Source organism: Mycobacterium sp. VKM Ac-1816D, from assembly GCF_000416385.1.
GTDB lineage: Bacteria > Actinomycetota > Actinomycetes > Mycobacteriales > Mycobacteriaceae > Mycobacterium > Mycobacterium neoaurum_A.
Genome location: NZ_AOHQ01000133.1, coordinates 1 through 114,981, shown reverse-complemented (window position 1 = coordinate 114,981; position 114,981 = coordinate 1). Strand labels below are relative to the sequence as shown.

General features: G+C 67.2%; 111 protein-coding genes, 2 tRNA genes and 1 pseudogene. 61 read left to right on the top strand and 53 right to left on the bottom strand.

Annotated features, from left to right (window positions below; genetic code table 11):
• Window positions 1–148: 148 nt before the first annotated feature.
• The 3 genes from G154_RS13040 to G154_RS13030 are packed head-to-tail and all read left to right on the top strand — an operon-like array spanning window position 149 to window position 3,475.
• Window positions 149–1,303 carry an NAD(P)/FAD-dependent oxidoreductase gene (locus G154_RS13040; protein WP_019511927.1) on the top strand — a complete coding sequence of 385 codons (1,155 nt, stop codon included), beginning with the start codon at window positions 149–151 and terminating at the stop codon, window positions 1,301–1,303.
• Window positions 1,300–2,190, top strand: coding sequence for an RNA polymerase sigma-70 factor (locus tag G154_RS13035; protein ID WP_019511928.1), 891 nt, complete (start codon window positions 1,300–1,302; stop codon window positions 2,188–2,190). Before G154_RS13040 ends, G154_RS13035 begins: the two co-directional genes overlap by 4 nt.
• Window positions 2,191–2,209: 19 nt before the next feature.
• The gene (locus G154_RS13030) at window positions 2,210–3,475 is read left to right on the top strand and encodes an aminodeoxychorismate synthase component I (protein WP_019511929.1); all 1,266 of its coding nucleotides are present in this window, start codon (window positions 2,210–2,212) and stop codon (window positions 3,473–3,475) included.
• Here G154_RS13030 and G154_RS13025 read toward each other — a convergent pair.
• Both G154_RS13025 and rsmI read right to left on the bottom strand, forming a co-directional pair.
• A complete protein-coding gene (locus tag G154_RS13025; protein ID WP_023986201.1) occupies window positions 3,412–3,867 on the bottom strand; it encodes a hypothetical protein in 456 nt (151 codons plus the stop codon). The genes G154_RS13030 and G154_RS13025 overlap by 64 nt on opposite strands.
• 21 nt (window positions 3,868–3,888) lie before the next feature.
• Window positions 3,889–4,761 carry a 16S rRNA (cytidine(1402)-2'-O)-methyltransferase gene (rsmI, locus tag G154_RS13020; protein WP_023986202.1) on the bottom strand — a complete coding sequence of 291 codons (873 nt, stop codon included), beginning with the start codon at window positions 4,759–4,761 and terminating at the stop codon, window positions 3,889–3,891.
• Between the two features lie 26 nt (window positions 4,762–4,787).
• On the opposite strand from rsmI, the gene G154_RS13015 reads away from it, so the two are divergent.
• Window positions 4,788–6,326, top strand: a complete 1,539-nt coding sequence (locus G154_RS13015) for a dolichyl-phosphate-mannose--protein mannosyltransferase (RefSeq protein ID WP_019511932.1) — start codon at window positions 4,788–4,790, stop codon at window positions 6,324–6,326.
• A 124-nt stretch (window positions 6,327–6,450) separates the two neighbouring features.
• On the opposite strand, the gene G154_RS26005 is transcribed toward G154_RS13015, so the two are convergent.
• Window positions 6,451–7,353, bottom strand: a complete 903-nt coding sequence (locus G154_RS26005; protein WP_234713026.1) for a hypothetical protein — start codon at window positions 7,351–7,353, stop codon at window positions 6,451–6,453.
• A 241-nt stretch (window positions 7,354–7,594) separates the two neighbouring features.
• Here G154_RS26005 and G154_RS13010 point away from each other — a divergent pair, with 241 nt between their 5' ends.
• Window positions 7,595–8,437 (top strand): hypothetical protein, encoded by an 843-nt coding sequence (locus tag G154_RS13010; protein WP_036479677.1) that lies wholly within the window; start codon window positions 7,595–7,597, stop codon window positions 8,435–8,437.
• On the opposite strand, the gene G154_RS13005 is transcribed toward G154_RS13010, so the two are convergent.
• Window positions 8,434–8,673, bottom strand: coding sequence for a hypothetical protein (locus G154_RS13005; protein WP_019511934.1), 240 nt, complete (start codon window positions 8,671–8,673; stop codon window positions 8,434–8,436). The two genes, G154_RS13010 and G154_RS13005, sit on opposite strands and share 4 nt — an antisense overlap.
• A gap of 1,227 nt (window positions 8,674–9,900) precedes the next feature.
• Here G154_RS13005 and G154_RS13000 point away from each other — a divergent pair.
• The gene (locus tag G154_RS13000; protein WP_019511936.1) at window positions 9,901–10,953 is read left to right on the top strand and encodes a pentapeptide repeat-containing protein; all 1,053 of its coding nucleotides are present in this window, start codon (window positions 9,901–9,903) and stop codon (window positions 10,951–10,953) included.
• Between the two features lie 109 nt (window positions 10,954–11,062).
• On the opposite strand, the gene G154_RS12995 is transcribed toward G154_RS13000, so the two are convergent.
• Both G154_RS12995 and arcA read right to left on the bottom strand, forming a co-directional pair.
• Window positions 11,063–12,364, bottom strand: a complete 1,302-nt coding sequence (locus tag G154_RS12995) for a deoxyribodipyrimidine photo-lyase (protein ID WP_023986203.1) — start codon at window positions 12,362–12,364, stop codon at window positions 11,063–11,065.
• Window positions 12,365–12,406: 42 nt separating this feature from the next.
• Entirely contained in the window at window positions 12,407–13,606 is a 1,200-nt protein-coding gene (gene arcA, locus G154_RS12990) for an arginine deiminase (protein ID WP_023986204.1), read from the bottom strand.
• 43 nt (window positions 13,607–13,649) lie between these two features.
• Between arcA and soxR the strand changes: the two genes are divergently transcribed.
• Window positions 13,650–14,081 (top strand): redox-sensitive transcriptional activator SoxR, encoded by a 432-nt coding sequence (soxR, locus tag G154_RS12985; RefSeq protein WP_019511939.1) that lies wholly within the window; start codon window positions 13,650–13,652, stop codon window positions 14,079–14,081.
• Between the two features lie 30 nt (window positions 14,082–14,111).
• Window positions 14,112–14,720 carry an alpha-ketoglutarate-dependent dioxygenase AlkB gene (locus G154_RS12980; RefSeq protein WP_019511940.1) on the top strand — a complete coding sequence of 203 codons (609 nt, stop codon included), beginning with the start codon at window positions 14,112–14,114 and terminating at the stop codon, window positions 14,718–14,720.
• Here G154_RS12980 and G154_RS12975 read toward each other — a convergent pair.
• Together G154_RS12975 and G154_RS12970 are read right to left on the bottom strand one after the other, a co-directional pair.
• A complete protein-coding gene (locus G154_RS12975; RefSeq protein WP_031601669.1) occupies window positions 14,717–15,379 on the bottom strand; it encodes a DUF5642 family protein in 663 nt (220 codons plus the stop codon). The genes G154_RS12980 and G154_RS12975 overlap by 4 nt on opposite strands.
• A 10-nt stretch (window positions 15,380–15,389) precedes the next feature.
• Window positions 15,390–16,067 (bottom strand): DUF5642 family protein, encoded by a 678-nt coding sequence (locus tag G154_RS12970; protein WP_023986206.1) that lies wholly within the window; start codon window positions 16,065–16,067, stop codon window positions 15,390–15,392.
• Between the two features lie 120 nt (window positions 16,068–16,187).
• Here G154_RS12970 and G154_RS12965 point away from each other — a divergent pair, with 120 nt between their 5' ends.
• A complete protein-coding gene (locus tag G154_RS12965) occupies window positions 16,188–16,892 on the top strand; it encodes an LpqN/LpqT family lipoprotein (RefSeq protein WP_019511943.1) in 705 nt (234 codons plus the stop codon).
• Here G154_RS12965 and G154_RS12960 read toward each other — a convergent pair whose 3' ends face one another.
• Both G154_RS12960 and G154_RS12955 read right to left on the bottom strand, forming a co-directional pair.
• Window positions 16,893–17,735 carry a shikimate 5-dehydrogenase gene (locus tag G154_RS12960; RefSeq protein WP_019511944.1) on the bottom strand — a complete coding sequence of 281 codons (843 nt, stop codon included), beginning with the start codon at window positions 17,733–17,735 and terminating at the stop codon, window positions 16,893–16,895.
• Complete coding sequence (locus G154_RS12955) at window positions 17,735–18,733, bottom strand: GNAT family N-acetyltransferase (RefSeq protein WP_023986207.1); 999 nt, start codon at window positions 18,731–18,733, stop codon at window positions 17,735–17,737. Before G154_RS12955 ends, G154_RS12960 begins: the two co-directional genes overlap by 1 nt.
• A 130-nt stretch (window positions 18,734–18,863) precedes the next feature.
• Between G154_RS12955 and G154_RS12950 the strand changes: the two genes are divergently transcribed.
• Window positions 18,864–19,511, top strand: a complete 648-nt coding sequence (locus G154_RS12950; RefSeq protein WP_023986208.1) for a TetR/AcrR family transcriptional regulator — start codon at window positions 18,864–18,866, stop codon at window positions 19,509–19,511.
• A 35-nt stretch (window positions 19,512–19,546) separates the two neighbouring features.
• On the opposite strand, the gene G154_RS12945 is transcribed toward G154_RS12950, so the two are convergent.
• Window positions 19,547–20,338, bottom strand: a complete 792-nt coding sequence (locus tag G154_RS12945) for a DUF4239 domain-containing protein (protein WP_019511947.1) — start codon at window positions 20,336–20,338, stop codon at window positions 19,547–19,549.
• A gap of 58 nt (window positions 20,339–20,396) precedes the next feature.
• On the opposite strand from G154_RS12945, the gene G154_RS12940 reads away from it, so the two are divergent.
• Complete coding sequence (locus tag G154_RS12940) at window positions 20,397–22,133, top strand: molybdopterin-dependent oxidoreductase (RefSeq protein WP_019511948.1); 1,737 nt, start codon at window positions 20,397–20,399, stop codon at window positions 22,131–22,133.
• Between the two features lie 34 nt (window positions 22,134–22,167).
• On the opposite strand, the gene G154_RS12935 is transcribed toward G154_RS12940, so the two are convergent.
• Window positions 22,168–22,998 carry a helix-turn-helix transcriptional regulator gene (locus G154_RS12935; protein WP_023986209.1) on the bottom strand — a complete coding sequence of 277 codons (831 nt, stop codon included), beginning with the start codon at window positions 22,996–22,998 and terminating at the stop codon, window positions 22,168–22,170.
• A gap of 87 nt (window positions 22,999–23,085) precedes the next feature.
• Between G154_RS12935 and G154_RS12930 the strand changes: the two genes are divergently transcribed.
• The 3 genes from G154_RS12930 (at window position 23,086) to G154_RS12920 (ending at window position 25,886) form a co-directional block, all read left to right on the top strand.
• Window positions 23,086–24,018 (top strand): SDR family oxidoreductase, encoded by a 933-nt coding sequence (locus G154_RS12930; RefSeq protein ID WP_023986210.1) that lies wholly within the window; start codon window positions 23,086–23,088, stop codon window positions 24,016–24,018.
• 49 nt (window positions 24,019–24,067) lie between these two features.
• Window positions 24,068–25,024 (top strand): GGDEF domain-containing protein, encoded by a 957-nt coding sequence (locus G154_RS12925; protein ID WP_019510437.1) that lies wholly within the window; start codon window positions 24,068–24,070, stop codon window positions 25,022–25,024.
• Window positions 25,025–25,097: 73 nt separating this feature from the next.
• Window positions 25,098–25,886 (top strand): hypothetical protein, encoded by a 789-nt coding sequence (locus G154_RS12920; RefSeq protein WP_131701286.1) that lies wholly within the window; start codon window positions 25,098–25,100, stop codon window positions 25,884–25,886.
• 6 nt (window positions 25,887–25,892) lie between these two features.
• Here the strand turns inward: G154_RS12920 and G154_RS12915 are convergent, their stop codons facing one another.
• Entirely contained in the window at window positions 25,893–26,525 is a 633-nt protein-coding gene (locus G154_RS12915; RefSeq protein ID WP_019510435.1) for a TetR/AcrR family transcriptional regulator, read from the bottom strand.
• Window positions 26,526–26,602: 77 nt separating this feature from the next.
• On the opposite strand from G154_RS12915, the gene G154_RS12910 reads away from it, so the two are divergent.
• From G154_RS12910 to G154_RS25550, 4 genes are read left to right on the top strand one after another with little or no spacing between them, the layout of a single operon-like run.
• Window positions 26,603–27,631: a Rieske 2Fe-2S domain-containing protein gene (locus G154_RS12910; RefSeq protein ID WP_019510434.1), complete on the top strand. Its 1,029-nt coding sequence runs from the start codon at window positions 26,603–26,605 to the stop codon at window positions 27,629–27,631.
• A gap of 29 nt (window positions 27,632–27,660) precedes the next feature.
• Complete coding sequence (locus G154_RS12905) at window positions 27,661–28,734, top strand: dihydrodipicolinate reductase (RefSeq protein ID WP_019510433.1); 1,074 nt, start codon at window positions 27,661–27,663, stop codon at window positions 28,732–28,734.
• 31 nt (window positions 28,735–28,765) lie between these two features.
• Complete coding sequence (locus tag G154_RS25555; protein ID WP_019510432.1) at window positions 28,766–29,269, top strand: hypothetical protein; 504 nt, start codon at window positions 28,766–28,768, stop codon at window positions 29,267–29,269.
• Window positions 29,270–29,296: 27 nt separating this feature from the next.
• Window positions 29,297–29,854, top strand: a complete 558-nt coding sequence (locus G154_RS25550; protein ID WP_019510431.1) for a hypothetical protein — start codon at window positions 29,297–29,299, stop codon at window positions 29,852–29,854.
• Between the two features lie 64 nt (window positions 29,855–29,918).
• Here the strand turns inward: G154_RS25550 and G154_RS12895 are convergent.
• From G154_RS12895 to G154_RS12875, 5 genes are all read right to left on the bottom strand, one after another.
• A tRNA-Ala gene (locus G154_RS12895) sits at window positions 29,919–29,991 on the bottom strand.
• 51 nt (window positions 29,992–30,042) lie between these two features.
• Window positions 30,043–31,083 carry a gephyrin-like molybdotransferase receptor GlpR gene (glpR, locus tag G154_RS12890; protein ID WP_019510430.1) on the bottom strand — a complete coding sequence of 347 codons (1,041 nt, stop codon included), beginning with the start codon at window positions 31,081–31,083 and terminating at the stop codon, window positions 30,043–30,045.
• 206 nt (window positions 31,084–31,289) lie between these two features.
• The gene (locus tag G154_RS12885; protein ID WP_023986212.1) at window positions 31,290–31,943 is read right to left on the bottom strand and encodes a GNAT family N-acetyltransferase; all 654 of its coding nucleotides are present in this window, start codon (window positions 31,941–31,943) and stop codon (window positions 31,290–31,292) included.
• Between the two features lie 2 nt (window positions 31,944–31,945).
• Window positions 31,946–33,199: a gephyrin-like molybdotransferase Glp gene (glp, locus tag G154_RS12880; RefSeq protein ID WP_023986213.1), complete on the bottom strand. Its 1,254-nt coding sequence runs from the start codon at window positions 33,197–33,199 to the stop codon at window positions 31,946–31,948.
• 39 nt (window positions 33,200–33,238) lie between these two features.
• A complete protein-coding gene (locus tag G154_RS12875) occupies window positions 33,239–34,150 on the bottom strand; it encodes a UTP--glucose-1-phosphate uridylyltransferase (protein ID WP_019510427.1) in 912 nt (303 codons plus the stop codon).
• 53 nt (window positions 34,151–34,203) lie between these two features.
• Here G154_RS12875 and G154_RS12870 point away from each other — a divergent pair, with 53 nt between their 5' ends.
• From G154_RS12870 to mscL, 4 genes are all read left to right on the top strand, one after another.
• Window positions 34,204–34,788: a 5-formyltetrahydrofolate cyclo-ligase gene (locus G154_RS12870; protein ID WP_019510426.1), complete on the top strand. Its 585-nt coding sequence runs from the start codon at window positions 34,204–34,206 to the stop codon at window positions 34,786–34,788.
• Between the two features lie 73 nt (window positions 34,789–34,861).
• Window positions 34,862–35,209, top strand: a complete 348-nt coding sequence (locus tag G154_RS26000) for an FmdB family zinc ribbon protein (protein WP_081650003.1) — start codon at window positions 34,862–34,864, stop codon at window positions 35,207–35,209.
• Window positions 35,210–35,281: 72 nt separating this feature from the next.
• Complete coding sequence (locus tag G154_RS12865) at window positions 35,282–35,929, top strand: SAF domain-containing protein (RefSeq protein WP_019510424.1); 648 nt, start codon at window positions 35,282–35,284, stop codon at window positions 35,927–35,929.
• A gap of 72 nt (window positions 35,930–36,001) precedes the next feature.
• Window positions 36,002–36,424, top strand: a complete 423-nt coding sequence (gene mscL, locus G154_RS12860) for a large-conductance mechanosensitive channel protein MscL (RefSeq protein ID WP_019510423.1) — start codon at window positions 36,002–36,004, stop codon at window positions 36,422–36,424.
• A 138-nt stretch (window positions 36,425–36,562) separates the two neighbouring features.
• Here mscL and G154_RS12855 read toward each other — a convergent pair whose 3' ends face one another.
• Window positions 36,563–36,991, bottom strand: a complete 429-nt coding sequence (locus G154_RS12855; RefSeq protein ID WP_131701287.1) for a hypothetical protein — start codon at window positions 36,989–36,991, stop codon at window positions 36,563–36,565.
• 289 nt (window positions 36,992–37,280) lie between these two features.
• On the bottom strand, window positions 37,281–37,934 hold the full coding sequence (locus G154_RS12850) for an MspA family porin (RefSeq protein WP_019510421.1): 654 nt from the start codon (window positions 37,932–37,934) through the stop codon (window positions 37,281–37,283).
• Between the two features lie 287 nt (window positions 37,935–38,221).
• On the opposite strand from G154_RS12850, the gene G154_RS26435 reads away from it, so the two are divergent.
• Entirely contained in the window at window positions 38,222–38,524 is a 303-nt protein-coding gene (locus G154_RS26435) for a hypothetical protein (protein WP_155944847.1), read from the top strand.
• A 71-nt stretch (window positions 38,525–38,595) separates the two neighbouring features.
• Here the strand turns inward: G154_RS26435 and G154_RS12840 are convergent, their stop codons facing one another.
• The 5 genes from G154_RS12840 to rpmF all read right to left on the bottom strand — a co-directional run bounded on the left by G154_RS12840 (window position 38,596) and on the right by rpmF (window position 43,115).
• Window positions 38,596–39,093 (bottom strand): molybdenum cofactor biosynthesis protein B, encoded by a 498-nt coding sequence (locus G154_RS12840; RefSeq protein WP_023986214.1) that lies wholly within the window; start codon window positions 39,091–39,093, stop codon window positions 38,596–38,598.
• Between the two features lie 92 nt (window positions 39,094–39,185).
• A complete protein-coding gene (locus tag G154_RS12835) occupies window positions 39,186–40,523 on the bottom strand; it encodes a S1C family serine protease (RefSeq protein ID WP_019510418.1) in 1,338 nt (445 codons plus the stop codon).
• Window positions 40,524–40,714: 191 nt separating this feature from the next.
• A complete protein-coding gene (locus G154_RS12830; RefSeq protein ID WP_234713046.1) occupies window positions 40,715–42,118 on the bottom strand; it encodes a HAMP domain-containing sensor histidine kinase in 1,404 nt (467 codons plus the stop codon).
• Between the two features lie 83 nt (window positions 42,119–42,201).
• Window positions 42,202–42,891 (bottom strand): response regulator transcription factor, encoded by a 690-nt coding sequence (locus G154_RS12825; RefSeq protein ID WP_031601671.1) that lies wholly within the window; start codon window positions 42,889–42,891, stop codon window positions 42,202–42,204.
• Between the two features lie 50 nt (window positions 42,892–42,941).
• A complete protein-coding gene (gene rpmF / locus G154_RS12820; RefSeq protein ID WP_023986216.1) occupies window positions 42,942–43,115 on the bottom strand; it encodes a 50S ribosomal protein L32 in 174 nt (57 codons plus the stop codon).
• 211 nt (window positions 43,116–43,326) lie between these two features.
• On the opposite strand from rpmF, the gene G154_RS12815 reads away from it, so the two are divergent.
• The 7 genes from G154_RS12815 to G154_RS12785 all read left to right on the top strand — a co-directional run bounded on the left by G154_RS12815 (window position 43,327) and on the right by G154_RS12785 (window position 52,437).
• Window positions 43,327–45,030, top strand: coding sequence for an acyclic terpene utilization AtuA family protein (locus tag G154_RS12815; RefSeq protein ID WP_031601672.1), 1,704 nt, complete (start codon window positions 43,327–43,329; stop codon window positions 45,028–45,030).
• Window positions 45,031–45,064: 34 nt separating this feature from the next.
• A complete protein-coding gene (locus G154_RS12810; RefSeq protein WP_036479670.1) occupies window positions 45,065–46,216 on the top strand; it encodes an acyl-CoA dehydrogenase family protein in 1,152 nt (383 codons plus the stop codon).
• Entirely contained in the window at window positions 46,213–47,808 is a 1,596-nt protein-coding gene (locus G154_RS12805) for an acyl-CoA carboxylase subunit beta (RefSeq protein ID WP_019510412.1), read from the top strand. The genes G154_RS12810 and G154_RS12805 overlap by 4 nt, the downstream gene beginning before the upstream one ends.
• A gap of 67 nt (window positions 47,809–47,875) precedes the next feature.
• Complete coding sequence (locus G154_RS12800; protein WP_019510411.1) at window positions 47,876–49,840, top strand: biotin carboxylase N-terminal domain-containing protein; 1,965 nt, start codon at window positions 47,876–47,878, stop codon at window positions 49,838–49,840.
• Window positions 49,837–50,997, top strand: coding sequence for an acyl-CoA dehydrogenase family protein (locus G154_RS12795; RefSeq protein ID WP_019510410.1), 1,161 nt, complete (start codon window positions 49,837–49,839; stop codon window positions 50,995–50,997). The genes G154_RS12800 and G154_RS12795 overlap by 4 nt, the downstream gene beginning before the upstream one ends.
• Entirely contained in the window at window positions 50,994–51,755 is a 762-nt protein-coding gene (locus G154_RS12790; RefSeq protein ID WP_023986218.1) for an enoyl-CoA hydratase family protein, read from the top strand. Before G154_RS12795 ends, G154_RS12790 begins: the two co-directional genes overlap by 4 nt.
• A 106-nt stretch (window positions 51,756–51,861) precedes the next feature.
• Window positions 51,862–52,437 carry a DUF1707 domain-containing protein gene (locus G154_RS12785; protein WP_019510408.1) on the top strand — a complete coding sequence of 192 codons (576 nt, stop codon included), beginning with the start codon at window positions 51,862–51,864 and terminating at the stop codon, window positions 52,435–52,437.
• Window positions 52,438–52,490: 53 nt separating this feature from the next.
• Here the strand turns inward: G154_RS12785 and G154_RS12780 are convergent, their stop codons facing one another.
• Both G154_RS12780 and G154_RS12775 read right to left on the bottom strand, forming a co-directional pair.
• Entirely contained in the window at window positions 52,491–54,482 is a 1,992-nt protein-coding gene (locus tag G154_RS12780) for a VWA domain-containing protein (RefSeq protein ID WP_019510407.1), read from the bottom strand.
• Window positions 54,475–55,902 (bottom strand): sigma 54-interacting transcriptional regulator, encoded by a 1,428-nt coding sequence (locus G154_RS12775; protein WP_192817333.1) that lies wholly within the window; start codon window positions 55,900–55,902, stop codon window positions 54,475–54,477. The genes G154_RS12780 and G154_RS12775 overlap by 8 nt, the downstream gene beginning before the upstream one ends.
• Before the next feature lie 58 nt (window positions 55,903–55,960).
• On the opposite strand from G154_RS12775, the gene G154_RS12770 reads away from it, so the two are divergent.
• Window positions 55,961–56,968 carry an alpha/beta hydrolase gene (locus tag G154_RS12770; RefSeq protein WP_023986220.1) on the top strand — a complete coding sequence of 336 codons (1,008 nt, stop codon included), beginning with the start codon at window positions 55,961–55,963 and terminating at the stop codon, window positions 56,966–56,968.
• Between the two features lie 75 nt (window positions 56,969–57,043).
• Here the strand turns inward: G154_RS12770 and purH are convergent, their stop codons facing one another.
• From purH to sfnG, 5 genes are all read right to left on the bottom strand, one after another.
• The gene (purH, locus tag G154_RS12765) at window positions 57,044–58,615 is read right to left on the bottom strand and encodes a bifunctional phosphoribosylaminoimidazolecarboxamide formyltransferase/IMP cyclohydrolase (protein ID WP_019510404.1); all 1,572 of its coding nucleotides are present in this window, start codon (window positions 58,613–58,615) and stop codon (window positions 57,044–57,046) included.
• Window positions 58,612–59,244 (bottom strand): phosphoribosylglycinamide formyltransferase, encoded by a 633-nt coding sequence (gene purN, locus G154_RS12760; RefSeq protein WP_031601673.1) that lies wholly within the window; start codon window positions 59,242–59,244, stop codon window positions 58,612–58,614. Before purN ends, purH begins: the two co-directional genes overlap by 4 nt.
• A gap of 10 nt (window positions 59,245–59,254) precedes the next feature.
• Entirely contained in the window at window positions 59,255–60,682 is a 1,428-nt protein-coding gene (locus G154_RS12755; protein ID WP_019510402.1) for a DUF6350 family protein, read from the bottom strand.
• Between the two features lie 72 nt (window positions 60,683–60,754).
• Window positions 60,755–61,657, bottom strand: a complete 903-nt coding sequence (locus G154_RS12750) for a DUF5336 domain-containing protein (RefSeq protein WP_019510401.1) — start codon at window positions 61,655–61,657, stop codon at window positions 60,755–60,757.
• A 56-nt stretch (window positions 61,658–61,713) separates the two neighbouring features.
• A complete protein-coding gene (sfnG, locus tag G154_RS12745; RefSeq protein ID WP_023986221.1) occupies window positions 61,714–62,844 on the bottom strand; it encodes a dimethylsulfone monooxygenase SfnG in 1,131 nt (376 codons plus the stop codon).
• A gap of 114 nt (window positions 62,845–62,958) precedes the next feature.
• On the opposite strand from sfnG, the gene G154_RS12740 reads away from it, so the two are divergent.
• Window positions 62,959–63,807, top strand: coding sequence for an LLM class F420-dependent oxidoreductase (locus tag G154_RS12740; protein WP_019510399.1), 849 nt, complete (start codon window positions 62,959–62,961; stop codon window positions 63,805–63,807).
• Window positions 63,808–63,817: 10 nt separating this feature from the next.
• Here the strand turns inward: G154_RS12740 and G154_RS12735 are convergent, their stop codons facing one another.
• Complete coding sequence (locus G154_RS12735; protein ID WP_019510398.1) at window positions 63,818–65,350, bottom strand: acetyl-CoA acetyltransferase; 1,533 nt, start codon at window positions 65,348–65,350, stop codon at window positions 63,818–63,820.
• Window positions 65,351–65,482: 132 nt separating this feature from the next.
• Between G154_RS12735 and G154_RS12730 the strand changes: the two genes are divergently transcribed.
• Window positions 65,483–66,103, top strand: a complete 621-nt coding sequence (locus G154_RS12730; RefSeq protein ID WP_031601674.1) for a TetR/AcrR family transcriptional regulator — start codon at window positions 65,483–65,485, stop codon at window positions 66,101–66,103.
• Window positions 66,104–66,113: 10 nt separating this feature from the next.
• Complete coding sequence (locus G154_RS12725) at window positions 66,114–67,991, top strand: S9 family peptidase (RefSeq protein ID WP_019510396.1); 1,878 nt, start codon at window positions 66,114–66,116, stop codon at window positions 67,989–67,991.
• A gap of 128 nt (window positions 67,992–68,119) precedes the next feature.
• Here the strand turns inward: G154_RS12725 and sucD are convergent, their stop codons facing one another.
• Both sucD and sucC read right to left on the bottom strand, forming a co-directional pair.
• Window positions 68,120–69,022 (bottom strand): succinate--CoA ligase subunit alpha, encoded by a 903-nt coding sequence (gene sucD / locus G154_RS12720; RefSeq protein ID WP_019510395.1) that lies wholly within the window; start codon window positions 69,020–69,022, stop codon window positions 68,120–68,122.
• A gap of 14 nt (window positions 69,023–69,036) precedes the next feature.
• Complete coding sequence (gene sucC, locus G154_RS12715) at window positions 69,037–70,200, bottom strand: ADP-forming succinate--CoA ligase subunit beta (protein ID WP_019510394.1); 1,164 nt, start codon at window positions 70,198–70,200, stop codon at window positions 69,037–69,039.
• A 287-nt stretch (window positions 70,201–70,487) separates the two neighbouring features.
• Between sucC and G154_RS12710 the strand changes: the two genes are divergently transcribed.
• Both G154_RS12710 and G154_RS12705 read left to right on the top strand, forming a co-directional pair.
• Entirely contained in the window at window positions 70,488–71,558 is a 1,071-nt protein-coding gene (locus G154_RS12710; protein WP_019510393.1) for a M23 family metallopeptidase, read from the top strand.
• A 13-nt stretch (window positions 71,559–71,571) separates the two neighbouring features.
• Window positions 71,572–72,138: a hypothetical protein gene (locus tag G154_RS12705; RefSeq protein ID WP_023986223.1), complete on the top strand. Its 567-nt coding sequence runs from the start codon at window positions 71,572–71,574 to the stop codon at window positions 72,136–72,138.
• On the opposite strand, the gene pcrA is transcribed toward G154_RS12705, so the two are convergent.
• The gene (gene pcrA / locus G154_RS12700; RefSeq protein WP_019510391.1) at window positions 72,135–74,459 is read right to left on the bottom strand and encodes a DNA helicase PcrA; all 2,325 of its coding nucleotides are present in this window, start codon (window positions 74,457–74,459) and stop codon (window positions 72,135–72,137) included. The genes G154_RS12705 and pcrA overlap by 4 nt on opposite strands.
• An 84-nt stretch (window positions 74,460–74,543) precedes the next feature.
• Here pcrA and G154_RS12695 point away from each other — a divergent pair, with 84 nt between their 5' ends.
• The gene (locus tag G154_RS12695) at window positions 74,544–74,801 is read left to right on the top strand and encodes a chorismate mutase (RefSeq protein WP_019510390.1); all 258 of its coding nucleotides are present in this window, start codon (window positions 74,544–74,546) and stop codon (window positions 74,799–74,801) included.
• Between the two features lie 59 nt (window positions 74,802–74,860).
• Here G154_RS12695 and G154_RS12690 read toward each other — a convergent pair whose 3' ends face one another.
• Window positions 74,861–76,315, bottom strand: a complete 1,455-nt coding sequence (locus G154_RS12690) for an NAD-dependent succinate-semialdehyde dehydrogenase (protein ID WP_023986225.1) — start codon at window positions 76,313–76,315, stop codon at window positions 74,861–74,863.
• Window positions 76,316–76,365: 50 nt separating this feature from the next.
• On the opposite strand from G154_RS12690, the gene pgi reads away from it, so the two are divergent.
• A complete protein-coding gene (gene pgi, locus G154_RS12685) occupies window positions 76,366–78,015 on the top strand; it encodes a glucose-6-phosphate isomerase (RefSeq protein ID WP_019510388.1) in 1,650 nt (549 codons plus the stop codon).
• A 172-nt stretch (window positions 78,016–78,187) separates the two neighbouring features.
• Here pgi and G154_RS12680 read toward each other — a convergent pair whose 3' ends face one another.
• From G154_RS12680 to G154_RS27100, 6 genes and pseudogenes are all read right to left on the bottom strand, one after another.
• Window positions 78,188–78,607, bottom strand: a complete 420-nt coding sequence (locus G154_RS12680; RefSeq protein WP_019510387.1) for a hypothetical protein — start codon at window positions 78,605–78,607, stop codon at window positions 78,188–78,190.
• A gap of 63 nt (window positions 78,608–78,670) precedes the next feature.
• Window positions 78,671–79,420, bottom strand: a complete 750-nt coding sequence (locus G154_RS12675; protein WP_019510386.1) for an SDR family oxidoreductase — start codon at window positions 79,418–79,420, stop codon at window positions 78,671–78,673.
• 40 nt (window positions 79,421–79,460) lie between these two features.
• Window positions 79,461–80,678: a threonine/serine exporter ThrE family protein gene (locus G154_RS12670; RefSeq protein ID WP_019510385.1), complete on the bottom strand. Its 1,218-nt coding sequence runs from the start codon at window positions 80,676–80,678 to the stop codon at window positions 79,461–79,463.
• Window positions 80,671–80,814, bottom strand: coding sequence for a hypothetical protein (locus tag G154_RS26430; RefSeq protein WP_019510384.1), 144 nt, complete (start codon window positions 80,812–80,814; stop codon window positions 80,671–80,673). The genes G154_RS12670 and G154_RS26430 overlap by 8 nt, the downstream gene beginning before the upstream one ends.
• A gap of 35 nt (window positions 80,815–80,849) precedes the next feature.
• Complete coding sequence (locus G154_RS27105; protein WP_237742511.1) at window positions 80,850–81,323, bottom strand: zinc finger domain-containing protein; 474 nt, start codon at window positions 81,321–81,323, stop codon at window positions 80,850–80,852.
• A 198-nt stretch (window positions 81,324–81,521) separates the two neighbouring features.
• Window positions 81,522–81,719, bottom strand: a pseudogene (locus G154_RS27100) (DNA-formamidopyrimidine glycosylase family protein); the annotation flags it as partial.
• On the opposite strand from G154_RS27100, the gene G154_RS12660 reads away from it, so the two are divergent.
• Window positions 81,718–83,346 carry an FUSC family protein gene (locus tag G154_RS12660; RefSeq protein ID WP_234713027.1) on the top strand — a complete coding sequence of 543 codons (1,629 nt, stop codon included), beginning with the start codon at window positions 81,718–81,720 and terminating at the stop codon, window positions 83,344–83,346. The pseudogene G154_RS27100 and the gene G154_RS12660 overlap by 2 nt on opposite strands.
• On the opposite strand, the gene G154_RS12655 is transcribed toward G154_RS12660, so the two are convergent.
• Both G154_RS12655 and cobF read right to left on the bottom strand, forming a co-directional pair.
• Entirely contained in the window at window positions 83,343–83,738 is a 396-nt protein-coding gene (locus tag G154_RS12655; protein WP_019510381.1) for a phage holin family protein, read from the bottom strand. The genes G154_RS12660 and G154_RS12655 overlap by 4 nt on opposite strands.
• A 5-nt stretch (window positions 83,739–83,743) precedes the next feature.
• Entirely contained in the window at window positions 83,744–84,484 is a 741-nt protein-coding gene (gene cobF / locus G154_RS12650; RefSeq protein ID WP_019510380.1) for a precorrin-6A synthase (deacetylating), read from the bottom strand.
• Between the two features lie 104 nt (window positions 84,485–84,588).
• Here cobF and G154_RS12645 point away from each other — a divergent pair, with 104 nt between their 5' ends.
• Window positions 84,589–85,797, top strand: a complete 1,209-nt coding sequence (locus tag G154_RS12645) for a diiron oxygenase (protein ID WP_019510379.1) — start codon at window positions 84,589–84,591, stop codon at window positions 85,795–85,797.
• Between the two features lie 71 nt (window positions 85,798–85,868).
• Complete coding sequence (locus tag G154_RS12640) at window positions 85,869–86,744, top strand: LLM class flavin-dependent oxidoreductase (RefSeq protein WP_019510378.1); 876 nt, start codon at window positions 85,869–85,871, stop codon at window positions 86,742–86,744.
• Window positions 86,745–86,757: 13 nt separating this feature from the next.
• Here G154_RS12640 and G154_RS12635 read toward each other — a convergent pair whose 3' ends face one another.
• Together G154_RS12635 and G154_RS12630 are read right to left on the bottom strand one after the other, a co-directional pair.
• On the bottom strand, window positions 86,758–87,585 hold the full coding sequence (locus G154_RS12635; RefSeq protein ID WP_019510377.1) for a bifunctional 2-polyprenyl-6-hydroxyphenol methylase/3-demethylubiquinol 3-O-methyltransferase UbiG: 828 nt from the start codon (window positions 87,583–87,585) through the stop codon (window positions 86,758–86,760).
• Window positions 87,586–87,628: 43 nt separating this feature from the next.
• The gene (locus tag G154_RS12630) at window positions 87,629–88,768 is read right to left on the bottom strand and encodes an ROK family transcriptional regulator (RefSeq protein ID WP_019510376.1); all 1,140 of its coding nucleotides are present in this window, start codon (window positions 88,766–88,768) and stop codon (window positions 87,629–87,631) included.
• A 98-nt stretch (window positions 88,769–88,866) separates the two neighbouring features.
• Here G154_RS12630 and G154_RS12625 point away from each other — a divergent pair, with 98 nt between their 5' ends.
• A complete protein-coding gene (locus G154_RS12625) occupies window positions 88,867–90,084 on the top strand; it encodes an MFS transporter (RefSeq protein WP_019510375.1) in 1,218 nt (405 codons plus the stop codon).
• On the opposite strand, the gene G154_RS12620 is transcribed toward G154_RS12625, so the two are convergent.
• A complete protein-coding gene (locus tag G154_RS12620) occupies window positions 90,071–90,460 on the bottom strand; it encodes a DUF5709 domain-containing protein (RefSeq protein ID WP_031601676.1) in 390 nt (129 codons plus the stop codon). The genes G154_RS12625 and G154_RS12620 overlap by 14 nt on opposite strands.
• A 270-nt stretch (window positions 90,461–90,730) precedes the next feature.
• Here G154_RS12620 and G154_RS12615 point away from each other — a divergent pair, with 270 nt between their 5' ends.
• The 6 genes from G154_RS12615 to G154_RS12590 are packed head-to-tail and all read left to right on the top strand — an operon-like array spanning window position 90,731 to window position 97,594.
• Window positions 90,731–91,825 carry a polyprenyl synthetase family protein gene (locus G154_RS12615; protein ID WP_019510373.1) on the top strand — a complete coding sequence of 365 codons (1,095 nt, stop codon included), beginning with the start codon at window positions 90,731–90,733 and terminating at the stop codon, window positions 91,823–91,825.
• Window positions 91,825–93,336 (top strand): phytoene desaturase family protein, encoded by a 1,512-nt coding sequence (gene crtI, locus G154_RS12610; RefSeq protein ID WP_019510372.1) that lies wholly within the window; start codon window positions 91,825–91,827, stop codon window positions 93,334–93,336. Before G154_RS12615 ends, crtI begins: the two co-directional genes overlap by 1 nt.
• A gap of 13 nt (window positions 93,337–93,349) precedes the next feature.
• Entirely contained in the window at window positions 93,350–94,291 is a 942-nt protein-coding gene (locus G154_RS12605; protein ID WP_023986229.1) for a phytoene/squalene synthase family protein, read from the top strand.
• On the top strand, window positions 94,288–94,992 hold the full coding sequence (locus G154_RS12600; RefSeq protein ID WP_023986230.1) for a class I SAM-dependent methyltransferase: 705 nt from the start codon (window positions 94,288–94,290) through the stop codon (window positions 94,990–94,992). Before G154_RS12605 ends, G154_RS12600 begins: the two co-directional genes overlap by 4 nt.
• Window positions 94,989–96,524, top strand: a complete 1,536-nt coding sequence (locus G154_RS12595; protein ID WP_019510369.1) for an FAD-dependent oxidoreductase — start codon at window positions 94,989–94,991, stop codon at window positions 96,522–96,524. Before G154_RS12600 ends, G154_RS12595 begins: the two co-directional genes overlap by 4 nt.
• Window positions 96,521–97,594 (top strand): DUF5914 domain-containing protein, encoded by a 1,074-nt coding sequence (locus G154_RS12590; protein WP_019510368.1) that lies wholly within the window; start codon window positions 96,521–96,523, stop codon window positions 97,592–97,594. Before G154_RS12595 ends, G154_RS12590 begins: the two co-directional genes overlap by 4 nt.
• Here the strand turns inward: G154_RS12590 and idi are convergent.
• Window positions 97,515–98,063 carry an isopentenyl-diphosphate Delta-isomerase gene (idi, locus tag G154_RS12585; RefSeq protein WP_019510367.1) on the bottom strand — a complete coding sequence of 183 codons (549 nt, stop codon included), beginning with the start codon at window positions 98,061–98,063 and terminating at the stop codon, window positions 97,515–97,517. The two genes, G154_RS12590 and idi, sit on opposite strands and share 80 nt — an antisense overlap.
• A gap of 72 nt (window positions 98,064–98,135) precedes the next feature.
• Window positions 98,136–99,257 carry a GGDEF domain-containing protein gene (locus G154_RS12580; RefSeq protein WP_234713028.1) on the bottom strand — a complete coding sequence of 374 codons (1,122 nt, stop codon included), beginning with the start codon at window positions 99,255–99,257 and terminating at the stop codon, window positions 98,136–98,138.
• A gap of 142 nt (window positions 99,258–99,399) precedes the next feature.
• On the opposite strand from G154_RS12580, the gene G154_RS12575 reads away from it, so the two are divergent.
• Genes G154_RS12575 through G154_RS12565 form a run of 3 tightly spaced genes read left to right on the top strand, consistent with a single transcriptional unit; the run spans window position 99,400 to window position 101,140 of the window.
• Window positions 99,400–100,029: a VOC family protein gene (locus G154_RS12575; RefSeq protein WP_019510365.1), complete on the top strand. Its 630-nt coding sequence runs from the start codon at window positions 99,400–99,402 to the stop codon at window positions 100,027–100,029.
• Window positions 100,026–100,481, top strand: coding sequence for a ribonuclease HI (rnhA, locus tag G154_RS12570; RefSeq protein ID WP_019510364.1), 456 nt, complete (start codon window positions 100,026–100,028; stop codon window positions 100,479–100,481). The genes G154_RS12575 and rnhA overlap by 4 nt, the downstream gene beginning before the upstream one ends.
• Window positions 100,482–100,519: 38 nt before the next feature.
• Window positions 100,520–101,140 (top strand): hypothetical protein, encoded by a 621-nt coding sequence (locus G154_RS12565; protein ID WP_023986233.1) that lies wholly within the window; start codon window positions 100,520–100,522, stop codon window positions 101,138–101,140.
• A 2-nt stretch (window positions 101,141–101,142) separates the two neighbouring features.
• Here G154_RS12565 and G154_RS12560 read toward each other — a convergent pair whose 3' ends face one another.
• Window positions 101,143–103,437: an ATP-dependent DNA ligase gene (locus G154_RS12560; protein ID WP_023986234.1), complete on the bottom strand. Its 2,295-nt coding sequence runs from the start codon at window positions 103,435–103,437 to the stop codon at window positions 101,143–101,145.
• Between the two features lie 55 nt (window positions 103,438–103,492).
• Here G154_RS12560 and G154_RS12555 point away from each other — a divergent pair, with 55 nt between their 5' ends.
• The 4 genes from G154_RS12555 (at window position 103,493) to G154_RS12540 (ending at window position 107,636) form a co-directional block, all read left to right on the top strand.
• The gene (locus G154_RS12555) at window positions 103,493–104,422 is read left to right on the top strand and encodes a Ku protein (protein WP_019510361.1); all 930 of its coding nucleotides are present in this window, start codon (window positions 103,493–103,495) and stop codon (window positions 104,420–104,422) included.
• 241 nt (window positions 104,423–104,663) lie between these two features.
• Window positions 104,664–105,455 carry an SDR family oxidoreductase gene (locus G154_RS12550; RefSeq protein WP_019510360.1) on the top strand — a complete coding sequence of 264 codons (792 nt, stop codon included), beginning with the start codon at window positions 104,664–104,666 and terminating at the stop codon, window positions 105,453–105,455.
• Window positions 105,456–105,461: 6 nt separating this feature from the next.
• Window positions 105,462–106,565: a diacylglycerol kinase gene (locus G154_RS12545; protein WP_019510359.1), complete on the top strand. Its 1,104-nt coding sequence runs from the start codon at window positions 105,462–105,464 to the stop codon at window positions 106,563–106,565.
• 9 nt (window positions 106,566–106,574) lie between these two features.
• Window positions 106,575–107,636, top strand: coding sequence for a poly-gamma-glutamate hydrolase family protein (locus tag G154_RS12540; RefSeq protein ID WP_019510358.1), 1,062 nt, complete (start codon window positions 106,575–106,577; stop codon window positions 107,634–107,636).
• A 57-nt stretch (window positions 107,637–107,693) separates the two neighbouring features.
• Here the strand turns inward: G154_RS12540 and G154_RS12535 are convergent, their stop codons facing one another.
• Together G154_RS12535 and G154_RS12530 are read right to left on the bottom strand one after the other, a co-directional pair.
• Complete coding sequence (locus G154_RS12535; protein WP_019510357.1) at window positions 107,694–109,049, bottom strand: APC family permease; 1,356 nt, start codon at window positions 109,047–109,049, stop codon at window positions 107,694–107,696.
• A 13-nt stretch (window positions 109,050–109,062) separates the two neighbouring features.
• Window positions 109,063–110,700 (bottom strand): amidohydrolase, encoded by a 1,638-nt coding sequence (locus G154_RS12530; protein ID WP_019510356.1) that lies wholly within the window; start codon window positions 110,698–110,700, stop codon window positions 109,063–109,065.
• Window positions 110,701–110,770: 70 nt separating this feature from the next.
• Here G154_RS12530 and G154_RS12525 point away from each other — a divergent pair, with 70 nt between their 5' ends.
• The 6 genes from G154_RS12525 to G154_RS12500 all read left to right on the top strand — a co-directional run bounded on the left by G154_RS12525 (window position 110,771) and on the right by G154_RS12500 (window position 114,906).
• Window positions 110,771–112,063 carry an NAD(P)/FAD-dependent oxidoreductase gene (locus tag G154_RS12525; protein WP_019510355.1) on the top strand — a complete coding sequence of 431 codons (1,293 nt, stop codon included), beginning with the start codon at window positions 110,771–110,773 and terminating at the stop codon, window positions 112,061–112,063.
• 108 nt (window positions 112,064–112,171) lie between these two features.
• The gene (locus G154_RS12520) at window positions 112,172–112,753 is read left to right on the top strand and encodes a sigma-70 family RNA polymerase sigma factor (protein ID WP_019510354.1); all 582 of its coding nucleotides are present in this window, start codon (window positions 112,172–112,174) and stop codon (window positions 112,751–112,753) included.
• On the top strand, window positions 112,750–113,463 hold the full coding sequence (locus tag G154_RS12515) for an anti-sigma factor (protein ID WP_019510353.1): 714 nt from the start codon (window positions 112,750–112,752) through the stop codon (window positions 113,461–113,463). Before G154_RS12520 ends, G154_RS12515 begins: the two co-directional genes overlap by 4 nt.
• Window positions 113,464–113,472: 9 nt before the next feature.
• The gene (locus G154_RS12510; protein ID WP_023986238.1) at window positions 113,473–114,282 is read left to right on the top strand and encodes a TIGR03621 family F420-dependent LLM class oxidoreductase; all 810 of its coding nucleotides are present in this window, start codon (window positions 113,473–113,475) and stop codon (window positions 114,280–114,282) included.
• A gap of 176 nt (window positions 114,283–114,458) precedes the next feature.
• Window positions 114,459–114,701, top strand: coding sequence for a CsbD family protein (locus G154_RS12505; RefSeq protein WP_019510351.1), 243 nt, complete (start codon window positions 114,459–114,461; stop codon window positions 114,699–114,701).
• Window positions 114,702–114,833: 132 nt separating this feature from the next.
• A tRNA-Arg gene (locus G154_RS12500) sits at window positions 114,834–114,906 on the top strand.
• The last annotated feature ends 75 nt before the right edge of the window (window positions 114,907–114,981 follow it).

Sequence of the window (114,981 nt, the reverse complement as noted above, 5' to 3'; positions counted from 1 at the left end):
TGCCCAACCAGATCGAGGGTGGGTCATGCGAGCGCCTTCCCCGCAGCCGATCCGGCGAACGCCGAGAGCATGACCTACGTCACGTAATGTCACATTGCCGGGCGCACCGGTGTCTTGAGGGCATCACTGGCCCACACAAGGAGACATCATGACCGAGACCGTGGCTCGCATCGTCATCATCGGCGGCGGTTACGCCGGCGCACTGGCCGCCAACCATCTGCTCCAGCGCGATGACGTGGACATCACTCTGGTCAACTCTCACCCGCAGTTCGTGGAGCGGATCCGGCTGCACCAGCTTGCCATCGGCAATGACGACGCCGTCGCCGATTACGCCGAACTGCTCGGGGCACGGGTGCGACTGGTGGTCGACACGGCCCACCGGATCGACACCGCGGCCCGCCGCGTCCAGCTCGCCTCCGGTGCCACGCTGGACTATGACCAGCTGATCTATGCCGTGGGAAGCAACGGGGGCGCCGCACCCGAATTCGCCTACCGGCTCGGCGATTTGGAGGATGCGCAACGCCTGGCGGTGCGCCTGCGGGATCTGCCGGCCGACGCCCCGATCGTCGTCGTCGGCGGCGGGTTGACCGGTATCGAGGCCGCGGCGGAGTTCGCCGAAGCCCGCCGCGCCGTCACACTGGTCGCCGGGGCGGTCCTCGGGCCCTCACTGAGCCATCCGGGTCGCCGGTCGGTGGCCAGACAACTGCACAAGCTCGGTGTGACGGTCATCGAAGGGGCGACCGTCGATGCCGTCGGCGCAGCGGACGTGATGCTGTCCGACGGACGCACACTGCCCGCTGCCGCCACCGTGTGGACCGCCGGATTCGGGGTGCCCGCACTGGCCGCCGCGAGTGGACTGCGCACCGATGCGTTGGGCAGGTTGCTCACCGACGAGACGCTGACCAGCATCGACGATGACCGCATCGTCGCGGCCGGGGATGCGGCCGCCCCGTCCGGTGTGCCGCTGCGGATGAGCTGCCAGGCAGCACTGCCGTTGGGCGCCCAGGCCGCCAACACCGTGTTGGCCCGGATCGCCGGAACCGATCCCGCCCCGATCAGTCAGGCCTTCACCGGCCAGTGCATCAGCCTGGGTCGCACCGGGGGCACCATCCAGTTGGCGCGTACCGACGACACCCCGATCCGGCTGTACCTCGGTGGCCGAGCCGCGGCGTTGGTCAAGGAACAGGTGTGCAAGGGCACGCTGGCGTTCCTGCGCAAGGAGGCCCGCAAGCCCGGTGCCTACTTCTGGCTCAAGAGCAGCAAGCGCGCCAAGGCGCTCGCACCGGAATCGGCACCGGCGTGAGCACCGGTGAGCACGCCGAGCGCTTCACAGCGCTACGTCCGCTGCTGTTCACCATTGCCTACGAAATACTGGGATCGGCAACCGAATCCGATGATGTCCTGCAGGAGAGTTATCTGCGCTGGGCCGAGGTGGAGCTGGACACCGTCCGCGACACCAAGTCCTATCTCGCCCAGCTGGTGACCCGGCAGTCACTCAACGCGCTGCGTGCGCAGGCCCGCAGGCGCGAGGAGTACGTGGGACCGTGGCTGCCCGAGCCCCTGCGGGTGCAGGACACCGATGCCAGCGCGGATGTCGTGCTGGCCGAATCGGTGTCGATGGCGATGATGGTGGTCCTGGAGACGCTGTCACCGGACGAGCGTGCCGTGTTCGTGCTGCGTGAGGTGTTCGGATTCGGCCACGACGAGATCGCCGCTGCGGTCGGCAAATCCACGGCCGCGGTCCGCCAGTTGGCACACCGGGCCCGGGAACACGTGCACGCCCGGCGCAAACGCTACGAGCCGGTCGACAGTTCGGTCAGCGAGGCGCTGACCGCTCAGTTCCTGCTCACCGCGGCCACCGGCGATATCGCCGGGTTGGTCGAGATGCTGGCCCCCGATGTGGTGTGGACCGCCGACAGTGCGGGCAAGGTCAGCGCGGCCCGCCGCCCGGTGCACGGTGCGGACAGGGTGGCGCGGCTGATCATCGGCCTGTTCCGGATGTCCGGCGAGCAGGGCCGGGTCGAATACACCACGTACAACAATGCTCCCGCACTCAACCTCTACCTGGGTGAGAGTTTCGAGGGCGTCATCACCGTGGAGTTCACCGCGGGCAAGATCTCGCACTTCTACGCCATGCGCAACCCGGAGAAGCTCACCACCGCGGCCATCCCGAGAGCCATCGGCCGCTAGCTTCTGGAAAGCTGAACCGGTGCGCATCGACCGGCTCGGCGACCTCGGCAACGCCCCCGAGGTGTTGCGGTGGATCGCCGATGCGGCGGCGCGCCACGGAAAGGCGGCGCCGGCCGCGCTGATCGGTGACTGGTTCGGCTCCCGTGCGGTGATCGCCCCCTCGCTGGCGGCCGAACCGCTCCCGGAGTTGTTCGAGGCCTACCCGGGCACTTCGACGTCGGTCGGCGGCGGCTGGTTCGGTTACCTGTCCTACCCGGACGGACCGGGGCAACCGCGCATCCCGCAGGCCGCGGGCGGCTGGTCGGACTCGGTGTTGCGGCAGGACGCGGACGGGCAATGGTGGCATGAGAGCCTCACCGACACAGCACTTCCCGATTGGCTGTCCGGGATATCGAGCGTGCCTGCCCGACCGTACCGGCTGACCTGGACCGCACCCGACCGTGACCGGCACCTCGCCGGTGTGACCGCCTGCCTGGACGCGATCGGTGCCGGCGAGGTCTACCAGGCCTGCGTGTGCACCCAGTTCCGCGGCAAGCTCACCGGGGATCCACTGGACTTCTTCGTCGACGCCGTCACGCGCACCGCACCGGCGCGCGCCGCCTATATCGCGGGCAGCTGGGGTGCGGTGGCCTCGTTGTCACCGGAGCTGTTCCTGCGCCGCAGCGGCGAGGCGACCTCGTCGAGCCCCATCAAAGGCACACTGCCGCTGCATGAGTCGCCGGCGCTGCTGCGCGCCTCGGCCAAGGACGTCGCCGAGAACATCATGATCGTCGACCTGGTGCGCAACGACCTCGGCAGGCTCGCCGTCACCGGGTCGGTGTCCGTGCCGGAGCTGCTGCGGATCCGGCCCGCACCCGGGGTATGGCACCTGGTGTCGACCGTCGCCGCGCGCATCCCGGTTGCGACGCCGATGTCGATGGTGCTGGACGCGACGTTCCCGCCCGCGTCGGTGACCGGCACACCGAAGGGCCGGGCCCGCGAGCTTCTCGGCGGCTGGGAACAGCATCGCCGCGGAATCTATTGCGGCACAGTCGGTCTTGCCTCACCGTCGGCGGGCACCGAGCTGAACGTGGCCATCCGCACCGTCGAATTCGACGCCGTGGGCAACGCGGTACTCGGCGTCGGCGGCGGTATCACCGCCGATTCAGACCCGGCCGCCGAATGGCAGGAGTGTCTGCACAAAGCGGCCTCCATCATCGCGCTGGGTCAAGATCGCGAAGTTCACGACGACGCCCGCAGCCCGGTCAGCGCCGTCACCCAGGCCGCGTTGCCGGAGAAGACGTAGAACGCGATCTCCCCGGCGGCGGTGTCGACGATCAAATGCGTCTGCCCGCCCGCCACCGAACCCTTGAACGCCGTCGCCTCCCGGACTCCGGTGATCTCGGCGACCGGGACCTCGATGGTCTTCTGAGTCAGCGTGCGAAACACCAACCGGCGCGCCGTCAGCGCGACGAACCCGGCGTTCTTCACGGTCGGATAACCCGGCGCGGTGGCCCCGCGGTAGGACCCCTTCTCCGGTCCGCGGACCATGGTCTCGCCGGCCAGTTCGGCGCCGAACTGCGCGGCGGCGGCCTCGCTGCGCCGCGGTAGCCACCACAGCAGCGGGATGGCGATCAGCGCGCCCACCGCGACCAGGATCCCGAGGACAAGCAACACCACGAACATCGTCGTACTCATACCGAACACACCCCCGCAGGCTCAGTCGCGCGACTTCAACACCGCATCGTAGAGCTCACGCTTGGACGGTGCGCCCGGATTGGCGGCAATGACCTGCGCACATGCGTCCTTGACGCGCATACCGTCGTCGACCAGTTCGGCCACCTGGGCCACCAGGGTGTCCAGATCGGCCGTCGGTGTCGCCCCGGCCAGCACCACCGTGATCTCGCCGAGCACCCCGTCGGCGGCCCAGTCGGCCAACTCGGCCAGCGTTCCGCGCCGGATCTCCTCATGGGTCTTGGTCAACTCCCGGCACACCACGGCGCGCCGGTCACCGCCCAGGGTGTCGACGGCGTCGGTCAACGTGTCGGCCAGCCGTCGCGGCGACTCGAAGAAGACACAGGTGCGCGCCTCGGCGGCCAGACCGGTCAGCCAGTTACGCCGGGCGACCTGCTTGCGTGGCGAGAACCCCTCGAAACAGAACCGGTCGGCGGGCAGCCCGGACACCGCCAGCGCCGTCGTCACCGCCGAGGGACCCGGCAGACAGCTCACCGTCAGCCCGGCCTGCACGCACGCGGTCACCAGCCGGTAGCCGGGATCGTTGATCAGCGGCATCCCCGCATCGCTGATCAACAGCACGGTGGCCCCGGCGGCGATCTCGTCGACCAGCATCGGCACCCGCGACGCCTCGTTCTGGTCGAACAGACTGAGCAGCCGTCCGGCCGGTGTCACCTCCAGCGCCGACGCCAGCGTGCGCGCCCGGCGGGTGTCCTCGGCGGCGATGACATCCGCGGTGGCCATGGCGCGGACCAACCGCGCCGACGCATCGCCGGGCTGACCCAGCGGAGTGGCACCCAGCAGCAATCGGCCTTCGGACTTTTCGGCGGGTGGGGGCGTAGCGAGCGGGGGTTCCACAACTGCAAAGCCTACGATCGTCGGTGATGACCGCTCCTGACACCGTGCAACCGGAGCGCGCCGCACCCATGATCAGTCCGGGACCACTCGTCCCGGTTCCCGACTTCGGGCCCGTCGACCGGCTGCAGGGCTGGGTGATGACCGCGATCATCGGGGCGCTGGCCGCGCTGACCCGCTTCCTGAACCTGGGCTCGCCGACCGACGCCGGCACCCCGATCTTCGACGAGAAGCATTACGCGCCGCAGGCCTGGCAGATGCTGCACAACAACGGCATCGAGGACAATCCCGGTTACGGCCTGGTGGTCCACCCGCCGATGTCGAAGATGCTGATGGGCATCGGTGAGTGGCTTTTCGGTTACACCGGGCTGGGCTGGCGGTTCAGCGGCGCGGTGTGCGGCGTCATCATCGTCATCCTGGTCGCTCGGATCGTCCGACGGATCAGCCGGTCCACGCTGGTCGGCGGGATCGCCGGGCTGCTGATCATCGCCGACGGGGTCAGCTTCGTCTCCTCCCGCACCGCGCTGCTGGACGTGTATCTGGTGGTGTTCGTGGTCGCGGCGTTCGGGGCGGTGATCGTCGACCGGGACCAGGTCCGGGAGCGGATGCACATCGCCCTGTTGGAGGGTCGCATCACCGACACCCCGTGGGGGCCGCGCCTGGGCGTGCGGTGGTGGCGGTTCGGCGCCGGTGTGCTGCTGGGTCTGGCATGCGCGACGAAATGGTCGGGCCTGTATTTCGTCGCCTTCTTCGGGGTGCTGACGCTGGCCTTCGACATCGCCGCGCGCCGGGCCTACCGGGTGCAGCGGCCGTGGCTCGGTGCGGTGCGCCGCGACGTCGGGCCGTCGTTGTACGCGTTGGTGCTCATCCCGTTCGCGGTGTATCTGGCCTCGTACGCGCGCTGGTTCGCCTCGGAGACCGGGGTGTACCGCCACGAGGTGGGCCGCACCATCGGCGAGGGCGGCTTCCTGCCCGATGCCATTCGCTCGCTCTGGTACTACACGGCCTCGGTGTACCGCTTCCATTCCGGGCTGACCAACGCCGCGGGTAATCACCACCCGTGGGAGTCCAAGCCGTGGACGTGGCCGATGTCGCTGCGCCCGGTGCTCTACGCCATCGATCAGCAGAACGTGCCCGGCTGTGGCGCCGAGTCCTGTGTGAAGGCCGTGATGCTGGTCGGCACCCCGACGATGTGGTTCATCGCGGTGCCGGTGCTGCTGTGGGCCTGTTGGCGGACGTTCGTGCGGATGGACTGGCGGTACGCGGCGGTGCTGGTCGGCTACTGCGCGGGATTCCTGCCGTGGTTCCTGGCCATCGACCGGCAGATGTACTTCTTCTACGCCACCGCGATGGCGCCGTTCTTCGTGATGCTGATAGCGCTGATCCTGGGCGACATCTTGTATCAGCCGCGGCAGAACCCCGAACGACGAACGCTGGGCGTGATCGCGGTGAGTTTCTACGTGGCGCTGGTGATCACGAACTTCGCCTGGCTGTACCCGATCCTGACCGGGCTGCCGATTTCGCAGACGACCTGGCATATGCAGATCTGGTTGCCCAGCTGGCGGTGAGCGGCTCGCGTCGCAAGGTGGTCTGAAGGATTGCGTCAGCCTCGACGGGACCGCCCCAGCGATGGTGCCGATTGCATACGCGAATACGGCGCTTTACGCCCCTTCGGTCCGTCTCAAGCTAGGACTATCGCCTCGGTTGCGGCACCGGTGTTGAATCGACAAAGTGTCGCTCATCTAAGGACGCCACAACCTCGGTCAGTTCGCGAACGGCACCTTCTACCCTGCTCCAAGTAAGTGGTGGATCAACAACTAGGTCGCCGCCGGCAGCCTGTGCGACCGAATCCAAATCCAGCCCCCAAAGATTGGCAAGGCTATTTATTGCGGATACAACGCAACGGGTCGAGAACATTGCGTTTCTCATTAAGAATATCCGGGCGCCTGCAGTTCCCTTCTGCTCAGAGACCACTGTAATTGCCAACCAGGTTGCGTTGCCGTGGGTCGGCCTACTCAGTTCTTCGTAGCCAATAGCGCCGTCACTGAAATATCGTTCGAGGAGGCGCGTTGCAGTTCCAAGCGTTTGTTTCGGCACATTCTTGAACTCCTTCGAGGTCCGCGCCTTCCAGCTTTCCCATCTCTTAATTAAAATAGTCGCACCAGCGTCGTTGGATGACTTGTATTCACGAAGTGACGCCGCAACCAGAGCGGCAACTCGGAGCATCCTGACGGAGTGATCGACATTTGCGTCAGACATATAAATAGAGCGGGAAGCATGTTCTGCGGCGGCTCGTGCTATCGCAGATGAGCCCACCAAGCTCGGGTAACCCCCGTCCAACAACTTCGACAGCGAGTTAAGACAGTCGCCGGCGGAAATGAGATAGAACTTGGCAAATCGGTGTGCCGTCAGTAACGGGTCCTCCACGTCTGACGTCGATCCAAATTGCTCATCAACGTCCGAGATCGATTGGCCGGGCTCACGGTACTGTGGCGTCCAGGTAGCAGTGGCGAGCGCATATTGAGCGGCCAAGCCTGATACAAACTTAACTGGTTCGACCCATTCTGCGACCGTGGCGTTCGCTTCGTCTTTCATGCGGTGGACACTATCTTTTCACCGTAAGGTTCAGGCGTGGACATCGTCGGACCACTCATCGGGGTTGTCGGTAAGGGCCGCTGCACGAGTAGGTGAAACTGTCACCTGATTGTGCAGCAGACCCAAGGGCCATTCGTTCCATGCTGCACATATTCGCACTAGCGCTCCGCTCTACGTTGCATGCTGTAGAGCTGCGTCGGAGCGGTTCGGTACGCTACGAAATTGGACACAGGGGGTGAAAGTGCCGTCAGACAATCCGGCCATTGTTCTGCGGGACATCCTGCGAAAGGTCATGGGCACAGGGTCCGATGTCCACGCGTCCTGGGTGCACGTTCTCGGTGCAGATGTAGGAACCGATGACTTTTCGCTTCGCCACTGCGAGATCATCGCAGTATGGCGCCAGGTATACGACCTGATCTTTGCGCTCCCTGAAGGCGACGACGACCGCAGCCAGTATCTAGGGTTGATGTCGCACTACTACACCGCGATCGTGTACCCCGACGCCTGGACGAACCCCTCAAACAAGATGGCCACTCGGCTGATCGTGGATCAGTTGACCGGTATCGCTTCAACCATAAAGTACCGTGCCTTGGCAGCGCCATCCCTAACGGATGATTCAATTGCTCGGCTGTACGAATCAATCACCGAATGGCGCGACATTTTGGATCAAGCGGATTTCGAGGAGAAACTGAAGGCGGAGCTACACGCGCAAGTCGATCATCTCGAGTGGCTGCTCGATAACGTTAATCTTCTTGGTTCCAGCCCAGTTGTCGAGGCGAGTAAGAAGCTGGCCGGTACAAGCCTCGTCGCGATGCAGGCGAAGCCGTCTTTCGCGAAGAGAATTGGCAAGGCGACGGCAGCCGCTCTGGCTGCAATTGCTTTGTTCCACGCGGGTGTGGACGACGTGGTTGGTGTCATTGAAGGCGTCAGCGAAATGCGTCACGCAGTGGTGGAAATTTTCAAGCCTCAGGACCAGCTCGAGCCTCCCCCGGCCATGAAAGAGCTCACGGCGGGCGGCATAGCTAATGATCCAGAAAGCCCCACGACCGACGACGGGTCGGAGGGCTGGCTGGGAGCACATTAGACGATTTGTGCCTCACTCACTGTCGCCGTCTTCGCGGCCTCGCGCTCAGCGAGCCACTTGGCAAACCGCTTCTTCATCGGGGTGATGTCCTTGGCGGTGAACGCGTAGCGCGATCCTGAGCCGACAACCTCGTAGTCCTTGGACGCACGCAGGAACACGCTAAGCGTCTTCGGGCCAGTGCCGACCGTCTCAGCGACCTCGCGGGTCGTGAGCGTGGAGGGAGCGGGTGTGGTCATGTTCAGGTCCTTTCGTTCGAGTATGTTTCGAACGTAATACAATCGTCGCCCGAACCTAACCCATACCGGCGGTAAGACTTTCGCTACGAATCCTCATCACGAGCAAAAGCTCCTAATTCTTCCTCCTGGCATGGTCGGACAGCGCCCCCACAATGTCGGCGATGGGCCCGAACGGGTGGTCGGCGTCGAGGTCCATCGTCAGTTCGCCATCAAGCTCGAACGTGTCAACTACCGTGCGACTCCCCTCAGTGTGCGATGTCCATACGACGCGAAAGCCCATCGGGCGCAGCCAGACGTTACGCGCCTCGGTGTCTTGTTCGTCCCACCACTCGGAGCAGAGTTCGCCCGTTGGTTCGGATCGCCATCCCGCGGGTTTCGCAGGTACAGAATTCAATTCGGGTTGACGTTCCGTCAACGCGGCGATGCGCTTGTCGAGTCTTTCACGCTAAGGTGTGCCGCGTTTGAAGGCACCTGTTCCAAGTTGGTCGGTGAGGTCAGCAAGTAGCTCGTTAGTCTCACCCAACTCTGTGGTGTGGTCATTACCGGCGAACCACACCCTTTGGCGGCGTTCGAGTGGACCAAGGTTCTGGAGAATCCTGCGTTCGAGTTCTTTGTCGGCCAACTACAACGAAATCGTGCGTTTGTCAGCACTGCTCCTTGTATTGCGCAGATGCACAACGGTATCGCGGCTTGCGTCCTGCCCTGCCCTGCCCTTGAGTCGACACACTGAGCGGCCACACACGCGCAATACAGGATCCGAAGGAGCAGGCCAGAAGAGCGAGCGGTCGGCTCCTTGCGATTTTTCCGTCCCGATAGCTCCACACCGACACGATCGAACATGTCACGGGACAGAACCGGTTCGGCTCGAATGATGGAAGATCCATCGTCACCCACGATGAGCACTTCCTGTCCGAGCACTTTCTTGCCCTTGGCGTCGCGCTGAAGTCGCCCCTGCGAATCCAACAATTGTTCGCGCGTGACAACGCGACCGGGCAACGTCGGGCACGTCAGAGCTCGTCTGAGCCGCCTGCTCGCGCCACCCCCAGCACTGTGCATCACAAGTGACAGGCTCCTGCCGTCAACCCCAACATCGAAGGTGGCCGTGATCGGCTCGCCCATTGCATCGTGAACACGAAACACTCGTCCCTCTTTCCTCGACGTCCAGTAATCGACACGGTCTCCGCGTCGTCTGACGATGGTTTAGGAGTGGGTTAGTACATTTGCAGAATGGGCGAGATCGAGCCGGGAAAAACGAACAAACCTGAGCGGTTCGACCCGCTCCTCAAGGCCGCGATGTGGTCAGTTGGCGCCGGAGTAACAGTGCTTGCGGTCCTAGCAGTGTTGGCTTCCACGATTCCGTGGGACGGGTTCTGGCGCGGAGCAGGCCAACCCTACGCGACGACTTTGGCAGCGCTGGCCGCCATTTCGGCGGCAGCGATCGCCCTCCACAACAGCCGGACGCAGTTGGAGGAGTTGCGCGAACAACGCAAACAAGATCAAACACGCTATGAGGAACAGCGGGATCGAGACCAGAAGCGGTACGAGGAGCAGCGCGACCAGGATCAGGATCGATGGTTCGACCAAAGGCGTAGGGACGACATCAGGGAGCTACGACGGAGATTCGCGGAAGCCACGCAACAACTAGCCGACGATCGGCCGACAGTACGACGCTCCGGCGTTTACTCAATGATGGCGCTCGTTCAGGATTGGCGCGATCTGGGACAAGCGGCCGAAGCGAGAGTGTGCCTCGGCGTGCTCGGGGCTTATGTGGCAACTCCGAACCCTACCTACTCGGAGGAGCAGGGGGTACACAGACCCGAGGCCGGCTCGGATGGACCGATTCGCGCTCTGATCGTGTCAGTCTTCTGCGAGGATGGAGCGCCAGAGTGCGTTGGCGAGTTCGACTCCTGCAACCTGCTCGAGTACGCAGACCTCCGCGCGGTTGAATTCTTGGGAATCACATTTAATAACGTGATGTCTCTTAGCGGCGCGAAACTTAATGGTGCCGACTTCATCGGCGCAACGCTGCCCGATCGAATGGATTTTTCCTACGCGAAGTTGGACTACGCATGGTTGCCAAGTGTGAATCTTCGGCACGCGGATTTTGGGGGGGCATCCCTGAGAAGCGCTCATTTCGATCGAGCCCAGTTGCATGACGCAGATTTTCGGTTCTCGATGCTTGATGAAACAAGCTTTGAGGAAGTGACCTACAACAAGGGAACCAGCTGGCCGGACGGCTTTTCACCGCCTGAGACTGCGGTCCTTTCCACCAAGGTTTAATTGGAAACAGTCGAGCACGCGACCGTCCACATTCCCGCGAGCGTGCGCCTTCTCTCCTGCGAACCCGGCGTGTTGGGGTGCAGACACGCACGTTCGCCGGAAACGGGAGCTAGCGGATTGCTTCGTAGCGGCGCAGCGCCTCCTTGCGCTCGGCGCTGTGGTCGACCATCGGCTCGGGGTAGTCGGCGCTGCCGTACTCGGGCACCCAGCGCCGCACATACGCCCCGTCGGGGTCGAACTTCTTGCCCTGGGTGTCGGGGTTGAACACCCGGAAGTACGGGGCGGCGTCGGTGCCGCAGCCGGCGGCCCACTGCCAGCCGTGCTGATTGCTGGCCATGTCCCCGTCGACCAGCTGCTCCAGGAACCAGCGCGCGCCCCACTGCCACGGCAGGTGCAGATCCTTCACCAGGAATGACGCGGTGATCATCCGGACCCGGTTGTGCATGAACCCACTCTCGGCGAGCTGGCGCATCCCGGCATCGACGATTCCGAAACCGGTCTTACCGGCCTTCCAGGTCTCGAACCGCCGCTTGGCGTCCGCGTCCTCGTCCACCGCGATCGCGTCGAAGGCCTTGTTCCAGTTCCACCAGACGCTACGCGGCCACGAATCCAGCACCGTGGCATAGAAGTCGCGGAACGCCAGTTCCCGCAGATAGGCCTGCGGGCCCTCCCCCGACGTCAGGTCGGCGGCCATGGTGCGCGGATGGATGGCGCCGAACTTCAGATGCGCCGACATGCGGCTGATGCCCTCGATATCGGGGCGGTTGCGGTCATCGCCGTAGTCGGCAATCTTGTTCTTGACGAACGATTTCCACGCCTTGCGCGCGGCGGTCTCCCCCGCCGGCAGATCCAGCTGCGCCACCCCGTCGGGGATATCGGCGGCCTTGGCGGCACGGCCGACGTCGCTCGGGTCGATCCACGTCGCACTCTTGGGCCCGGTCTTGGCCGGTGCCCGCCAGCCATGCTCGCGCCAGGCCCGAAAGTACGGGGTGAAGACCTTGTAGGGAGTCCCGTCATCCTTGGTGACCCGCCCCGGGGAGACCAGATACGGCGAGCCGCTCTCCTCCAGCGGGATATCGCCGAGGGCCTCGCGCACCGCGGCATCGCGGCGCTTCCCGTACGGCGAGAAATCACCGGAGACGTGCACCGCCGAGGCCTCGATCGCCTTGGCCAGCGCGGGGATTCGCTCCTGGGCCCGGCCCTCGGTGACCAGCAGCCTGCCGTCGAGCTGATCGTGGACATCGCGCAACGCGTCGTAGAGGTACTGCAGCCGTCGCGGGCCCGAACTGGCGTGCAGCCGCGGATCGAGCACGTAACAGGCCAGCACCTCGCCGTCCTTGTCGGCAGCGTCCAGCAGGGCGGGCAGATCGTGCAACCGCAGGTCGCGCCGGAACCACAGCAACGTAGGCATGCCCTTCATGCTGCCCCGTGCGCTGGCCCGGCAAACCTCGCCCTACAGCGGGTCACGCGCCGCCGGGCACGACATGCAGCGCGGACCGCCGCGACCGGTGCCCAGCTCCGATGCCGCGATCGGCAGCACCTCGATACCGGAGTCGGCGAGCCGGGTGTTGGTCTCGGTGTTGCGTTCGTAGGCGACCACGACACCGGGCGCCACGGCCAGGGTGTTGTTGCCGTCGTCCCACTGCTCACGTTCGGCGGTCACCGGGTCCAGCCCGGTGTCGATGACGCGCAGCTTGCCGATGCCCATGGCGTCGGCGGCGGCCTCGACGAACGGCGCCGCCCGGTCGATCTTCACTCCCCCACCGTCGACCTTGTGAATGGTGAACGCCGACAACGAGTCCACGATGTTCGGGTACATGACCACGGCATCGGCGTCGACCATGGTGCAGACGGTGTCCAGATGCATCTGGGCCCGTTCCTGCGCGATCGGCACGGCCAGCACCGTATGCGCTAGATCATCGTCGAACAGGCTGCGGGCCAGGGCCTCGGCACCGGCCGGGGTGGTGCGCTCCCCGACGCCGACGGCGACCACCCCGGGGGCCAGCAGCAGCACGTCACCGCCCTCGACCGGGGCCGACCGCGATTCGTAGGCCCGCCGCACGCCGAGGAACCGCGGATGGTGGGCATAGATCAAGTCGGTCAGCGAGGTCTCGCGGACCCGCGCGGGCAGGGCCAGCGAGGTGATGGCCACCCGCGGTCCGATCCAGAACGACGAGTCGCGGGTGAACAGCAGGTTGGGCAGCGGGTCGATGACGAAGTCGCCACCGTGGTGCATGCGGCGCACCAGCGAGAACTCGGTGGAGGCGAACGGTAGTTCGTCGAAGGTCATGCCTGCCATCAGCACGTGCGCCAACGCGTCCGGTTCGAGCGTTCGCAGGTACGCCGAAAGCTCTTGGGCCAATGGGATTCCCAGTCGACGGGGGTCGACGGCGGCGGAGATGCCGTGCATCCGGGCGGCACCGGAGGCCAGCGCCTGGGCCAGGAGATCACCCAGTAGCAGCACCTCGACCCCGCGCGAGGCCAGCAACGCCGCGAACGCGTCGTGTTCCTCTTGGGCCTTGGCGACCCAGGGCAGCCCGTCGAACAACAGGGTGTCGTTGTTGCGCGGGGTGAGCCGCTGCAACTCCGCGCCGGGACGGTGCAGGATCACCGTCCGCAGCCTGCCGACCTCCGAATTGGATCCCAGCGGTATCGCTTCCACGTTCAGAACGTTAACTCAACTATGGTTGAGGTGTATGGAGACACTTGAGCTCACACCCGGTGAGATGGCCCGCCGCAGCGGGGTGGCCGTGTCTGCGCTGCACTTCTACGAGCGCGAGGGTCTCATCGTGTCGCGGCGCACATCGGGCAATCAGCGCCGCTATCGGCGCGAGACCCTGCGCCGGGTGGCCTTCATCCGGATGTCGCAGCGTCTGGGCATTCCGCTGGCCCGCATCCGCGACGCGCTGGCCACCCTGCCCGAGGACCGGGTGCCCACCAGTAAGGACTGGGCGCGGTTGTCGGCCGGGTGGCGCGAGGACATCGACGCACGGATCCTGCATCTGCAGCGTTTGCGCGACAATCTCGCCGGGTGCATCGGGTGCGGATGCCTGAGCCTGAAGGCGTGCCGGCTGGCCAACCCCGACGACGTGCTGGCCGATCAGGGGCCCGGCGCGGCCAACCTGTGATATCGAACGTCTGTGCGATAGCCTTGGTTCGTGTCACTGGCCGTTCAGGGGTCGCTCTTCGACCATTCGGAGCGTCGGAGCCTGGGTGCGGGCGCCTGGATCGACGTGCGTGCGGGCTGGCTCAACGGTTGGTTGGACGATGACAAGACGCTGTTCGACGAGCTGCTGACCGCCATCCCGTGGCGTGCCGAGCGTCGGCAGATGTACGAGCGGGTGCTCGACGTGCCGCGTCTGGTCAGCTTTCACGATCTGACCGCCGCCCCCGCCCCACATCCGGCCATCGCCCGGCTGCGGGTCCGGCTCAACGACATCTACGCGGGCGAACTCGGCGAACCGTTCACCAGCGCGGGCCTATGCCTGTATCGCGACGGCACCGACAGCGTGGCCTGGCACGGCGACACCGTCGGACGCAGTAGCACCGAGGACACCATGGTGGCCATCGTCAGCCTCGGTGCGCGCCGGGTGTTCGCGATGCGCCCGCGCGGCGGCGGACGGAGCCTGCGGTTGCCCCAGGCCCACGGCGACCTGCTGGTGATGGGCGGCTCGGCGCAGCGAACCTGGGAGCACGCGGTGCCCAAGACGGCCCGGCCGACCGGGCCGCGGATCAGCATCCAGTTCCGGGTGCGCGACGTTCGCTAAGTCCGCCCGGCCCGGACGTCCTCGACCGCGGCGGTGAGCATCTCGCGGGCCTTCTCGGTGTCCACCGGGGCCACCGGGGTGTTCGGCACCACCAGCGGATTGGCGGTCACGATGACCATGAAGCTGTCGAAGTTCGCGACGTAATTGAACAGTTCGCCGCTGCGCGGCTTGCCGTCGACGGTGGTCTGCACGACGCGATGAGTGCCGAGCACGCGGGCACCCTCGATCTGCGGGGACTCCACCACCTCCACCAGGCCGCGCACCCCCGGTCCGCCGAACGCGACCTTCTGGCAGTCGGGGCCCGGGTCGTTGGGGGGCACCGGCTCGGAGGTCTGCACCGCGATGGCGATGAACCGGTTGCCCTTGCCCTCTGCGGTGGTGGCGGCCATATTGCCCTGCGCGCCTTCGGGAATGGCCAGGCCCGAAGCGAATTTCGCGCAGGCCGCCGGTTCGATCGTGACCCCGGCGGGCACGTTCTGCGGTGCCAGCATCTTCGGGTCGATACCGGTCGGGCCCGTGGTGGTGACCTGAAAGCCCGAGTCGAAGACCGATTTCACGGCGAAGACGCCGGCGATATCGGCTTTCGGCGAGTCGGCGGAGGAGCACGCCGTCAAGGCGGCAGCACAGGTAACCAGGGCCAGCGCCCGTGACGTCAGCATCGCCGCCAATCTACCCGGCCGCCTGCGCACTCCCGGTGATCTCGTGGGTCGCCGAGATCAACAGCCGACCCGCGACGTCCGGCCCGAGCTCCGGCAGCGCCGAGCCGGGATCGGTGACGACGGTGATGGTGACGACGTAGCCGGGACTCGGGTAGGCGATCGCGGTATCGGCGTGGGAACGGGTTTCGGTGCCACCCTCCACCACGGTGGTGGCCACGGTGGCCATGGCCGCGGTGGGTGTGCCGGGGATGTCCGGGGCGGCGATCGCGGTGACCGTCGCGGTGGTGCGACCGCCCCGCAACGTCCAGATCTCGCAGCCGGACGGGATGGCGGCGACGGGTCCGGGGCCGGCCACCACGGCGTGGATGATGCCCCCGGGCCCGGAGGCCGACCAGCCGTGTATCGGCGCACCCGCGCCCGGGTCGGCCAACACCGCGCATCGTTCGGGTTCGGCGGCCCAACCCGCCGTGATGCCCCAGAAGCCGGCCGGCGCGGCATTGCCGTCGAGCGGGGTGACCTCGTACCCCGGTGGAAGATCGGCCTGAACACGCTGCACCGCAGCGGGATTCACCACCTCGGCGGTCGGCGCACCCGAACCGTCTGCCTGTTCGGTCGGCGGGGCGGGCGCGGGGGCGGCGCAGGCGCTGATCACCAGCACCGCGCCAAGGCCCATCGCGTAGCCACGCACACCGCCTGTGTTACCACACCGACGCCCGGGTGTGGATCGCGAAACGCGTTTCCCGACATGCCGTCGGTTTCCGTCCCGCCCTGTAACGTCCGATCCGAGATTCGACGGACAGGAGAACCGATGAACAAGCAGACCACAGCCCGGGGCGCGGCCGTCGCGGTTGCGGTGCTCAGCCTCGCCCTGGCCGGCTGCGGATCCGACACCAAGACCGATACGAGCTCCAGCGCCGAGGAGACCTCCACGTCCACCTCGGCCGCCGCCGCGCCGGAGAACGACAGCGATGCGCCTGCCGACGCCGGCGAGAATCTGACCATCGCGCAGTACATCCAGCAGAACGGCATCACCGAAGCGCAGGTCAAACGCGGCACCCCCGGGTCGCCGTCGGTGAACCTGCCGACGCCGCAAGGCTGGGTCGACGCCGGTCCGGCCACCCCGGAATGGGCGTGGGGACAGCTCGTCTACACCGATCCGAGCATGCCGCCGCCACCGCCGACGATCACGGCGATCCTGTCCAAGCTGACCGGTGATGTCGAGGGCGCCAAGATCCTGGAATACGCGCCCAACGAGCTGAAGAATCTCCCCGAGTACAACGGCGGCAATGACGGGCAACCCGGCAAGCTCGGTGGTTTCGACGCCGTGCAGGTCGGCGGAACCTACGTCAAGGACGGCAAGACCCTGCTGGTCGCGCAGAAGACGACGGTCATCCCGGCCGACGACGGGCTGTTCGTCCTGCAGATCAACGCCGAGGGCACCGAGGAGCAGATGGGCCCGCTGATGGACGCCACCGCCGCCATCGACGAGCAGACGACCATCACGCCCAGCTGATCACGCCCGCGACATCGCCGAGGCCGCCGCGATCTGCGCCGGGCTCGGCCGCACCCCGGTGTAGCGCTCGAACTGTTCGGCCGCCTGCAACGCGATGACCTCTGCACCGGTGATCACCGGGATGCCCGCGGCGCGGGCTGCGGTGATCAACGGTGTCTCCGAGGGCATCGCCACGACATCGAACACGGTCGTCGCGGCGCCGATCGCGTCTTCGTCGAATGCTCTGGCCGACTCCTCGGGACCGCCTGCCATCCCGATCGGGGTGACATTGACCAGGATCGGTGCCCGCAGACCGTCCGGGGAAGTGGCGTGCTCCCAACCGATCCGGTCGGCCAGTGCGCGACCGGTGCCGGGGTTCCTGGCGACGACCACCCCGCGGGTGAACCCGGCTCCGACGAAGGCGGCGGCCACCGCGTTGGCCATCCCACCGCTGCCGCGCAGCACCACCGCGTCGTCGGGATTGAGCTGATGCTGGGCGATGAGTTGTTGTACCGCAAGGTAATCGGTGTTGGATGCGGTGAGGTGACCGTCATCGTTGACGATGGTGTTGACCGACTCGATGACCCGCGCCGACGGCTCGATATCGTCGACCAGCGCCATCACATCGGTTTTGAACGGCATCGAGACCGAGCAGCCACGGATGCCCAGCGCCCGCACCCCGCCGATGGCGGCGGCGATATCGGTGGTGGTGAATGCCTTGTAGAGGAAATCCAGGCCCAGTTCCTCGTACAGATAGTTGTGGAACCGCGTGCCGATGTTGCTGGGCCGCGCGGCGAGCGAGATGCACAGCGTGGTGTCCTTGTTCAGCGACGGCCGGCCGGCACTTCGCGCTGGGTGCGACATCAGCCCACCGATCCCATCACCCGCCGGGCCAGGCCGGCGATCTCATCGTAGATTTCTGGACGCAACGACAGCGCCTCGGCCGGCGGGACGTCGATCTCGGTGACCACCACGTTCAGATCATCGCGCACCCAGTGGGCGCCGGCGCGATCCAGGATGGCGCGCATCGCGTAGTTGTCGGTCAGCACCCGCGCCGAGAAGCGGGTGACGCCCCCGACATGCGCGGCGACGGCCAACGCGTCCATGAGGAATGTGCCGATACCGTGGCCCTGGTAGATGTCGGCGACGATGAACGCCACCTCGGCGGTGCTCACGCCGTGGCCTTCGCGGACGAACCGGGCGTCGGCGACCACCGGACCGTCCGGGCCCGCCGTCATCACCCAGACGAAGTGATCGACGTAGTCGACCTCGAACAGATAGGCCATCAGCGAGGGCGTCGGTACCCGGGTGCTCTGGAACCGCCGATACAGCGTCTCGGCGGAGAATTCGATGGGTCCGTCGATCGTGCGCACGTTGTCACCGGGGAGCACCGGACGCAGATGCAGGACGAGGTGGTCACGCAACGCGATCTCGATCGGCGTCAGATAGGCCGCCAGCCGCTGGCGGGCGGTGCGCACCAAGCGGGGCATCACGCCCGGCAGTTCGACAAGGGCGGCAAAGGCTTCGGGGCCACCCACCCATCCCGTCAACGACGTGGCGGCCACCACGGTCGCGCTGCGCCGGGTGTGCCGCAGCAAGGCGATCTCACCGATGACGACGCCGGGATCGATGGTGACGGTGACCGTCTCACCGCCGTCACCGACATGGGTCACCTCGGCCTGTCCGGTGGCGATCAGCAGGAAGGTCAGCGCCGTCTCACCCTGCCGCATGAGGACCTGTCCCGGGTCGGCGACCAGCGGCTGCAGCTGAGCCGCCAAGGGACGCAGCGAGTCGGCCGCGCACCCGGCGAAGAACTCAAGCGCAGCCAGTTCGTCGGCACGGTCAGCGGTCACTCCGGACACCTCACGAGGCTACGGCGCGGTCATCGGGGTCGGCAACAACGGTCAAGATCAGGTTTGCTATGAACGTGGGGAGATACCGCTTGAAAACGTTTTCTACGCACCAGTCAGTAATTTGTGGCAAACTCCGCGTATGACACAAGCGCTGCGCCGCACTCGGGGGCGCCCAAGAGCAGCTAACGGAGCGGAAACCCGCGAGCGAATCATCTTCGCGGCTCGTCAAGTTTTCAGCGAGCTTGGCTACGATGCGTCGACTTTCCAGGAGATTGCCGAGCGCGCCGACCTGACCCGCCCAGCAATCAATCACTACTTCTCCAACAAGCGCGATCTGTACCAAAACGTGCTGGACACGACCCACACCGGACTTATCGAGGCCGGGATCGCCGCAGCGGCCGGCCAGAGCACCCTGCTGGACAAACTGACCGCGTTGATGAGCGGCATGCTGGCCGCGCACCGCGAGACCGACTCCGCCGCAGCTTTCCTTGTCACCTCGATGCTGGAGGCCCATCGCCACCCCGAGCTGAAGAACGACGAATACGCCCCCCGCGACGGAATTCGCACCTTTTTGGCCGATGCCGTCAGCGACGCGATCGCAAACGGTGAGTTGACCGATGAAACCGACGGCAATTCACTCATCGAGATGTTGCTGGTGCTGATGTTCGGCATGGGCTTCTACGCCGGGTTCGTCGGCACTGATGATGAGGTCGCCGCCGTCATCGACAGATTGCGCCGGCTGTTGTCCAACGACCTGTGGGCGCTGCGGGAGCCTGCCGCCAGCTGAGCCGGCATCCGGTCCTACCGCGACGGTCCGGCGGCCTAGCCACGCGGCTGTTGCAGCGCGCTGACGAACTCGCCCAGCGGGTCGGCCGAGGTCGCCGCGTCCCCGATGAACGGATGGGACAGCTGCACCACCAAGAACAGGTTGGTCGCCACCAGCACACCGACGATCGCCACCATCGGGTAGTGCATCGAGGACCGCTCGACGCCGTAGATGATCGCGGTGCCCAACACCAGCGTGCTGGTCAAGAAGATGACTCCCCACAGCGGCCACGGCGCCCCGTCGTCATCGCGCGCCTGCAGCAGCCGCACCGTGCGGGCCTGGCTCATCTTGTCCAGGTTGCTCAGCGATGTGGTCAGCCGGCTGCGCTGGGCATCGGTGGCCGGTTGGAGCTCACCGTACGCCCGGTACACCGCCTCCAGTGCCCGGTCGGCCGCCGGCGTGGTGGTCGCGTTCCCGCCGGGCCACTCCCGCAGCGCCGCCTGCCCGTAGTCGAGCAGGACACCGCGCAGCCGCTGGGCGTCCTCGTCATCGAAAGTCGTGGTGTCCCTGGCAAGTTGCACCGCCTCCGCACCCTCTGCCCTGACGTTGGCGTCCGCGGTGTTGATATGCCCCCACATGGACGAGACGACGAACCCGATGAAGAAGGCGTAGACGAAACCGATGACCCCGTAGGTGAATCGGACGACGTCATTGTGGTCGTCGCCCTGCAATCCCGGTAACCGACGGCGTACCAGCATCTGCAGCAGCACGGCCCCACCGGCGATCACCACCACCATGATGACCAGCAGTGCACCGGCGGGAACATGCTCGACCAGCCAAGCGCTCATCGACTGACTGTAGAGCGATCCGGTCCCGCCGTCGATGAGGTCGTCTAGGGTCTGCCCCGTGGTGACCGATCACAAGTCGAACAATGAACGTATCCGCCAGGGCGAGTGGGCCGGCGGGATTGCCGACGAGCCGGCGGCGGTCCCCGCCATCCGGATCGGGCGTCGCTGGGTCAGCACGGCGTGGCTCGTGCCGCTGACGATCGCCGCACTGATTGTCGGCGTCGCCATCGCCCAGCACCTACGGCAGCACGAATGGATGCAGGAGTTCATCCTGCGCTATCCGGGAACATCGGCGCCTCGCGGCGGTATCGAACCCGGACTACCGGCCTGGCTGCGCTGGAGTCACCTGTTCAACATCGTGTTCATGATGTTCATCATCCGGGCCGGCCTGCAGATCCTGGCCGATCATCCTCGGCTGTACCTGAACTCGGGCAGCACACCCGGAACCGCGTGGCTGCGGCTGCGCGGTCCGATACCGGCCGATCGACTCGATCCGGCCGAGCCGGCACGGGTGTGGACCGCCAAGGACGACTCGGTCTCTTTGCCGAAATGGCTTGGCATACCGGGAGTCCGGCACACCATCGGTCTTGCCCGCTGGTGGCACTTCACCTTCGACACCCTGTGGCTGCTCAACGGGGTCGTCTTCTATGTCCTGTTGTTCGCCACCGGCCAGTGGCGTCGCATAGTGCCGCAGTCCTGGGATGTCATCCCCAACGCGGCCTCGACGATGGTGCAGTATCTTTCCCTGGACTTTCCGGTCAATGACGGCTTCGTCGCCTACAACGCACTGCAGTTGACCGCCTACTTCCTGACGGTCTTCGTCTTCGCACCATTGGCATTCGTCACCGGCATACTGCAAGCTCCGGCGATCGCCGCACGATTCGGATTCGGCGCCGGGCCGGCCAACCGCCAGGTTGCCCGCTCGGTGCACTTCCTGATCCTGGCGTGGATGGTCTTCTTCATCGCCATCCATACGATCATGGTCTTCACGACAGGCCTGCTCGGCAATCTCAACCACATCGTCTTCGGAACCGATACCGAATCCTACTGGGCGTTGGTCATCTATCTCATCGCGATGGGGGTGATCATCGCACTGTGGCTGCTGGCGTCGCCGGTGACCCTGCGGTACCCGCGCCTCGTACAGCGAGTGGGCCGATTCGCGGTCGGATGGATCAAGGGCCTCATGGAGTGGGTGCACCCCAAGGCCGAGTACTCCGAAAGGGACATCTCCCCGTATTTCTGGCCCAACGGAACCCTGCCGGCGTCATCGACCTATCGGGAGTTGGCGGCCGGAAACTGGTCCGGTTACACCCTGCGGGTGGGCGGGCAGGTCGAGAACCCGACCGAACTCAGTTATGCAGATCTACTCGCGATGCCCAAACACGATCAGATCACCCAGCACTACTGCATCCAGGGCTGGTCTGGCGTGGCCAAGTGGGGCGGAGTGCGGATGGCGGACATCCTCGATATCGTCCGGCCGCTGCCGTCGGCGCGCTGGGTGGTGTTCTACTCGATGGCCGACGGTTCCGAGCCGGGCGGCGGACGCTATTACGACTGCCACCGGATCAGCCACATGCGCCATCCGATGGCCCTGCTGGCCTATGAGATGAACGACGCCCCGCTCACCGAGACCCATGGCGCACCGCTGCGTTTACGCAACGAGGTCGAGCTCGGGTTCAAGCAGGTGAAGTGGATCGAATCCATCGAGTTCGTCGACAGTTTCGACCATATCGGCAAGGGGCAGGGCGGCTACAACGAAGACCACGAGTACTTCGGCTTCCGGATGCCCATCTGATGTTCCGCGGCGGCGGCCTGTTCGCCGCGACGAATCAACCGGTCGCCAACAACCACAGCAGTTGCAGTTTCTCGTAACTCGGACTGCCGGGCGCAGCGGTGTAGACCAACAGGGTGTGCGACTCCTCCGGGTCCAGCAGGATCTGACAGTTCAGTTCGAGCTCGCCGACCTCGGGATGCACATAGCGCTTGAGCTCGCGGGGTTTGACGCCGATCTCGTGGCGATCCCAATGGGCCCGGAACTCGGCACTCTGGTTGGTGAGAAGTGCCGCCAGCTCGGCGGCCCGCGACTGTGGCCCGCGAATCCCGAGCAGTCCCCGCAGGCCGGAAACGTACATGCGCGAATAGAACTCGTGATCCTCGGGTGGATACAGATCGCGTGCGGCCGGATCGGTGAACCACCGGTACCCGCTGCTGCGCGCGGCACCGGTATGCCGGGTCAGATCACCCACCAGCGCAATGCCCATCGGCGTCTGGCGCAGCGTCTCCCCCAGCTCGGTGACGATCTCGGCGGGGGTGTCGGCCAGCCTGTCGAAGATCCGCAACATTCCCGGTCCGACATGGTCGGTTACCGACCCGCGCACCGGCGGCCGGTGGCCGGCCAACCGGTACAGGTGGTCGCGTTCATCGCGGGTCAGATGCAGGCCCTGCGCGATAGATGCGATCATCTGCTCCGACGGCTGGGGTCCACGTTCTTGTTCCAGCCTCGAGTAGTAATCGGTGGACATGTGGCACAGCGCGGCCACCTCTTCCCGACGCAGGCCGGTGGTGCGCCGGCGCGGGCCGCGGGGTAGCCCGACATCCTCGGGCTGCAGCGCATCGCGCCGCCTGGTGAGAAAGTCTGCCAGTCCCCGTCGATCGATCATGTCCGCCATTGTGGTGCGGCCCGGCCTGCTCATCCACGGATTGACCGTCCGTGGTTACCTCCCACCATCGCAGGCAGTGTCGTCTGCATGACCCGTCAACCATACGAACTGCCACTCCCCGACCTGACCGGACGCCGTGCCGTCGTGACCGGCGCCAGCGACGGTATCGGACAGGGCATCGCCACCCGACTGGCCGGCGCCGGAGCGGAGGTGGTCATGCCCGTCCGCAATCCCGTGAAGGGTGAGGCGGCCGCGGCCGCCATTCGATCCCGGCACCCGGCGGCGCGATTGCGGCTGGAATCCGTCGACCTCGCCTCGCTGGCCTCGGTGCGCGCACTCGGCGAAAGGCTGTGCGGCGAGGGTGCTCCGATCCATCTACTGATCAACAATGCCGGGGTGATGACGCCACCGCGGCGCGAGCGCACCCTCGACGGATTCGAATTGCAGTTCGGCACCAACCACCTCGGCCACTTCGCCCTCACCGGCGCACTGCTGCCATTGCTGAAGGCTGGCCGGGCGCGCGTCACCTCGCAAACCAGCGTCGCCGCACGCGGCGGCAAGATCAACTGGACCGACCCCAACTGGGAGCTGACCTACGATGCGATGTCCGCGTACCGGCAGTCCAAGATCGCCTGCGGGCTGTTCGGTGTGGAGCTGGCCACGCGCAGCACCGCGGCCGGCTGGGGGCTCAGCAGCACCATCTCTCATCCCGGCGTCGCCCCGACCAGCCTGCTGGCCGCCCGCCCGGAGATGGGCAGGACCGAGGACACCACCCAGGTTCGGCTCATCCGCTGGCTCTCGGCACACGGGCTACTCGTCGGCACTGTGCAGACCGCGCAGCTCCCGGCGCTGATGGCGGCGACTGCCTCCGATCCCGGCGAGTTCTACGGTCCCCGGTGGCCGGGGAACGCCGGCGGGCCGCCCGGTGCGCAGAAGCTGTGGGAACCCTTGCGCGACAGGGCCGCTGCGGACCGGTTATGGGATCTCTCTGAGCGGTTGACCGGAGTGCGGTTCGGCTGAGTCGCGGTAAGACCCGAGCCGGTCGACGGTATCGGCCTATCCTGTCGACATGCCGTCGCGGGTGGACCTGCTGCCGACCGCCGGACGCTGGCATCAGTGGGGAGCGGCGGCCTATCTGGCCATGCTCGCGCTCTATGCCGGGGCCGCGACGTCGCAGGGGACGGGCTCCTCGGGTTTGCACCGGCTCTACGTCATGCTGGGCGCGGCGGCTGTCATCGCCGTCGCGGCCCTCGTCATCGGCCACCTACTCGGCTGCGGACGTCGCCGTGCGCTGCTACTCGGCTGGCCGATCGCGGCGCTGGTCACGACGACGGTGGCCGGCCTGCTCGCCCCGGCCGCCACGCGTGATCTTCCCGGCACCATCACCATCACCTTCGCCTATGCGGGGCTGACAAATCCGCCTCGGCGGTCGTTGCTCCTGTTGCCCTTCGGTGTGCTCGCCTTCATCGTCGGTGGCGAACACACCCTCCCCGCCGCGATACCGAGGGTCGCCGCCGCGGCCGTGATGTGGGTGCTCATCGCCGAAGTGCCGGCGTGGCTGATCGCGCGCCTCGACCAGCAGAGCAGGCAGCTGCGCGTGATCGCCCAGACCGACGCCTTGACCGGCTTGCTCGACCGGACCACGCTGGCACCGCGATTGGACGCCCACAGCGCTGATTCAGCGGTATTGCTGATCGACCTCGACGGTTTCAAGCGCTACAACGATGCCCACGGGCACCACGCCGGTGACGAGGTGCTGGTGCGATTCGCCGATACCCTGCGCACATCGATCCGTTTCGGCGACATCGGTTTTCGGATTGGTGGCGATGAATTCCTGGCCATCCTCGTCGGCGCCGATGAGGATGAGGCCCAGCGGGTGATCGATCGCATCCGGAGTCGATGGTCGGTGACCGGAGAGCCGGTGTCTTTCAGCGCCGGTATCGCGACAGGGACGACCGATCTGCTCAAGCTCGCCGATGAGCGGATGTATCAACAGAAGCGGCTGCGCCGGGAGCAGCGCGACTGAGCGCTGGTTCCCGCAGCCTTTACGGGGGATTTCCCCCTGGTGGATCCGTCGGCCGCACAGCAGAGTTGCCCGCGTGCTCACACTCTCCGATCGATCGGCGTTGCGTTCCCGGTGGACCGTTGCGCTGAGCGCAGGGACTGGCGTGCTCCTGGTGGCCGCATTCGTCCGAGGACCCGCCGCGCTGTTGCACCGGTCGTTTCCCGAGTATGCGGACGCCGACGGGATGCCCGACGCGGTGACCTCGGCGCTGACACGGTTCCTCAGTTCATCCGCGCCCGCCCTCCCACCGGAACTGGCTCGGCTTTGCGACTATTGGCTCCAGTGGCACGCCATCAAGATCGGGATCAGCATCGCGCTGGTGATGTCCTTCGCGATCCTGGCCGGCGCATGTTGGACGCGGTACCTGGGCGGGTCGGGCCGAGGCACCGCGTCACACGGGTTCGCGGCCAACGTCGCAGGCACGCTGGCCATCCTGGCCGGCTGGCTACTGGCCATCAATATCCAGGCCACTGCCGTCCCGCTGGTCGCACTGTTGCCGTGGATACCGCCGGGCACGCTGCCCGCCGACACACTGGCCGACAGTCCCGCAATGACCGAATTGCTGGAGCAGGTGAGTCGGTATCACTGGGTGCTGGCGGTGGGTACCGCGGCGCTGGCGGCGCTGTCCTCGGCGGGTGCGGTGGCGTCGTGGCGCCGGCGTACCGCCGCACGCGGCCGCGACCGGCGCGCCGCGCGGATGTACACGGCGCTGCTGACCGTGACCTCGCTCAATGTGGTGGCCGGGCTGCTGGCCGCCGCATACAGCGTCATCTCGGCGATGGACCCGGACGCATCGCTGCACGCGATCCTGGGAATGGGTTAGGGCCCCTCAGCCTTCAGCTTCCAGGTACGCCACCAGGGCGTTGGTCAGCCCGCGCCGCGCAAGATCCAGGTCGGAGTAGGAACCGAGCTGGCGCTCCGAGACCAGACCGCGCATCGCTCCCGGGATCAGCGTGGCGACCTCGCGCACGCGTTCCGGGTCGGCACCGAGATCTTCAAATGCGTTGCGGCAGATCTCCAACCACGACTGACCCCAGGAGTACAGCTCGGCCGCGGTTCTCGGATACAGCCGCTCCAGCTCGGCATGGTCGCGCGGCAACGCCGCGCGCAGGTTCTCGATGGCCCGCGAATCCGGCGAGTCCAGACCGTCGAAAAGGGTGTCGATGATGTTGGCGACGCGGTTGCTCAACACGGGCTCCGCGCCGAACGATGCGAACACATCGGCTCGGCGTTGTGCCGTGCGATGCAGCACGGCCGCCCAGAAGCCGTCGGCGTCGCCGAATTGGTACTGCACGGCGCCCCACGTCGCGCCGATGTCCTTGGCTATCCGGTTGGCCGATACCGATGCGGGGTCACCCGAGGCCAGCGCATTCAACGCGGCCTCCAGCATGTTTTCCCGGGTCGCCTGGCCACGCCGATTCGGGCGTCGCGCCGGCATCGAGGTCTCGGCCGTATCGGTCATCACCCGAGGATATCGCCCATCGCCGGAAATCATAAAGGGCACTATGCAACTTTCATTGATTATTCTATGCTTCCCGCATGGCCAAGCCGCCCCTTTCCATGAAGCCCACCGGCTGGTTCCAGGTCGCCTGGTCCGATGAGGTCGGCGTCGGAGATGTCCACGCCATGAAGTACTTCGATCAAGAGTTGATCGCCTGGCGCTCCGAGTCGGGTCAGGTCACCGTGATGGACGCCTACTGCGAACATCTGGGCGCGCACCTCGGATACGGCGGCACCGTCCACGGCGAAGTGCTGCAATGTCCCTTCCACGGGTGGCAGTGGAATCAGCAGGGCCGCAACGTCTGCATCCCGTACGAGAACCGACCGAACCGCGGGCGTCGCATCAAGACCTACCCGGTGACCGAGCGCAACGCATCGATCTACATCTGGCACGACATCGACGACCGCGAACCGTTCTTCGACGCCCCCGACGTGTTCGCCAGTTTCGGCGACGGCAGCAGCGAAGCCGACTACTACCCGCAGCAGCGACTATTCGAGCCGGGGCGCGAGATGCATCCGCAGTACGTGTTGGAAAACGGCGTGGATTTCGCCCATTTCAAGTACGTGCACGGCACGCCCATCAATCCCATCTTCACCCGACACGACTTCGACGACCCGGTGTCCTACGTCGATTTCACCATCACGTTCGAGGGTGATGACGGGCAGCGGATCGAGGACATCAACAGCGGCGTCGAGGCGATCAACGGCGGTCTTGGCATCGCGGTGACCAAGAGTTGGGGAATGATCGACAACCGCACCATCTCGGCCATCACCCCGGTCGACGAGCGCACCTCCGACATCCGCTTCATGGTCTACATCGGACGACCGAAAGCGCAGGTGCGCAACCCGGAGCGCGCCCGCGTCAAGGCCGAGGAGTTCGGCGCCGAAGTCATCCGGCAGTTCCGCCAGGACATTCACATCTGGTCCCATCAGCGTTATTCCGATCCGCCCGCGCTGGCCAGTTCAGAACTCGAAGGATTCACCGCGATCCGCAACTGGGCGCTGAAGTTCTACCCGGATGGCAAGGGCGGCAGTGCCGCCGACCTGGCTGCCCGAGCCACCCACTGACCGAACGAACTGACCCAGAAAGGTTTTCGATGGCAATCAAGGTTTTCCAGGTCGCGACCGGCAACGTCGGCTCCGAGATGATCAAACGGATCGCGGATCAGCCGGATCTCGAACTCATCGGTGTGCATTGCTATTCGCCGGACAAGATCGGCAAAGATGCCGGCGAACTGGCCGGGATTGCCCCCAACGGCGTGATCGCCACCGGCACCGTCGAGGAGATCATCGCCGCCAAGCCCGACGTGCTGACCTTCCACGGCGTGTTCCCCGACGAGGATCTGTACGTCAAAGTCCTTGAGGCCGGGATCAACATCGTCACCACCGCCGACTGGATCACCGGGTTCCACCGCGACACCAATCACCCGCACCACTCCGGTAAGCCCGTCACCCAGCTGCTCCAGGAGGCCTGCGAGAGGGGTGGCGCGACGTTCTACGGCACCGGAATGAATCCTGGGGTGAACCAGATTCTCGGCGTGATGTGCTCGGCCGATGTCGCCGAGATCGAGAACGTCACCACCATCGAATCCGTCGACGTGTCATGCCATCACTCGAAGGACACCTGGATCGAGGTCGGCTATGGGCAACCCGTCGACGATCCCTCGATCCCGGACAAGCTGCGCAAGTACACCGAGGTGTTCGCCGACTCGGTGTACATGATGGCCGACTGTTTCGGACTCGAGCTCGACGAGGTGAAGTTCGAATACGAGCTGGGCGCGTGCACCAAGGATGTCGACCTGGGCTGGTACCAGCTACCCAAGGGCTCCCTCGGTGGCAACTACATCAAGTACGTCGGCACGGTCGACGGCGTGCCGCGGGTCGAGACCCACCTGGAATGGCAGATGACCCCGCACACCGACCCCAGCTGGGATATCAAGGGCTGCTACATCACTCAGATCAAGGGCGACCCGAACATCTACAACAAGCACATGATCTTCCCCAAGCCCGGCGTCGACCTGTCGAACCCGGACAACTTCGCCTCCATCGGCATGACGGTCACGGGCATGCCGGCCTTGCACTCCATCAGGTCGGTGGTCGCGGCCAAACCCGGCATCATCACCAGTGCCGACCTCCCGCTGCGTGGCTTCGCCGGCCGCTTCAAGCTCTAGCGGCACTCGACCTTCAGGAGGGCCTAGGACGATGCCACACGCCAAAACCGTTCTGCGCGTCGTGCAATGGACAACCGGCAACGTCGCAGCCGAAGCGGTGCGCGCGGTGCTCGCCCGACCCGATCTGCAGTTGGTGGGCGCCTACGCCCACTCCCCGGAGAAGGTCGGGGTGGATGTGGGGCAGTTGTGCGGCCTCGGCGACGACATCGGCGTCCGGGCCACCGATGACGTCGACGCGCTGCTCGCTACGCGGCCGGACTGCGTCGTCTACAACCCGCTGCACTTCAATCCCGCGGAGGTACAGCGGATCCTGCGCGCCGGTGTCAACATCGTCACCAGCGCGGAGTTCCTCACCGGCCGCAATCTCACCGACGACGAGCGCGCCGATATCGATGCCGCGGGCCGGGCCGGCGGAGCGACGCTGTTCGGCAGTGGCATGAATCCCGGTTTCGCGCAGCTGGTGGCCGCCATCTCCAGCGGGGTGTCGACCGACGTGCGGCGGGTGTCGATGACCGAGTCGGTCAACGTCGCCTAGTTCATCGGTGATGCCAACTTCCAAGCGGTGGGCTGGGGTCGACCCAAGGACGATCCGGGCCACGTCGAGGATGTGCGCCGCGGCACCGCCGTGTTCGCCGAGGCGGTCGACGTCCTCGCGCGCCTCACGAACGTCGAGCTCGACAGCATCGACTGCACAGTCGATTTCGCCCACACGACCGAGGATGTGATCGCCGACGGGGTGTCCCTGCCCAAGGGCCACGTCGGCGCGATGGACGTTCGGTGGTTCGGCGTGGTCGACGGTCGAGAGGTTCTCACGGTCACGCAGCGCTGGGTCGCCACCGAAGCACTCGACCCGCCGTGGACCGTCGAGCACGGATACCGCATCGAGGTGGTCGGCGACCCGAACGTGCACGTTCGGGTCGATCTGATGCCCACCGATGCCGATCTTGCCGATCTCACCCCGCAGCGGATGCGCAGCATCGGCCTGCGGATCACCGCGGGTCCGTTGATCAATGCGATTCCGGCGGTGTGTGCGGCGACGCCCGGTATCGCCACCTACGCCGATCTGCCCGCCATCGCGGCGCACATTCCGGCTGCGGCGGCGATGCAGAAGAGTCTCTGACCGGCCGGCGTCGATCGGGAAAGAACCGGCGAGCGATGCGCTCACCGAACAACGCCATCTGGAGTGGAGCTAAGGGGAATCGAACCCCTGACCTTCTCGATGCGAACGAGACGCGCTACCAACTGCGCTATAGCCCCTTGACCGGTTAGGAGGCTACCAGGAAGACCCTCGGCAACCGAAACCGGCTGCTACTGACCGGCCGCGCGCGGCAGATCGTAATGCCGCGCGAACGATGCGTAGTCCAGGTGCTCGAAGATCGGGTCCTCGTCATCGATGTCCAGCACGGCCGCCCCGGGGCGGCGCAGCCGTGCGGGCACGACGTCGAACTCGCCGTCCTCGGTGTTCTCGACACCCAGGCGCGACCGCATCATCCGCTGGGCGCGGCGGCGGCGCAGCTGCTCCTCGATACGCGTCTGACGCCGCAGGTATGCCAGGTACAGCACGGTGACCGCACCGGCCATGCCCGCCAGCCACCACAGGCTGGGTGAGGCCACCAGGGCCAGCACCGTGGACATCATCAGCGTCACCGACATGCCCAGCAGCATCCGCTTACGGAAGGTGTACTTGCGGGCGCTGACGGCCTGCGCCGTCTTGGATTCGTAGCGGTTGCGGCGGGCGCTGGCCATCGATTCGGCCAGCTCCGGATCGCCGGCGACATCGTCGTCCTCGACCTCAAGACCCGCGGTGTCCTCGACGTACTCGTAGTCGTCGGCCTCGGAATCCTCGGACGCCGACTCCTCGGCAACGTCCTCGGTGGCGCGCTCGACGGTCGGTTCGGCCTTCGCCTCGGCGCCGTCGAAGTCGAGGGTCAGTTCCTCGGTCACCGGCGCCTCGGGATCCTCGACACGCAGGGTGCCCATGGGCAGCGCACCGGAGTCCTCGTCGACGATGTCGACATCCAGATACGGCGATTCGGCGGGCTCCTCGGCCGCCGCGGCGAGCACGACGGCACGCTTGCGCTGTCCGGTCTGCTCGTCGAGCTCGGCCTCCAGATCGGCGTCGAACTCGTCGGTGGCGGCGGGTTTCCAGTCCGGGTCGCTGTGGTGCCCGGCGCTGGCCCGTGGCCGGCGCAGGCGCGCATTGCGCCCCGAATTGAGCACCCGCGTCGCCAGGGCGACGTCACTGGTGCGCCGGACATTGTCGCGCTTGCTCACCAACATCGGCACCAGCACGAAAAGCCAGAGAACGACGAGGGAGATCCACAACAGAGATTGGGGGATGCTTGGCATGTCGCCTGCTCCTTTCCCCATCAGGCTAGGTCGGTGACCTGCGCATCCATGTGCGGCGCGCCGAGGTCAATTACACACCTGTAATTCACCAGATACAAGCACCATTAGTCACTTAAGTCACATCAGTAACAATTTCTGTCTCCGAGTCGCGAATTTCCGGCATAACGGGACCTCCACGACCCGGATCCGCACACTTCACGGGTAAGTCAGGTCCAGCTGGCCCGGCCGGCGCGCACCAGGGTCGCGGCCACCGAACCCTGGACCTCTTCGATGGTCAGCGCCACCAGCAGGTGATCGCGCCACGCACCGTCCACATCGAGGTACCGCTTGAGCAGCCCCTCCTCGCGGAATCCCGCCTTCGCCAGCACCGCCCGGCTGGCCGCGTTCTCCGGCCGCACGGTGGCTTCCACCCGGTGCAACATGACCGGCCCGAACGCATGGTCCAGGCCGAGCGCCAGCGCCGCGGTGGCCACACCCGCGCCATTGGACTGTTTTGTCACCCAGTAACCGATCCATGCCGAGCGCAACGCGCCGTGCGTGACGTTTCCGATCGTGAGCTGACCGGCGAACTGACCGTCCAACTCGATGACGAATGGCAGCATCCGACCCCGCCGAGCCTCACCACGCAGACCCGAACACACCGCGGGCCACGACGAAATGGTATGGCGCGCTTCCCAACTCACCTCCGAGCTGGGCTCCCACGGCTCGAGATGGGCGCGCTCGGCCAACCGCAATCGGCTCCACTGGGCGCCGTCACGCAATCGCACGGGCCGCAATGTCACCACCCCGGCAGGCACACGCAGTGGACCCACCGGCACCGGCCAGCCAGGGTGAGCGGGGCTGGTACGCCAGCGGTTCACATTTACCCGCGTTGCGCCAGGAAGGCGACGTCGACGACCTCGCCGGTACGAATCTGCTCGGCCTCACTGGGCACGATCACCAGACAGTTCGCCTCGGCGAGGGTGGCCAGCAGATGCGACGACGCGCCGGGCGCGCCGCCGAGGGCCTGCACCAGATACTCGCCGGTGTCCTGATCGCGCATCAGCTGTCCGCGCAGATAACCCTTGCGACCCGCGACAGAAGAGATCGGCGCCAACGTCCGCGCCTGGATCACCCGCCGCAGCGGCTGCCGCTTACCCAGCGACATCCGGATCAGCGGGCGCACCATCACCTCGAAGACCACCAGCGCGCTCACCGGATTGGCCGGCAGCAGGAACACCGGCACCCCGTCGCGACCCAGCTGCCCGAAACCCTGGACCGAACCGGGATGCATCGCGATGCGCGCGACCTCCATCTCGCCCAGCTCAGCGAGCACCGCCCGCACCGACTCGGCCGCCGCTCCCCCGACCGCGCCGGCGATCACGACCACCTCGGATCGGCTGATCTGCCCCTCGACCACCTCACGCAGGGCCGCCGGATCGGTGTCGACGATACCGACCCGGTTCACCTCGGCGCCGGCATCGCGGCCGGCCGCGGCCAGCGCATAGGAGTTCACGTCGTAGACCTGGCCGTTGCCCGGCGTGCGCGATACGTCGACCAGCTCGCCGCCGACCGACAGCACCGTCATCCGGGGCCGCGGATGGACCATCACCTTGTCACGTCCGACGGCGGCCAGCAGACCCACCTGGGCCGGACCGATGATGGTGCCCGCCCGCACCGCGACATCGCCGGGCTGCACGTCGTCACCGGTGCGCCGCACATACGCCCCGGAGCGGACACCGCGCAGCACCCGCACCCGGGACTGCCCGCCGTCGGTCCAGCGCAACGGCAACACCGCATCGGCCAGCGTCGGCATCGGCGCACCGGTCTGCACCCGCGCAGCCTGGCGCGGCTGCAGCCGACTCGGGGTCCGCGCACCCGCCTCGATCTCACCGACCACCGGAAGACTGACCTCACGGTTCAGCCCGTCGTCATCGGTACCGCCGACCGACAGCACATCGACACTGCGCACGGCGTAGCCGTCGATGGCGGCCTGGTCGAACCCCGGAAGGGGTCGTTCGGTGACGACCTCCTCGGCACACATCAGCCCCTGGGATTCGGCGATGGCGACGCGCACCGGCCGCGGAGCCACCGCAGCGGCCGCTACTCGAGCCTGCTGCTCCTCAACCGAACGCACTGCATGCCTTTCTCCTCTTCGAAGACCCGCCGTGCGTCGTCAGTTCTCGGCCAGGCCCAATCGCTCGACCAACCAGCGCCGCAGCTCCGGTCCGTAGTCGTCGCGTTCTAGCGCAAAGTCAACCGCAGCCTTGAGGTACCCGCCGGGATTTCCCAAGTCGTGTCGGGAGCCGCGGTGCACCACCACGTGCACCGGATGCCCCTCGTCGATCAACAACTGGATGGCATCGGTGAGCTGTATCTCTCCGCCGACGCCGCGGTCGACGCGCCGCAGCGCGTCGAAGATGGCGCGGTCCAACACGTAGCGGCCCGCCGCGGCATAGGGCGAGGGTGCGTCCTCGGCCTTGGGCTTCTCGACCATCCCCTTGACCTTGAGCACGTTCGGATTGGCCGCATCGGGCACCACCTCGACGTCGAAGACGCCGTACGCGCTGATCTCGTCGCCGGGCACCTCGATGGCGCACAGCACCGAGCCGCCGCGCTTGGCGCGGACCTTCGACATGGTTTCCAGCACACCGGTCGGCAGCACCAGGTCATCGGGCAGCAGCACCGCGATGGCGTCCTCGTCGGGCAGCAACTTCTCCTCGACACAACCGACGGCGTGGCCGAGGCCCAACGGCTCGGCCTGCACGACGGCCTCGACCTTGATCAGTGCCGGTGCGCGGCGCACCTTCTCCAACATCACGTGCTTGCCGCGGGCCTCCAGCGTGCCCTCCAGGATGAGGTCCTCGACGAAGTGCGCGACGACACCGTCTTTGCCTTCGGAGGTCACGATGATCAGTCGCTCACCGCCGGCCTCGGCGGCCTCGGCGGCCACCAACTCGATACCCGGGGTGTCCACCACCGGCAACAGTTCCTTGGGGACGGTCTTCGTGGCGGGAAGAAAACGCGTCCCCAGACCAGCCGCCGGGACGACGGCCGTCCGCGGAATCGGTACCTCTGCCTGTGTCATCGTTGACACATTAATCCCCATCGGGGGTTCAGGCGAAGGGTGTCGGCGCAAAGGTGGCAATCCTGACGAAACCGGACTTGCGACGACAGATCTCGGCGGCACGCCGCGCACTGCCCGCCGCGGTCCGTGAGCGCGAAACACGGTCACTGCAAACGCACATGGCGCAGTTGACCGCGGATGTCGAGATCATCGCCGCCTATATCCCGGTGGGTTCGGAACCGGGTGCCGCAGTCGATGCGGTACCGCTGCTCGACGGTCTGTCCGGCCTGCGCATCCTGCTGCCGATCGCCCGTGCCGGGCAGCCGATGCAGTGGGCCGTGTACCACCGCGACGCGCTGGTGCCTGCGCCGTTCGGCCTCCGCGAACCGGCACCGCCCTGGCTCACCCCCGAGACGATCGCGCAGGCCGACCTGGTGGTGGTCCCCGCGCTCGCCGTTGCCCGCGACGGCACCCGACTGGGCCGTGGCGCGGGTTTCTATGACCGGGCGCTACACCTTGCCGACCCGACGGCCGCACTGGTCGCGGTCGTGCGTGACGACGAGCTGCTCGACACCATCCCCGCCGAATCGCACGATGTCCCCGTGACGCACGCCCTGACGCCCGGCGGTGGACTCATACCGTTGGGTCATCGGGAATGACCGGGGCCACATAGCGGTTTTGGCACTTGGGCCGGTAGAGTGCCAATCAGTTTTACTGTCTCGGAGGGTTGTCGTGCCTACCTATTCCTATGCGTGTACCGAGTGTGACAATCGGTTCGACGTGGTTCAGGCGTTCAGTGATGATGCGCTGACCGCGTGCCCGAAGTGCAACGGACGGCTGCGCAAGCTGTTCGGCAAGGTCGGCGTGGTCTTCAAGGGCAGCGGCTTCTATCGCACCGACAGCCGCGACTCGTCCAAGTCATCGAGCTCGAGCTCCAAGAGCAGCAGCAGCGAGAGCTCATCGAGCAGCTCGTCGGACTCCGGTTCGTCCTCGAGCTCGTCCTCGAGCTCCCCGTCGGGCACGTCGTCCACGAGCACGTCATCGTCGAGTTCGTCTACCCCGGCGGCCGCCTCCAGCTGATCCCGCAGGGGTTATCCACAGGCCCACCGGTGCGCTCTTCCGCCGTCTGCCCCACCGTCTTAGCGTGGCCGGATGGGGGAATCGCTCGATCCGACGGTCCTGACGCGGATGCGCGCCGCGCTACGGCCCGACTGGACGCGGACCGTCGCCGCACGGCGCACGGCGGCCGGGATGCTGGTGGTCTTGGCCGCGGTGCTCGCCCTGCGCCCAGATCCAGCCGGTGAGCGCATCGATGTGGTCATCGCCGCGGCCGATCTGGCACCCGGTTCCCCGCTGGCCGCCGGCGATCTGACGGTCGAGTCCCGGCTGACGGCCACCGTGCCCGACGGTGCGCAGACCGATATCGGTGATGTCGTCGGCGCGCACCTGACCGCACCGGCGCGCCGCGGTGAGGTGCTCACCGACGTCCGACTGCTGGGCACGCGCCTCACCGAGGCCACGGCCGGTCCCGACGCGCGGGTCGTGCCCATACCGCTGTCCGACGCGGCCGTGGTCGAGCTGATCCGCCCCGGTGACATCCTCGACGTGCTGGCCGCACCCGACTCCGGCTCCCCACCTGAGCTGATCGCCACCCGTGCCGTGGTCGCGATGGTGTCCGCCGAGGCCGACGGACCGTCCCCGGGAACACAGCGCGTCGTCATGGTGGTGTTGCCCCGCCAGGCCGCCACGGCGGTGGCCGGTGCCGCGCTCACCGGACACCTCACCGTGACGTTCCACTGATCCACCACCGCACCGTGCACTGCCATACTATTTGCGGAAACTGGCTCAACGAACTGCTGGAAGGGTCCCCGCATGCTCAAGGGTTTCAAGGAGTTCCTGCTCCGCGGCAATATCATCGACCTCTCGACCGCGGTCGTCATCGGTACCGCGTTCACCGGATTGGTCACCGCGTTCACCGACAGCATCATCCAACCGCTGATCGACCGGATCGGCGCCGGCGGCGACTCCGATTACGGCATCCTGCGCATCCCCATCGGCGGCAATCAGACCATCGATCTGAACGTGCTGTTGTCGGCGACCATCAACTTCGTCCTGATCGCCGCCGTGGTGTACTTCGTGATCGTGCTGCCGTTCAGCAGGTTCCGGAAGGAGAAGGAAGAGACCGTCGAGGCCGAGGTGGTACTGCTGACCGAGATCCGCGATCTGCTGGCCCAGCGCCCGGGACCGACGGCCGAACAACGCCTGGATCCCGACACACCCAGGCCCACCGTCTGACGAAGCCCCACTCGTGGAGAATGCCCGACCGGATACCGGTCGGGCATTCTTGCGTCTGGAGTCGTACTGCGAATGCAGAGAACCCCGCCTTGCCGGAAACCGGCGAGGCGGGGTTCTCTATGTCAGTGCGGTGACGACCTACTGCAGGCCGCGGCCGGTGGCGCCGGGGGCACGCACCAGCGAGCACTGCGGGCCGGTGTTGGCGCCGTTGAAGAACGAGGCGTTCCACGGGCTGGAGGGGTTCACGTTGATCGCGACCCAGGCGTCGGATCCGACCTCCGTCGGGCCCTTCTCATCGACGGTCTGCTTGGGGGTGTTGCCGTCGGGTACGTACACCGACGAGGTGCTCAGGGTGCCCGCGCTGGTCTCGCACCGCTTGGCGGTTGCGACGGCGGCCGACTGCGGCGAGGACACGACGCCCTGCGATCCAACCTCGGCCGGGGCGGGCCCGGTGTCCTCATCGGCAATAGCGGTGCCTGCCCCGAAGGTCAGCAACGCGCAGGACGCGGCAAATGCACCGATGCCGACGATTCCGGCTTTCTTGACGCGATCAATGGCTTCGGCCATCAGTGAAACACCTTCCATTTCCGAGACACGCACGGACTGTGGCCCGAGCCGTTAATTGCAATAAGAGAATAGCAGGCAAACCCCCGTCGCGCTTGCCAAACAAGCACCCAACACAGCGCGGGAATGCCTAGGACGAGCAGCGCCGAGGACGTCGAAACAGCAAGTCGCCAAGGCGTTTTCACAAGTCGCACGCCGAAGCAACACATACGGCCACAACGGCTGGTCGTCGAAATGAAGATCGGCCCCCGGCATACACCGGGGGCCGATCATCAGCGCGAGAGAAACAACGTCAGTTCATGTTCCACGGTTCACCGTAGGTGGTGACGCTGTCGCCCAGACTCGAGACCAGTCGAGCAAACGGACGGAGCAGCACACCACCGGCGGCACCGGTGACGGTTCCGTGAGCGTTGGACACCGCGACGGCACCCTCGGGGCCGGCGACCTCGGTGGAGAAGGTCGCGACTTCCTGGATACCCGGGCCGTTGCCGAGGTCGGCGCTGATCGAGGCGCCGGGGAACAGCGGCGGGGTCGCGATCTCACCGATCACGGGGAGTGCGCCACCGATACCGGTGATGCCGAAGCCGGGGTCACCGCTCAGGGCGACGTTGGGGGTGGTGTAGCTGAAGTTGATACCGACGCCCAGCGACCACGGGAAGCCAACCTGGTAGCCCAGCTCCAGGACACCTTCGAAGTCCTCGGCGCCCGGGCCGGACACGATGTACTTGGCCTTGCCGGAGTGGAACCACTCACGGGTCAGGCGGTTGCGGTCGAGGGGGAACACGCCGTTGAGGAAGGTGTCCCACTGCTGGATCGTGAGGGTGCGATCCTTGCCGTCGACGAGGCTGAGCTCGTTGTCCAGGCCTGCGTTCGAGGTGCCAGTGCTCACGAACATCGCCGCGATCGCCGCGATCATCGCGAGAAACACCCGACTGATTGTCTTCATGTTCTCCCTAAGCTGTGCCGACGGTTTGTCCACCGTGTTGTTGAAGTACCACCCCGGCCCTAAGCCGGAACTTCACACCCCGCAAGAGCTTCATGTGACTGGAATTAGAAACTTCACATTTAGTTCTTACGGATTGCTCATCGTTGACCAGAGCAACATAACGGTGCGGCATCCACCCGGCAACGCGTACGTACAAGCGATCGTACGACGAGAGAACGGGCCGAGAAGTTTGCTGGGGCAGCGCATCACCTACATCTTGGGCGGCGGGAAGAACGCGGCAACATAGCGTGGCCTATGTTGCCGCGCACCCGGGGGTGAATACCAAGAACGGCTGGAATCAGGACGATTCCAGCCGTTCGAGGCGAAAGCACTGCTCAGCCGTGGTGCGGCGGCACGTTGTCGCGGAGCCACCGATCACGGTCGGCGTGGTCCTCGCGCTGATCGCTGTCACGCTCATCGCGCGTCGTGTTCGGAAGTTCCTCTCCGAAGACAGCGTTAACTACATCCCTCCGGGCCCGTTGCGGCCCGCTCACAGTGGAGCACCCACTGTGAGCAAGATCACTTTCTGGCCGGGAATTCTGTTCACCTGACCGTAACCTTCCGGACTCGAAAAGAATGCGCCCACCTGCATGGTTACCCCCTGCGACCATCCACGCGAGCGTCAGATGTCCAACCGCGAGAGCTGGCCGATGACCTGAACCGCTAGTGGCGAGAGCGTCGCCATGCCATCGCGAACCGCGGCCCGCGAACCGGCGATGTTGACCACCAGCGTGCTGCCCGAGATACCGGCGAGCCCGCGCGAGACCCCCGCATCGACGATGCCCGCCGACAGGCCCGATGCCCGCAGCGCCTCCGAGATGCCCAGTAGCTCGCGGTCCAGCAGGTCCACCGTGGCCTCCGGGGTCACGTCGCGTGGACTGACCCCGGTGCCGCCGACCGAGATGACCAGGTCGACACCCCCGATCACCGCGGTGTTGAGCGCGTTGCGGATCTCCACCTCGTCGGCGGAGACGACCACGACACCGTCGACGAGGAATCCGCTCTCCGCCAACAGCTCGGTGACCAGCGGTCCGCTGTGGTCTTCTTCGTCCCCGTGTGCCGTGCGATCGTCGACGACGACGACGAGCGCGCGGCCGACCATGTCCCCTGGTTTCTCCATGCCTGTCACCGTATATCCGGCCGACGACAGCGACGCAGACAAGGTGGCAGCCAACTCGGTCACCACTGCCGGAGCAAGGTCGATCTCGTTGGTCACTTGTCGGCCTTACCCAGGGTCACGTCCATCGTCTGGGATCCGCCGGGACCATCGAAGGTCAAGGTCACCTTGGTGCCGGGGGCCTTGGACCGCACGGCGGCCACCAGCGCATCGGCACTGTTGATCACCCGGCCGTCGACCTTGGTCACCACCACACCGCTGGGCAACCCGGCCGCGGCCGCCGCGCCGCCCTGGGTCACCTCGACGATCTTGGCGCCGTCGACGGATGCGTCATTGCCCACCTGCACACCCAGCGAGGCGTGCGAGGCCGAACCGCTCTGCACCAGCTCATCGGCGATGCGCTTGGCCTGGTCCACCGGGATGGCGAAGCCCAGCCCGATCGAACCGCTCTGCGAGCCGCCCGAGGAACTACCGAGCGTGGCGATAGCCGAGTTCACGCCGACCAGCTCGCCATTCATGTTGACCAACGCACCGCCGGAGTTACCCGGGTTGATGGCGGCATCGGTCTGGATGGCGTCGAGCACGGTGTTCTGGTTCTTGCTGTCACCACCGGCGGCAACCGGGCGGTTGAGCGCGCTGACGATGCCGACGGTGACGGTGCCCTCCAGGCCGAGCGGCGAACCGATCGCGACCACGTCCTGTCCGACGCGCAGGTCCGAGGACGAGCCGAGCGTGATCGGCGTCAGGTCCGAGACACCCTCGGCCCGGACCACGGCGATATCGCTGCTCGGGTCGGTGCCGACCACCCGGAACGGCGCGCTGCGGCCGTCGGCGAAGGTCACCTTGGTCTCTGCCCGTCCGCCCGGTGCGTCACCGGTGGCCACCACATGGTTGTTGGTCAGGATCAGCCCGTCGCTAGACAGGATGATGCCCGATCCCTCCTCGGAGGCCCGGCCCAGATTCGTCTCCAGTTTGACCACGCTGGGGACCACCTTGGCCGCGACCTGCTCGACCGATCCGGCCGGGACGCTGGCCGCGGGCTGGCCCGGGGTGGCGCCGCTGCTGCTGGAAAAGCTGGTGGCCGGCCGGTCGGGAGTGGCCAGCACCGCGACGCCGCCGCCGATACCGGCCGACACCACCGCGATCGCCAGCGCGCCGGCGAGCAGACCGCCTGTGCGTGAGCGCTTCTGGCCACCGGCACCGGGGCCCTGGGCCGGCCGGTACGGGTCGTACTGCGGGCGCGGCTGCTGGCCGTGCGGCTGCTGGCCGTGTTGCTGTGACTGCGGATGGGGTTGACGTGCGTAACGCCAGTCATAGGGCTGTGTGTAGCCGCCGGGGTATCCGCTGGACCGCCCCTCGTAACCGGAGTCGTATCCACTCGGGCCGCTACCCGCTTGGGACGGAGGCGGGGTGTACCTCGGGTGGTTCGTCATAGGTCTGGTCGCTCTCTCTACTCAGCGGATCAGTTACTTCGTACAACGCGTTACGCACGCTCACAGTGCCGAACTGGGCTGAGAATCCACTTAGAGAAGTACCCGGTGGTCCCCTATGAATTCGCACAGAATTCCCCCCGCGGATCGCCCGCGCCGTCAATTGTGGGTCGCGGCGGCGGCGGGGTCCACGATCAGTCCCCGCGTGTCGCCGCCGGCGCCATCGCCCCGACGGCGTCGTCACCGTCGGGCAGCACCCGTCGGCCCGGCAGCACGATCCTGACCGTCGTCCCCGTCGGGTCGCCTCCGGGGACCGCCTCCTCGACACCGATCGTGCCGCCGTGCTTGAGAACCACCTGTTTGACGATGGCCAGCCCCAGCCCCGATCCCGGCATCGCGCGCGCCGAGGTGGACCGATAGAACCGCTCGAAGACGAGGTCCCGCTCATGCGGCGGGATGCCCGGGCCGAAGTCGGTGATGGCCAGTTCGGCATGCACCGCGTCGCGCTGCCACAGCCGCACCACCACCCGGCCGTCGGTCGGGCTCCATTTGGCGGCGTTGTCGAGAACGTTGAGTACGGCCCGCGAGAGTCCCGCGGGATCGCCGTCGACCTGCCAGTCGATCAATTGCACGTCGAACTCGATATCGTTGCGGCGCCGCCGGACTCGCTCAAGTGCGCGGTCCACCACGTCGGGCAGATCCACCTTCTCCCGAACCGTCACGCCGGCATCGTCGCGGGTCAGGTCGACGAGATCGCCCACCAGGGTGGACAGCTCCTCGATCTGGGCGATCACATCGGCTTGCAGTTCGGTCATCTCACCGTCGGGTAGCCGCGGCGCCCCGGGCGCCATCGCCGCCATGAGCAGCTCGACATTGGTGCGCAGCGAGGTCAACGGCGTGCGCAGCTCGTGGCCCGCGTCGGTGACCAATCGCGCCTGGCGCTCCCGGGATTCGGCCAGCGCCCGCAGCATCATGTTGAACGAATGGGTCAACCGGGCCAGTTCGTCGGTGCCGACCACCGGGATCGGACGAAGGTCGTCGGTGCGCGCCACCCGCTCGGCCGCCCTGGTCAGCCGGGCCACCGGGCGAAGCCCGGCGCGGGCCACCATGCCGCCGGCGATGGCGGCGACCGCCATGCCCGAGGCACCGATGATCGCCAACGCCGTGCCCAGCCGATTCAGCAGGGCGATCGTGGCCGCCAGGCTCTTGGAGATCAGCAACGAGTTCCCGTCGGCCAGGTGCACCGCAAGAACCCGCTGGTTGTTGGTGGTGCGCAGCGACATGAGCAGCTCACCTTGGACGACGGCCTTCTCGGGCGCACCCAGCGGCAGCGTCTGACCCTGCTGGTTGGCGGTGTAGATGTAGCGGCCGGGGCTCACCAGCATCGCGTTCACGTCGGAGTAGGCAGTGCCTTCGATCGCCTTGCCCGGATCGGCTGCCAGCGAGCCGCTTTCGATGAGCAGCTGGGCACGGCTGTGCAACTGGGTGTCGATATCGTCGTAGACCGATCGCGACACCACGGCGTACACGGCGACGGCCATCAGCACGACGACCATGGCCACCATCGACATCGCCAGCAGCATCACCCGCCAGCGCAACGAGACGGTGCTGACATTGCGGCTGTACCGCCGCTGCGGGGACTGCCCGGAATCCCGGCTCTTCGGCCGGCGCAGCCGCAGCCTCACGGCGGGGTTTCGCGCAGCACGTATCCGACACCACGCACGGTGTGGATCAGCCGCGGCTCGCCCTCGGCCTCGGTCTTGCGGCGCAGGTAGCCGACATAGACCTCGAGGGCATTACCCGAGGTCGGGAAGTCGAAGCCCCAGACCTCTTCCAGGATCCGGCTGCGGGTGAGCACCCGCCGAGGATTGGCGATGAGCATCTCCAGCAGCGAGAACTCGGTGCGGGTCAGGCTGATCGACCGGTCCCCGCGGGTGACCTCGCGGGTCACCGGGTCCAGGCTCAGATCGGAGAAGGTCAGCGCCCGGTTGTCGGCGGTCTCCTCGGGGGTGGCCCGGCGGCGCAGCAGCGCACGCATCCGGGCCAGCAGCTCCTCGAGCGCGAACGGTTTGGGCAGGTAGTCGTCGGCCCCGGCATCGAGTCCGGCCACCCGCTCGGATACCGAGTCGCGAGCGGTCAGCACGAGGATGGGCAGATCGTCACCGGTGCTGCGCAGATGCCTGCATACCTCGAGGCCGTCGAGCCTCGGCATCATGACATCGAGAACTACAGCGTCGGGTCGATCGCTGGAAATGGCCTCGAGGGCTTCGACACCGTCCTGGGCGAGATCGACGGCGTAACCATTGAACGACAGCGACCGACGCAGCGATTCACGCACAGCACGGTCATCGTCAACGACAAGAATGCGCACAGCCACAGTGTCATCCCTCCATCTGAGAGCGACCTGAGAGGCGCGCCGACCTACTTACGGTCGAGGTCGACCAGGCCCAGGCGTGCGGCCTTGAGCAGGCGACGCGGCACCTTGCGCTGCTGACCGGCGACGGACACGGTGACCAGGCCGGTAGCCTCGGCCTTCCACTGCGCGCGGCGGCTACGGGTGTTCGAGCGCGACATCCGGCGCTTGGGCACAGCCATGATCGAGATCTCCTCTTGCGGGGTTTCCGCCGCGCAGTAAACAGCGACGGCAATGTGCACCACAGGATAGCCCGCACCGCCGGATGCCTCCAAACCGCCGAACGCGCGGCCCCCGCTGGGCAAGACTGGACCGCGGCGACGGATCCGCCCCGGCCCCTTGACGCGATACCGTCGGTACCGGTTAACCTACTGACCGGTTGGTCGGAATTCGATGGGAGTGTGGGTGGCCTCGCAAGCGGTACGGATCGGCAACTGCTCGGGCTTCTACGGGGACCGGATGTCGGCCATGGGCGAGATGCTCGCGGGCGGCGATCTCGACTACCTGACCGGCGATTACCTCGCCGAACTCACCATGCTCATCCTGGCCCGCGACCGTGCCCGCAACGCCGACCTGGGTTACGCCAAGACCTTCCTCCGCCAGCTGGAGAACAACCTCGGGCTGGCGATGGACCGCGGGGTGAAGATCGTCGCCAACGCCGGCGGACTCAACCCGGCGGGCCTGGCCGCCGCCGTCCGTGAGCTCGCCGACCGGCTCGGACTCACCGTCGACGTCGCGCACGTCGAGGGTGACGATCTGGTGGCACGTGCCGACGAACTCGGGTTCGGGTCTCCACTCTCGGCCAACGCGTACCTCGGGGCCTGGGGCATCGTCGAGTGCCTGAACGCCGGCGCCGACATCGTCGTCACAGGCCGGGTCACCGATGCCTCCGTCATCGTCGGCCCGGCCGCCGCCCACTTCGGCTGGTCGCCCACCGACTACGACGCGCTGGCCGGCGCCGTCGCCGCGGGCCACATCATCGAATGCGGCACCCAGGCCACCGGCGGCAACTACGCCTTCTTCCCGCCCGATCTCGACCACCCGGGCTTCCCCATCGCCGAAATCGGTGCCGACGGCTCGTCGATCATCACCAAACATCCCGGCACGGGCGGACTGGTCGACACCGGCACCGTCACCGCCCAACTGCTCTACGAGATCACCGGCGCGCGGTACGCCAACCCCGACGTCACATTGCGCATGGATTCGGTGACGCTGCAGCAGGACGGGCCCGACCGGGTGCGGGTCTCCGGTGTGCGCGGCGAGGCCCCGCCGCCGACGCTGAAGGTGTCACTCAACAGCCTCGGCGGGTTCCGCAACGCGACGACGTTCGTGCTCACCGGCCTGGACATCGAGGCCAAGGCCGCGTTGGTGCGCCGCCAGCTCGAAGGCGCGCTGACAACCCGCCCAGCCGAACTGGAGTGGACGCTGGCGCGCACCGACCATGCCGATGCCGACACCGAGGAAACCGCCAGCGCCTTGCTGCACTGCGTGGTCCGCGATCCCGACCCGGCCGTGGTCGGCCGCAAGTTCTCCTCCGCCGGAGTCGAACTCGCGCTGGCCAGCTATCCGGGCTTCACCGCGACCGCTCCCCCGGGCGACGGTCAGGTGTACGGATTGTTCACCCCCGGATATGTCGAAGCAGGTGCGGTCCCCCACATCGCGGTGCACGCCGACGGCACCCGCGTCGACATCGCGCCGGCGGCCGAGACCCGCGAGCTGACACCGGTGCAGCAACCCGGCCTGCCGGACCCGCCGGCCGAGGGGCCGACGGTGCGAACACCGTTGGGCCGCATCGCCGGAGCGCGCAGCGGCGACAAGGGCGGATCGGCGAATGTCGGCGTCTGGGTGCGCACCGACGAGGCATGGGCCTGGCTGGCGCACTTTCTGACCGTCGATGCGTTACGCGAGCTGCTACCCGAGACTTACGCCCTGCCGGTCACCCGGCATCTGCTGCCCAATCTGCGCGCCGTCAACTTCGTCATCGAGGACATCCTCGGCAGAGGCGTCGCCTACCAGGCGCGGTTCGATCCCCAGGCCAAGGGTCTCGGCGAATGGCTGAGATCCCGATATGTCGATATCCCGGAGAGGCTGTTGTGATGCGCGCGAGGCACGAGCGAGGGAGCGCCCAGCGATGAGGACGAGCATCTGGAATGCGCCCGAACGCGAGGACCTGCGAAAGACGGTGCGGGCGTTCGCCGAGCGCGAGATCCTGCCGCATGTCGACGAATGGGAACGCGCCGGCGAACTGCCCCGCGAACTGCACCTGGCGGCAGGTGCCGCGGGACTGCTCGGCGCCCCTTACCCGGAATCGGTGGGCGGCGGGGGTGGTGACAGCGCCGACGCCGTGATCATCTGTGAGGAACTGCATCAAGCCGGCGTCCCCGGCGGCGTGTTCGCCTCTCTGTTCACCTGCGGTATCTCGGTGCCGCACATGATCGCCTCGGGCGACCAGCGCCTCATCGACACCTATGTGCGCCCCACCCTGCGCGGTGAGCTCATCGGGTCGCTGGCCATCACCGAACCCGGCGGCGGCTCCGATGTCGGGCATCTGACGACGAAGGCGGTCCGGGACGGCGCAGCGTTCATCGTCAACGGCGCCAAGACCTACATCACCTCCGGTGTCCGCGCCGACTATGTGGTGACGGCGGTGCGTACCGGCGGCCCGGGCGCGGCGGGGGTGTCGCTGCTGGTGGTCGACAAAGCGTCCGAGGGCTTCGTGGTCAGCCGCAAGCTGGAGAAGATGGGCTGGCGGTCCAGTGACACCGCCGAACTGTCCTACACCGATGTGCGGGTGCCCGCCGAGAATCTGGTCGGTGCCGAGAACAGCGGGTTCCTGCAGATCGCCGGCGCGTTCGTCAGTGAGCGCGTCGGCCTCGCCGCGCAGGCCTACGCCAGTGCGCAGCGCTGTCTGGACCTGACGGTGCAGTGGTGCCGGGACCGCGAGACGTTCGGGCGGCCGCTGATCTCCCGGCAGGCCGTGCAGAACACGCTGGCCGACATGGCCCGCCGGATCGACGTGGCACGGGTCTACACGCACCAGCTGGTCGAGCGCGAGATGGCCGGTGAGGCCAATCTGATCACCGAGGTGTGCTTCGCCAAGAACACCGCCGTGGAGGCCGGCGAGTGGGTGGCCAATCAGGCCGTCCAATTGTTCGGCGGGATGGGTTATATGGCCGAATCCGAGGTGGAACGCCAATACCGCGATATGCGCATCATCGGCATCGGCGGCGGCACCACCGAGATCCTGACCTCGCTGGCCGCCAAGACGCTGGGATTCCAATGACCCGCCTGAAGTCGACCCTGGACCCGCGCTCGTCGGCCTACACCGAGGCCGCCGACGCGATGGCGACCAAGCTGACCGAACTGGCCGCCGAACACGAGCGCAGCCTTGCCGGCGGCGGCCCCAAGTACGTCGACCGTCACCATGCCCGCGGCAAGCTCACCGCGCGGGAACGCGTCGAACTGCTGGTCGACCCCGATTCCCCGTTCCTTGAGCTGAGCCCGCTGGCCGCCTGGGGCAGCGATTTCACCGTCGGCGCCAGCGTCGTCACGGGTATCGGGGCCGTCGAAGGCGTCGAATGCCTGATCGTCGCCAACGATCCGACGGTCAAGGGCGGCACCAGCAATCCCTGGACGCTGAAGAAGATCCTGCGCGCCAATCAGATCGCGATCCAGAACCGGCTGCCGGTGATCTCGCTCGTCGAGTCCGGCGGCGCGGACCTGCCCACCCAGAAGGAGATCTTCATCCCGGGCGGGCAGATGTTCCGTGACCTGACCCGGCTTTCGGCGGCCGGCATCCCGACCGTCGCGTTGGTGTTCGGCAACTCCACCGCCGGCGGCGCCTACATCCCCGGCATGTCCGATCACGTGGTGATGATCCGGGATCGCTCCAAGGTGTTCCTGGCCGGCCCGCCGCTGGTCAAGATGGCCACCGGCGAGGAATCCGATGACGAATCCCTCGGCGGTGCCGAGATGCATGCGCGCACATCGGGTTTGGGCGATTATCTGGCCAACGACGAACTGGACGCCATCCGGATCGGCAGGCGCATCGTCGCGCGGCTGAACTGGCGCAAGCAGGGCCCGCCACCACTACCGGTGCGCGAACCCGAGTACGACGCCGAGGAACTGCTCGGCATCGTCGGCGCCGACCTGCGCATCCCCTTCGACCCGCGCGATGTGATCGCCCGCATCGTCGACGGTTCGGACTTCGACGAGTTCAAGCCGCTGTACGGTTCGTCACTGGTCACCGGGTGGGCCACGCTCTACGGCTACCCGGTCGGCATCCTGGCCAACGCCCGCGGGGTGCTGTTCTCCGAGGAATCCCAGAAGGCAACCCAGTTCATCCAGTTGGCCAACCGATCCGACACCCCGCTGCTGTTCCTGCACAACACCACCGGCTACATGGTGGGCAGGGCGTACGAGGAGGGCGGGATGATCAAACACGGATCGATGATGATCAACGCCGTCTCCAATTCGACGGTGCCGCACATCTCCCTGCTCATCGGGGCGTCCTACGGCGCAGGCCACTACGGCATGTGCGGGCGCGCCTACGACCCCCGCTTCCTGTTCGCCTGGCCCAGCTCCAAATCCGCGGTGATGGGCGGCACGCAGCTCGCCGGCGTGCTGTCGATCGTCAGCCGGGCCGCCGCCGAAGCCCGCGGCCAGCAGGTCGACGAGGCCGCCGACGCCGCACTGCGCGCGGCGGTCGAAGCACAGATCGAGGCCGAGTCGCTGCCGATGTTCCTGTCCGGCCGGCTCTACGACGACGGTGTCATCGACCCGCGCGACACCCGCACCGTGCTGGGAATGTGCCTGTCCGCCATCGCCAGCGGACCGATCGAGGGGACGTCGAACTTCGGCGTCTTCAGGATGTGACTGCGATTTCGGCGCGCTCGCGTTCGCTCAGCGAGCGTCAGCGCGCCCAAATCGCGGAGGGAGTTCGATGATCAGCAGAGTTCTCGTCGCCAACCGTGGTGAGATCGCCCGCCGGGTGTTCAGCACCTGCCGTCGTCTCGGTATCGGCACCGTCGCGGTCTACACCGACCCCGACGCCGACGCCCCGCACGTCGCCGAGGCCGACTTCCGGGTCCGGCTCGAGGGCCGCAACGGCTATCTGGACAGCGCCCAGCTCATCGCGGCGGCGCGTGCCGCCGGCGCCGACGCGGTACATCCCGGTTACGGGTTCCTCTCGGAGAACCCCGATTTCGCGGCCGCGGTGGCCGACGCCGGTCTGACCTGGATCGGACCGCCGGTGGCCGCCGTGCAGGCCATGGGCTCCAAGATCGAGGCCAAGAAGCTGATGGCCGCGGCCGGCGTGCCGGTGCTGGCCGAACTGGACCCGGCCACCGTCACCGCCGACCAGTTGCCCGTCCTGATCAAGGCGTCCGCCGGTGGTGGCGGTCGCGGTATGCGGGTGGTCCGGGAGCTGTCCGACCTGCCCGCCGAGGTCGCCGCGGCGCAGCGCGAGGCGCAGTCGGCGTTCGGGGATCCCACCGTCTTCTGCGAGCGCTACCTGGCCGCCGGGCACCACATCGAGGTACAGGTGATGGCCGACCGGCACGGCACCGTGTGGGCGGTCGGGGAACGCGAGTGCTCGATCCAGCGCAGGCATCAGAAGGTCATCGAAGAGGCACCGTCGCCCCTGGTGGAACGGACTCCGGGCATGCGCGACAGGCTCTTCGAAGCCGCCCGCCTGGCCGCCGAGGCGATCGGCTACACCGGCGCGGGAACCGTCGAGTTCATGGCCAGCTCCGATCCTGGGGCCAACGGCGACTTCTACTTCCTGGAGATGAACACCCGCCTGCAGGTGGAACACCCGGTCACCGAGGAGACCACCGGCGTAGACCTGGTGGCACTGCAGATCGACGTCGCCGACGGCATCCGCCTCGATGCCCGCCCGCCGGCCACCCGTGGACACTCGATCGAGGCGCGGCTCTACGCCGAGGACCCGGCCAAGGACTGGCAACCACAGGCCGGAACGCTGCACCGGTTCGCCGTCCCGGCCGCCCGCACCGAATTCGGCACCCTCGGCCGCACCGGGGTCCGGCTGGATTCCGGCGTGGTCGACGGATCGGTCATCTCGGTGTTCTACGACCCGATGCTGGCCAAGGTGATCTCGTTCGCCGATACCCGAGAGCGGGCCGCCGCCGCGCTCGCCGAGGCGTTGGCCCGCGCCGTCGTCCACGGCCCCGGTACCAACCGTGACCTTCTGGTCAACGTGTTGCGGCACCCGGCATTCCTTGCCGGGGACACCGACACCGCGTTCTTCGACACCCACGGCCTTGACCGATTGGCAGCGGCCCAGGACATCACCGCGCCGTCGACGCTGGCCGCCGCGCTCGCCGACGCCGCGCACAACCGCGCCACGGCAACGGCATTCGGACCCGCACCGAGCGGATGGCGCAACCTGTTCTCCGGGTATCAGACCCGCGCCTTCCGCGATGCCGACGACCGGGAGCACCTGGTCCGCTACCGGATCGGACGCGACGGTGTCGAGGTGCCCGACGGCGATGATGTCACGGTGGTGTCCACCAGCCCTGGGCGAGTGGTGTTGTCGGTCAACGGCGTCGAAGAGTCCTTCACGGTGGCGCGTTACGGCGCAGCGGTTTTCGTCGATTCGCCGCGCGGTACCGTCCGGCTCACCAGCGTCCCGCGATTCCCCGATCCGGACTCGGCGGTGGCGCACGGATCGCTGCTGGCGCCGATGCCCGGCTCGGTGGTCCGGGTCGGCGCCGCGGCCGGTGACGCCGTGACCGCCGGGCAGCCGTTGATCTGGCTAGAGGCCATGAAGATGGAGCACACGATTGCCGCACCGAGCGACGGTGTGCTCGCCGAATTGAACGTACAGGCAGGCCAGCAGGTCGAGGTCGGCACGGTGCTGGCCCGAATAGAAGGAGAACAGTCATGACCGGCTTCATCGAAACCGAGGAGCAGCAGGCGCTGCGCAAGGCCGTCGCCGCGATGGCCGCCAACTACGGCCAGGATTACTACCTGGAGAAGGCGCGGGCCGGCCGGCACACCGACGAACTGTGGTCCGAGGCAGGCAAACTGGGCTTCATCGGGGTGAACCTTCCCGAAGAGTACGGCGGCGGCGGGGCCGGCATGTACGAGCTGTCGATGGTGATGGAGGAGATGTCGGCGGGCGGTTGTCCGCTGTTGATGATGGTGGTCTCCCCCGCCATCAACGGCACGATCATCAGCAAGTTCGGTACCGAAGAACAGAAGAAGCACTGGGTCACCGGTATCGCCGACGGGTCGATCACCATGGCCTTCGCCATCACCGAACCCGACGCCGGTTCCAACAGTCACAAGATCACCACCACCGCGCGCCGTGACGGCAGCGACTGGATCCTCTCGGGTCAGAAGGTCTACATCTCCGGCGTCGACCAGGCCCAGGCCATCCTGGTGGTCGGCCGCACCGAGGACCACAAGACCGGCAACCTGAAACCCGCCCTGTTCGTGGTGCCGACCGACACCCCCGGCCTGTCCTGGACCAAGATCGACATGGAGATCCTGAGCCCGGAATACCAGTTCCAGGTCTTCCTCGACGAGGTGCGCCTGCCCGCCGACGCGCTCGTCGGCTCCGAGGATGCCGCCATCGCGCAGCTGTTCGCCGGTCTCAACCCCGAGCGCATCATGGGCGCGGCCAGTGCGGTCGGGATGGGTCGTTTCGCGATCAACAAGGCCACCGAGTACGTCAAGACCCGCCAGGTGTGGAAGACCCCGATCGGTGCACACCAGGGCATCGCGCATCCATTGGCCCAGAACCACATCGAGATCGAACTCGCGAAGCTGATGATGCAGAAGGCCGCGGCGCTCTATGACAGCGGCGACGATTTCGGTGCCGCCGAGTCGGCGAACATGGCCAAGTACGCCGCCGGTGAGGCATCGGTGCGCGCGGTCGATCAGGCCGTGCAGTCCCTCGGCGGAAATGGACTGACCAAGGAGTACGGCATCGCCTCGGTGCTGACCGCCTCCCGACTGGCGCGTATCGCGCCGGTCAGCCGGGAGATGATCCTCAACTTCGTCGCGCAGACCTCGCTGGGCCTGCCCCGGTCGTACTGACGATGCTGGTCGACTACACGGTCGAGGGCCGGATCGCCCGCCTGACGCTGAACTCCCCGCACAACCACAACGCGCTGTCCACGGCGCTGGTCGAACAGTTGCATCGGGGGTTCGCCGACGCGGCGGCCGCCGATGTGCGCGCGGTGGTGCTGGGCCACACCGGTCCGACATTCTGCGCGGGCGCCGACCTGTCCGAGGCAGCCGGCCGAGAACCGGGGGATGTGGCGGTCGACCGGGCCCGCGAGATGACCCGCCTGCTGCGCGCGATCCTGGAGTTACCGGTCCCGGTGATCGCCGCGGTCGACGGGAACGTGCGGGCCGGCGGCATGGGTATGGTCGGCGCCTGCGATATCGCGGTGGCCGGGCCCGCGAGCTCCTTCGCCCTCACCGAGGCGCGGATCGGGGTGGCTCCGTCGATCATCTCGCTGACCCTGCTGCCGAAGCTGACCGCCCGCGCCGCGGGCCGATACTTCGTCACCGGCGAGAAGTTCGGGCCGGCGGAGGCCGCCAGGATCGGGCTCATCACCGCGGCCGCCGATGACGTCGCCGCGACGGTCGCCGATCTCACCACGAGCATCGCCAAGGCTTCGCCACAGGGGCTTGCCGCGTCCAAGGCACTCACCACCGCGTCGGTGCTGGCCGGCTTCGACGAACGTGCCGAGGAACTCACCGAGCAATCGGCACGGCTGTTCGTCTCCGAGGAGGCGCATGAAGGCATGCTCGCTTTCCTGCAGAAACGCCGGCCGTCCTGGACGTGAGAAGGTAGCTGCCGTTTGCCAGCCGGGCGTCCGAACGGCGATGTTTGCCGTAACAGTTTTGCCCACGCGCTTGCATTCGCGAGTATGAGTCGTAGGCTCGTCTGCGATGAGCACCTCAGCCGCAGAACCTGGCTCGACCCGAGCCGGCGATGCCGAGCGGGCGCAGGCTGCCCAGCTTCTCACCGACGCCGCCGCCCAGGGCCGGCTCACCGTCGACGAGTACGAGCAGCGGCTGGCCAAGGCATACGCAGCCAAGACACACGGCGAACTCGCCCGACTCTCGTCCGATCTGCCGGACTTCGCCACCACCGCACAGTGCGGACCCCGCCGACCCGCGCCATCGACCCTGCTCTTGGCCATCCTGAGCGGTTTCGAACGCCGTGGCCGCTGGAACGTCCCGAAGCGTCTGACGTCCTTCGCACTGTTCGGCGGCGGTGTCATCGATCTGCGCTACGCCGACTTCACCTCGCCCGATGTGGACATCCACACGATCTCCATCTTCGGCGGTCAGACGATCCTGGTGCCGCCGGAGGTCAACGTCGCGGTCCGCGGGCACGCCGTGATGGGCTCGTTCGACCATGTCGGCGAACCGGGCACGCCGGGCGCTCCGTGCGTGACCATCCGTGGGTTCTCGCTGTGGGGCAGCGTCGGCGTCAAGCGCAAGAAGCGTAAGAACAGCTGAGCGTCATTTGCTGAAAAGCGCGCTTCCGCGATGCTTGTTTTGCTGAACAGCGCTCAACGGCGCCGTGCCCGCAGATAGTCGCCGACCACCGCCGCGCCGAGCCCGTCGAGATCGGGCACCACGACACGGCCGCCGACCCGGCGGGCCACCTGATCGATGAACCGGGCCAAACCCGGGTCGCTGCCGAGCCGGAAGATGGTCAACTGCGCGCCCAGCGCAGCGAGATCGTCGAAACCCTTCACCGTCAGTCCGATCGTGCGCGGGTGCGGCGGGTAGTAGAAGAACGCCTCGGCGCCGTCACCGAAATCCTCAAGATGCGCGGTCGGCTCCCCGTCGGTGACCACCAGCACGACCGGCTGGGCGTTGGGGTGTCTACGCAGGTGCCGGGCCGCCAAGGCCAGCGCGTGGTGCAGGTTCGTGCCCTGGTCCCGCACCCCCTCCAAGGCCGTCAGCTCGGCGGCGCTGACGGTGCGCGCGTGCCGGCCGAACGCGATGATCTCCAGCGCATCGGAGCGGAACCGCGTGCTCACCAGGTGGTTGAGCGCCAGCGCGGTGCGCTTCATCGGCAACCACCGGTTCTCCATGACCATCGAGAAGCTGGTGTCCACCAGCAACGCGACCGCGGACTGGGTGCGGGTCTCGGTCTCCGAGATCTCGACATCCTCGACACCGATCCGCACCGGGCCGCCGATGGTGCCGGTCCCGGCCGTGCGGAGCACGTCGTTGGTGGCCGCCGTGCGGAGCACGGCATTGGTGATCGTGCGGGTGACGTTCCACGGCTCGGTGTCCCCGAACGCCCACGGCCGGCTCGCCCCGGTCAGCTCGCCGGCCGCACCGGCGCGGCGCGTCTCGCGCTCGCCGTGCCTGCCCGAGAGCCGCTGGGCGACATCGCGCAGCGCGGTCTGCCCGAGCTGGCGCATCGCCTTGGGCGACAGTCGGAACTGACCGTCGGAGCCGCGGTCCAGGAAACCCTGTTCGGTGAGCGCACGTTCCAGATCGGCCAGTGTGCGGGCGTTGACGGCGGCCTCGTCACCGAGCTGGCGGGCCAGCATGTCCAGATCGACATCCTCCATGGTGGCTCCGGCATAGCCCTGCGAGAGCTGTTCGGCCAGCTGTTCCAGCTCGGCGATATCGGCGAGCGCCTGCGCACCCTGTCCCATGCCCAGCGGATCGTCACCTCGGAATTCCTGCGAACCGTTCCAATCCTCGCCGGGGCGGGCGGCCTGCAGGTTGGCGTCCAGCCGGCTCAGCGCATTCATCAGCGACGGCGATCCGAAGGCCTGCTGGGCCAAGGCATCCAGCTCGGCGCGCTGGGATTCGGACAGGCTGTTGCGGAACCGTTGGGCGGCCGCGGAGCGCTTGGCCAACGAATCCATCAGCTCGTCGACATTGCGCGGGTTCTCCGGGAAGTGCTGACCGTGTTCGGCCATGAACTTCTCGAAGTCCTCGTCCGTGTCCTCTCCCCTGGCGTGCTTTTCCAGCAGGTCGTTGAGGTCGTCGAGCATCTTGTTGATGGCGGCGCGGTCGTCGTCGGTGGCGTTCTGCAGCGCGTCCTTCATTCCGGCGAACCGCTGGTCGAGCATCTCGCGGCCGAGCAGATCCTTGATCTGGTCGTACTTCTGCCGGGCCTCGGGCGAGCGCCAGTCGTAGTCGGCGAGTTCCTGGACGGCCTTGGCCGGCGACGGCGACAGCGCCTCCATCTGCATCTCACCGAACCGGGCGTCGTCGTCCAGGGCGCGGGCCAGTTCCTTGCGCTCGGCCAGCACGGCCTCGTCGAGCAACTTCTTGACCTCGGCGAGGGTGCCGTCGAGGTTGTTGCGCTGCAGCAGTTCCCGGCGCCGCCGGTGGGCCTCGGCGGCCAGCTTGTCCGCGCCCGGCATGGAGGCGGTACCGCGGCGCATCAGTTCCTGCAGCGCCCGTCGCGGCGACGCGCCGGACATCACGTCCTCACCGATCTGGTCCAGCGCCTCGCGCAGATCGACCGGCGGGGCCAGCGGATCTGGCCCGCCGGTGTAGCGCGAATACCGCGAATTATGTTTAGCCATAGACGGTTTCACCAGCGTCGGACGTCTTGTCGATCCGCTTGGCCAGATACAGGCCTTCCAGCGCCAGCTCCACCGCAGCGGCGCGCTGCCCCTCGGTGCGGGCATCCAGGCGTTCGGCGATCTGGTCGATCACCTCCAGCTCCGGCAGCGCAGCGAGCACGTCCTTGGCGCTCACCCGCTCACCGGTGGTCACCGGTGAGCCCTCTTCGACCGCGGCGACCAACGGCCCGACGTCCAGTCCGCCGAGCGCCCTGGCCGCGGTGTCGGCGGTGGCGCGACGCAGCAGGTGCTCCATCACCGCCTGCTCGCGGCCCTCCTCGCCGGACTCGAATTCGAGCTTTCCGCGCAGCACGTCGATGACGGTGCCGAGGTCGACGACGCGGGCCACCGGATCCTGCTCGCCGAGGATCGCGGCGCGGTGCCGCGCCGAGGCGGCAACGGTCTCGGCCGCGGCGATGGCGAACCGAGCCGACACCCCCGAGCGCTGGTCCACGGCCGTGGACTCGCGCAGCGCCCTGGCGAACCGGGCGACGACGGCGAGCAGGTACTCGGGGACCTCGGCACTCAGGTGTGCCTCTTGGGCGATGACGGCGACCTCGGCGTCGAGTTCCAGCGGGTAGTGGGTACGGATCTCGGCGCCGAACCGGTCCTTGAGCGGGGTGATGATGCGGCCGCGGTTGGTGTAGTCCTCGGGGTTGGCGCTGGCGACCACCAGGACGTCCAGCGGCAGCCGCAGGGTGTACCCGCGCACCTGGATGTCGCGCTCCTCCATCACGTTGAGCATGGACACCTGGATACGTTCGGCCAGGTCGGGCAGTTCGTTGACGGCGACGATGCCGCGGTGTGCACGCGGGATCAGGCCGTAGGCAATGGTTTCCGGGTCTCCGAGACTGCGCCCCTCGGCCACCTTGATCGGGTCGATATCACCGACCAGGTCGGCGACGCTGGTGTCGGGGGTGGCCAGCTTCTCGGTGTAGCGCTCGCTGCGGTGTACCCAGGCGACCGGCAGATCGTCACCGGAGGTGGCGACGCGCCGGATCTGCTCCGGCGTGATCGGCGAGTACGGGTGCTCGTGCAGCTCGGAGCCCTCGATCACCGGGGTCCATTCGTCGAGCAAGCCGACCAGCGAGCGCAGCAACCGGGTCTTGCCCTGCCCGCGTTCGCCGAGCAGGACAAAATCGTGACCGGCGATCAGGGCACGTTCGACCTGCGGCAACACCGTGTCCTCGAATCCGAACAGACCGGGCCAGATCGCGGTGCCCTCTTCCCCGTCGGCCAACCGGGCCAACAGGTTGGCCCGGATCTCGTCCTTGATCCCGCGCTCGACGTGGCCGGAGGCGCGCAGTTCGCCGAGAGTGCGGGGCAAGTCGTTAGGTGATGTCACGACCTCCACGCTACGACTGCTGTCGACCGCAGGCATGGTCACCGGGCGAATGCCGGTTTTCGCTTGCCGCGAACTACCCGGTACCCTCGGTACCGTGAACTTGCTCGAATGGCACGACCGGCCGATGACGACGCACTTCGGGCCGGCGTCTTGGCAGTCGCGGGTGCTGGGTGTGCTGACCGCGCTCACCCTTCGTCCCGTGCTCGGGTTGTCCACCCTGATCGGTCTGCTGGTCAACCGACTCTGGCCGGCTGGCCTGCAACGGGTGCATCTCGACGTCATCGACCGGCCGCTGCGGGCGATCTCCGCGCTGCCGGGCACCACGGTCACCCGCGAGGCGCTGCCGCACTGCCCGGCCGAATGGGTCAGCGCGCCCGCCGCCGGCACGTCCACCGATCTGATCATCTACTTCCACGGTTCGGCGCTGGTCACCCTCGGGCTGAACTCGCATCGCCGGTTCGTCTCCAAATTGTCGGCAGCCACCGGAGCCAAGGTGCTCAACGTCGGTTACCGCCTGGCACCCCAGGCCGCGATCGAAGAGGCCGTCGAGGACGGCGTGGATGCCTACCGGCGCGCCTTGGATCTCGGCTTCGCACCGAGCCGCATCGTGTTCGCCGGCGACTCGGCGGGCGGTCTCATCGCGGCCGACACCGCGCTGGCCGTGCGCGACGCCGGGCTCCCGGTGCCGGCCGGGCAGATCCTGTTGTCGGCGTTGACCTCTGCCGATATGGATCTGAAGTACCAGGCCCTCAAACAACATCGGGATGTGCTCTTCCCGTTCATGACGGTCAAGTTCATCTACGACGTCTTCGCGACGGTGAACGGCACCCGCCCGGTGCCGATCATGCCCGCCGAGGCCAACGCCCAAGGCCTGGGCCCGTTCCTGTTGCAGATCGGCACCAACGAGATGTTGCGCAACGACACCTTCGTGCTGGCCGATCAGCTGAAGGCCGCCGGGGTGCCGGTCTGGGTTCAGGTGTGGGACAAGGCCATGCACATGTTCCAGCTGACCTTCGACGTCAACCCCGACGCCCGCCGCGCCATCGACGAGATCGCCTCGTTCGTCGAACACGTCACCACCGAGGCCAGCAAGGCGGCCTGACCTGCGGCCCCAGTGGCCACTTATGGCACGCATTCTCGGCGGAACCGTGTCATAAGTGGCCACTCGGCAATGGGCCTAGTGCGCGAAGTGCCGGGCCCCGGTCAGGTACAACGTGATCCCGGCGGCTGTCGCGGCGGCGGTCACCTCGTCGTCGCGCACCGAGCCACCGGGGTGCACAACCGCTTTCACCCCGGCATCGATCAGCGTCTGCAACCCGTCGGGGAACGGGAAGAACGCGTCGGAGGAGGCCACCGCGCCCTTGGTGCGCTCCCCCGCCCGCTCGACTGCCAGCCGGGCGGCGTCCACCCGGTTGACCTGACCCATGCCGACCCCGACGGTGGCGCCGTCCTTGGCGATCACGATGGCATTGGACTTCACCGCCCGGCCGGCCCGCCAGGCGAAGACCAGATCGGCGAGCGTCTGGGGATCGGCGGCCGCACCGGTGGCCAGCGTCCAGTTGTTCGGATCGTCGCCCTCGGCGTCGAGGGCATCACGCTGCTGGACCAGCAGGCCGCCGCTGATCGGGCGCAATTCGGTGGCGGTGCCCTCGGGTTCACCCGCGACCAGGATGCGGATGTTCTTCTTCTTGGACAGCACCTCGACCGCGCCGGGCTCGTAGGCCGGTGCGACGATCACCTCGGTGAAGATATCGGCTACCGTCTCGGCCATCTGGACGCTCACGGTGGTGTTGGTGGCAATCACCCCGCCGAACGCCGAGAGCGGATCGCAGGCGTGTGCCTTGGCGTGCGCGTCGGCGACCGACGTCGTCGACACCGCGATGCCACACGGGTTGGCGTGCTTGATGATCGCCACGCAGGTCTGCTCGTGGTCGAATGCCGCGCGCCATGCCGCATCGGCATCGGTGTAGTTGTTGTAGGACATCTCCTTGCCGTGCAGCTGCTCGGCCTGGGCCAGACCCGGCCAGGCCGAGTCGTCCCGGTAGAGGGCCGCGCGCTGATGCGGGTTCTCGCCGTACCGCAGCACCGCGGTGCGCCGCGAGGTCGAGCCGACCCAGCGCGGGAGCGCGGACGCATCCGCCGTGCCTTCTTCGGGGGACAGCACCGAGACCATCCAGCTCGCCACCGCGACGTCGTATTCGGCGGTGTGCTGGAAGGCCAACGCGGCCAGCTTCTTCCGTTCGGCCAGGGTGAAGCCGCCGTCGCGGACCGCGGCCAGCACCCCGTCATAGCCGAGCGGGTCGACCACGACGGCCACGCTCGGGTGGTTCTTGGCCGCGGCACGCACCATCGACGGGCCGCCGATGTCGATCTGCTCGACGCACTCGTCGGGCACCGCGCCGGAGGCCACCGTCTCGCTGAACGGATACAGGTTCACCACCACCAGCTCGAACGGGGCGATCCCCAACTCGGCCAGCGCGCTCTCGTGCTCGGGCTTGCGCAGGTCGGCGAGCAGACCGGCGTGCACCTTGGGGTGCAGCGTCTTGACCCGGCCGTCGAGCACCTCGGGGAAGCCGGTGACGTCCTCGACCGGGGTCACCGGAACACCGGCGTCGGCAATGGTTTTCGCGGTCGAGCCCGTCGAGACGATGCTCACCCCCGCGGCGTGCAGCCCACGGGCGAGATCGGCCAGACCGGTCTTGTCGTACACACTGATCAACGCCCGCCGAATCGGCTTACGTTCGCTCATCCCAGGATTGCCTTTCGTCCGCTCCAGGTCAGGCCGCGCGTCGCCAGCGCGGCCAGCACGTCCACCAACAGCGCCCGTTCGGCGGTCTTGATGCGCTCGTGCAAGGTCTCTTCGGTGTCATCGTCGCGTACCGGTACCGCCTGCTGCGCCAGGATCGGCCCGGTGTCCACCCCGGAGTCCACCAGGTGCACGGTGCACCCGCTCACCCGCACCCCGTGCTCCAGGGCGTCGGCGACGGCGTGGGCGCCGGGAAAGGCGGGCAGCAATGCCGGATGGGTGTTGACCACCCGACCGTGGAAGCGCTGCAGGAACTGCGGTCCCAGGATCTTCATGAACCCGGCGCTGACCACCAGATCGGGCTCGTGCACGGCGACGGCCGCGGTGAGCGCGGCATCCCAGGCGCTTCTGTCGGCATGGTCGGCGAGGCGCAGCCGGAACGACGGGAGCCCGGCCTCACCGGCAATCTCCAGTGCCCGGCAGGTGCGGTCGGTCCCGACCGCGACCACGCGCGCCGGGTAGTCGCCGACCGCGGCCGCCATCAGTGCCTCGAGCAGGGAACCGGTACCCGACGCCAGCACCACCAGCCGAGCCGGTGCGCTGGGCGGCACTCGGAACGGTGGCTGCGGCACGCGCAGCAGCCTAGTCGTCCTGCTCGCGTCGCTTTTCGGCGACCACGTCGGGAATGTCGCCGTCGACCATGAAGTGTTCCTCCGGATCGAGCAGCGGGTCGTCATCACCGTGGACCGGCGCCTCGACGATCTCGGCGTCGAGATAGTCGGGCTCACCGAGCAGCACATCGTCATCGATCTCGGCGTCGATGATCACCTCGGCGTCGATCACATCGTCGGTGCGCTCGGAACGCCATTCGCTGTCGACGATGACCTCGGTGATCGCGTCCTCGTCAGCGGGCTCGGGTTCGGGAGCCGGAACGGGTTTCACCGGCCTGGGCCGCCGCGTCAGGCCCCCGGCCATGACCACGGTGAGACCGCCGATGACGGCGAACCACAGGAACACGGCCGGACCGAACGTGGTCTGGTCGACCCCGACGTCACCGAAGTTGCCCAGCCTCCCGCCGCCGGCATAACCGAGCAGTGCCATGGTTGCTGCCGCGGCCACCGCGGCGACGCCGAGCTTGGCCAAGGCGATCGGCCAGGGTGCGGGCCGGCGGGCGCATTGCTGACCCAACGCGACGGCCGCCACTGCCGCGACGATCAGCAGCGCCACCCAGATCGGGCCGAGCGGTGGAGTCGGCAACGCGGCCAGGACCGGTACCGCCGGGATGTCACCGCCCAGCACGGTGAACGAGCTGAACGTGGCCAGCCCGATGTGGGCACTGGACCCCACTGCCACGGCCGCGGTGCCCACCAGCACGTTCGGGATGTACAGAATCGACAGCAGGGCGAGGCTGAGCTGACCAAACAGCGAGTCGGTGATCCCGAAGAGGTCATGCATGGTTCCCCAGTGCACGACGATCGAACCGACGGCGACCACACCGCACAGTCCGAGCAGCGCGAGCACACCGGTTGCCGCGGCGCGCAGCGCCTCGGGCAGCCAGCGCGGCAGCCACGGCAGGCCGGCCAGTCGTCCGGTCATCGCGACGCCGATGAGCACACCGGACAGGTGCACCAGCAAGACCCCGGCGAAGGCACGCGACGCATCGGGGGTCTGCAACTGGGTGATGACCGAGGATGCGTCGTGGATCACGGCCAGCGCGATCGCCGCGATCAGCAACGGTCCGCCGAGCGCCGAGGCAGCCACCCAGCGGATGACGAACCACGACGACCTCGCCGAGGCGGCCGCCGTGGTGCGCGCGGTGGCCCACACCATCAGCAGCACCGGCAGCAGCGGCATCACGCCGAGCTCCCGGCCGCCGATCGACACCGGGACCTGGTGCACGCCGAGCCACATGCTGGCGATGGCGCCGAACGCGCCGGTCATATCGCTGTTGGCGATCAACAGCTGCAGCAGTGTGATCGCGGCGATGATGCCCAGCGCGGCAACCGACGGCCCGAACGCGACCCGCAGCAGGTCACGGGCCTGCCGAGTGCCGACCGATCGGTTTTCCACTAGCTGGGTCGCTCCTCGCACGCTGGTATCACGCATGCCTGATCCCCGCTGTCCGGGCACGCGACGCCCAGACTACGACGACGGCGGCCCGGATTGCGGCGTGGAGTCGGACTGCGCTGGGGGTGTCGGCGATTGGGTCGGCACCGCGCTGGTGGGAGCCGACGATCCCTGCTGTTGCGGTTGCCCGAAGGCCGGGAAGCCGGTGGGCGGGGTCGGCGGACCGGAGTGCCCACCCGCGGCGTGCGAATCGGTGTTGGCGTCGCTGTAGGAACCGGCCGAGCCGGCCCCGGAGAAACCACCGGTGGACGGGCCGCCGGGGTAGGAGCCGTACGGCGTCGGATAGCCCGGACGCTGCTGCGGCTGGCCGTACTGCTGCGGCTGACCCTGGGGTTGTCCCTGGGGTTGTCCGTAGCCGTAGGGCGGCTGACCGTACTGGCCATAGGGCTGCTCGTAGCGCGGCTTGGGCGCCGGCGGGGTGAGCACCTCGGCGTCGAACAGCAGTGCCGCGATCGCCGCACCGGCCTGGAACAGCGTGGTGGCGATGATCAGGTACAGCCCCCAGCCGATCGACAGCCCGGTCGGGGCGTTGATGACCTCGGAGAGCACCAGCAGGAAGGACAGCGTGGCCACGACGGCCACCAGTCCCGCCCGCGTCTTCTGCTTGGGCAGCAGCCCGATGCCGGCCAACAGCGCGGCCAGCACCGAGGCGGCGACGGCGAGACCGAGGCCCGGGGTGCTGCCGCTGGCGCTGCCGAACTGCGGGAAGTCGGAATTGCTGATGGTCAGCAGCGGTCCGAAGTTGAAGACGTAGGTGCCCAGACCGAACGCCGCCACCGCCGCGCTCAGGTACGCGGGCAGCTTGCTGGGTCCGGTCTGCTCGGGCTCCCCTACCTTGCCGAACTGCTGCGTCGGCGCGATGTACTGGTTGCCCTGCTGTGCAGGCGGATATCCGGGGCTACCGGGTGGGTAGGTCATGACTCTCCTGTGTGGGCGATTTCGACCCACGCTAGCGCACCGTGCTGGGAGCCGGCTCAGGCCGATACGAGCACCGGGCTGTCGGCGACCGCACTCTCGGAGGCCTCGATTTCGCGGACGAGCGGCAGCACTTTGGCGCCGAAGTACTCGATTTCCTCCTGGAAGTGGAGGAAACCGCCGAGGATCAGGTCGACACCGCGTTTGCGGTAGGCGGCGATGCGTTCGGCGATCTGTTCGGGGGTGCCGATCAGCTGAGTCCGGAATCCGTCGTTGTACTGGACCAGGTCCTCGAAGGAGGAATCGGCCCACATGCCCTTCTTGTCCCCGGTGGAGTTTCCGGCCTGCTGGACCGCCGAGCGGAATCCCTCGACGGCCGGCTTGTTGGCCTTGGCGATGATCTCCCGCAGGGTTTCCTTCGCTTCTTTCTCCGTGTCCCGCGCGATGATGAAACCGTTGAGGCCGACCTTGACCTCGCGACCGGCGTCGCGGGCGTGGTCGCGCACCTCGACGACCTGCTCGGTGATGCCGTCGAAATCCTTGCCGTTGGAGAAATACCAGTCCGCGTAGTAGCCGCCGTTGCGCCGGGCCGCGGTGGAGTTGCCGCCCTGGAACAGTTCCGGGTTGGGCCGCGCCGGGGTGTTCAGCGGCTTGGGCTTGAGGGTGAAATCGTGGATGCGGTAGAAATCGCCGCGGAAATCGACATCGTCCTCGGTCCATATCTTGCGCAGCACCTGCAGGAATTCCGCGCTGCGCCGGTAGCGCTCGTCGTGTTCGAGCCACGGCTCACCCAGGTGGGTGAATTCGTCCTTGAACCAGCCGGAGACGACGTTGACCGCGAATCGGCCGCCGGAGAGCTGATCGGCGGTGGCGCCGAGTTTGGCCAGCACCGCCGGTTGCCACAGCCCGGGGTGGACGGCCGCGATCACCTTGAGGCGCTCGGTGGCCAGCAACAACGCGAGGCTGAAGCTCGTCGACTCATGCTGGTATTCCGCCCCGTAGCTGGCCTCGTACCGGACCTGGGACAGCGCGTACTCGAAACCGTTGTTCTCCGCGGTCTGGGCCAACTTCTTGTTGTACTCGTAGTTCCAGTCGGTGCGCTGCTCGATATCACTGGTGACCAGGCCACCGCTGACGTTGGGCACCCAGTAGGCGAACGTGGTGTGATCGGCGATGCGTTCGGTCGTCATGGTTGCCATGGCAGCATTCCGCGCCGTCTCGCGTCACCGTTAAGGATCGTGGTGAGCGGAACATCAGGACCCCGGCCTTGCGCCAACGGACTAGAACACGTTCTAATTCTGACCATGGACTACGGGCTCGTTCTCTTCACCAGTGACCGCGGCATCGCCCCGGCAGCTGCGGCCAAGCTGGCCGATGACCACGGCTTCACCACCTTCTACGTGCCTGAGCACACGCACATCCCGATCAAGCGCCAGGCCGCACACCCCACCACCGGTGATGAATCGCTGCCCGACGACCGCTATATGCGCACCCTGGATCCGTGGGTGTCGCTGGGCACCGCCGCGGCGGTCACCAGCCGGGTGCGACTGTCCACCGCGGTCGCGCTGCCGGTCGAACACGATCCGATCACGCTGGCCAAGTCGATCGCGACGCTGGATCATCTCTCCGGCGGCCGGGTCAGCCTCGGTGTCGGATTCGGTTGGAATACCGACGAATTGGCCGATCACAAGGTCCCGCCGGGTCGCCGTCGCACCATGCTGCGCGAGTACCTGGAGGCGATGCGCGCGCTGTGGACGCAGGAGGAGGCGGAGTACGACGGCGAATTCGTCAACTTCGGCCCGTCCTGGGCGTGGCCCAAGCCGGTGCAGTCCCATATTCCGGTACTGGTCGGTGCGGCGGGCACCGAGAAGAACTTCAAGTGGATCGCCCGATCCGCCGACGGCTGGATCACCACCCCGCGCGATTTCACCATCGACGAGCCGGTCAAGTTGCTGCAGGACACCTGGGCCGCGGCCGACCGTGCCGGCGCCCCGCAGATCGTCGCGCTGGACTTCAAGCCCGATCCCGAAAAGCTGGCACACTGGCGCGATCTCGGCGTCACCGAGGTGTTGTTCGGCCTGCCGGACAAATCCGAGGCCGAGGTCGGCGCCTACGTGGAGCGGCTGGCCGGGAAGCTCGCGCAGCTGGTCTGAGCAGGCGGGTTCACGCCAGCGTGGCGTGGTTCTCCTTCTCCCCCGCGGTCACCGTGATCGCGGCACCGAGCGGGTCGCCGTCGGCCATCAGGGCGAGCAGATCCTCGTCGGTGGTCAGCGCCATGAACCGGCTGCCGTCGGCGTCGAGCCTGCCGATGATGACCCCGGTGGTCGTCGGCCAGTCGTAACGCACCGAGTACGTTTCGATCGTGCCGCGACCTTCGGGGTGCCGGGTGACCGCAACCATCGGCTGTTCGTCGATCCTGGACTGCAGTTCCCGGCTGCGGTCGGTACGCCAGTCGACCGGCACGGTCGAGTACACGCCGACCGAATATTTGCTCATCACACCGCCGTTGGCGCCGACGAGGCCGAATCGGCCCGGCTGCTCCCGGGCGCTGCACACCGTCTCGGCGATGCCGTGCAGGGAGTAGCTGTTGCCCGGGCCGCCGAAGAAGGGCAGCCCTCCGGTGAGGGTGAGGCCGCGCGGGTCGTCGGGCGCCAGTCCGGCCGAGTCGCACACCGAGAACACCGGGAAGGGGAAGCAGCTGTAGAGGTCGAAGGTGGATACCTCGGAAAGCTCCACCTCGGCCACGCGAAGCGCCTCTGCCACAGCCATTTCCGCCGAGAGACTGGCGCTCAGGTCGGCGCGGTCGAGCAGGGATTGTTCGACGAGGTCGGCATGACCGTGCAGGTATACCCACTTCTCCTCGGGCACCGACAGCCGGCGTGCGGCGGCCACCGACATCAACAGCACCGCGGCGCCCTGGTTCACCTGGTCGCGGGCCACCATCAGGCGCGGGTAAGGGTCACAGATCATCCGGTTTTCCGGTGTGACGGTGGCGAGTTCGTCCACGGTCCGTTCCACCGGTGATGACGCCAACGGGTTCTTGGCGGCGACCTCCGAGAACGGCGCGAAGAGCTCGGCCATCTGACGGCGGTAGTCGGCCACCGTGGCACCGATGCGCGCTCGGCGGGCGTTGTCCAGCAGTCCGTACTGCACGGGCGCACCCGTCAGACCGTGGGTGGCGGTGTACTCGTTCATGTACTGGTCGAATCCGTAGCCACGATCCTCCAGCTGGCCACCAATCGTCTCGGAGTGGTCCGGCTTGTCCTCGCGGCCCGCGAAATGGCGCAGTGTCGAACCGTTTTCGGATCCCAGCACCAGCACGACCTCGGCATCACCGGCGGCGATGACTCCGGCGAACTCGGTGGTCACCTTCTGCGATCCGTGCCCGCCGAGCGGTTCCAGCACCGCGCGGGCAGGGTCGGCGCCGATACGTGCGGCAACCGACCGCGGGTAGTTGTCCGAACAGCCCAGCGGCGCCTCGGAGAACGGCGTGCAGATCTCGAATTGGCGCAGCCCGACGAAGACCTCGATGGCGGCGGCGATGGTCGCCGAGTCCGCACCGGTGTCGGCCACCGCCGCCCGGGCCGCCTCGGTGGCCAACTCCACCGAGGACATCCCTCGGTAGCCGTCGTCATCGATGCGTTCGGTGAACTGTCCCACGCCGACGATCACCGGGGTACGCGGATCCACCATCACTGACCTCCTGGCAGGTGTTAGTTCGTCAGGCTAACCGATGCCGGATCGCCCACCTGGGCCGGAGGGGCCGCTTGACCCGGATGTCACTTAGTGACACTGTGGAGATGTCACTAAGTGACACGGAGGAGGTGAATCGCCATCGATGACAAGGCAGCGGTCGCGCGCCTGCGGGTCTCCCGGCACGCCGCGGCATTGTTCTGGGAACGGGGAGTCTCGGGCACCAGCGGTGACGACATCGCCGCAGCGGCGAACCTGTCCACCCGCACCATCTGGCGGTACTTCCGCTCGAAGGAGGCGTGCGTCGAGCCGTTGCTCGCCAAGTCCGCGCACCGTTTCATCGGGGTATTGGACCGCTGGCCTGCCGAACTGTCGCTGGGACAACACATGCGGGCCGACGCGATCGCCCACCCGTTCTCCGAACAGGATCTCGCCGACGAGACGGCGGCGATGCGCATCGCGGCCATGTCGGCGACCGAACCCGCCTTGCGCACCGCGTATCTCATGGTGCACGACGAGATGGAGCGCGGGTTCATCCCGGTGATCGCCAAACGGCTCGACCTGCCCGCCCAGGATCTGACGGTGCGGCTGTGCGCGGCCGCCACCACCGCGGCATTGCGGGTGGTCGACGAGGACGTCAGCACCGCCGTCGTCGTGGACGGACGCACCTTCGAAAGCCAGGACATATTGACGCTGATCGACCGCGCCGTCCTCGATGCGACCAACGGACGCATCGGCGCACCGGTCAGCACCTAGAAAGGAACCCGTGGCCCACCACAGCACCGAAACCGCACTCCCGCCGCGCATCTCGGTGGAGCAGTTCTTCAATCCGCCGGAACGTGCCGGTGCCACCATCTCCCCCGACGGAACCCGGATCGCCTACCTGGCGCCCTGGCGCAACCGCCTCAACATCTGGGTGCAGGATCTCGACGGCGCCCTCGAGCCGCGCTGCGTCACCGCCGACGACGTCCGCAGTGTCTACCTCTACAGCTGGACCCACGACTCGCGGCACCTGTTGTACATGCAGGACAGCGGTGGGGACGAGAACTGGCACCTGCACCGTGTCGATCTCGACGACCCCGGCAGCGCCGCAGTCGATCTCACGCCCTTCCCGAACACCCGGGTCAGCTACGAACTGCTCAAGACCCGACCGGGAAAGGCCGTCGTGCAGCACAACGCACGCAATCCCGAGCTGGTCGATGCCTACGAACTGGATATCGCCACGGGCGAACTCACCATGATCGCCGAGAATCCCGGTAATGCCATCGGGTGGGTCACCGGCCCCAATGGAGACCTGTTCACCAACACCCTCACTGTCGCCGGCGACGTCGAGATCTCCCGGTGGGATCCGGACACGCACACCCTGCGGCCGATCAAGCTGTACGACGGGCGCGACTATCCGCTGGGTATTCACCCGATCGCGCCCACGCCCGACGGCACCGGAATCTGGCTGGGTTCCTACGCCGGCGGCGACAGGATGCGGCTGATGCGGTTGGACGTCGCCACCGGCACCGAGACCGAGGTGGACAGCCACCCCCGGTTCGATCTCGGGGCACAGCTCATGTTGCCGTCCCCATTCATCCTCAGTGAACAGACCGGTGAGCTGATCGGCGCACGCTATTACGGTGAGCGACAGGTGATTCACGCGCTGGATCCCGACTTCGGCGAGGTGCTCGACAGGCTGACCGGCCTCTCCGACGGTGACCTGTCCACCATCTCCTGCGATGACAGCGGGCAACGGTGGGTGGTCAGCTTCCAGCACGACCGCGAGCCGGGCGTCACCTATTTCTATGACCGCAGCACCGACGAGAGCCGGCTGCTGTTCCGGCCGTACCCGAACCTCGACCCCGCCGGGTTGGCACCGATGCAGCCCGTGGGCCTGAAGTCCCGCGACGGACTCGACCTGCACGGGTACCTGACCCTGCCGGTCGGGGTGGAGCCGAGCGGACTGCCGATGGTGCTGCTCGTGCACGGCGGTCCGTGGGCGCGTGATGTGTGGTCCTATCAGCCCGATGTTCAGGTGCTCGCCAATCGCGGGTACGCGGTGCTGCAGATCAACTTCCGCGGTTCGACCGGATACGGAAAGTCGTTCACCCAGGCCGCGATCGGCGAGTTCGCCGGCCGGATGCACAATGACCTGATCGACGCGGTCGACTGGGCCGTCGAGCAGGGGTACGCCGACCGCGACCGGGTCGCCATCTTCGGTGGGTCCTACGGCGGCTACGCGGCTCTGGTCGGGGTCACCTTCACTCCGGACGTGTTCGCCGCCGCCATCGACTACGTCGGCATCTCCAACCTTGCCAACTTCATGAAGACCCTACCCAACGTCGGCAGGCGCTTCCTGGCCACCAACTGGCATCTGTACGTGGGTGATCCGTCGGATCCGCAGGCCGAGGCCGATATGCTGGCCCGCTCCCCGATCACCCGGGTGGACCAGATCCGCACCCCGCTGCTGGTGGTGCAGGGCGCCAACGACTCTCGCGTCGTACAGGCCGAGTCCGACAACATGGTCGCGGCCTTGCGTGCCCGCGGCGTCGAGGTGGAGTACATGGTCAAGGAGGACGAGGGGCACGGCTTCGTCAACCCGGACAACAGCATCGACATGTACCACGCCGTGGAGCGGTTCCTGGCCGAGCACCTGTGACGTCGGGTCGCCGAGACTACGGTTTGTCCTGGGAAGGCGGCCATTTCGCACCAAGAACCGTAGTCTCGGCGCACGTGCACGAGAAAGGCCCCCGCGAATCCACGCGGGGGCCTTCTCATGTATGGCTGTTACAGCTTGTTGAACAGCTCGCGTGCCTTGGCGGCGGTCTCCGACGGCGTCTTGCCGACGGCCACACCCGCGGCCTCGAGGGCCTCCTGCTTACCGGCCGCGGTACCCGCACCGTCGGAGACGATGGCGCCGGCGTGGCCCATGGTCTTGCCCTCGGGAGCGGTGAAGCCCGCGACGTAGCCGACGACCGGCTTGGTGACGTTGGCCTTGATGTAGGCGGCGGCCTTCTCCTCGGCGTCGCCACCGATCTCACCGATCATCACGATCAGCTTGGTCTCGGGATCCTTCTCGAACGCCTCGAGGGCGTCGATGTGGGTGGTGCCGATGACCGGGTCGCCGCCGATGCCGATGGCGGTCGAGAAGCCGAGATCGCGCAGTTCGTACATCATCTGATAGGTCAGGGTGCCGGACTTGGAGACCAGTCCGATCGGGCCCTTGCCGGTGATGTTGTTCGGCGTGATGCCGACCAGCGACTCACCGGGGGTGATGATGCCGGGGCAGTTCGGACCGATGATCCGGGTCTTCTGGCCCTTCTCGACGTTGTAGGCCCACGCATAGGCGCTGTCCTGCACCGGGATTCCCTCGGTGATGACGACCAGCAGCGGGATCTCGGCGTCGATGGCCTCGATGATGGCGTCCTTGGAGAACGCCGGCGGCACGAAGGCGATCGACACGTCGGCGCCGGTCTCCTTCATGGCCTCGGCGACCGAACCGAAGACGGGGATTTCGACGTCCTTGCCATCTTTATCTTGGTGCTGGACTTTAGTGCCGGCCTTGCGGGCGTTGACGCCGCCGACGATCTGGGTACCGGCCTTGAGCATCAGCTTGGTGTGCTTGGTGCCCTCACCGCCGGTGATGCCCTGGACGATGACCTTGCTGTCCTTGTTCAGGAAGATAGACATTCTTGTTGGCTCCCTTACTTGTTGGCCAGCTCGGCGGCCTTGTCGGCGCCGGCGTCCATGGTTTCGGCCTGTACGACCAGCGGATGATTGGCTTCGGCCAGGATGCGGCGACCCTCGTCGACGTTATTGCCGTCGAGACGCACGACCAGCGGCTTGTTGGCCTCGTCGCCGAGGATCTCCAGCGCCTTCACGATGCCGTTGGCGACGGCGTCACACGAGGTGATGCCACCGAAGACGTTGACGAACACGCTCTTGACCTGGCTGTCGCCGAGGATCACATCCAGACCGTTGGCCATCACCTCGGCCGAGGCGCCGCCGCCGATGTCGAGGAAGTTGGCGGGCTTCACGCCGCCGTGCTTCTCACCGGCGTAGGCGACGACGTCGAGGGTCGACATGACCAGACCCGCACCGTTGCCGATGATGCCGACCTCACCGTCGAGCTTGACGTAGTTGAGGTCGTTCTCCTTGGCCTTGAGCTCGAGGGGATCGGTGGCGTCCTTGTCCTCGAACTCGGCGTGGCCGGGCTGGCGGAAGTCGGCGTTGGCGTCGAGGGTGACCTTGCCGTCCAGCGCCAGGATCTGATCGTCGGGGGTACGCACCAGCGGGTTGACCTCCACCAGGGTGGCGTCCTCGCCGACGAACACCTCCCAGAGCTTCTGGATGGTGACGGCGGCGGCATCGAGCACCTCGGCGGGCAGGTGGCCCTTCTCGGCGATCTCGCGAGCGAAGGCCAGATCGACGCCCTTGACGGCGTCGACGGGAACCTTGGCCAGCCGGTCGGGCTTGGTCGCGGCGACCTCTTCGATCTCCATGCCGCCCTCGACCGAGCACATGGCCAGGTAGGTGCGGTTGGAGCGGTCCAGCAGGAAGGAGATGTAGTACTCCTCGGCGATGTCGCTGGCCTCGGCGACCAACAGCTTCTTCACGACATGGCCCTTGATGTCCAGGCCCAAGATGTTGTTGGCGTGCTCCAGCGCGTCGGCGGGGGTGGCCGCGTACTTCACGCCGCCGGCCTTACCGCGGCCGCCGACCTTCACCTGAGCCTTGACCATGACCGGCTTGCCGATCTCCTCGGCGATCGCCTTGGCGTCCTCGGCGGACTCGGTGACCCGGCCCGGCGTGGTCGGTACGTTGTGCTTGGCGAAGAGTTCCTTCGCCTGGTACTCGAACAGATCCATGAGTTTCCTAAAAGGGTGTCTGTCTAGGTGACGTTTCGAACTGACTTCACAGGTAGTGGGCCGGACAGACCGATGGCCGTGACTGGCTCGCTGGCACTGTATCCACCCGCCCGGCAGGCGCCCGCACCGCCCACCGTTCATGTGGTACATCTCACCGAGGCCCATTGGTGATACAAGTCACATTGCCGCTGGGAATGAGCTCATAAGTTGCCACCAACATTGGAATTTGGTTAACGTGCCTCTTGGTCTCGGTAACGGTCAGGTCACGGCGCTAAGGAATTTTCAGGTTGGCTGAGCACAGTTCGTCTCGATCCCTCCGGGGAGCAGCGACGAAGGGGCGGCAAAGCCCCGAGCGGCCAGAGAACCCGGCAGCGGTCACCGACATCATCCCTTTCAACGAGTTCGGCGATCTGTGCGAACTCGACTTCCGGGACAGCTCCGCGTTCGACAAGGAACAGCGCGTGATCGCCGCCCCCGAACTCGATGACCTGCACGACACCGACGACCTGGTCCCCCTGCGACTGGTCATCCCCAGCGAATTCCAGGCCGCCGGCGAGCCCTCGTCGCACGCCTACCGCGACAGCCACACCGACCTCAGTGACGGCACCGCGCTGACCGATGTCATCGACATGCGGGCACACCGCACCGGCGGGGCGCACCGTAAGCAGACCGTGGGTGCGGTCAAGAGCCGGTTGATGATCGCCGCCATGGCCGCCGGAGCGACCGCCTCGGGCGCTTACTCGCTGTCCACGGCAAACGACGTGACTCCCGCGCCGGATACCGTGCTCGCCGCCGACGGCACCCTCATCGAGGGCGCCTCGATCACCGGATCGGCCGACGGCGTGCAGATCATCGCCGTGCAGCCGGTGGCCTCGTCGGCGGTGCATGCCGAGGAGATCAGCAAGGCCGCCGCCTTCGCCCAGGAGCGCGCCGATCGCGAGGCCCGGCTGACCCGGCCCATGTTCGTGATGCCCACCAAGGGCGTGTGGACGTCCGGCTTCGGATACCGCTGGGGTGTGCTGCACGGTGGTATCGACATCGCCGGTCCGATCGGTACGCCGATCCTGGCCGCCAGCGATGGCGTGGTCGTCGACGTCGGGCCGGCCGCCGGTTACGGTGCGCTGGTCAAGCTGCGCCATTCCGACGGCACCGTGACGCTGTACGGACACATCAACACCTGGCTGGTCAGCAAGGGCCAGCGCGTGATGGCCGGCGACCAGATCGCCACCATGGGCAACCGCGGCAACTCCACCGGTCCGCACCTGCACTTCGAGGTGCTGATGAACGGTTCCAACCGGATCGATCCGGTGCCGTGGCTGGCTCAGCGCGGGCTCTCCCCCGGCAATTACGTCGGGTAACTACCTTGGTGGGGTGACGGCAGAACCTCCGGTGCCACCCGCCGAACAACCCCGCATCATCCGTCGGCACCCGACGGGTTCCTTCCCCGCGCTCACCCCCGATCCCGGTGAGGACCGCACATCGCTGGTCCCGGCGGCGACCGACACCACACAGACCACCTACATTCCGCGACCGATCCCGGTGGCGGTCCCCGGGCGACCGGCCGCCGGGCCCGCCACCGCGATCTCAGCCGCCATTGCGAGCATCCTCAGCGGGTGGGCCACCGCGGTCATCGCCACCGACCTGATCGCCGGCTGGTGGAACACCGATCTGCTGTTCTGCATCGCGATCGGATTCCTGACCGCGATCTCGGCGGGCGCCGGTATCGCCGGGTTGATCGCCCTGCTGCTGCAGCGCCGGATGGGTCGACTGCTGATCATCGTCGGGGCGGCCATCGGGCTGCTCATCTTCGGCAGCCTGTTCCTGGCCGGGGCCAAACTGCACCCGGTGGTGTTCGCGATGCCGGTGCTGCCGCTGGCGACGGTGGTACTGACGCTGTTGCCCGCGACTCGCCGGTGGTCTCGAGGACCGGGTCGTTAGAGCTTCTGCACCGGCGCGTGATTGTGCATCAACTTGACCCGGCCGGCACTGCCGAAGTCGATCAGCGACATCGCCGATTCGCCCATCCCCGACACCTCTTCGACGCGGCCCAGTCCGTACTTGTCGTGGTTGACGCGGTCGCCGGGTTCCAACGTGATGATCGTGCGGTTGCGCGCCTTCCCCGGTGCGGGACGGGCGTTCTCGGCGAAGCGGCCGACGCGCGGCGCGCTGAGCGCTGCAGACGGCGCCTCCACCCGACGCCAGTTGATCAGGTCCTCGGGGATCTCGCGCAGGAACCGGGACTCGGGGTTGAGCATCGGCTGGCCCCATGACGAGCGCACCTTGGCACGGCTCAGATACAACCGCTGCCGGGCCCGGGTGATACCCACGTAGGCCAGCCGGCGTTCCTCGCTGAGCTCGGTGGGGTCGCCGAGTGCCCGCATGTGCGGGAACATGCCGTCCTCCCAGCCGATCACGAAGACCACCGGGAACTCCAGACCCTTGGCGGTGTGCAGCGTCATCATGGTGACCACGCCGGAACCGTGCTCGGGGATCTCGTCGGCGTCGGCCACCAGCGAGACCCGTTCCAGGAACTGCGCCAGCACCCCGGTGTCGGGGATGTCCTCGTCGTGGTCTTCCTCTTCGTCCAACGCCTGCCGGTTGGCCAGGTCGATGCTGAATTCGTGGGCGACGCTGACGAGCTCGTTCAGGTTGTCCAGCCTGGCCAGATCCTGCGGGTCACTGGATGATTCGAGCTCACGTCGGTAGCCGGTGCGCTCCAGCACCGCCTCGACGAGGTCGCCGAGTTCGCCGTCGAGTTGGCCGCGCAGCTGGTCGAGCAGTTTCACGAAGGACGCGATCGCCTTCTCCGAGCGGGTGTTGAGCATCGGCACCCGGCCCTCCGCGGCCGCCTGCAACGCATCGTTGAAGCTTCCACCGCTGTTCTCGGCGTACACCGCGACGCACGCCTCCGCGCGGTCCCCGATTCCCCGCCGCGGGGTGTTCAGGATACGACGCATGCTCACCGAATCCCCCGGGTTGTCGAGCACCCGCAGGTAGGCGACGATATCGCGAATTTCCTTGCGCTCGTAGAACCGAACGCCGCCGACCACCTTGTACGGGATGCCTGAGCGGATGAAGACTTCTTCCAGCGCGCGGGAGGAGTTGTTGGTGCGGTAGAAGACCGCGACGTCGTTGTAGGAGATGTTCTCCTGATCGGCCAGCGCATCGATCTCGCCCGCGACGAACCGGGCCTCGTCGTGCTCGTTGTCCGCGACGTAGCCGACGATCAGCTCTCCCTCACCGGAGTCGGTCCACAGTCGCTTCTCACGGCGGCCGGTGTTGCGGGCGATCACGGCATTGGCGGCGTTCAGGATCGTCTGCGTCGATCGGTAGTTCTGTTCCAGCAGAATCGTTCTGGCGTTGGGATAGTCGCGCTCGAAGTCCTCGATATTGCGGATGGTGGCGCCACGGAACGCGTAGATCGACTGGTCGGCATCACCCACCACACACAGCTCCGAGGGAGGCACCCCGGCCGGATCATCGGAGTGTGTCTCGACCCCGACGAGCTCACGCACCAACACGTACTGCGCGTGGTTGGTGTCCTGGTACTCGTCGACGAGGATGTGCCGGAACCGGCGCCGGTAGTACTGGGCGATCTGCGGGAAGGCCTGCAGCACGGCCACCGTCTCGCCGATCAGATCATCGAAGTCCAGGGCGTTGGCAGCCCGCAGCCGGCGCTGGTATTCGCCGAACACCGAGGCGATGGTCTTGGACATGTCATCGGAGCTGTCGGTCAGGTCGGCGAGCGCCTGGTCGGGATCGATCAGCTCGTTCTTGAGGTTGGAGATGCCGTTGGCCAGCAACCGCGGGGTGTAGCGCTTGGTGTCCAGGCCCATGTCCTTGGCGATCATCATGAGCAGCCGGCGCGAGTCGTCGGAGTCGTAGATCGAGAAGTTCGAGTTCAGCCCGGGCAGCAGTGAGGCCTGGTTACGCAGGATGCGCACGCACGTGGAGTGGAAGGTGGACACCCACATGTTGCGGGCCCGCGGGCCGATCAACCCGACGACGCGTTCGCGCATCTCGGCGGCGGCCTTGTTGGTGAAGGTGATGGCGAGCACCTGCCCGACACCGACGTCACGGGCGGCCAGCAGGTAGGCGATGCGCCGGGTGAGCACCGCCGTCTTACCCGATCCCGCGCCGGCCACGATGAGCAGCGGGGATCCTTCGTGCAGGACAGCTTGGCGCTGCTGCGGGTTGAGCCCGTCGAGCAGTTGTTCGGTATCAGAACCCTGGGCCGGCGCGTCAAAAAGAGATGTCATTTCGGTCTCGAATCTACCGCCGACAGGTGACATCCCGGTGACCCGCCTTTGCACGGAATCTGCGCCGGGTGGCACACTCGGATCGTGTTACCCGAGCCCGCCGCCGATATCGACGAACTGCGCCTGGAGATCGACCGCCTCGACGCGGAAATCCTGGCTGCGGTGAAGCGCCGCGCCGAGGTTTCGCGCCTCATCGGCAAGGCGCGGATGGCCTCCGGCGGCACCCGGCTGGTGCACAGCCGCGAGATGAAGGTCATCGAGCGCTACAGCGAGCTCGGCCCCGAGGGCAAGGACCTGGCCATGCTGCTGTTGCGCCTGGGTCGCGGCCGCCTCGGCCACTAGTCACCCCACGATTTCGGCGCGGAAACGCTCGGTCAGCGAGCGTTTCCGCGCCGAAATCGTCAGGACGTGAAGGCGATGTACTTGGTCTCCAGGTACTCCTCGATACCCTCCGAGCCGCCCTCGCGGCCGAACCCGGACTCCTTGATCCCGCCGAACGGCGCCGCGGCATCCGAGATGACCCCGCGGTTGACGCCCACCATGCCCGCCTCGACGGACTCCGCGACGCGCAGCGCGCGATCGAGAGACTGGGTGTAGATGTAGGACGCCAACCCGTACTCGGTGTTGTTGGCCGCGGCGATACCTTCCTCCTCGGTATCGAAGCCGGTGATCGGCGCGACGGGCCCGAACACCTCCTCCTTGAGGATGCGGGCGTCGGCCGGGACGTCGGCCAGCACGGTGGCCGGGTAGAAGTGTCCGGGACCGTCCGGGGCCACTCCGCCGACGGCCACCTCGGCGCCGCGGGACACGGCGTCGGAGACCAGGTCGGCGACGATGCCGAGTTGTTTGGCCGAGATCAGCGGGCCCAATGTCGAGGACTCCTCAAGACCGTTGCCCAACGAGTATTCGCTCATCCGCTTGACCAGCTTCTCGGTGAACTCCGCGCGCACCGCATTGGCGACGTGGAACCGGTTGGCCGCGGTGCACGCCTCGCCGCCGTTGCGCATCTTTGCCAGCAACGCACCCTCCACGGCGGCATCGACGTCGGCATCGTCGAACACCACGAACGGGGCGTTGCCACCGAGTTCCATCGAGGTGCGCAACAGCTTGTCGCTGGACTGTTTCACCAGTGCCTTGCCGACCCCGGTCGAGCCGGTGAAGGTCAGCTTGCGCAGCCGGCCGTCGTCGATCAGCGCTGCGGTCAGATCACCGGGCTTGGTGGTCGGCAGCACCGAGAGCACCCCCTTGGGCAGGCCGGCCTCGTCGATCAGCTTGGCCAGCAGCAGCATCGTCAGCGGGGTCTCCTGCGCCGGTTTGACCAGCATGGTGCAACCGGCCGCGAGTGCGGGGCCGATCTTGCGGGTGCCCATCGCCAATGGGAAGTTCCACGGCGTGATGGCGTAACACGGGCCCACCGGCATCTTGGTCACCAGGATGCGCCCGGTGCCCGCCGGGCTGTGGGTGTAGCGCCCGTCGATGCGGACGGCTTCCTCGGCGAACCAACGGAAGAACTCCGAACCGTACTTCACCTCGCCGCGGCTCTCGGCCAGCACCTTCCCCATCTCCAGGGTCATCAGCATGGCGAGGTCTTCGCTTCGCGCGGTAAGGGTTTCGAACACCGAGCGCAGGATCTCGCCGCGTTCGCGCGCCGGGGTGGCGGCCCAGTCGGCCTGCACGGCGGTGGCGGCATCGAGCGCGGCGATCCCATCTTCGGGCGTCGCATCGGCCACCGAGGTGATCACCTCGTCGGTCGCGGGGTTGAGCACGTCGAACTTCTGGGATGAAGCCGAGCCCCGCTCGTCACCACCGATCCACAGACCGGTGGGCACGGATGAAATCAACTCTTCAATGCGCATACATCCATCATGTACACCCTCGATCCCGACGCCGCACTAAGGTCGGAAGAATGAGTGCTGACATCACCGAGACGGCCGCATGGCATTCGCTGCAACGCCACCACGAGGCGGTGTCGTCGAAGAATCTTCGGGAGCTCTTCGACGAAGATCCGGCCCGCGGCACCGATCTCACGCTGACCGTCGGCGATCTCTACATCGACTACAGCAAGCACCGGGTGACACGCGAGACGTTGGAACTCCTGGTCGAGCTGGCCACCGCGGCCGGGCTGCAGGACCGCCGCGACGCCATGTACTCCGGTGCGCACATCAACACCTCCGAGGACCGCGCCGTTCTGCACACGGCCCTGCGGTTGCCCAGGGGCGCCGAGCTGATCGTGGACGGCCAGGACGTGGTCGCCGACGTCCATCAGGTGCTCGACGCGATGGGCGATTTCACCGACCGGTTGCGTTCCGGACAGTGGACCGGCGCCACGGGCGAGCGGATCACGTGCGTGGTGAACATCGGCATCGGCGGCTCGGATCTGGGACCGGTGATGGTCTACGACGCGTTGCGCCACTACGCCGATGCCGGCATTTCGGCGCGCTTCGTGTCCAATGTCGACCCGGCCGACCTGATCGCGAAGTTGGACGGCTTGAATCCGGCCACAACGCTTTTCGTCGTCGCGTCGAAGACGTTCTCCACGCTGGAGACATTGACCAATGCGACCGCGGCGCGGCGGTGGCTGATCGAATCACTCGGCGAGGATGCGGTTTCCAAGCATTTCGTGGCGGTCTCCACCAACAAGAAGCTCGTCGACGAATTCGGTATCGACACCGCCAACATGTTCGGCTTCTGGGATTGGGTTGGCGGTCGCTACTCGGTGGACTCGGCGATCGGGCTGAGCGTGATGGCGGCGATCGGCCGCGAACGCTTCGCGGAGTTCCTCTCCGGGTTCCACCTCGTCGACGAGCACTTCCGAACGGCGCCGCTGGCACAGAACGCGCCGGCTCTGCTGGGCCTGATCGGCGTCTGGTACAACAACTTCTTCGGCGCGCAGTCCCGCGCTGTGCTGCCGTATTCCAATGACCTGTCTCGGTTCGCCGCCTATCTGCAGCAGCTGACCATGGAATCCAACGGGAAGTCGGTGCGCGCGGACGGCACACCGGTCAGCACCGATACCGGCGAAATCTATTGGGGCGAGCCGGGAACCAACGGTCAGCACGCGTTCTACCAGTTGCTGCACCAGGGCACCAGGTTGATCCCGGCCGACTTCATCGGCTTTTCCCAGCCCACCGACGATCTGCCCACCGCGGACGGCACCGGCAGCATGCACGACCTGCTGATGAGCAACTTCTTCGCCCAGACCCAGGTGTTGGCCTTCGGCAAGACTGCCGAGGAGATCGCGGGCGAGGGCACCGACGCCGATGTCGTGCCGCACAAGGTGATGCCGGGCAACCGGCCGAGCACCTCGATCCTGGCGACCAAGCTCACCCCCTCGGTGGTCGGTCAGCTCATCGCGCTCTACGAGCACCAGGTGTTCACCGAGGGCGTCATCTGGGGTATCGACTCGTTCGACCAGTGGGGTGTCGAGCTGGGCAAGACCCAGGCCAAGGCGCTTCTCCCGGTGCTGACCGATGATGCCGCTCCCGCGAGGCAGACGGATTCGTCGACCGATGCACTCGTGCGGCACTACCGCGCGGAGCGCGGCCGAACAGCCTGAGCCGCGCGGAGCGCGGTCGAACAGCCTGAGCCCGAGGCGCCGAGAGTGACGTAATGGCTGCCCCCGATGCGTCGGAGGCAGCCGTTACGTCACTCTCGGGGCCGACCGGAAAAGCGCGTACCCGCTGCGCCTTTCGGCGAGCAGCGGGTACGCGTCCTATCGAGATGCTGTGTTACGGGGCGGGGATGGTTGCGCAACCCACATTCGGGATGCAGCCGCTCGCGCCACCGGGACCTGCACTGCCACTGGGGCCGCCGGGGATCGCCCCGGTTGCACCGTCCGGGCCGGCCGATCCGCCGGGACCGCCCGGGATCACACCACTGGCACCACCCGGACCAGCCTCACCGACGGGACCACCCGGAATGGCGCCACTGGCACCACCGGGACCGGCCTCGCCGACGGGACCACCGGGGATCGCCACGTTGGCACCGTCCGGACCGGCATTGCCGACTGCGGCACACGGCGTGCCGTCGGCGTTCCAGCACGGCGGCGGTGGCGGCGGGGTGGCACCGGCGACGGGTGCGAACGCGATTGCCGCACCCGCAGCACCGGCAAAGAGGAACGGGGTCATCTTCGTCAGTTTCACCATCATGAAAAGAGAGTTACCACTGACTAAGTCGGGCTAAACATCATCCCGATCGCAATCTTTTCGAGATCAGGCAAAGCGTTTGGTGTACTTCGGCGGCAGCAGCCGCATGATCTGGGTCAGCGGCGCCCACGGCCAGTTCGGCACGACCGCGCGGCCCTTCTCCTTCTCGATGGCCGCGACCATGGCGCGCACTCCGGTCTCGTTGTCGACCATCAACAGGGTGTTCGCCGCCTGGGCCGTCATCTCCGATTCGATATAGCCAGGTTCGATCACGGTGACCCGGATGGGGCCCTTGTCGTACTCGGCACGCAGGGATTCACCGAGCGAGGTCATACCCGCCTTGGACGCCGCGTAGGCGGCCTTGGTGCCCGGCACACCGGTATTGCCCAGCACCGAGGAGATGATCACCAGGTGCCCGCCGCCCGCCTTCTGGAACAGCTGCAGCGCGTACTCGATCTGCACCAGCCCGGAGACCAGGTTGGTTTTCAGGGTCGCAGAGTTGTGCCACGGCTTCCCGCCACCGATCTGGTAGCCCTTGCCGATGCCGGCATTGACGATCACGCGGTCGATACCACCCAGCTCGTCGGACAGTTGCCCGAACACCTGCGGGATGGCCTCGTGGTCGTCGACGTCGAGCGCGGCGATGGCGACCTTGGCGTACGGGTGCTTGTCGAGGATCTCGGCACGCAGTTCTTCCAGCCGATCGAGGCGGCGCGCGCACAGCGCCAGGTCGCGGCCCATGGCCGCGAAGGCGCGGGCCATCCCGGCACCGAGGCCGGAGCTCGCACCGGTGATGAGTATCTTCTGGCGGGTCATGGCAGCAGGATAACCGAGTTAGATTTCTGGCCGGAAACTCTCAGAGTTCTGTCGCGGTATCGGAGTCCGCGCCGCGGCGCGCGAACGCGTTCCACATCGCGTATCCGGTGGTGAAACCCAACGCGATGGACATCATCGACACGAGCATCACCGTGATTGCCGCGCTGCCCTGCCCCGAGGCGAGTTGGGCGAGGCCGATCATCCCGATCGAGCTGGGCACCAACAGCCAGAAGCCGGGTGCCAACATCACCTGCGCCACCGGTGTCATGGACAGTCTACTCAGGGCCAACGCGCTCAAGATGAGGATCAGTCCGCCGCCGAATCCGCTGACATAGCCCCCGAAGACAGCGTTGGTCAGCAGCTGGGCGCCGTAGGCGGTGAACAGGACGAGCGTCAGCCACGGTGCGAACCCGCGCGGCGGGCCGAGGTGCAGGATGATCCCGACGGCGTAGACCGCGACCCCGAGCCAGGGCGCCCAGCTGCCCAGGGTGTTCACCGGCACATCGACCAGCTCCGACCACGTCAGACCGAGCAACTGCACGGCCAGCAGGATGCCCAGCGCCAGTTGGGCCAGCCGCATCAGTCCCGCCATCAGACGTGCCGAACCGGAGACCATTTCACTGGTGGACGACTCGATGACGGCCAGCGTGATGGCGACCCCCGGTAGGAACAGCGTCAGCGGTGCGATCAGCACCCGCAGGCTGTCGTGACCCATGTGCAGGAGCCGCCCGAGGCTGAAGGCGACGTAGGTCACCAGGAATGCGCTGAGGACCGGGAGCAGTTGGCGCAGTGCCGGATTGCGCCGAGTGAGCAATTCCAGCAATCCGACCAACAGCCCGAAGCCGGTCGCCGCGATCAGCGAGAGCACGGTCGGCTGCAAGATCAGTGCGTACGCCGCACTCTGCAATCCGTAGCCGATGACGCTGACGCCACCGCCGAATCGTCGTGGCATGGCGTGGATCCGGTCCAGCTCGGCCAGGCCCTCGGCCGGATCCAACCGCTGGGTCTGGGCCCGTTCCACGAGCTCACCCAGCGGGAAGGTCTGGTCATAGCGCAATGCGGCCCCGCGGGCCACGATCGTGTGTTGCCGGTCCCCCGCTTGGATGAAGTTCGGCAACACGAGCACCGGGCAGTCCGTGCCCTGCCGCGCGGACACCCGCTCCAGCGTATGGCGAACCATCGTCACCGGATAGTCCGCGCTGAGCATCGCCGACCCGAGCCGGGCGATGAATTCGACGGTGGTCGTCGTGTCAGACATGGTGTGTTCCTTGTGTTGTCGACGGCCGCAAGAACGCGAGCGCCACCACGATCGCCACCACGGGTACGACGGTCAGCAGCCAACCCAGCGTGTGCATCGCCGCGATCACCGCGTGCGCGTTGCGGGTCCAGAGCATTGTGTCCCTGCGCCTGACCACCGGCCTCCTCGCCGCTATTTGAGCAAGCGCGACATTCTCCGGTCGGCGAGCTTCTTACCACCGGTCTGACAGGTGGGACAGTACTGGAAGGACTTGTCCACGAAGGAGACTTCGGCGACTGTGTCACCGCAGACGGGGCAGGGCAGCCCGGTGCGTGCGTGCACGCGCAACCCGGAACGTTTCTCCCCCTTGAGCGTCGCGGCCTGCTGCCCCACCGAACGCGCCACCGCATCGGTGAGCACCGAGGACATCGCATCGTGCAGGTCGACCAGCTGCACCTCCGACAGCTTGTTGGCGGTCGCGAAGGGTGACAGCTTGGCCACGTGCAGGATCTCGTCACTGTAGGCATTGCCGATGCCGGCGATGATCTTCTGGTCGGTGATCACCGTCTTGATCCGTCCGCCGTGCGCGGCGAGCACCTCCTTGAGGTCCTCGGGCCCCAGTGTCAGGGCGTCGGGGCCCAGCGCGGCAATCTGCGGGACATCCATCGGGTCCCGGACGACCCACACCGCAAGCCTTTTCTGGGTGCCTGCCTCGGTCAGGTCGAAACCGACGGTCTGGCCCGGTTCATCTCCGACAAGATGCACCCGCAGCGCGATCGGGCCCTTGCCGGGCTTCAGCGGTGCGGGTGCGAGCTTGTCCGACCAACGCAGCCAGCCGGCCCGCGACAGATGGGTGATCAGGTACATCTCGCCCACTTGCAGCCCCAGGTACTTACCCCACCGCTGCGCCCCCGTGACCGGCCGCCCGTACAGCGCGGTCACGGGCGGATCGAAGGTCTTCAGAACCGACAACGCGGAGATGTCCACCCGCACGATCTGGCGGCCGACGGCGTGGCGGCGCAGATGGTCGGCGAGCGCCTCGACCTCGGGAAGCTCGGGCATGGGTCCAGTGTGCAGGACGGGCACCGATATCGTCTCTGATGTGCTGGCGGCGGTGCGGCGGTTCCTGGTGATCAACCCGGCGCCGGGGCGGTGGCAGTTCGCGGCGCGCGCCGGTATCTGCATGGCGATTCCGGTGCTGGTGGGCTGGCTGCTCGGCGACACCGGCGCCGGGCTGATCGCCGTGATCGGCGGGTTCACCTCGCTCTATGGCAGCGGCAGGCCCTATCGGAACCGGGCCGGTTACCTGGCGACCATCGCGGCGTGTTTCGCGGCCGCGGTGGCCCTCGGCGACTGGGCGGCGGCCATCCCGGTGCTCGGCCTGGTGACCATCACCGTGATCGCGATGGTGGCCGTCCTGGTCTGCCATGCGCTGAGTGTGGGTCCGCCCGGCGCGTTCATGTTCGTGCTGGGCTGTGCCGCCGGTACCGGCACCGCGTCGACCCATCTGCCGCCCTGGCATATCGGCCTCCTGGTACTCGCCGGTGGCGCGTTCTCCTGGGTGGTGCACATGCTCGGGGCGCTGTGGGAGCCGCTCGTGGGCGACGGGGGAAGGCACGGACCGGAGGCGCGGGCGGTCGCGACCGCCCGCACCGCCGTCGAGCGCTATCGGGGCAGCGGCGACAACACCGACCGGCATCTGGCCGCCAAGGCGTTGCATCAGGCGTGGACAACCTTGGTCAACTATCAGCCGACGCACTCCGAACCCGATGCTGTGGTCGACCGCCTGCGCGCGGAGAACCTGTATCTGCACCGGGTGTTCGGTGCCATCGTCGACGGTGCCCGAGCGACCGATCCCGCTCCTGCCGAGAGCACCGCACGTGTGCGGTTGCCGCTGGGCAGGCCCGGTAATGCCGCCCTGCTGCGCCGGGCGTTGAGTCCGGGTTCGGAGTCCATGCGGGTGTCGCTGCGGGTCGGGGTCGCGGTGGCGCTGTCCGGTGCGGCGGCACTGCTTTTCACCGCCGACCATTCGTACTGGGCGATGGCCACCGCGGTGCTGGTGCTGTACCAGGGGTTCGACTGGTCGCGCACCGTGCAACGCGGCGCCGAACGCATGGTGGGCACGCTGCTCGGGCTGGGGCTGGCGGCCGCGATCCTGGCCTGGCAGCCGCAGGGCTGGTGGCTGGTGACGGTGGTGGCCGTGCTGCAGTTCGCCATCGAGATGTTCGTGGTGCGCAATTACACCATCGCCGTCATCTTCATCACCCCGCTGGCACTGACCATCGCCGCCGGCGGCCGTCCCGTCGCCGACCTGGGTCACTTCCTGGTGACCCGGGGCCTGGATACCGTGATCGGTTGTGTGATCGCCCTTCTGGTGTATCGGGTGGCGCTGCGTAGGCACGGGCCGGCCCCGCTGAAGGCCGCCCTGGCCCGAACCGTGGCCGCGACCCACCGGACCGATGTGCATCTGCGGGCGGGGGCGGTGAGCAGTACGCCGGCCCGCGCCGCGCGCCGGGATCTACAACTGAGCACGCTGGCACTGCTGGAGACCTATCAGGCGGCGATCGGCGGATCGGCCGCGCAACGGGCCGACGCCGAGCGGTTGTGGCCGACGGTGGCGGCCGCCGAACAGGATGCGTATCAGACGTTGGCGGCGTGCTGGGTGCATGAGCACCCGGAGAACGGTTAGCGCTCAGACCTTTTCAGGTCACTGGCGAGCAACGACAGCAACCAGCTGACGATGGACAGCACGATGGCGGCCCAGATGGCGGTCCACCAGAACTCGTCGATCTGCAGACCCCAGTGGGTGGTGTTCTCGGTGATCCAGGAGGTGATCCAGAGCATCCATGCGTTGATGACGATGTGGATCAGGCCCAGGGTCAGGATGTAGAGCGGTATCGAGATGAACTGCACGATCGGTTTGACGACCGCGTTGACGAGCCCGAACACCACCGCGACGATGAAGATGATGCCGACCCGCTGCAGCGTCGAGTCACCACCGACAATGCTGATCCCCGGGACCAGCATCGTCACCACCCAGAGCGCGACCCCGGTCAGTGCTGCCCGCAGCAGAAAACCCATGGCCGTCAGTCTGCCGCCCGCAGCAGGTAGATGTCCATGATCCAGCCGTGTCGTTGCCTTGCCGCGGCGCGGATTTCGGTGATCTGGTCGGCGACCTCTCCCACGGTGCCTGCCACCAGCAACTCGTCGGGAGTTCCCAGATAGGCGCCCCACCAGATCCGGGTATCGGGTGGGCAGCCGCGGAAGGAGCAGTCCCCGTCGAGCATCACCACGGCCGCGCCGCTCAGCCCGTCGGCACGCAGCCTGCGCCCGGTGGTGATCAGCACGGGCTCGCCAATATCGTTGAGCGGGATGCGATGCCGCGCGGTCAGCGACTGGATGGCCGTGATACCGGGTATGACGTCGAACTCGAAGTCCACGTGTTCGGCGACGCGATCGAGGATGCGCAGGGTGCTGTCGTAGAGCGACGGGTCACCCCAGGCCAGGAAGGACCCGCTCGCCCCATCGGGCAGTTCGGTCTCGATGGCACGGGCCCACAGTTTCGCCCGTGCCGCGTGCCAGTCGTCGACGGCCTGCTCGTAGGGCACGTCGGCGGCCCGCGTGGGGTCGGGCAGTGTGACGAACCGGTATCCGGGCTTCTCGATGAAGCGATCACAGATGAGTCTGCGCAGCGCGACCAGATCGTCCTTGGCCTCGCCCTTGTCCATCGCGAAGAAGACCTGGGTGTCGTTGAGTGCCGAGATGGCCTGCACTGTCACGTAGTCGGGGTCGCCTGCTCCGATGCCGATCACATGAATGGTGCGCACCCGCAAAGGTTAGTCGATCGGATTTACCCGGTACCGCAGGTATTGACTACCGCTGGTATCGGGCTTACCGTCGGAGCTTCGGACCGCTCAAGGGAGAGTCGACGATGACCGCTTCGATGAAGGCAGGGACCACACGCGCCGAGTTCGCCGAGCGCCTGCTCAAGGGGTCGGTACGCAAGTCGTACGAGCCGATCGTCGACATCGACTGGGACGCACCGCTGGATCCCGACAAGTTCTATCTGCCGCCCAGGGTGGTCTCGCTGTACGGCACCGAACTCTGGGAGTCGATGAGCCGGGCCGAGCAGATCGAGCTGTCCCGCCAAGAACTGGTCAACACCCTCTCGGCGGGAATCTGGTTCGAGAACATCCTCAATCAGTCGCTGCTTCGCAAGATGATGCATGCCGACCCCACCGCGGCCACCACCCACTACGAGCTCACCGAACTCGGCGACGAGACCCGACACATGGTGATGTTCGGCAAGGCGATCGCCAAGGTGGGCGCCAAACCGGTACGTCCGCGGCTCTACCAGCGGATCATCATCAATACCTTGCCGTTCGCATTCCGCGGGTCGGTGTTGTGGGTGGCCGCGCTGATCGGCGAGGAGATCTTCGATTCCCTGCAGCGCCAGATGATGGACGATGACGAGTTGCAGCCGATGGTGCAGCGACTCATGCGTATCCACGTCACCGAGGAGGCCCGCCACATCCAGTTCGCGCGTGACGGGCTACGCAAGCGCACGCCGGAGATGTCGCGGGCCAAGCGGATCTGGGTCGGCAATCTCAACGGGCTCGGCGGGCCGTTCTTCCGCCACCTGTTCACCAATGCGGTGCAGTACCGCCGGGTCGGCTTGGACGGCAGGGCCGCGCGCCGGATGGCCCGCCGCTCCCCACACCGACACCAGGTACAGATCACCGGGTTCGCGCCACTGGCGTCGTTCCTCGACGAGGTCGGCCTGATGGGTCCGATCGCCCGGCGGATGTGGCGACGCAGCGCGTTCCTGCCGAGCGGCACGATCGGTACCGCCGGCGGCGTCGAGGACACCGGCCAGGACGGCCCGTCCGACGATGACCTCTACAGCGGCCCCGCGACGGTCGACGGCCGCGAGGTCCAGGTCCTGCTGGCCGGGCATCTGGACCCGATCGACGGTCGATACCATTGGCGTGGAACGGTTTTGGCGCCACTACCCGAGGGCGCCGGCAATCCGGTCTCGATCACCATCGGCGAGCGCACCGCATCGGCGAAGTTCACCGAGCGCAGCCAGCAGGGTGGCTACTCGATCGCCGGGGTGGGCACACCCCCCTTCCCGCGCTAGACAGGCCGCCGCCACATTCCGAACTCGGCGTTTCGCACCGAAAAACTAGAACGTGTTCTAGTATCGGGCTCATGCGGTTCACCTATGCGGAAGCCATGACCGATCCGAAGTACTACATCCCGTTGGCCAAGGCCGCCGACGAAGCCGGGTACCACGCGATGACCATCCCGGACAGCATCGCCTATCCCGAGGTCTCGGACTCGAAGTATCCCTATACCGAGGACGGCAACCGGGAGTTCCTCGACGGCAAGTCGTTCATCGAGTCATTCGCGCTCATCGGTGCGCTCTCGGCCGTCACGACCAAACTCCACTTCAACATCTTCGTGTTGAAGCTGCCGATCCGGCCGCCGGCGCTGGTGGCCAAGCAGGCCGGATCACTGGCCGCGATGTTCGACAACCGGCTCGGTCTCGGCGTCGGCACCAGCCCGTGGCCCGAGGACTACGAGATCATGGGTGTGCCGTTCGCCCGCCGCGGCAAGCGGATGGACGAATGCATCGATGTCATCCGCGGTCTGACCTCCGGGGACTACTTCGAGTACCACGGCGAGTTCTACGACATCCCGAGCACCAAGATGACCCCGGCACCCACCAAACCGGTGCCGATCCTGGTCGGCGGCCATGCCGATGCCGCGCTGCGCCGGGCCGCCCGCAACGACGGCTGGATGCACGGCGGTGGCGATCCGGCCGACCTCGATCCGTTGCTGGCCAAGCTCGCGAAGTTCCGCGAGGAGGAGGAACGCATCGGCAAGGCCGACGAGTTCCAGATCCACGTCATCTCCATCGACGGGTTCACCCTCGACGGGGTGAAGCGCCTCGAGGACAAGGGCGTCACCGACGTCATCGTCGGTTTCCGGATCCCGTACATCATGGGCCAGGACACCGAGCCGCTCGACGACAAGATCCGCAACCTGGAATGGTTCGCCGAGAACGTCATCGCCAAGTGCTGACGTCGACGGCGCGCTACCTCGGCTTGACGGCCTGCACGGTGTAGGTGAGCGGCAGCCGTTCGGGGTGCTCGGCGAGCACGTACTCACCGTCGTACTCGGCGCTCTCGACCATGGCCTCGAGCGCTTTCCACGGCGCCTCGCGGTGTTCCTCCAGCGCCGTCACGCCCAGACCGGCGGCGGTCAGGGCAGTGAAGACCTCGCCGAGACCGTGATTGAAGGACACCCCGGCCGATGCCGCGAGCGTTCCCTGCCCGGCGTAGCTGCTCGGCTCGTCGAACGCGGTTCCCGCCGTCTCGAAGTACGGATAGTGCACCACCAGCAGATCATCGGATCGGGTATCACCGATCGTGTCGAGCATCGGGTGCCCCTCCCGCATGAACAACCGTCCGCCGGGACGCAGGAGTTCGGCGACCACCGTCGCCCATCGCCGGATATCGGGCAGCCAGCACAGCGCACCGATACCGGTGTAGACCAGATCGCAGCACTGCCCACCGAGAGCGCCGACCGCGTCGTAGACATCGGACTCGACGAATCCGACCGGGTTGCCGGCGCGCGCCGCCAGCGCGGTGCCCGCGGCGACGGCCGACGGCGAGAAGTCCAGTCCGGTCACCGATCTCGGCCCGAGCCGGGCCAATGAAACGGTGTCGGTGCCGATATGGCATTGCAGGTGCACCACGTCGAGTCCGCTGATGTCCCCGAGGCGCGGCAGGTCGTAGCGCACCACGCCGGACAGGTATCGAGGGTCTGCGAAACCGTCGAGTTCGTAACCACCCGGCCCCAGGTGTATCGGGACCCGCGACTCCCAGTTCGCCAGGTTCAGCGCCCGCCAGTTCTCGGTCATGGGAGAACATTCTGGCATCGGCCGCGCCATTCGGGTCTCGGCGTCAGAAGCGTGCGTCGATCGCGGCGACGCTGAGCACGTGTTCGAGCACGAGCATCGCCGTACCGACCGTGGCGGAACGGTCGCCATGTGTCGCCGGGCGCACCTGCAGAGCCCCGGTGGCTTCGGCGGTGGCGTTGCCGTACAACGACTCTCGCAGGCCCGCCACGAACATCTCGTACACTCCGGCCATATCGCCCGCGATCACGACGGCAGCCGGGTTGAGCAGGTTCACCGCAGGCGCTATCCCCGCACCGACGGCGCGCCCACTCTCGCGGACCATTCGGCGGGCCTCGGGGTCACCGTCGGCGGCCAGCTCGGCAACATCACGCAGGTGCCGGACGGATATGCCCTGCTGCTGTAATGCCCGCACGATCGCCCATCCGCCCGCGACGGCCTCCAGGCACCCGGTGTTCCCACAGCGGCACGGAATGCCTTCTGCCGCAACGACCTTGTTATGACCGAACTCGCCCGCGGCCTGATTCGCGCCACGCAACAGCACGCCCCCGGCGATGATGCCCGCACCGAGACCGCTGGAGGCCTTGACCACCAGCACATCGTCATCGCCACCGCGTTCGGCCAGCGCGATGGCGTTCGCATCGTTGTCCAACACGATGGGCGCGGACCCGATGCGCGGCAATGCCTCCAGGTAGGGACGCAGCGGCACACCATCCCAGCCGCGCAGGATCGCCGATCCGCAGCTGCAGCCCCGTTCGGCATCGACCGTACCCGGCAGGGTCAGCCCGACACCGTGGATGTCGACCCCCGGAAACTGCTCCAGCAGGACGTCGAGCCCCTTGCCGATATCGGGCATCAGGTCCGCAGGACCGAGCGCGACTTCGGAGTCGATATCGGAGAGCGCCAACACCGCGCCGGCCAGATCGCAGACCGCAAGCCGGGTGCGGCTGAGGCCCACCGCGACCGAGAGCACGATCCCGGCATCGGTATCGACGCTGAGCTGGGTGGCCGGACGTCCGCCCGTCGAGGGAGCCGGCTGACACTCCTTGACCAGCCCGGCGCCCAGCAGGACCGCCAATCTGGCACCCACCGCGGTCCTGGACAGGCCGGTCAGCGCGGTGATATCGGTACGCGTCAGCTCGCCCTTGGCCCTGATCAGGGCAAAGACTTCACCGACGCTGGCCACACCTCATTGCAGCACAGTTGCGTAAGATCGGCCACTTTCGCCGGAAAAAGACATAACTAAGTTGAACGCCGACCCTAAGTATCCGTAGGCTGCTTTCGGTGACCCCGAGCACCCAACGCCCCACCACCCCGCAGTCGGTCGTGGCCGCCGATCCGGCGGTGCGTGCACTGGCCGTCCTGGCGCTCGCCCTCGGCGGCTTCGGGATCGGCACCACCGAGTTCGTCGCCATGGGCCTGCTGCCCGATATCGCGACCGGTTTCGACGTCTCCGAACCCACCGCCGGACACGTCATCTCTGCCTATGCACTCGGTGTCGTCATCGGCGCGCCGACCATCGCCGCGCTGACCGCCCGCGTTCCGCGGCGGGCACTGCTGCTGGGCCTGATGGCGGTCTTCACCCTCGGCAACCTCGCCAGCGCGCTCGCCCCCTCCTACGCCACGCTTGTCATCGCCCGATTCGTCGCGGGATTACCCCACGGTGCGTTCTTCGGCATCGCCGCGCTGGCGGCGGCGCACCTGATGGGCCCGCGCAATCGCGCCAAGGCGGTCGCCTACGTGCTGTCCGGTTTGACGGTGGCCACCGTGCTCGGCGTGCCGCTGGCCTCCTGGCTTGGTCAGGCGTTCGGTTGGCGCAGCGCCTTCGTGCTGGTGGTCGTCATCGGCTTGATCACCCTGACCGCGCTGTGGTTATGGCTCCCCGACCAATTGCGCACCATGCACGTGACCAGCCCGCTGACCGAACTCGGCGCCCTGCGCCGACCCCAGGTCTGGTTGGCGGTCATGGTCGGGATGATCGGCTTCGGCGGGATGTTCGCCGTCTACACCTACATCAGCACGACGATGACCGACGTCGCCGGACTGCCGAGAGCACTGGTTCCGGTGGCGCTCATGGTCTTCGGTCTGGGCATGGTGGTGGGCAACCTCGTCGGCGGCCGGTTGGCCGACATCTCGGTGATACGCGCGCTGTACCTGTCCTTGGGGTCACTCGGCGTCGTCTTGCTGGTGTTCGTGGCCGCGGCGCACAACCCGTGGACAGCACTTCCGGTGCTCTTCCTGATCGGCACCGCGGGATCGGCCGTCGGTCCGGCATTGCAGACCCGACTGATGGACGTGGCGCACGACGCGCAGACACTCGCGGCGGCGCTGAACCATTCGGCACTCAACATCGGCAACGCGGCAGGCGCCTGGGTCGGCGGACTGGTGATCGCCGCCGGGCTCGGCTACACCGCGCCGGCGGCCGCCGGATCGATCCTGGCGATGTGTGGCCTGCTCGTGCTCACGCTGTCGGTGCTGCTGGGGCGCGCTACTCGTCGATGATGTGCACGGCGGCCTCCTCGGCGGACGCCGCACCGCCGTCGATGCCGACATCGCTGCCGAGTAGCTCCTTTTCGGTATCCACCCCGGAGCCCTCGTCGGGTGCCACCAACCGGCCGGAGCGCCGGTCGCCCACCTCGTCGTCACCGGCCTGCTCGTCGGGACGGTAGTTTTCGTCGAGGGCGGGATCGGGCTGCTCGTCGGCCAGCCGCTCATCGAGGCTCTCGTGCTCGCGCGGCTCCTGCCACCGCTCCGGCGGTGAATAGCCTTCGTCGAGCAGATCATCGACACCGCGGTCGAGCAGGGTGTCCTCAGCCGTGAGTTGGTCTTCTTCTTCCGGGCTGTATCCCTGGTCGTCCTCGGGCAGTTCTGCGGTCATGCCGACAACGCTACTCATCGCACCGGATGCGCGCCGCTGATCGTCGAACCGGCCACCGAGAAGCTGCGAGCAGGAATTCGTCGGTGCGAATAGGGTGTGATGGTGGACCACCGTTCTGATGCCGCCGGGTTGGTCACCGGCCCGCGCCGCGTCACGAATGCAGCGGATCAACCCCCGTGCGGACCGGCTCATAACCACCGGGAAAAACGTCCCCCCGGCAGGCATGAAAACACCGATAAACGGGTACGTACCCCCGCGATGGCTTCAGGCATGCAGGCTGCGCTTCACGCACGCAGCGATCCACCTCCTGCGTGGCTTGTCTCGCTGCGCGCAGATGTCCTCGACGCCGTGTCCGATTTCCTGGCCGACACCTGTGCCGATGCCCTGCGCGGCAGCCATGTCGACATCACCGAACGCGTGCTGCGCGACATGCTCGCCGAGGGCAAATGCCTGCGCTCGACCTATCTCTACCTGGGCTGGCGTGCCGGCGCGGACAGCAGTCACGCCGCCGTACGCGCGGCAGGAAGTCTGGAGTTCCTGCACGCCTTCGCGCTGTTCCAGGACGATGTGATGGATGAGTCGCCGATGCGGCGCGGACGCCCCAGCGCGCACCGGGCCTTCGAGGACTGGCATCGCGAACGCGGACTGCCCGGGTCCTCCGCGCGTTTCGGTGAGTCGGCGGCGGTCCTGCTGGGCGACCTGTGCCTGGTGTGGGCCGAACAGATGTTCCGCCAATGCGGGCTGCCCGCCGAATCGCTGGCCCGGGCCTGGCCGCGCTATGACGCTATGCGCACCGAACTTGCCATCGGGCAGTTCGCCGATCTGGTCAACGACACGGCGGGCTTCCCCACCCTGGAGCGCGTCCTGGACGTGGCCCGGCGCAAGTCCGGTAACTACACCGTCCGCAGGCCACTCGAGATCGGGGCTGCGCTCGCCGGCTGCGACGATGCGGTATCGGTAGCCCTGGGCCGCTACGGCGAGAACATCGGCGAGGCCTTCCAGTTGCGCGATGACCTGCTCGGCGTCTTCGGCGCCCCGGCGACCACCGGCAAGCCGATCGGCACCGACCTGGTGGCCCGCAAGGCGACGACCGTCGTGGTCGCGGCGTACGAACTGGCCACCGGAGCCCAGCAGCGCCAGTTCAAGGAATTCATGACCGCCGAACGACTCGGCGATGACGACATGGCTCGCTGGCAGGACTTGATCTCGGAGGTAGGAACAGTGCAGCGGATCGAAGATCTGATCCATTCGCGGTTCGCCGCGGCCACGGCCGCGCTGGACGGTGTGGCCGGCGGTGCGCTGGACCCCGAGGTGCGCGCAGCGCTCGTCGCGACCGCAGCGGCCTGCACCGAGCGGACCGCCTGATGCGCACGGTGGCTGGTCGCACCGACCATGTGGTCGTGGTGGGGGCCGGATTGTCCGGACTCTCGGCGGCGCTGCACCTGGCAGGCAGGGGTCGGCGGGTCACCGTCGTCGAACGCGGGTCCGATCCCGGCGGCCGGATGGGCCGCGCCGACATTTCCGGTTACCGCATCGACACCGGTCCGACGGTGCTGACCATGCCCGACATCATCGACGAGACCTTCGCCGCGGTCGGCGAATCCACCGCCGACCGCTTGGAGCTGCATCAGGTCGACCCGGCGTATCGGGCATCCTTCGCCGACGGCAGCTGTATCGACGTGCACAGTGACGCGGCCATCATGGCCGCCGAGATCGAACGCTTCGCCGGTCGTACCCAGGCCGAAGGCTATCTACGCCTGCGTGATTGGCTGACCAAGCTCTATCAGGTCGAGTTCCAGGGCTTCATCTCGTCGAACTTCGACTCCCCGCTGTCGCTGCTGACCCCGCAGCTTGCGAAGCTGGCCGCCATCGGCGGTTTCCGCGGCTGGGAGACGATGGTGCGGCGGTTCATCACCGACGAGCGATTGCTGCGCGTCTTCACCTTCCAGGCTCTCTACGCGGGCGTGCCCCCGCGCCGGGCGCTGGCCGCCTACGCGGTGATCGCCTACATGGACACGATCTCCGGGGTGTACTTCCCCAAGGGCGGAATGCGCGCGCTGCCGGACGCGCTGGCCGCGGCAGCCGCCGATGCCGGAGTCGAGTTCCACTACGACGCACCGGTTTCGGAACTGGAGCGCACCGGCGACCGCATCACCGCGGTCCGCACCGCCACCGGTGCTCGATTCGCCGCAGATGCCGTGGTGTTGACCACCGAGCTGCCGGACACCTATCGCCTGCTGGGACGTAGCCCCCGACGGCTGATCAAGCTGCGGCCCGCCCCATCGGCGGTGGTCGCCCACATCGGTTGCGGTGCCGTCGCTCCGGATGCCGGCGCATCGCATCACAACATCCTGTTCGGCAACGAATGGGCGCGCACCTTCGAGGAGATCATCGACGAGGGTGTCCCGATGGAGGACCCCTCACTGCTGGTCACCCGTCCCACCGCGGCGGACCCGAGCCTCGCCCCGGAGGGCAGGGATCTGCTCTACGTCCTCGCCCCGACACCCAATCTGGATGTCGGCGCACTGGATTGGGACGGTCAACGCGACCAGTACACGGCGCAGATGCTCGACACCTTGGCTGCCCGGCTGCCGAACGTCCTCACCGATCCGCAGGTACTCGACGTGGTGACCCCGCTGGACTGGGCCCGCCAGGGCATGATCGCCGGCACACCGTTCGCCCTGGCGCACACCTTCGGGCAGACCGGACCGTTCCGCCCCGCCAACACCGTGCGCGGTATCCCCAACGTGATCCTCGCCGGTTCGTCCACCGTTCCCGGCGTGGGAATTCCTACCGCCATCGTCTCCGGCCGCCTGGCCGCCGACCGGATCACCGGAGCCGATTCCTCGGTCCGTCCCCGAATTTTCACCCGATGAGGAGGACCAGATGATGCTCGGCTCAGAGCTCGACGCAGCGGGTGTACAGGGCAGGGAACTGCGCCAGGCGTATCAACGCTGCCGGGCGCTCAACGCCGCGCACGGCAAGACCTTCTTTCTGGCGACACGGTTGCTGGCACCGGGCCAACGCCCGGCGGTGCACGCGCTGTACGGTTTTGCCCGCCGTGCCGACGATGTGCTCGACGGATTCGACGACCGCACCACAGCCGAACGTGAAGACGAGTTGCGTCAGCTCTCGGACGCGTTGCACAGCAGGCTGGTCGAGAACCGGATGGCAGGTGACGACCCGGTGCTCGACGCGGTCGTCGACACTGCGCGCCACTACGGCCTGCCCTGGCAACTGTTCGAGGATTTCCTGGCCTCCATGCGGATGGACCTGACGATCAGCGACTACCCGGACCGGGCCGCATTGGACCGCTACGTCTACGGGTCAGCCGAGGTTATCGGCCTACAGCTGCTGCCCATCCTCGGCACGGTCGTCCCCACCGCGGAGGCGGCACCGCACGCCGCTGCGTTGGGAAAGGCATTCCAGCTCACCAACTTCCTGCGGGATATCGACGAAGACCTCACCCGCGGCCGCGTCTACCTACCCGCCGACGAACTCGCCGCGCACGGTGTGGACCGTGAGGTGCTGTACTGGTGCCAGCGCAATCGGCGTACCGACGCGCGGCTGCGGGCGGCGCTGATCGAGCAGCACGCGATCACCAGGGACATCTATCGGCAAGCCGAACTCGGCATCCCGATGCTGCGGCCGCAATCGCGGCCGTGCATCCGGGCCGCGTTGACGCTGTACTCCGAGATCCTGGATCGCATCGAGGAGATCGACTTCGAGGTGTTCACGCAGCGGGCCACCGTGTCCAACGGCCGGCGTCTGCAGGTCGCCGCCCGCGGCCTCGGCGCCGCGTGGCGCGCCCGTATCCGGCAGGCGGCGTGAGCACATACGACGTTCCCGAGGCCTTCGACGCGGGTGCGGCGGCCTATGACGGCCTGGTCGGCGCCAATCCCGGGTATCACCGCCATCTTCGACTCTCGGCGCAGCGCATGGGTATCCGCGACGGTGGACGTGGACTGCGGCTGCTCGATATCGGCTGCGGCACCGGCGCGTCGACCGCGGCCCTGCTGCACGCCGCCCCGCACGCCGAGATCGTCGGCGTGGACGGTTCGGCGGGCATGCTCGAGCAGGCCCGGACGAAGCGGTGGCCGTCCACGGTGACCTTCGTGCACAGCCGGGCCGAGGACCTGGCACAAGCCGGGGTGCACGGCCCGTTCGACGGGATCCTGGCGGCCTACCTGGTGCGCAATCTGCCCGACCCCGATCCGGTGCTGCGTATGCTGCTTGGCATGCTTTCCCCGGGAAGTGTCTTCGCCGCCCACGAGTACTCGGTCCGTGACTCGCGAGCGGCCGGCATCCTCTGGAACGCGGTGTGCGCCGCGGTCATCATCCCGGCGGGTCGATTCCGCACCGGCGATGCCGATCTCTACCGTTACCTGCGCCGCAGCGTCAACGACTTCGACGGCGCAACACAGTTCCGAGACCGTTTGCAGCGCAACGGATTCACCGACGTGCAGAGCGTGACGATGCCCGGGTGGCAGCGCGGTATCGTGCACACCTTCCTCGGCAGGGCGACGTCATGACCGACCGCCGCCGCGTCCGCCATCCCGCCGGGTCCGGCCAGCCACACGCCGCCTATCTCGCCGACCGGCCCACCGTCGCGGTGATCGGTGGGGGCATCGCCGGCCTGAGTGCGGCAACCGCGCTGGCCGAACGCGGGGTTGCCGTGCACCTGTTCGAGCGTGAGCAGTATCTGGGCGGCCGCGTCGGCGGGTGGACCGAAACCGCTCCCGACGGTTCGCATCTCACGATGAATCGCGGCTTCCACGCGTTCTTCCGGCAGTACTACAACCTGCGCAACGTGCTGCGCAGGGTCGACCCCGAACTGTCCATGTTCACCCCTCTCGACGACTACCCGCTCGTGGACGGGGAAGGCCGACGCGACACCTTCCGGGGCCTGCCCCGCACGCCACCGCTGAACGCGATGGCCTTTGCATTACGCAGTCCCACCTTCCGCGTGCGCGACCTGATCCGCATCGATGCCAAGGCGGCGGCACCGTTGGCATCGGTGTCGGTGCCCGAAACGTACTGGCAGCTCGACGATTCGGACGCCGAGTCATTCCTGCGGGATATCAACTTTCCCACCGCGGCACAACATCTTGCCTTCGAGGTCTTCTCGCGCAGCTTCTTCACCCGGCCGGACGGCCTGTCGGCGGCCGAACTGGCCACCATGTTCCACATCTACTTCCTCGGCTCCAGCGAGGGCCTGGTGTTCGACGTCGCCGCCGAGAACTTCGACATCGCCCTGTGGAAACCGCTGGAGCGCTATCTGCAGCGTCACGGAGCCGATATCCGCACCGGGGCGGCCGTCACGGCCGTAGGCAACGATGATGCGGGTCGGTTCCTGGTCACCGCCGAGTCCGGTGACACCGTGGGCTGCGACGGCGTGGTCTTGGCCACCGAGGTGCCTGCGCTGCAACGCATCATCGCCGGTTCTCCCGGACTCGGGGATGGGCAATGGCGCGCTGCGATAGCCGACCTCGGTACCGCTGCACCGTTTTTGGTCCGGCGCCTCTGGTTGGACCGCCCGGTCGACGCCGACCGGCCCGCCTTCCTCGGCACCGGCGGTCTGCCGCCGCTGGACAACATCAGCGTGCTGGAGCGCTATGAGCGGGAAGCCGCGGAGTGGGTCGATCAGCATGGCGGGTCAGTGGTGGAACTGCACGCCTACTCGATCACCGAGGACAGCCCGGAACTTCGGAAGGCGCTGGACAGTCGGTTGTACGAGCTCTTCCCCGAGACCGCCGATGCGCGTGTGGTGCACCAGGTCACGCTGTGCCGCAACGACTGCCCGCGACTGGCGCCCGGTGATTTCGCCGGCCGGCCCGGTGTGCGGACACCGGAGAACGGACTGGTGCTTGCCGGTGACGGGATCCGCATCGATCTTCCGGTGGCGCTGATGGAACGTGCCGCAACGACCGGACTGTCGGCGGCAAATGCCCTGCTCGAACGTTTCGGGGTGCGCGGTCACGACATCTTCACGGTGCCGGTGCGCGGCAGATCTGCGGTCCTGCGGCATTTCGCCGAACGGGTCGAAGGGCGGGTGTGGACATGAAAGCGTGGCCGTTCGAACTACTCCCGCGCACTCCGTGGAGTCAGCAGAAGCCGACCTACCGGCAGGCCGACCCGGCGGTGATCGACGCCGCACTGAAGCGGTCGCAGAATCGGCCCAGCGGCAACTGGTATGTGGTGGGGGCGAGCACCGACATCACCTCCAAACCCTTCGCCGCCACCGTCGCCGGTGCCGAACTGGTCTGCTGGCGCGGCGACGACGGCCGGCTGCACGCCGGTCCGGCGCGTTGTCCGCACCTGGGAGCCGATATGTGCACCGGGGTGGTCGAACGCGGCAACCTGATCTGCCCGTGGCACGGTCTTCAGTTGACCGGCCGCACCCGTGCGGACTGGACGGCGGTTCCGATCCACGACGACGGTGTGCTGGTCTGGGTTCGGCTCGACCGGATCGGCGGTGAAACGCCTACCGAGGCGCCGATTCTGCCGGCCCGGCCGGGACTTCCGCGGATTTCTGCCGTCGCCGCCATGACGGGCAACTGCAAACCGGAGGACATCATTGCCAACAGGATGGATCCCTGGCACGGCGCCTGGTTCCATCCGTACTCCTTCACCCGGTTGGAAGTGCTCAGCGCGCCGCCGACGGATCCGGACCTCCCCGACGAGGAGGACCGTTTCCTCGTCGCGGTCACCTTCCGGCTGGGCCGGTTGGGCATTCCTGTCATCGCCGAGTTCACCAGCCCGGAGCCCCGCACCCTGACGATGCGCATCATCGAGGGTGAGGGGTGCGGCAGCGTCGTGGAGACCCACGCGTCGCCGTTACGCGATGGTGCGGACGGCAGTCCGCAAAGCCGGGTCGTCGAGGCTGTCATCGCGCACTCGGACCGACCGGGCTTCGCTCATGCCGGACGCGTGCAGGGTCTGATCATCCCGTTCATGCGCCATGCCGCACATCGCCTCTGGCGCGATGACCTGGAGTATGCCGAGCGCCTTGCGCAGGTCCGCCGCCAGGACGACGACGGCACCGCAGACCTGCTCACGCCGCCGAGCGCCGCGCCCACGACGGAAGATCGGCCGCGTCGAGCAGCGGAACCTGAGTCTGCGCCCACGGGCTGATCGCCCAATCCAGTTCTGCGGCCATGCGAATCTCGGGCCAGTGCACCCACGCGGTGTCCATCACTTCCTCGGCTGCCACCCGCAGCGGCCCGTCGATCAGGGCGCAGAACACCGGGCAGAGCTCGTTCTCCACCGTCCCGTCGGCCGCGGTCGCGCGGTACCGGAATTCGGGCAGGATGCAGTGCACATCGCGCACAGCCGTGCCGAGTTCCTGACCTGCGCGACGATGCACCGCGTCCACGGTGGGTTCGTGCGGGCCGGGATGCCCGCAGAACGAATTGGTCCACACCCCCGGCCAGGTGTGCTTGGTCAGCGCCCGCCGGGTCAGCAGCACGCGGCCGTGTTCGTCGAAGAGGTAACAGGAGAAGCCGAGATGAAACGGGGTGTGTGAGTGATGCACGGTGGCCTTGTCGGCGCTGCCGATCGCCCGGCCGGCATCGTCAAGGAGGACCACCTGCTCGTCGTTCACAGCGGGACTGGTTACCCGCCGTCGGCGCCGTCAAACGCACAGCTCAGCGCCCACATGCGGACCCGGTCCGGATCAGTGCGCCGCCCAGTGGTGATACCTGTTGCCGCCGGCGCGTTTTGCCTCGTACATCGCATCATCGGCCGCGCCCACCAGCTGATTCAACCGAGCCTGCAGATGACCCGCGCCGCGGCGCAGCGTCCGGATGGGCACCGATGCGGTCCCCACACTGGCGGTGATCGACATCGGCAACGCGGCTATCCCGTCGCAGAACCGCTGGGCCAGCGGGCCCGGGTCATCGGTGTGCCACTCGGCGGCGACGACGAACTCCTCACCGCCGGTGCGGGCGACGATGGCGACGATATCGGCGACGGCGTGACCGAGGACGCGCCCGACCGCCACGAGCGCGTCGTCACCGGCCTGATGACCGCGGGTGTCGTTGAGTCGCTTGAAATTGTCGAGATCGATCATCACGACCACCAGGTGCGCATCCGGGTCGATATCGCTCTCGTCGAGCATCCGCGCGGCATACCGGTCGAATGATCGGCGGTTCAGCAGTCCGGTCAGCGAGTCTCGACCGGCGCGTTCCAGATCCACCCCCAGCGACCGGATGAGCAGATGGATCGCGATGGGCATGACGATGTTGATCTGGGTGACCAGGAACAGGTCGACCACGGCCACCGCGACATGCCCGGTGGCGACGATCCGCGACGCGATGACGATCGCGACCGTGGAGGCGACCACGAAGTTGTAGATGACCAGGCCCGTGGAATGGAAGAACCCGATGTAGGCGGCGCTGGTCGCGAACGCGACACAGCCGAGCAGGGCGCCATGGGGATCGGAGAAGGACAGACACGCCAGCGCCACGGATGCGTTGGTGACGAACGCGAAGGCGAGTGATTGACGCCGCGACGGCCAGCGCGTGGCCCACAGGAGGGATCCGGCCACCCCGCCGCAGAACGCGGCCCACATCATGGCGGTGGGCACGCCGGGCCGTGGGGCGTCGATACTGCGCAACAACACCAGCAGGCAGATCGCCAAGGACGCCGGGATGATGGTCATGACGACCCGCACCGCACCGGTGGCGCCGCGTGCGGCGAGGTAATCGGTGATCCACTCGTAGTGATGGGTCCGCGCCAACCACTGCCTCGATGGAGTCCCGACCACCGCCATCGCTCCGTTCAGGGTGTTGAGCAAATCGACACGAGGCTACCAATGCATCGGCGCCGCCGTCAGCGAACTGGCGAGCGAGCCGCGCCCGGAGCCCCACCGGCACACCAGCAAACGGAACGGACCCTACGCTACGGTGGCGGCACCGCACCGGGCAAGATCTGCAGGCGTGGCACTCACCATCGACGAAATCCTGGTGGCCGACCCCGCGGCCGCATGGACCGCCGCCGGGTTCGGCGTAGACGCCGACGGGGTCTGCCGGGTGGGGTCCGTGCGGATCCGCCTGGTCGGGCGAGAGCAGGGCACCGGCATCATCGGCTGGTCGTTGCGGGAGTTCGACGGGACAGACATGGACGGCATACCGACCGCACCGTCGCGGTCCGATCCGCCACCGCCCGGTGAGCACGCCAACGGCGTCGTCGACATCGACCATCTCGTGATGATGTCGCCCGATCTGGATCGGACCGTCGCGGCCCTGGGCTCGGCAGGGGTGCTGCCGCGTCGGGAACGGGATACCGAACTCGGCGGACGACCCGTCCGGCAGATCTTCTATCGGCTCGGCGCGGTGATCCTGGAGGTCATCGGTTCGCCCGAGAGGCGTGCCGACGGGCCGGCCACCCTATGGGGGATCACCTACACCGTCGCCGATATCGACGCGGGCGCCGCATTCCTCGGCGAGCTGACCTCGCGGGTCAAAGACGCCGTGCAGCCCGGGCGCCGGATCACCACACTGCGCCACCAGCAGCTCGGCATGTCGGTTCCCAGTGCGTTCATCTCGGCGCCTATTCTCGGCAGATGACCGACGAGCCCGTCATCATCCACACCGACGGTGGCTGCCGGCCCAATCCGGGACCGGGTGGTTGGGGCGCGGTGCTGCGCCAGCGCCATCACGTCCGGGAGATGTTCGGTGGCGAGCCGGACCGGACCAGCAACAACCGGATGGAACTCACCGCGCCCATCATGGCGTTGGAGGCGCTCACCCGTCCGGTGACGGTGCACCTCTACACCGACAGCACCTACGTGCGTAACGGGATCACCACCTGGGTGCGCGGCTGGGAGCGCAACGGCTGGATGACCGCGGCCAAGGAGCCGGTGAAGAATGTCGACCTGTGGCAGCGGTTGCAGGCCGCATGTGCGCGCCACCAGGTCGAATGGTTCTGGGTGAAGGGCCATTCCGGGATCGCCGACAACGAGTTGGCCGACGTGTTGGCCACCCGGGGACTGGAAGCCGCGGTGGCCGCGGCGGGCTGACCGTCTTCGCTGCCGCACAACCACTCTCGGTGACCACCATGACATCGGAATCGGACTGGACCGTACATCCCCTATCGGGATTGGGGCGACTGGAATTCGGCATGTCCCCGGCGCAGGTGGACGCGCTGTCGGCGATCTACGGGGTCATCACCGGTCGTGGTGCCGATCGTGTCGCCGACGAGATGCTGCGCGAGACCCTGGCCATGTTCGGTGACGCCATGAGTGAGGACGAGAAACAGGCCTTCATCGCCGAGTACACCGGCAGCGGTCCGTCCGCCGACAGCGTCACCGAAACGCGCGGCGACCTCGTGCTGCGGTATGAGGCAGATCGGCTCTGCGAGATCATGCCCGCCCACCCGCGACGCCCGTTGTTCCTCGACGGCAGTGACCTTTTCGCGCTTGCCGGCCTCGACGTGTTGCGATTGCTGGAGCGGTGCAACCAGGGCCCGGGCCGGTATGCCGATACCGAAGCGGCGTTCGACGAACTCGCCATCTCGGTGCACGGGTTCAGCGTGCACGATTCGGCCTCCGGCGTGTTGGCGCTCGATGATTCCGATGAGCGCTTCCGGCAACGGACGGTGATGCTGCGGGGAATCCCCTACGAGCAGGAAACGCAGCGCTACACCGTGCGGTCGTTGCCGCCGGCCACCGATCGGTAGCCCTACTCCCAGACCACCTGATCCGGCGACTTGTCCGGCCGTAATCCTCGCCAGCTGGGCTGACGCAGCCGATTGTCCGACGTGCGCTCGCTATAGCGGACCTCACCCACCAGTTCGGGACGCACGTAGGTGACCCCCCTGGCATCCGGCCCGGAAAGGCGTGCGGTGAAGGGTGAATCCGACGTCTCCAACGGCGCCAATGTGGTCCGCAGGTCCGTGAGCATCTTCTCGGTGAAACCGGTACCGACACGGCCGACGAACTGCAGTCCGTCCCGGCCCGGGACACCCACGACCAGTGCGCCGATCCCGCTGGTGCGACCGCCCTCGCCGGCCCGCCAGCCGCCGATGACCACTTCCTGGGTGCGCCACAGCTTGTCCTTGATCCAGGACTGCGACCGTCGCCCCGGTTGATAGGTCGAGTCCCATTTCTTGGCGATCACGCCCTCATAACCGTGCTCGCGCACGTACTCCAGCGCGGCGGCGCCGTCACCGTCGAGCAGATCCGGCACAATGAGCGCGCCATCCCGGCCCAGCAGTTCCAGCAGCTTTCGGCGGTCGCGATACTTCGCCCGCAACAACGAACGGCCATCCATGGCAAGCAGATCGAACGCCCAGAACTCGATATTGCTGCCCGACGACCGATTCTGCATGGCACCGAAGCTCGGCACACCGTCGGCATCCAATGCCACGACCTCACCGTCGAGGATCAGCCGATGATCGGCGAGATCGGCTGCCAGCGAACGCAACTGCGGGAACTCCGCGGTGATGTCGCGACCGCTGCGCGAGCGCAGCATCAACTCACCGTGATCGATCTCGACCAGCATGCGGTATCCGTCCCACTTGCCCTCGAACGCCCAGCCTGCCGGTTTCAGCTTCGCCACCGACCCGTGGGTCGCGAGCATCGGTTTCAGGTCGGCCACCGTCGTGCCGGGCTGCTCCTTCATGCGGTGCGCCAGCCAGTTCTTTCCGCCGGTCTGGATCAGCGCGTAACGTCCACGCACCTTGGCGCCGTGCAGCGTCACGATCACCTCCCCCTTTGCTTGCCCCTTTCCGTCCGTGTCGATCGGCTTCTCACCGTCGACACCGGGATCGCGGAACTTCTCGGCCTCGTAAGTCCCGGCGTCCCAGATGATCACCTTCCCGCCGCCGTACTCCCCTGCCGGGATGTCCCCTTCGAAGCCGGCGTATTCCAGCGGATGGTCCTCGGTATGGACGGCCAGGTGGTTCACCGATGTCGTCTCGGGCAGGTTCTTCGGGATCGCCCAGGACACCAGCACCCCGTCGCGTTCCAGCCGGAAGTCGTAGTGCAGCCGGCGCGCGTGATGCTCTTGGATGACGAAGGTGTTGTCGTGCCCCACCGCGGGCGGTGCCGTCGGGACCGGTTCGGGGGTCTTACCGGCATCGCGCATGGTGCGATACGTGCTCAGTCGGTCCTCGACGGGCAGCGGATCATCCAGATCTGCCAGCAGATCGCCGTCGCGTTCCAGTCGGTGCAGCACCTCTTCGAAGTTCAGCTGCCGTAGGTCGGGATCGGCGAGTTCCTCCCAGCTGCGCGGCGCGGCCACGGTGGGCGCGGCGCGGCCACGCATCGAGTAGGGCGCGATGGTGGTCTTGGCCGCGCTGTTCTGGCTCCAGTCCACGAACACCTTTCCGTCCCGCAGGCTGCGCGTCATGGTGGCGGTGACCTGGGTCGGCATGCTCTTCTCCAGCGCCAGCGCGATTCGCTTGGCCAGCACCGAAGCCCCGTGGGAGCTGATCGGATCGGCCAGCGGCACGTACAGGTGCACGCCCTTGCTGCCGCTGGTCAGCGGGTAGGCGGTCAGGCCGATGTCCTCGACGTAGCCGCGCACCTCATGGGCGACCTCACAGAGCTGCCGGAAGGTCACACCCTCTCCCGGATCGAGGTCGAACACGATGCGGGTGGCCGGCCCGGGCGCGCCGTGCGGGTCGAACCGCCACTGCGGAACGTGCACCTCCAGCGATGCCTGCTGGGCGATCCAGGCCAATCCTTCGGCGGTGTCGATGATGGGGTAGGTCGTGGTACCGGAGCGGTGCGTCACCGATCCCCGGCGCAGCCAGTCCGGCGCCGACGACGCGAGTTGCTTTTCGAAGAAGTCCGATTGGCCGACGCCATTGGGCCATCGCTTGCGCGTGACCGGGCGGCCGGCGATGTGCGGCAGCATCGCCGCGGCGACCGCGACGTAGTAGTCGAACACCTCGGCCTTGGTGGTGCCGGTCTGCGGATACAGCACCTTGTCCGGATTCGTCAGTTTGACCCGGCCCACACGCTCCACCACCGAATGATATTTCCCGGCAACCACCGGATCGGAATGCCCGCTGCTACCGTTGCCTATGCGGTCGATCTGGAAAGGTTCGGTCTCCTTCGGTCTGGTCAACGTGCCGGTCAAGGTCTACAGCGCCACCGAGGACCACGACATCAAGTTCCACCAGGTGCATGAGAAGGACAACGGGCGCATCCGCTACAAGCGCACCTGCGAGGTGTGCGGCGAGGTGGTCGAGTACCGCGATATCGCCCGCGCGTACGACTCCGAGGACGGCCAGACGGTCATCATCACCGACGAGGACATCGCCACCCTTCCCGAGGAACGCAGCCGCGAGATCGAGGTCGTCGAATTCGTGCCCGCCGACCAGCTCGACCCGATGATGTACGACAAGAGCTACTTTCTGGAGCCGGACTCCAAGTCGACGAAATCGTATGTGCTGCTTGCCAAGACGCTGGCCGAGACGGATCGGGTGGCCATCGTGCACTTCGCGTTGCGCAACAAGACACGCCTGGCCGCGTTGCGGGTCAAGGATTTCAGCAAGCGCGATGTCATGGTGATCCACACGCTGCTGTGGCCCGACGAGATCCGCGACCCGGACTTCCCCTCCCTGGACAAGGATGTCGACATCAAACCGGCCGAGCTCAAGATGGCCGGCCAGGTGGTCGAATCCATGACCGATGACTTCAAGCCCGACCAGTTCCGCGACGACTATCAGGAGCAGTTGCACGAACTGGTGCAGGCCAAACTCGAAGGCGGCGAGGCGTTCACCGTCGAGGAACAGCCGACCGACCTCGACGAGACCGAGGATGTCTCCGACCTGCTGGCCAAGTTGGAGGCCAGCGTGAAGGCCCGCGGATCCGCGTCGGCCGATACGGCGCCCGCCGAGAAAGCCCCCGCGAAGAAGGCTGCCGCCAAAAAGGCGCCGGCCAAGAAAGCGGCTGCCAAGAAGGCACCCGCGAAGAAGGCACCGGCCAAGAAGGCCGCCGCCAAGAAATAGCGCGACCGAGATTCACACCTGGGACCGGTCTCGTCCCGAAAACGTCCCTGATGTGAAACTCGCACCACCGGAGCCGCGAATGTGCACCCCATCGGTGTCCGTGAGCCTCATATCTCGACCCCGAAACCTGGGCTGCCGCCATATCTGTCAGCCGCCGACAAATTAGAACGTGTTCCAGAAATCTCGTCCGGGGCTCCCCCATGCTTGTTACCGTGGCGCCGAGCGCAGAAACGAGGCATTCATGATTCTGGACAGATTCCGACTCGACGATCAGGTGGCCGTGGTGACCGGCGCCGGTCGCGGATTGGGCGCCGCCATCGCGGTGGCCTTCGCCGAAGCGGGCGCTGACGTGCTGATCGCGGCGCGCACCGAGTCCCAGCTGCAGGAGGTCGCCGCCCAGGTGGAGGCGACCGGTCGGCGCGCGCACATCGTGGTCGCCGACCTGGCACATCCCGAGGCGACGGCGGCGCTGGCAGCGCAGGCGGTCGAGGCGTTCGGGAAACTAGACATCGTCGTCAACAATGTCGGCGGAACCATGCCCGGCCCGCTGTTGAACACCTCCACCAAGGACCTCAGAGATGCGTTCACGTTCAACGTCGGCACCGCCCACGCGCTGACCACGGCGGCGGCCCCGCTGATGCTGGAGCATTCCGGCGGCGGGTCGATCATCAACATCACCTCGACGATGGGCAGGCTGGCCGGGCGCGCCTTCGCGGCCTACGGCACCGCCAAGGGGGCGCTGGCGCACTACACCCGACTGTCGGCGCTGGACCTCTGCCCGCGCATCCGCGTCAACGCCATCGCACCCGGATCGATCCTCACCTCCGCACTGGACGTGGTGGCCTCCAACGAGGCGCTGCGCGATCCGATGGAGAAGGCGACACCCATGCGCCGGCTGGGCGACCCGACCGATATCGCCGCGGCGGCAGTCTATTTGGCCTCCCCCGCCGGCAGCTACCTGACCGGTAAGACCCTCGAGGTCGACGGCGGGCTGACCTTCCCCAACCTCGACCTACCCATCCCGGACCTGTGAGGAATCATGTCTGACACATCAGCCTCCTCGACCACCCCGATCCGGGTCGCCGCCATCGGCACCGGAAACGTCGGCCGCCACGCCCTGCGCCAGCTCATCGAGGACCCACAGTACGAACTCACCGGGGTGTGGGTGTCCTCGGCGGCCAAGGCCGGCAAGGACGCCGGAGAGCTTGCCGGACTGGATGTTTCGACCGGCATCACGGCGACGGACGATCTCGGGGACATCCTGGCCACCGCACCGGATTGCGCGGTCTACACGGCGATGGCCGACAACCGGCTGCCCGACGCGCTCGAGGATTACCGGCGCCTGCTGGCCGCTGGCATCAACGTCGTCGGTAGCGCGGCGGTGTTCCTGCAGTACCCGTGGCAGGTGCTGCCCGCCGAACTGGTCACCCCGATCGAAGAGGCGGCCCACAAGGGGTCTTCGAGCATCTTCGTCAACGGCATCGACCCCGGTTTCGCCAACGACCTGCTGCCGCTGGCGCTCGCCGGGACATGCCAGAGTGTCGAGCAGATCCGCTGTATGGAGATCGTCGACTACGCCACCTATGACAGTCCCACCGTCATGTTCGACGTGATGGGCTTCGGCAAGAGCACCGACGAACTGCCGATGCTGCTGCAGCCCGGTGTGCTGAGTCTGGCCTGGGGTTCGGTGGTGCGCCAACTGGCCGCCGGCCTGGGCGTCGAACTCGACGAGGTCACCGAGACCCACACCCGGATCCCGGCCCCCGAGGACTTCGAGATCGCGGCGGGACCGATTCCCAAGGGCAGCACCGCCGCCATGCGTTTCGAGGTGCGCGGCATGGTCGACGGCCATCCCGCCGTGGTGCTGGAGCACGTGACCCGGCTGCGCGAGGACCTCTGCCCGGACTGGCCCCAGCCCGCCCAGGAGGGCGGTTCCTACCGTGTCGAGGTCACCGGTGAGCCGTCCTACGCGCTGGACCTGTGCCTGAGCAGCCGCAAGGGCGACCACAATCACGCCGGGCTGGTGGCCACCGCCGCGCGGGTGGTCAACGCCATCGCCGCGGTGGTCGCGGCCGAACCGGGCATCACGACCACACTCGACCTGCCGCTGATCACCGGCAAGGGGCTGTACGCCGCACCCTAGGCTGGACCGGTGGCCGACCATCTCTACTTCGCCTACGGCTCCAACCTCTGCACCGACCAGATGGCCGCACGCTGCCCGGATGCCCGCGGCCCGGTCCGGGCGATGCTCGCCGATCACGACTGGTTGATCAACGAACGTGGCGTGGCCACCATCGAACCCGCCGCGGGTGCCGAGGTGCACGGGGTGGTGTGGCGGATCAGCGATGCCGACCTGGCCGTGCTCGACCGTGCCGAAGGGATCCCGGTCCGTTACCGGCGCGATCGCGCGACGGTCCATACCGACGACGGCCCCCGCGACGCCTGGATCTACATCGATCACCGCATCGAACCGGGTGCGCCCCGCCCCGGCTATCTGGAACGCGTCATCGCCGGGGCCACGCACCACGGACTTCCGCAGCGCTGGCTGGATTTCCTGGACCGCTGGCATCCCGCGAACTGGCCACGGGCACTGGCGCCGTCCGCGGCGCCGGGACCGCAGACCCTCACCGAGTTGTTGGCGGACCCGCAGGTGTCGGAGTACTCAATTCTGCGTGGACCGTTCGGTTTCCTGGCCATCCACGGCGGTGGGCTGGAACGGATGACCGATGTCATCGCCGAGCACGCGGCGGAGCAGGCGGGGGCGTCGGGGTACGTCGTGCGCCACCCGCCGAACTACCCGCACCACCTGTCCTCGGCTGCGTACCGCGCCGCCGAATCCGAGCGCCTGGCCGAGTTCCTGGACCACGTGGACTACGTCATCTCGCTGCACGGCTACGGTCGCGTCGGGCGCAGCAACGAACTGCTCGCCGGCGGCGGCAATCGCGAACTGGCCGGGCACGTGGCCGCGCACCTCGACATCCACGGGCATCGAATCATCACCGATCTGGACGCGATCCCGCGTGAGCTGCGCGGACTGCACCCGGACAATCCGGTCAACCGAACCCGCGGCGGCGGTGTGCAATTGGAGCTGGCACCGCGGGTGCGCGGTATCAGCCCGCGCAGCGGCCCGCTCGACGAGGACGGTCTGAGCCGACCGACCCGCGCCCTGGTGGCCGGACTGGTCTCGGCGGCCCGGGCCTGGCCCCGAATCTGAAGACGATCGCGCCGATTCGACGAAAAGGCGCCATCTTCTCCAGATTCGACGCCACACCTACTCCTTCATGTCCAGTACCGGGGTCGGGCGCCGGAAGCCGCGGGTGACCACCAGCAGCCAACCGAATCCGACGGCCAGCCAGATCAACCCGAGCCGCAACGCGTCACCGGACAGACTCGTCCACAACCACACCGTCAGCGCGAAACCGATACCGGGCAGGATCAGGTTGTTCAACACGTTCTTCTCACCGGCATCGACGAAATAATGCTTGATCACGGTCAGGTTCACCGCCGAGAAGGCCACCAGGGCACCGAAACTGACCACTGACGCCAGCAGCGCAAGATCGATGACCAAAGCGAGCAGCGAGATCACCGATACCGCCAGGATCGCCCAGGTGGGGGTGCTGAACTTCACCGAGACGTGCCCGAACACCTTGCGCGGCAGCACACCGTCGCGGCCCATCGCGTACAGGATGCGCGCCACCGAGGCCTGCGAGGTGAGCGCCGATCCGGTGGCACCTGCCACGTAGGCCGCGGTGAAGAACGCCGAGAGGAACGCGCCGCCGGCGGCGACCATGACATCCACCGACCCGGTGTCGACACTCTCGAACGCATTCGACGGAAAGACCAGCTGCGAGGCGTAGGACAGCACGATGAACAGCACACCGCAGATCACGGTGGCCAGCATGATGGCCTTCGGCACATCGCGCCGGGCGTCCTTGGCCTCCTCGGAAAGTGTTGACACGGCGTCGAACCCGAGGAACGACAGGCACAGGATGGCCGCACCGGCCAGCACCGGCGCCATTCCCCCCGCGGTGCCGTCACCGGTGAACGGCGCCATGATGTCGACGGTCCCGGAACCGAAGATCGTCGCCGCCGCCATGACGAGGAACACCACGATGAAGACCGCCTGCACCGCGATGATCACCGCGTTGGCGCGGGCCACCGAGACGATGCCGACGATGTTGAGGACCGTCACCAGCACGATGGTCACCAGCACGATCACCCACTGCGGGATCGACGGCACCGCGGCGTTGAGATACAGCCCGATCACCATGTAGTTCAGCATCGGCAGGAACAGGTAATCCAAGAGCAACGACCAGCCTGCCAGGAATCCCACCGGCGCCCCGAAGGTCCTTTGGGTGTAGGCGTAGGCCGATCCCGCCACCGGGTACGCCGTCGCCATCCTGGCGTAGGAGCGGGCCGTGAAGATCATCGCCGCCAGCGTCACCACATACGCCAGCGGCACCCGGCCGCCGGACTCGACGGTGACGATGCCGTAGGTGGTGAACACGGTGAGCGGCACCATGTAGACCAGGCCGAAGAGCACCAGCGAGGGCACTCCGAGGGCGCGTTTGAGCCTGCCCTCGTGCGGATCTGCCGAGATACCGACAAGCGGCTCCGAAGTCGACATGTGCACTCCCTCTTTACGGTGATGTGGACGCGACGAACCCGGGCTCGCCCCGGAGGTAGGTGGCCCGCACCTCGATGGCGGGCAGTTCCAGCGGCGGGGTCGATCGTGGGTCGCGCTCCAGCCAGACCAGATCCGCGCTGGCACCGGGCGCCAGCCTGCCCCAGATCCGTTCTGCGAAGGCCTGATCGGCCACGCCGGAGGTGTAGGCGGCCAGGGCACGTTCGATGGCCAGGGTCTCCTGCGGGGTCCAGCCCCCGGCCGGTTCTCCCTCGGAGGTCTGCCGCGAGACACCCACGGCGATACCGTCCAGCGGCGCGCCCGAGGACACCGGCCAGTCCGAGCCCAGCGCCAACCGGGCGCCGGAGTCCGCCAAGGAGCGCATCCGGTACTGCCTATCGGCGCGCTCCCGGCCGAGCCGGGGCACGGTCAGCACGTTCATCAGCGCATCCTCCTGCGCCCACAGCGGCTGCATGCACGGGATGACGCCGAGGGCGGCGAAGCGGTCCAGATCGGCGTCGTCGACCAGCTGGACATGGGCGATCACGGGCCGCCGATCGCGGGGTCCGTTCTGCGCCACGGTGTACTCGATGGCGTCGAGAGCCTGGCGGACGGCGGCATCACCGATGGCGTGGATGTGGATCTGCAAACCGAGTTCGTCGACGCGTTGGCAGGCCCGGGCCAGCGAGTCTCCCTCCCAGACGGTCATGCCGTGGCTGTGCAGGCCCGAACAGTACGGCTGCAGCAGCGCACCGGTTTCGTTCTCGACCACACCGTCGGCGAAGAACTTCACCGTCTGCGCGGTCAGCATGGGCGAGCCGAATTCGGTCACCTGCCGGTGGGCGTCGGCGAAATGCGCCACCTGGTCGTCGAAATGCCGAGGGTCGGCGTAGAGGGCGAGGTTGAACCGCACCCGCAGCGCGCCGCGTCGGGCCGCCTCCAGATAGGTCTGCACGTCGGCGGGTTCCACCCAGGCGTCCTGCACCCAGGTCACGCCGTGGGCCAGGTAGTAGTCGGCCGCGGTACCCAGGGCGGCCAGCCGGACCTCTTCGTCGCGGGCCGGCATGACGGCGGTCACCAGGTCGACCGCGCCCCACTCACGCAGGGTGCCCAGTACCGACCCGTCGGGACGGTGCGGGATCTCACCGAGTTCGGGATCGGGGGTATCAGCGGTGATGCCCGCACGCTCCAGCGCGGCGGTGTTGCACCACACGGTGTGATAGTCCCAGGCCCGCAGCACCACCGGCCGGTCGGCGACGGCGGCGTCGAGCCAGCGCGCATCGAACAGGCCGTCGGTTGCCAGGCTGCCGTCATAGGACGCACCGACGATCCACTCCTGATCGGGATGGTCCTCGGCGTAGCGGCGGACGGCCGCCACGATCTCGTCCACCGAGGTGCACGGCCGTACCGCGGGGCCGACGAACTCCAGACCGCCGAGCAGCGGGTGAGCGTGGCCGTCGCCGAAGGACGGCATCAGGAAACCACCCTGCAGGTCGACGATGTCGGAGCTTTCGGGTGCCTCGGCCACCGCGTCGGGTCCCATGGCGACGATGGCCCCGTCGGTGACCAGCAATGCGTCGGTGGGCGGTTGACCGGGCACGCCGGCCCACACGGATCCGTTGCGAAACAAGGTCGACACCACGGATTTGCACATTACGCGGGGTTGGGAGTTTAGCAATCCGAATGTCACCCATCCGTTAGCCGAACGGTCTCGAATCACCATCGTGCAGTGTCAGAGGAGTCGGTCCATCGCCGTCATCGGAAGCGGCATCGCCGGGTTGACAGCTGCATATCTGCTGTCCGCACACGACCATGTCACGCTCTTCGAGGCCGACGACCAGCTGGGCGGCCACCGGCGCGACCACCGTGTCGATGACGGCTCCGGCAACACGGTGGCCGTCGATTCGGCCTTCTTGGTCCACGACGACACCCGCCCCACGTTGTGCCGGTTGTTCGCCGATCTCGGTATCGACACCGTCCATGTCGACCCCTCGCTCTCGGTTCGCGATGACCGCAGCGGCCTGCAGTACGCGCGTATGCGCGGCTTCGGCGGGCTGTTCCCTTCCTGGTCGAATCTCGCTCGGCCCCGGTATCTGCGCATGCTGGCCGAGGTCAACCGGTTTCGCCGGGCCGCCGCCACCCTGCTGGAAACCGGGGACGCCGAGGACACCGGCACGCTGCGCGCCTTCCTCGCGGTGCACAAGTTCTCCCGATACTTCGCCGACCACTTCGTGACACCGCTGGTGGCCATCGTCTGGTCCGACGGACCGCGCACGACCATGGAGATTCCCGCCCGCTACCTGTTCGCGTTCCTGCAGCAGCACGGGATGCTCTCGGGATCCGAGCCGGCGGCCACGCGCACCGTAGTCGGCGGGTCTGCCGGCTACGCCGACGCCATCGCCGCGCGCGTCGACGAGGTGCGCATCGGCACCCCGGCCGGCGCCGTGCGGCGCATCGCCGACGGCGTCGAGTTGCGGGCCGGCGGGGCGTTGCGCGAGTTCGACGCCGTGGTCATCGCGACCCGGTCGGATCAGGCACTGCAGGCGTTGCACGAACCCACCGATGCCGAACGGGCAGTGCTGGGGGCCATCCGGTACTCGACCGAACACGTCTGCGTGCACACCGATACGTCGGTGTTGCCGACCCGGCTCACTGCCAGGGCGCTGCGGAACTATCTGTTGCCCGAGAGCGGGCGGGACGCGCTGATCACCTACGACATCAGTCGGTTGTTGGGCGTGACCGGTGCGCACCATCACCTGATGACCCTCGGCGGTTCCGGGCAGGTGGACCCGGCCGCCGTGATCGCCGAGATGACCTACCAGCGTCCGCTCTACACGACGGAATCCGTTGCTGCCCAAAGATTGTTGCCGAAGTTGAACGATGACCGGGTGGTGTTCGCGGGCGCCTATCACGGCTGGGGATTCCGCGAGGACGGCGCCGCCTCCGGTGTGCGTGCCGCCGAGCGGTTGGGGGCACACTGGCCGGCGGCACGGGAATGCGAGGCGATGCCGTGTTGATTGCCTTCGGCGTCTTCAGTGCGTCTCGGGCGCAAGCCATTTCGGAACGGCCGAGCAGCCCGGGACGCCATACGCAGACGGGAGATCGCAGATGAAACGGGGCATTCCGTGACGCTGCTCGACGAGCCCGCTATCCTACGGAACGTGACGTCAGACCTCGACGCATTGCTGCGCCGGGTAGCGCAACGCGATGTGGACGCCTTCGCCGCGTTCTACGACCACACCAGGGCCAGGGTGTTCGGTCTGGTACTCCGGGTGCTGCGGGATCCCGGGTACAGCGAGGAAACCACCCAGGACATCTATCTGCAGGTCTGGCGCAATGCCGGGGACTACAACCCGGCGGCGGGCACCCCGCTTTCCTGGCTGATGACACTGGCGCACCGCCGCGCCGTCGACCGGGTGCGCTCGGAGCAGGCCGGCGCCGACCGTGAATCCCGTTACGGTGCCGCGACCGTGGAGCCTCCCGTCGACCAGGTCGCCGACCGGGTGCTCGACAACGAGGATTACCGGCAGGTGACCCAGTGCCTGGGTGCGCTGACCGACAAACAACGCGAGTGCATCGAACTGGCCTATTACGACGGACTGACCTATGTCCAGGTCTCCGACCGGCTGTCGGCGAACCTGGCGACCATCAAATCGCGGATGCGCGACGCGATCCGCGGACTCCGTAATTGCCTGGGGGCAGCATGACCAGCCCGCATGACGATCTGTTGACGATGGCAACCGCCTACGCGCTGCACGCGGTCGACGACGCCGAGCGCGCCGAAATCGACCGGCGCCTGAGCGCGGCGCCTGCGTCCGTCGCCGAGGCGTTCGCCACCGAGGTCCAGCAGGTCCGCGAGGCCATGGCTCTCGTCTCGTCGGCCACCGCCACCGAACCGTCCGATCACCTTCGCGATCGGGTGCTGGCCGCCGTCGACGCCGACCCGGTGCGTCAGCTGCGCCCCCGCGGGCCCCGGCGGTGGACGACGGTGCTCACCGCCGCCGCGGCCGCCGTGGTGGTCGGTGTCGCGACCTTCGGGGTCGGCTGGTGGTTGCGCCCGGTGCCACAGGCCACCACTGCCGAACAGATCTTCGCCGCACCCGACGTCCGCACGGTGTCCGGTGACATCCCGACCGGCGGTACGGCGACCGTGGTGTTCTCCCGCGAACGCAACGCCGGCGTGCTGGTGATGAACAACGTCAGCCCGCCCGCGAACGGCACCGTCTATCAGATGTGGTTGATCGACGACGCCGGACCGCACTCGGCGGGCACCATGAATGCGCAGGCCATCGCCCCGTCGACGACGGCGGTGCTGCCCGATCTCGGCGACTCGATCACGCTGGCCTTCACCGTCGAACCCGGTGAGGGTTCGGCCGCGCCCACCAGCACGCCGTTTGCCTCCCTGCCACTGACATAGGTGCCTACCATCGGGTCCATGTTCCGATTCGGAGTGGGCCTGCGCGACACCTCGTCGGCGGCCAAGGTACGCTCTGCGGCCCATCGCGCCGAGGACCTGGGCTACGACATCGTGCTGGTGCCCGATCACCTCGGTGCACCGGCCCCGTTCCCGGTGCTGGCGACCATCGCCGCCGCCACCGAGACACTGCGGCTGGGCACCTTCGTACTCAATGCCGGGTTCTACAAACCGGCGCTGCTGGCCCGCGATGTCGCGGCACTGCACGAGCTGTCCGCGGGTCGTTTCGAGGTGGGCCTGGGCGCCGGTTATGTGCGAGCGGAGTTCGAGGCCGCCGAGCTGCCTTTTCCTTCCGCGCGCCAGCGGGTCGAATACCTGGAGCGTGTGACCGCATACCTGGCCGAGCACGTTCCCGACGTGCCGATCATGATCGCCGGTGGTGGGGACCGACTCCTGACAGTGGCCGCCCGGTGGGCGGCGATCGTCGGCGTCACCGGCGGCAGCGGAGAAGATCCGCTTGCCGAACGGATCGCGTTCCTGCGTTCCGTTGCCGGTGAGCGCTTCGCCGATATCGAACTCAATGTCGCCATCACCGCGGTGCCCACCGACGGCTCCGGAGTCCCGAACCTATCCATGACCCGGCACTACGCGCCGGACCTGACCGATGAGCAGCTGTTGACGCTGCCCGGGGTGTTGTCCGGATCGGTCGACGAGATGGCCGCCAAGGTGCGCCGGCTGCACGACGAGTACGGTGCGCGCTACCTGGTGATACAGGAGGCCCATGCCGAGGTGTTCGGGCAGGTCATCGCCGCGTTGCGCTGATTTTCCGTTGTGCCGCAAAGAAATTGGGTTGATCTGCGCTCGTTTAGCCGGATCGTGACGCGCGCCACTGCAGACCAAAGGTTTCGGTGGCGGCGAGGCGGGCATCCACTCCCCGCAGACGATTGGTGAGGTTGAGAACACAGCACACCGTTCACGCGACCAGCAAGGGAGCCGACATGGGTGACAGCAATGGAGCAGCAGAGGGCATTTCGGGCGTCGTCGAGGGTGCCAAGGGCAAGCTGAAGGAAGCCGCCGGCGCCGTGACCGGCAATGACGACCTGCGCCGCGAGGGCGAGGCCCAGCAGGACAAGGCCGACGCCCAGCGCGACGTGGCCAAGAAGGAAGCCGAAGCCGAAGCCGCACGTGGCGCCGCCGAGGCCAACGAGGCCCGCCAGAAGGCCGAGCAGGAAAAGAAGTAGATCTTTCACAGAAGGGGACGGTTCGCACAGAACCGTCCCCTTCTGCATGCCCGCGGTACAACGCCCGCGATCCTGCGGACGCGCGCGGCGGGGAGTCAATTAGACTTCTGCAGGTCTGCCTCGGCAGGTGCCGCCCCCGTAGCTCAGGGGATAGAGCACGGCTCTCCTAAAGCCGGTGTCGCAGGTTCGAATCCTGCCGGGGGCACGGTGTGTGATGTATTACCTCGGTTGATGGGTGACTTTTCTATTCCGGCTGATGGTTGACGTTGTTTCGGCTGAT

Bases quoted from the DNA above. Each gene is read 5' to 3' on its own strand.
- G154_RS13040 (WP_019511927.1), top strand. From the start codon at position 149: ATGACCGAGACCGTGGCTCGCATCGTCATCATCGGCGGCGGTTACGCC.
- G154_RS13025 (WP_023986201.1), bottom strand. From the start codon at position 3,867: ATGAGTACGACGATGTTCGTGGTGTTGCTTGTCCTCGGGATCCTGGTC.
- G154_RS13015 (WP_019511932.1), top strand. From the start codon at position 4,788: ATGACCGCTCCTGACACCGTGCAACCGGAGCGCGCCGCACCCATGATC.
- G154_RS26005 (WP_234713026.1), bottom strand. From the start codon at position 7,353: ATGAAAGACGAAGCGAACGCCACGGTCGCAGAATGGGTCGAACCAGTT.
- G154_RS13005 (WP_019511934.1), bottom strand. From the start codon at position 8,673: ATGACCACACCCGCTCCCTCCACGCTCACGACCCGCGAGGTCGCTGAG.
- G154_RS13000 (WP_019511936.1), top strand. From the start codon at position 9,901: ATGGGCGAGATCGAGCCGGGAAAAACGAACAAACCTGAGCGGTTCGAC.
- G154_RS12995 (WP_023986203.1), bottom strand. From the start codon at position 12,364: ATGCCTACGTTGCTGTGGTTCCGGCGCGACCTGCGGTTGCACGATCTG.
- soxR (WP_019511939.1), top strand. From the start codon at position 13,650: ATGGAGACACTTGAGCTCACACCCGGTGAGATGGCCCGCCGCAGCGGG.
- G154_RS12975 (WP_031601669.1), bottom strand. From the start codon at position 15,379: ATGCTGACGTCACGGGCGCTGGCCCTGGTTACCTGTGCTGCCGCCTTG.
- G154_RS12965 (WP_019511943.1), top strand. From the start codon at position 16,188: ATGAACAAGCAGACCACAGCCCGGGGCGCGGCCGTCGCGGTTGCGGTG.
- G154_RS12960 (WP_019511944.1), bottom strand. From the start codon at position 17,735: ATGTCGCACCCAGCGCGAAGTGCCGGCCGGCCGTCGCTGAACAAGGAC.
- G154_RS12950 (WP_023986208.1), top strand. From the start codon at position 18,864: ATGACACAAGCGCTGCGCCGCACTCGGGGGCGCCCAAGAGCAGCTAAC.
- G154_RS12945 (WP_019511947.1), bottom strand. From the start codon at position 20,338: ATGAGCGCTTGGCTGGTCGAGCATGTTCCCGCCGGTGCACTGCTGGTC.
- G154_RS12935 (WP_023986209.1), bottom strand. From the start codon at position 22,998: ATGATCGATCGACGGGGACTGGCAGACTTTCTCACCAGGCGGCGCGAT.
- G154_RS12930 (WP_023986210.1), top strand. From the start codon at position 23,086: ATGACCCGTCAACCATACGAACTGCCACTCCCCGACCTGACCGGACGC.
- G154_RS12925 (WP_019510437.1), top strand. From the start codon at position 24,068: ATGCCGTCGCGGGTGGACCTGCTGCCGACCGCCGGACGCTGGCATCAG.
- G154_RS12915 (WP_019510435.1), bottom strand. From the start codon at position 26,525: ATGACCGATACGGCCGAGACCTCGATGCCGGCGCGACGCCCGAATCGG.
- G154_RS12910 (WP_019510434.1), top strand. From the start codon at position 26,603: ATGGCCAAGCCGCCCCTTTCCATGAAGCCCACCGGCTGGTTCCAGGTC.
- G154_RS12905 (WP_019510433.1), top strand. From the start codon at position 27,661: ATGGCAATCAAGGTTTTCCAGGTCGCGACCGGCAACGTCGGCTCCGAG.
- G154_RS25555 (WP_019510432.1), top strand. From the start codon at position 28,766: ATGCCACACGCCAAAACCGTTCTGCGCGTCGTGCAATGGACAACCGGC.
- glpR (WP_019510430.1), bottom strand. From the start codon at position 31,083: ATGCCAAGCATCCCCCAATCTCTGTTGTGGATCTCCCTCGTCGTTCTC.
- G154_RS12875 (WP_019510427.1), bottom strand. From the start codon at position 34,150: ATGACACAGGCAGAGGTACCGATTCCGCGGACGGCCGTCGTCCCGGCG.
- G154_RS12865 (WP_019510424.1), top strand. From the start codon at position 35,282: ATGGGGGAATCGCTCGATCCGACGGTCCTGACGCGGATGCGCGCCGCG.
- mscL (WP_019510423.1), top strand. From the start codon at position 36,002: ATGCTCAAGGGTTTCAAGGAGTTCCTGCTCCGCGGCAATATCATCGAC.
- G154_RS12855 (WP_131701287.1), bottom strand. From the start codon at position 36,991: ATGGCCGAAGCCATTGATCGCGTCAAGAAAGCCGGAATCGTCGGCATC.
- G154_RS12850 (WP_019510421.1), bottom strand. From the start codon at position 37,934: ATGAAGACAATCAGTCGGGTGTTTCTCGCGATGATCGCGGCGATCGCG.
- G154_RS12840 (WP_023986214.1), bottom strand. From the start codon at position 39,093: ATGGAGAAACCAGGGGACATGGTCGGCCGCGCGCTCGTCGTCGTCGTC.
- G154_RS12835 (WP_019510418.1), bottom strand. From the start codon at position 40,523: ATGACGAACCACCCGAGGTACACCCCGCCTCCGTCCCAAGCGGGTAGC.
- rpmF (WP_023986216.1), bottom strand. From the start codon at position 43,115: ATGGCTGTGCCCAAGCGCCGGATGTCGCGCTCGAACACCCGTAGCCGC.
- G154_RS12815 (WP_031601672.1), top strand. From the start codon at position 43,327: ATGGGAGTGTGGGTGGCCTCGCAAGCGGTACGGATCGGCAACTGCTCG.
- G154_RS12810 (WP_036479670.1), top strand. From the start codon at position 45,065: ATGAGGACGAGCATCTGGAATGCGCCCGAACGCGAGGACCTGCGAAAG.
- G154_RS12805 (WP_019510412.1), top strand. From the start codon at position 46,213: ATGACCCGCCTGAAGTCGACCCTGGACCCGCGCTCGTCGGCCTACACC.
- G154_RS12800 (WP_019510411.1), top strand. From the start codon at position 47,876: ATGATCAGCAGAGTTCTCGTCGCCAACCGTGGTGAGATCGCCCGCCGG.
- G154_RS12795 (WP_019510410.1), top strand. From the start codon at position 49,837: ATGACCGGCTTCATCGAAACCGAGGAGCAGCAGGCGCTGCGCAAGGCC.
- G154_RS12785 (WP_019510408.1), top strand. From the start codon at position 51,862: ATGAGCACCTCAGCCGCAGAACCTGGCTCGACCCGAGCCGGCGATGCC.
- G154_RS12780 (WP_019510407.1), bottom strand. From the start codon at position 54,482: ATGGCTAAACATAATTCGCGGTATTCGCGCTACACCGGCGGGCCAGAT.
- G154_RS12775 (WP_192817333.1), bottom strand. From the start codon at position 55,902: ATGCCTGCGGTCGACAGCAGTCGTAGCGTGGAGGTCGTGACATCACCT.
- purH (WP_019510404.1), bottom strand. From the start codon at position 58,615: ATGAGCGAACGTAAGCCGATTCGGCGGGCGTTGATCAGTGTGTACGAC.
- G154_RS12750 (WP_019510401.1), bottom strand. From the start codon at position 61,657: ATGACCTACCCACCCGGTAGCCCCGGATATCCGCCTGCACAGCAGGGC.
- sfnG (WP_023986221.1), bottom strand. From the start codon at position 62,844: ATGACGACCGAACGCATCGCCGATCACACCACGTTCGCCTACTGGGTG.
- G154_RS12740 (WP_019510399.1), top strand. From the start codon at position 62,959: ATGGACTACGGGCTCGTTCTCTTCACCAGTGACCGCGGCATCGCCCCG.
- sucD (WP_019510395.1), bottom strand. From the start codon at position 69,022: ATGTCTATCTTCCTGAACAAGGACAGCAAGGTCATCGTCCAGGGCATC.
- sucC (WP_019510394.1), bottom strand. From the start codon at position 70,200: ATGGATCTGTTCGAGTACCAGGCGAAGGAACTCTTCGCCAAGCACAAC.
- pcrA (WP_019510391.1), bottom strand. From the start codon at position 74,459: ATGACATCTCTTTTTGACGCGCCGGCCCAGGGTTCTGATACCGAACAA.
- G154_RS12690 (WP_023986225.1), bottom strand. From the start codon at position 76,315: ATGCGCATTGAAGAGTTGATTTCATCCGTGCCCACCGGTCTGTGGATC.
- pgi (WP_019510388.1), top strand. From the start codon at position 76,366: ATGAGTGCTGACATCACCGAGACGGCCGCATGGCATTCGCTGCAACGC.
- G154_RS12680 (WP_019510387.1), bottom strand. From the start codon at position 78,607: ATGATGGTGAAACTGACGAAGATGACCCCGTTCCTCTTTGCCGGTGCT.
- G154_RS12675 (WP_019510386.1), bottom strand. From the start codon at position 79,420: ATGACCCGCCAGAAGATACTCATCACCGGTGCGAGCTCCGGCCTCGGT.
- G154_RS12670 (WP_019510385.1), bottom strand. From the start codon at position 80,678: ATGTCTGACACGACGACCACCGTCGAATTCATCGCCCGGCTCGGGTCG.
- G154_RS26430 (WP_019510384.1), bottom strand. From the start codon at position 80,814: ATGCTCTGGACCCGCAACGCGCACGCGGTGATCGCGGCGATGCACACG.
- G154_RS27105 (WP_237742511.1), bottom strand. From the start codon at position 81,323: ATGGATGTCCCGCAGATTGCCGCGCTGGGCCCCGACGCCCTGACACTG.
- G154_RS12660 (WP_234713027.1), top strand. From the start codon at position 81,718: ATGGGTCCAGTGTGCAGGACGGGCACCGATATCGTCTCTGATGTGCTG.
- G154_RS12655 (WP_019510381.1), bottom strand. From the start codon at position 83,738: ATGGGTTTTCTGCTGCGGGCAGCACTGACCGGGGTCGCGCTCTGGGTG.
- G154_RS12645 (WP_019510379.1), top strand. From the start codon at position 84,589: ATGACCGCTTCGATGAAGGCAGGGACCACACGCGCCGAGTTCGCCGAG.
- G154_RS12640 (WP_019510378.1), top strand. From the start codon at position 85,869: ATGCGGTTCACCTATGCGGAAGCCATGACCGATCCGAAGTACTACATC.
- G154_RS12635 (WP_019510377.1), bottom strand. From the start codon at position 87,585: ATGACCGAGAACTGGCGGGCGCTGAACCTGGCGAACTGGGAGTCGCGG.
- G154_RS12620 (WP_031601676.1), bottom strand. From the start codon at position 90,460: ATGACCGCAGAACTGCCCGAGGACGACCAGGGATACAGCCCGGAAGAA.
- G154_RS12615 (WP_019510373.1), top strand. From the start codon at position 90,731: ATGCAGGCTGCGCTTCACGCACGCAGCGATCCACCTCCTGCGTGGCTT.
- crtI (WP_019510372.1), top strand. From the start codon at position 91,825: ATGCGCACGGTGGCTGGTCGCACCGACCATGTGGTCGTGGTGGGGGCC.
- G154_RS12605 (WP_023986229.1), top strand. From the start codon at position 93,350: ATGCTCGGCTCAGAGCTCGACGCAGCGGGTGTACAGGGCAGGGAACTG.
- G154_RS12595 (WP_019510369.1), top strand. From the start codon at position 94,989: ATGACCGACCGCCGCCGCGTCCGCCATCCCGCCGGGTCCGGCCAGCCA.
- G154_RS12590 (WP_019510368.1), top strand. From the start codon at position 96,521: ATGAAAGCGTGGCCGTTCGAACTACTCCCGCGCACTCCGTGGAGTCAG.
- rnhA (WP_019510364.1), top strand. From the start codon at position 100,026: ATGACCGACGAGCCCGTCATCATCCACACCGACGGTGGCTGCCGGCCC.
- G154_RS12565 (WP_023986233.1), top strand. From the start codon at position 100,520: ATGACATCGGAATCGGACTGGACCGTACATCCCCTATCGGGATTGGGG.
- G154_RS12555 (WP_019510361.1), top strand. From the start codon at position 103,493: ATGCGGTCGATCTGGAAAGGTTCGGTCTCCTTCGGTCTGGTCAACGTG.
- G154_RS12550 (WP_019510360.1), top strand. From the start codon at position 104,664: ATGATTCTGGACAGATTCCGACTCGACGATCAGGTGGCCGTGGTGACC.
- G154_RS12545 (WP_019510359.1), top strand. From the start codon at position 105,462: ATGTCTGACACATCAGCCTCCTCGACCACCCCGATCCGGGTCGCCGCC.
- G154_RS12535 (WP_019510357.1), bottom strand. From the start codon at position 109,049: ATGTCGACTTCGGAGCCGCTTGTCGGTATCTCGGCAGATCCGCACGAG.
- G154_RS12530 (WP_019510356.1), bottom strand. From the start codon at position 110,700: ATGTGCAAATCCGTGGTGTCGACCTTGTTTCGCAACGGATCCGTGTGG.
- G154_RS12515 (WP_019510353.1), top strand. From the start codon at position 112,750: ATGACCAGCCCGCATGACGATCTGTTGACGATGGCAACCGCCTACGCG.
- G154_RS12505 (WP_019510351.1), top strand. From the start codon at position 114,459: ATGGGTGACAGCAATGGAGCAGCAGAGGGCATTTCGGGCGTCGTCGAG.